This window comes from Jiella marina (assembly GCF_024359545.1).
Classification (GTDB): domain Bacteria; phylum Pseudomonadota; class Alphaproteobacteria; order Rhizobiales; family Rhizobiaceae; genus Jiella.
Genome location: NZ_JAKQZG010000002.1, coordinates 453708 through 560102 on the forward strand (window position 1 = coordinate 453708; position 106395 = coordinate 560102).

A 106395-nucleotide genomic window follows, 5' to 3' on the forward strand; every position below is an offset into this window, starting at 1 on the left:
GCGATGCCGAAAAAGAACCAAGTCCTTCAAAGCTTGGGCATGGCCCCTATGAGGCATGGATCCCGGCTCAAGGCCGGGATGACGAGGCGGAGGCTCTTGTGGCGAAACACCGTATTCAGTCGCGGAAGCAGTCGGACAGACCGCTCTCGTCCGCCAACACCTCCAGCGCTTCCGCCGCATCGAACCGGCCGTCGTAGAGGGCGGGGCCGGAGATGCCGCCTTCGCGTTTTTCGGCCTCCGGCAGGGTCATGCTGACGTTCCCGCCGACCGCGCGTCGCGCGGCGGTTCTTAAGCCCTCGCCGGCCTCAAATAGCGGCGATCTCCTGTTCGAGGTCGGCCATCTCCACGCCGCCGGCCATCAGGTGGCGGATGTCCTTGCCTTTCAGTTCCTCCTTCGTGCCCTTGCCGATGACTTCGCCCAGCGCGAGGAAGGTGAAGCGGTCGGCGACGAGGTTGGAGTGGACCTCGTTATGGGTGATGAAGATGATCGCGATGTCGCCGCGGGCGCGGACGCGGGCGATGGTCTTCAGCACCTCCATCTGCTGCTTCTGGCCGAGCGCCGAGGTCGGCTCGTCGAGGATCAGAACCTTGGCGCCGAAATGGATCGCGCGGGCGATCGCCAGCGTCTGGCGCTGGCCGCCGGACATGGTGCCCACGGCCTGGCCCGGATCGGAGATGTCGATGCCGATCTTGACCATTTCGTCATGGGTGATCCGGTCCATCTCGTCCATCTTCAGAAGGCCGAAAGGCTGCGGGCCGGTGGTCAGTTCGCGCCCCATGAAGAAGTTGCGGGTCACGCTCATCAGGGGGTTGAGTGCCAGATCCTGATAGACGGTGCCGATGCCGGCCTCCGTCGCATCGCGCGGCGACTGGAAGGTGACGGGCTTGCCCTCGACATAGAGCTGCCCCTCGGTCGGCTGGTGCACGCCGGCGAGCACCTTGATCAGCGTCGACTTGCCGGCGCCGTTGTCGCCGAGCAGCGCATGAACCTCGCCGCGATAAATTTCGAGGTCGATGCCGTTGAGCGCGGTGAAGGGGCCGAAGCGCTTGACCAGCTTTTCGGCGCGGATGAGCGGTTCGGCCATTGTCAGAGCCCTCCGGTGATGCGCTTGCGCACGCTTTCGTTCAGGAAGACGGCCGTGAGCAGCACGACGCCGACGAAGACGCGGTAGTAGCTGCCGTCGATCGCCGGGATGAAGAACACGGCATTGGCGACGAGGCCGAAGGTGATGGCGCCAAAGACCACGCCGATCACCGAGCCGAAGCCGCCGGTCATCAAGGTGCCGCCCACGACGGCGATGGCGATCGCCTCGAGTTCCTTCAGATTGCCCTTGGCGGCGTCCGCCGTGTTGGTGTCGAAGACCTGGCAGGCGGCAAACAGCGTGGCGCAGAAGGCGGTGAACATGAACAGGGAGACGCGGGTCTTGTCGACAGGCACGCCGTTCGCCCTTGCGCTTTCCCGGTTGTCGCCGGTGGCGAAGATCCAGTTGCCGGCCTGGGTGCGCGACAGGACGACATAAGCGAGCGCGGCGACCAAGAGCCACCAGACGACGCGGGCGTCGAGGCCCGTGACCCACTGGTTGCCGGCACGATTGAGGTTGCCGCCGAGCCAGAACCAGATGTCGTAGACGAAGCCGAAGGCCTCGCCGCCGAACATGTAGGCGAACCAGCTCTGCTCCTTGTAGTCCGGCAGGCCGGAAATCTGCGTCGAGGAATTGATCACGCGGAAGCAGACCTCGGTGAGGCCGCGCAGGAAGAACAGGAAGGCCAGCGTGACGATGAAGCTCGACAGCTTCGACTTCACGACGATCGTGCCGATCAGCCAGCCAAGCGCCAGCGTCATCACCAAGGTGAAGAAGAAGGCTGTGACCGGCGTCGCCTCGCCGAGGCCGAAGGGCAGGCCCCATTTCAGCATCATCGCCATGGACATGCCGGCAAAGCCGATCATCGAGCCGATCGACAGGTCGAAATCGCCGGCGATCATCAACAGGCAGGCGCCGGTGGCGATGATGCCGAACTGCGCGATGACCGAGAGATTGTTCTTGAGGCCCAGCGGATTGAAGGCGTTGCCCTCGCTGGCGAAAGCGATGGCGGCGATGACGACGATCATCACCAGGAACGCCCCGGCTTCGGGCCGGCGCATCAGGGAGGAGAAGGTGCCTCCCTTCTTCAGACGGTCGGATTCGGTACGCTTGGTACCAGGCTGGCTGGCCTCGGACATGATCGATCTCGAATTTGGCTGAACGGCGAGGGGGCGGCCGACGACGCGGCCACCCCGGTTTCATCGCGATCCGATCCAATGCTGTCGGATCGTCTGCAATGCCTCAGCGCGTCGTGCCGGCCTGCTTCTCGACTTCCGCGGCGTTCGAGGAATCGACGAAGCCCGGGCCGGACGGAATGTTGGAGCCCGGCAGCATGCCTGCATTGGTGTTGTAGAGATGGAGCACCACCACCGGCATGTAGCCCTGCAGATATTGCTGCTGGTCGATCGTGAACTGCACCTTGCCGTCCTTGATCAGGTTGATCACGCCCGGCGTCATGTCGAAGCAGGACAGATAGATCTCGGCTCCGACTTCCTCGACCGCCTTGGCGGCGGCTTCACAGACATGCGGACCGACGGCGAGCAGCGAGTCGATCTCCTGGTCGGACTGGAGCGCGGCGGCGGTGCGGGTCTGGATCTGGGTGACGTCGTTGGAGACGTCGATCATGTTCAGCTCCTGGCCCATCGCCTCGAAATAGCCTTCGCAGCGATCGACGAGCGCGGTGTTGTAGGCCTCCTGGTTGAGGCAGAGCGACTTGGTCGCGCCCTCGGCCTTGGCCCGCTCGCCGGCAGCCATACCCGCCTCGCGCTCCGGCTGGCCGACATGCATCAGCGCGCCGACTTCCTTGTAGGCTTCGAGACCGGAATTGATCGTGATCACCGGAATGCCGGAATCCGAGGCCTCCTTGATCGCACCACCGAGCGCGTCGGCATCGGGGAGTGAGACGATCAGCCCGTCGGGCTGGGTCGCGGCGGCCGATTCGATCAGCCGCGCCATGTCCGCCATGTCGCCCGAGGGGGCGAAATTGTACTCCAGTTCCGCACCGACTGCCGCCGCGGCGTCCTTGGCGCCCTTCTCGACGACCGGCCAGAACGGATCGGTGCCCTGCGTATGCGTTACCATCACGTAGCGCTCGGCCATGGCCGATCCGGTCATCAGGGCCAGCATCGTGGCGGTTGCGAGTATCTTCTTCATAATTCCTCCCTGGGATGTAAGTGCTCCGAAGAGCGGTGACCCGATCCTATTCCGGATAGGAGCCGGGGACATTCTGATCATAATCGATGAGAGCGCCAGTCACGACGCCCGCGGCATCATCGCATAGTAAATAGCTGGCCAGTCCGGCAAGCTGATGCGGCTTGCACAATTGTCCCATCGGCTGGGCGGCTTCGGAACGTTCGAGCCAGCCATCGGTCGCGCCGTGAAACCTCCGCTGGGTGGCGTCCTCGCCGGGCGTGTCCATCCAGCCCGGCAGGATCGCATTGCAGCGGATACGTTGCCCGCGATAGGCGTTGGCGACGTTCTTCGTCAGCGTGGCGAGCGCGCCTTTCGATGCCGAATAGGGTGAAAGATACGACTGGCCGCAATGGGCGCATTGCGACAGGATGTTGACGATGGCGCCGCCACCGCCGGCCGCAATCCGATGCTTCACGAAGCCCTGCATCAGGAAGAAGGGGGCGCGGGTATTGGTGTCGAACATCTCGTCCCAGAGCGTGACGGAGGTGTCGAGCAGCGTGCCGCGAGCGCCAAGCGCGGCGGCGTTCACCAGCGCGTTGACGGCGCCGAACCGCGCAACGGCCGTCTCGATCAGGCCGAGACACGCTTCGGGATCCTTGAGGTCGACTTGCGTGAAGGCGACGTCGCTCGCGCCGATCGCCTTCAGTTCCGCGACCGCTTTCTCGCCCTTTGCCGGGTCGCGGCCGGCGAGCATGATCCGCCCGGCCCCTTCTTCGACCAGTTGCCGGGCGATGGCGAAGCCGACGCCCTGGGCGCCGCCGGTGACCACGGCGGCCGTGCCGGCATGTCGTTCGTTCAGCCTGCTCATTCTGCAAAATCCTGGTCCGGGCCGGTCAGATGCACGGTCGCCCCTCGCTTGAGCGAGGCCGCCGCCGCCTCGGCGAGATAGGCCGCCATCAGGCCGTCGATCGCATTCACCGGCATGTCTCGGCCGTCGCGGGCGCATTCCAGGAAGAGCCGGATTTCGGCGGTGTAGCTCGGGCCGTAGCGTTCCATGAAGAATTCGAGGATCGGCGCGTCGGTCCCCGGCGTCTCGGCGGTGAACGCCCGAAAACCGGATTGCCGGGGATTGTCGGACATGAGCATGCCCTTCTCCCCGAACGCCTCGATCCGCTGGTCGAACCCGAAGGCGCAGCGGCGCGAATTCAGGATGTTGATGATCGTGCCGTCCCTCGTCAGCATCGTCACGCTGGCCGTATCGATGTCGCCGAGCCGGCCGATATCCGGGTCGACGATGGAGGAGCCATGGGCCGTCACCGACACGATGTCGCTCGAAAGGATCGAGCGCGCCATGTCGAAATCATGGATCATCATGTCGCGAAACAGCCCGCCCGAACGCGGAATGTATTCCAGGGGCGGCGGCGCCGGGTCGCGGCTGGTGATCGTCAACTGCTCGAGGCGTCCGATCCGGCCGGCATGCACCCCTTCACGGACCGAAGCATGCCCCCGGTCGAAGCGGCGGTTGAAGCCGAGAAAGACCCGCCGCGCCGCGGCTTCCCCGACGCGCGCGACGAAGTCCCGGCTTTCCGCAAAGGTCGCCGCGAGCGGCTTTTCGCACAGAACCGGCTTGCCGAGCGAAACGGCGTGGTCGAGCAGCTCGATATGGGTGTCGGAGGAGGTGGCGATCATGATCGCCTCGACTTGCGGGTCCGCCATCGCCTCCGCGGCGCTGGCCGCGATCCGGGCGCCGGTCGTCTCGGCCAGTGCCTCTGCCGCTTGCGCAACGGGATCGTAGATCGTGGCGACCCTGGCGCCGGCTGCGGCGATCGCCGCGGCGTGGACCCTGGCCATGCGTCCGGCTCCCATCAGGGCGATGGCGGTCATGCGACGTCTCCGATCTGGAGGCGGCGGTCTTCGGCGGCGGATTGCGCCATCGCGGCGATGATCCGCTCGTTATCGGCGCCGAAGCGAAAGTCGGGAAAGCAGGGGTCCGGGCCGGCAATGCCGTGGACGAGGTCGTGGACCTCGATCACCTTGACGTCGAAATATCCGAGCCCCCCGCCGGCGAAGTCGAAGCCGAAGAAGCCGGTGAACTGGGGGACCTGGCTGCCGGCCAAGAGCGTCTTGAAGCCGCGGTCGTGCTTCTCGTCGCCATAGCGGGCGATCTTCAGCTCGTTGAACCGCTCGCCATCCATGAGAATGGTCCCCTCCGTGCCCGAGACCTCCCAATAGACGCCGAAGACCTTGCCGGCGGCGATCCGGGAGGACTCGATCGTGCCGCCCGCGCCATTGGCGAAGGTGACGAGCGCCTGGAACTGGTCCTCGTTCTCGACGTCCAGGCGCTTGCCGGAGGCATCTGCGCTGGCCGCATAGCCGGAGCCTGTGCCGGGCGCCGGCCGCGTCCGAAAGACCGTCTGCTCCTGCCCGAACACGCTCTCGATGTCGCCCATGAGAAATTGCGCCACCGAGATCACATGGCTTCCCAGATCGCCGAGGGAGCCGGTCCCCGCCTGCTCGCGCGAGCATCGCCACGACCAAGGCATGTCGGGATCGTTGAAGAAGCCCTGGTCGAACCAGCCGCGGAAGCGCGTCGGGGTCCCGATGTCGCCGCGTTCGATCAGCGTCTTGGCGAGGAGAGCCGCCGGCGTCTTCACATTGTTGAACGCCACCATGGTCTTGACGCCCTTCGCCTCGGCCGCCGCGGCCAGGCGTTCGGCGTCCTCGAGCGTGACCGTCAGCGGCTTTTCGCAATAGACATGCTTGCCGGCGTCGATGGCCGCCATCGCCATCTCGAAATGCATGGCATTGGGCGTGGCGATGTCGACCACGTCGATTTCGGGATCGCGCACCATCTCGCGCCAGTCCGCCGTCGATTGGGCGAAACCGAACCGGTCGGCCGCGGCGGCGGCCAGTTCGGGCGTTGCGTCGGCCAGCGTGTGGCAGACCGGGAGCATCGGCAGGTCGCGATAGAGCAGGGAAGCCCGGCGATAGGCGTCGGCATGGGCCTGGCCCATGAAGCCCGAGCCGATGAGCCCGATATTGAGAATAGGCTTTGACATGGTTTTCCCTTCCCGCGGCCGGTTCAGGCGCCGGCCGGCGGAATGATGTGCGTGGTGACGAAGCGATGGGCGCGGGCGACGGTCTCGGCGGGCGGCGCCTTTTCCGGGTCCTGTTCGGCTTCGACGACGAGCCAGCCCTGATAACTGCCGGTCGCAAGGAAGCGGGCGACCGGTCCGAAGTCGATGTCGCCGTCGCCGGGAACGGTGAACATGCCGAGGCGAACGCCTTCGTTGAAGCTCAGGCCCTCGTTGCGCACGCGGTCGAGGATCGGAGCGCGGACGTCCTTGAGATGGATGTGATTGATCCGGGGACCGTACTCTTGGATCAGCGCCGCGTAGTCGAAACCGCCCGCATGGGCATGCCCGGTGTCGAGCAGCAGACCGACGGCGGGACCCGTCGCCGACATGACCGCCCGGATCTCGTCCAGCGTCTCGGCGACCATCATCAGATGATGGTGATAGCTCAGCGCGAGACCGAACGCGTCCTTCAGCGCCTCCGCGAATTCGGTCAGTCGCGCGCCATAGTCTGCGAAATCGCCGACCCCCATCGTCCTCCGCTGCGACATCGGCACGTCCAGGGCATCATCCGTCATCGCGCCGCACTCGCCATAGACCATCACCTCGGCGCCGCAGGCGCGCAGCAGGCTCGCATGGTCGCGAACGGCTTCGAGCTCCGCCGCGACGCCGCGCTCGGCGAGAAAGCCGCTGTACCAGCCCGAGACGAATTGCAGCTCGTGCTGGCGCAGAAGCGCTCCCAGCGCCTCGGCCGATTGCGGGAAGATGCGACTGTTCTCGACGCCTTCGAACCCGGCCTGCCGCGCCTCGGAAAGGCATTGCTCAGGCGTCGTCCCGCGACCGAGATCGTCGAGAACCTCGTTGACCCACGACAACGGGCTGATGCCGAGCCGAAGGTGACCCGGACCACTCACTGTGCTCATGAAGGATTCCTCCCAGAACCGGAGCGGACCCTAGTCGACGTATTCCGGCCAATCCACTTGCATTTTGAAGGATTCCCCTCAAAATGCCGCCATGAGCCGGAAGACCACTCTGGAAGAGATCGCCAAGGCCGCCGGCGTCAGCCTGAGCACCGTCGATCGGGTCGTGAATCGCCGCGGCGGTGTATCGCAGAAGGCCGAGGCCAGGGTTCTCAAATGGGCAAGCCAGCTCAATCTCGATCGCCGGATCTTCCGGTCGCATCTGCCGACCTTGCGGATCGCCGTCCTGATGCAATCGCGCGAGAACGATTTCTTCGCCTCGCTCCGCGATGCGTTCGCCGAACTCGAACATGCGGGCGGCAGCACCCGCATCTCGTTTCTCCTGCATCCCATGGACCCGCTGGACGTGCCGGGAACCGTCGCGCGGATCGACGAACTGGCGGCGAGTTATGACGGGCTGGTCATCACCTGCCCGGACCGGCCGCCGCTTGCCGAAGCCGTCAAACGGGCCGCGTCGCGCATTCCGGTGGTCACGGTCGTGACCGATCTGCCCCAGAGCGGCCGTCTTGCCTATGTCGGCCCCGATAACCGGCAGATGGGCCGCGTGGCCGGCGAACTGATGGGGCGTTTCATCGGGCCATCGGGCGGCGAGGTGCTGGTGATCGTCGGCATGCACCACATGATCGGCCATCAGGAACGGGAAATGGGCTTCCGCTCGATCCTGCGCGAGCGCTTCGCCAACTGCCATCTCCTCGAGATCGTCGAGAGCGAGGAGGATCCGGAGCGTGCGGCATCGCTCACCGAGGACGCGCTGCGCCGGCACCCCGGAATCCGCGGAATCTACAATGTCTCCGCCGGCAATTTCCCGATCTCGCAGAATGTCGAGAAGCTCGGGCGCAAGGGCGAGATCGTCATCATCACCCACGAACTGACGGCTCGCCGCCGAATGCTTCTGACCGAAGGTCGGATTGACGCCGTCATCGACCAGAACCCGCGTCTGGAAGCCAGAAAATGCCTCGATGTCCTGGCGAGCCATTTCGGCCGCGACGAGCAGATCTCGTTCTCGTCGACCGCGACGCCGTTCCAGATCATTCTGAGAGAGAATTGCCCGTTGGTTGCGGCCGACTGAGTACGGGCGGGGCCCGGTCCTGTCGCCAGGCAGAGCCGTATCAGGACCTCAGGACGATTATCTCAAGACCGCACGCAAGGCTTCGACGACCATCTGGTGATCCTCCGGCTGGGAGAGACCCGAGACCGTCGCCGCGCCGACGACGCCCGCACCGGCCACACGGATCGGGACGCTGCCGCCATGGGCCGCATATTCGGTGACATCGAGCCCGGTTTCCGGGCCGACCGTCTTGCCCTTCGCCTTGAAGCGCACGCCGCCCAGCATGGAGGAGCAATGCATGCGGAGAACGAAATTGCTCTTCCGGCGCACCCAGGAATCATTGTCCGGCGCAGCGCCGGGCAGGGCAGCGTGAAACAGCGTGCGGTTCGGGGTGCGGATGTCGATGACGATCGGAGCCCGGATCGCCCGTCCCGCCTCGACCAGGGCCATGCCGACGGCGATCGCGGTGTTCTCGTCAAAGGCCGTGAAGACGAGTTCTGCCTCGTGGGCTTCGAGTTCTTCCTGCGAGGGGATTTCAATCTGTGCCATGGGGTGTCGTCTCCTGAGGGCTCGGATGTCTTGAGGGATGGGCGCTCGGGCCTCGCTCGCGGTCCCGGCGATGGAATGGATCGGCCCGCGCGCGCTAACCTGCGAGCGGCTCTGCGCTGCGCGTCGCGGAGGCGTTTTTCGGTGGTGTTTCCTGGTCGCTCATGAAAAGGTCGAACTCCTCCAGCGCGGCGACGAAGAAGGGCTCGCGGCGGCCGAATTTGGTGTGGTCGGCGACCAGCATCCGGCGCTCGCTGATCCGCATCATGGCGCGCTTGGCCGCGCCGTCCCATTCCTCCGACGCCGTGACGCCGAAAACCGGATCGACGGCGCAGGCACCCATCACTGCCAGTGTCGCGCGATAGCTGCCGATCGTCTCGATGGTGGCGGCGCCGCGAAACAGCCGCTGCTCCGCGTTCCACTCGCCGCCCACGACGATCAGGCGGATATCCTTGCGGTGCGACAAGGCGAGCGCCACGTCGAGGGACAGGGTGATGACCGTGAACGGGCCGGGCGGCAGCCGCCGCGCCACCTCCAGCGTCGTCTGTCCGGCATCGATGACGAGGGTCGCGCCGGGCGTCAGATGCTCGGCCGCCATCTCCCCGATCTTCGCCTTGGCGTCGCCGGCGATATGGCCGCGCACCTCGCGCCGTATGCTCGGCACGTCGAGGCTGACGGCGCCCCCATGGGTCTTCTGCAGGAAGCCCTGGCCGGAAAGGACCTCCAGGTCGCGGCGGATCGTGTCGTCGGAGACGGCGAAGCGCCGTCCCAGATCGCGCACGCGCACATGGCCCGCGTCGACGAGGATCGAAAGGATGGCCTTGCGACGTTCTTCGATTTCCATGGAGTCGTGATAGTCGAGTCGGGAAAACTCCGCAACAAAAACGCATTAGATATGCTGGTTTTTCTCGCATTGGCGCAAATAATGCCGCATCTGGCTTGACCCATGCGGAAATTCTCCGCAAATCCGCATGACGCACAGCGGGGAACCGCATTCCTCCCAATACCTGCAGAAAGGTCCGGACATGTCGGAAATCAAAGTCGGCCTCATCGGCTTCGGCCTCGCCGGATCGGTATTCCATGCGCCTCTCATTGCCGCCGAGCCCCGGTTCGAGCTGGCAGCCGTCGCGACGTCGCGCGACCTGCCGGCGGAGTTTGCGGCCGCCCGGACCTACACGGATCCGATGGAACTGATCGGCGATCCGGCGATCGACCTTGTGGTCGTCGCCTCGCCCAACACGAGCCATGCGCCGCTCGCCCGTGCGGCTCTCATGGCGGGCAAGCATGTGGTCGTCGACAAGCCCTTCACGATCGACACGCGCGAGGCCCAGGAGCTGATCGATCTCGCCAAGCTGAAGAACCGCCATCTGTCGGTCTTTCAAAACCGGCGCTGGGACGGCAATTTCATCACCGTGCGCGAGCTTCTCGACGAGGGTGCGGTGGGCGAGCTGCGCTATTGCGAGATCCATTACGATCGCTTCCGGCCAGCGCTCAAGGTCGACTGGCGCGAGACAGTCACCCCCGGCGCGGGTGTGCTCTACAATCTCGGGCCGCATGTATTGGATCAGGCGATCTGCCTCTTCGGCAAACCGAAATCGCTCTTCGCCGATATCGCCGTCCAGCGCGATGGCGCGGCGGTCGCCGACTACTTCCATATCGTGCTCGACTATGAACGTCTCCGCGTCGTCGTCCACGCCTCGACGCTCGTCGCGAAACCGGGGCCGCGTCTCGTCGCCCACGGCACGACCGGCAGCCTCTATCAGTACGGCATGGACCAGCAGGAACCGCAGCTGGCGGCGGGTCTGAGGCCCGGCGAACCCGGCTGGGGCGAGGCGGAGGAGGTCTCGATCACCATCAGCGATGGCGAGACGGACCGGTCTATCGCGCCCAAGCCGGGCGCCTATGAGTGCTTCTATGGTGGTGTCGCCGCAGCCATTCTCGACGGAGCGCCTTCGCCCGTCACCCATGAGGAGGCCTACACGCTGATGGCCATGCTGGAAGCCGCACGCCGGAGCGCGGTGGAAGGCCGCAAGGTCGCGCTGGTGTGACGGCGGAGCCGCATGCGCGTCAGGGGGGAGGCAGGAGCGCTTGGCGCCGTTTCCCTCCTTTTGCGACACGAAACCGGTTCGCGCCGCGCCTCATCATGAGGTAAGGGCATGCGGGAACGCGCAAGGGAGGCGCCTCCGCATGACAAGCCCGGGCGAGCGCAAACGGGTCACGATCCTCGACGTCGCGAGAGAGGCCGGGGTGTCGAAATCCTCGGTCTCGCTGGTCCTGCGCGGCTCGCCGCTGGTCAGCGACGACACCCGGGAGCGGGTGCGGACCGCCGCAAAGAGCCTCGGCTACATCTATCATCGCGGCGCGGCCTCGCTGCGCATGGCGAAGAGCCGCTTCGTCGCCCTGGTCATTCCCGACCTGACCAACCCCTTCTTCGCCCAGTTGGCCGTCGCGGCCGAGGCGGCCCTGTTTGAAAAGGATTACGTGCCGCTTCTGGCCAATACCGGCGACGAGCGCGACCGGCAGTTCCGGGTTCTGCGCACCATGCGCGAATATGGCGTCGCCGGCGTGATGATGAGCCCGGCCCATGGCACGTCCCATGCCGACATTGCCGGGCTCGGCATTCCGGCCGTGGGCGTCATGCGCCGGCTGACCGACGGCCTCTCGGCCGAGCTTCCCTATATCGGCCCCGACAACGAGGCGGGGTTTCGGGCGCTCACCCGCTATCTGATCGACAATGGCCACCGGCGCTTTGCCTTTCTCGGCGGCTATCCGACCATGTCCACCCAGAGGGAGCGGCTGGCCGGCTTTCATGCCGCGCTCGACGAGGCGGGTCTCGATCCGGCCGAGGCCGCCACGATCCATGAAGGTCTGCCCTCCCGGTCTGGCGGCCGGGCCGCAGCGAATGAGGCGCTGGCGGCCCGCCGGGCCAGCGCCTTCGTTGCCTATAACGACGTGGTCGCCTTCGGCGCCAACCGGCTGCTGGTCGAGGCAGGGCTGAAGGTCGGGCGCGACATCGCGCTCACCGGCTTCGACGACGTCGCCGAGGCCAGCCACAATGCGCCGCCGCTCACCACCGTCGACGTCCGCATCGCCGATCTCGGCCGGCTCGCGGCCGAAACGCTGGTCGCGCGCATCGAAGGCGCCGAGACGGCCGCCGAAACCATCGTGCCGGTGGAGCTCAAGATCCGCGAATCGAGCGGATGGGCGGGCTCCGGCCGCTCATCCGGCGACTGCGCGCCTTCGTTCGCTGACAAGGAGCGACACACCCAAGAACATCATCCCGGCCTCGAGCCGAAATCCATGCCACAGCGCTGACCCTACGTGTCGGGTTCGTGCTGCCAGGATTTCGCCAACATCCCAACTTGACTGTTTTGGAACGTTCCATTACGGCTAAAACCAAGTTGGAATGCTCAAAATGCCAACATCGCCGGTCGGGAGGGATCGGCACGAAAGGGAGGTTTCATGCGCTGGGCTCTAATAGGCGCGAGCCGGATCGCGGCCAATTACATGATCGATGCCATCCGCTCGGTGGAAGGCTCGACGATCACCGCCGTCTTGAGTTCGGACGCGGCGCGTGGCGCGGATTACGCCAGGACCCATGGCATTGCCGAGAGCTATACCGATCTCGATCGAATGCTGGCCGAGGCCGAGATCGACGCGGTCTATATTTCGACCACCAATGAGAAGCACCATGCCGAGGCCATGGCGGCGATTGCGGCGGGCAAGCATGTGATGTGCGAAAAGCCCCTGGCGATGACGGTCGCCGACGCAGCCGAGATGGTGCGTGCGGCCGCCGAGAAGGGCGTGGTCTTCGGCACCAACCATCATCTGCGCAATGCCGGCACGCATCTGGCGATCCGCGACCTGATCGCCAATGGCGCGATCGGAAATGTGCTGAGCGCCCGCGTCTTTCATGCGGTCAACCTGCCAGAGGTGCTGCGCGGCTGGCGGATCGACAATCCCGGCGCCGGCGGCGGGGTCATTCCGGACATCGTCGTGCATGACGCCGATACGGTGCGCTTCCATCTGGGCGAGGATCCGGTCGAAGTCGTCGCGAGGCAGACCGTCTCCGGTCTCGGACAGGGGGTCGAAGACAGCGCCATGTCGATCTGGGAGATGCCGTCGGGCACGATGGTCCAGACCCATGAGAGCTTCACCCACGCCTTTGCCGAGACGGGTATCGAATTCCACGGCACCAAGGGATCGATCGTGGCGCGCGGCGTCATGACCCAGAATCCGGTCGGCGAGGTCTGGCTCACCGATGAGAATGGCCGCAAATCGGTGCCTTACGAGACGCACGGGCTCTATGAGCGCTCGATGAGGCTCTTCCACGCCGCAGCGCGCGGCGAGGGGCGCCCCTCGGCGGATGGCGTCGACGGAGTGAAGTCGCTCGCCGTCGCCATGGCCGTCAAGGCTGCTGCCGATTCCGGCAAGGCGGTCGCCGTCGATTACGGAGGGTTCTGAGGCCGTGGCGTCCAAGCTCGTCAGCCCGGAAGAGGCCGTCAGCCGAATTGCCGACGGGGCCGTCGTCACGGTGTCGTCGTCCTCGGGCCTCGGCTGCCCGGACAAGGTGCTTGAAGTCCTCGGCAAGCGGTTCGACGGTGAGGGCCATCCGCGTGACCTCACCATGTTGCACCCGATCGCGGCCGGCGACATGTACGGCATCAAGGGCATCGATCACATTGCCAAGGACGGGCTGATCAAGCGCGTGCTCGCCGGCTCCTATCCGTCCGGTCCGTCGTCTCTGCCGATGCCGGAAATCTGGAAGATGCTGACGGAAAACCGGGTCGCGGCTTATAATGTGCCGTCCGGCATCCTCTTCGACATGCATGCCGACGTCGCGGCACGCCGGGCGGGCGTGTTGACCAAGGTCGGGCTCGACACATTCGTCGATCCGATCCGCGAGGGCTGCGCGATGAACGACGTCGCGGCCGAACAACCGATCGTCTCGCGCGTCGAGCTCGGCGGCGAGACCTGGCTGCATTTCCCGAACATCGTGCCCGATGTCGCCATCATCCGCGCGACCACGGCGGACGAGCGCGGCAATCTCACCTATGAGCACGAAGGCGCCTATCTCGGCGCGCTGGAGCAGGCGATCGCGGTCCGCAACCATGGCGGCCTCGTCATCGCCCAGGTGAAGCGCGTCACCGCGTCGGGGTCGCTTCGGCCCCACGATGTCAGGGTGCCGGGCCATCTGGTGGACCTGATCGTCACCGATCCCGAGCAGTTGCAGACCACCGGAACGCCGTACGATCCGGCGATTTCCGGCGAGATCATCCGGCCCTGGGACAGTTTTTCGACGCCGGAATTCAGCGTCGAGACGATCATTGCGCGCCGCGCGGCCATGGAATTGTCCGCCGGACAGACGGCCAATCTCGGCTTCGGCATCTCGGCGATGGTGCCGCGCATCCTGGTCGAGGCCGGCCATCCGCAGGCTGTCACCTGGGCGATCGAGCAGGGGGCGACCGGCGGTGTGCCGCTTCTGGGCTTCGCCTTCGGCTGCGCGTCGAATGCCGACGCCATCATGCCGAGCCCACAGCAATTCACCTACTTTCAAGGCGGCGGCTTCGACATGTCCTTCCTCTCCTTCCTGGAGGTCGATGCGGAAGGCAACGTCAACGTCTCGAAGCTCGGCAAGAAGCCCTATCTGACGGCCGGCTGCGGCGGCTTCGTCGATATCACGGCGCATGCCAAGAAGATCGTTTTTTCCGGCTTCTTCGAGGCCGGTGCGCAGTTCGACGTGTCAGGCGATGGATTGCGGATTTCGAAGCCCGGCAAGTTCACCAAGATGGTCGACCAGGTCGAGCATGTGACCTTCTCGGGCCGGCGGGCGCGCGAGATCGGCCAGGACGTTCTTTACGTCACCGAGCGCTGCGTCATCCGTCTGACGGAAGAGGGGCTCACGGCCACTGAGATCATGCCCGGCATCGACCCCGAGCGCGATATCGTCGAGGCCTCGAAGGGCCGGGTGAAGGTCGCTCCGGACGCGGTTTCGATGCCCCGCGCACTCTTGCGCGAAGGACCCATGGAGCTTGAGCTATGAGCACGGTCCATCTTCGCATGCACGGATCGGTCGCCGAGCTTCGCCTGGACAATCCGGACAAGCTCAACGCCTTCACCATGCCCATGCTCGAGGCGCTCGAGGCTCATTGTGCGACGATCGACCGGGATGCCGCGATCACGGCGGTGGTGCTGACGGCGGAAAAGGCGAAGGCGTTCTGCGCCGGCGCCGATATCGTCGCCTGGGGTGCCTTGTCACCGGCGGAATTCGCCCGGCACTGGATCCGCGACGGTCATCGCATCTTCGACCGGCTGGCGCGGCTTTCCAAGCCGACCATCGCCGCGATCGGTGCTCATGCCTTCGGCGGCGGGCTGGAGCTTGCTGCGACCTGCGATCTCAGGGTCATGGCACCGCGCGCCACGCTCGCCTTGCCGGAAGCCGGTGTGGGGATCGTTCCGGGCTGGTCGGGCACCCAGCGTCTGGTGCGTCTCTTGGGCGAGCCGACGGTCAAGGAAATGGCGCTGTTCGGCCGGAGGATCGGCGCCGAGCGGGCGGTCGCCTGCGGCTTCGCGGTGGAAGTGGCGGAAGACGCGGATGCCGCGGCCTTCGCCATTGCCGAAGAGGCGAAGCGCCTGTCGCCGCGCGCCACCGAGGCTGCGAAATACATGATCCATGCGGCTGTGGGTGAGGATCGTGCCGCGATGATCGAGACGCTTGCGGGCGGTATGATCGCCGCCACGGATGACCGCAACGAAGGCGTCGCCGCTTTCCGCGAAAAACGCAAACCGGGATTCACGGGGGCCTGATGGTGGAACTCCCCGTCCATGCCGACGATGGCGCGAGACGCTCGGAATTTCGCCCGGGCACGGCGCAACATGGCAATAAAGCATTCTCCATGATTTTTCTGCCGACGGGACTGGACGGCAAAAATCAAGTGGATACGCTCGCCGAGCGGGGCGGGGTTTTGCCTGCCCTGAAATGATGAGCTTCGTGTTTCGCGGACCCCGGTTCATCGGGCGTCACCGCGACGGACATTTTCTGAAACGCATATCGGGAGGAAACTTATGCGTTATCTAGCCTACACCATGACGGCAGCCGCCGCGCTGCTGGCCGCCCACGCCGCACAGGCGCAGGACAGCAACCAGGCCGAGGGCTCGAATGTCGAGGTCCTGCACTGGTGGACCTCGGGCGGCGAGGCGGCCGCCCTCAACGTCCTCAAGGAGGATCTGCAGGGCCAGGGCATCGGCTGGCAGGACATGCCGGTCGCCGGCGGCGGCGGCACCCAGGCCATGACCGTGCTGCGCGCCCGCGTCACCGCCGGCAACGCGCCGACCGCCGTCCAGATGCTCGGCTTCGACATCACCGACTGGGCGCAGCAGGACGCGCTTGCCAACCTCAACGAGATCGCCTCGGAGGGCAATTGGGACGAGGTGATCCCGCAGGCTCTGCAGAAGTTCTCGAAATATGAAGGCGAATGGGTCGCGGCTCCGGTCAATGTCCACTCGACCAACTGGGTCTGGGCCGACGCTTCGCTGATGGAAGAGCTCGGCCTCGAGCAGCCCCAGAGCTGGGACGATCTGATCGCCGCCATGCAGAAGGCCAAGGACGCCGGCTACACCGCGCTCGCCCATGGCGGGCAGGCGTGGCAGGACGCAACGATCTTCGATTCCGTCGCGCTCGTCACCGGCGGGCCGGAGTTCTACCGCAAGGCCCTGATCGATCTCGAGGAGGAGGCGCTGACCTCCGACACGATGAAGCAGGTCTTCGACCGCATGGCGACGCTGCGCGGCTTTGTCGACGACAATTTCTCCGGCCGCGACTGGAACCTCGCAACGGCCATGGTCATCGACGACAAGGCGCTGTTCCAGATCATGGGTGACTGGGCCAAGGGCGAGTTCCTGAACGCCGACCAGACGCCGGGCGAGGATTTCGTCTGCTTCCGCTTCCCCGGAACCAGCGAGCAGGTCCTCTTCAACTCCGACCAGTTCGCCATGTTCGATCAGGGCGGCGAGGTTTCGCCGCAGCAGGCCGCACTTGCCAAGGCGATCGTGAGCCCTGAATTCCAGATCGCCTTCAACAAGGTGAAGGGCTCGGTGCCGGCTCGTACCGACATCGATGTCTCGGAGTTCGATGCTTGCGGCCAGCAGGCCTATGAGGACTTCAAGGAGGCTGCGGCCAGCGACAATCTGATGGGCTCCTTCGCCCATGGTCACGCCAACAAGGCAGCCGTGAAGAACGCGATGTACGACGTCATCACCGCGCACTTCAACGGTGAGTACGACAGCGAGACCGCCATGGACGAGCTGCTGACGGCCGTTCAGATCAATATGTAAGCCGGCTCAGGCGGGACCGGCTTCGGGCCGGTCCCGCTCTCCTGCACCGACATCGAGGCCGGCGTCCCACCCGGCCTCTCGCGTCTCGTCAAGACACCATCCGCAAGGTTCGATCGGGAGGATCGGAATGGCCATCTCGGATACCGTGCGCCATCGCGGCGCGGCGGACCGGCTGCGCGACCTGTTGCCCAAGCTCGTCCTCAGCCCCTCGGTCGCTCTCGTCGGAATCTTCGTCTACGGCTTCATTCTCTTCACGCTGTATCTGTCCTTCACGGACAGCCGCATTCTGCCCTCCTTCGGCTGGGTCGGGTGGCAGAATTACGGGTTTCTCTTTCGCATCCGCGCCTGGGATACGGCGCTGACGAACCTCGTCATCTTCGGCACGCTCTATATCGTCATCTGCTGCTTGCTCGGCCTTCTGCTCGCGATCTTCCTCGATCAGCGGATCAGGGCCGAAGGCTTCATCCGCACGATCTATCTCTATCCGATGGCGCTGTCCTTCATCGTCACCGGCGTCGCTTGGAAGTGGTTCCTCGATCCCGGCATCGGCGTCGAGGCGGTTGTGCGCGGCTGGGGCTTCGAAAGCTTCACCTTCGACTGGATCAAGGATTCCGACATGGCGATCTACACGATCGTCATCGCCGCGGTCTGGCAGACCTCCGGCTTCGTCATGGCGATGTTTCTCGCCGGCTTGCGCGGCATCGATTCCGAAATGCTGCGCGCCGCCGAAATCGACGGCGCCTCGACCATGGCGCTCTATCGCCGCATCGTCATTCCGCAGTTGAGGCCCGCCTTCATGTCGGCCTTCGTGGTGTTGGCCCACATGGCGATCAAGTCCTACGACCTCGTCATCGCGCTCACCAATGGCGGGCCGGGCACGGCGACCGAAGTGCCGGCGACCTTCATGTATTCCTACACCTTCACCCGCAACCAGATGGGCATCGGCGCGTCCTCGGCGGTGATCATGATGCTCACCATCGCCGCGATCATCGTCCCCTATCTGTGGTCCGAACTCCGGGAGAAGAAATAATGCCCGCACCGACCGCAAACGCCGTCACGGCCAGGACCGGAGAACCGAGCGCCACGGGCGCGACCCGGGCCGGCATCCACTGGCCGCGCGTGGCCCTCTACGTAATCCTCGGCCTGTTCTGCATCTACTACCTGCTGCCGCTCTACGTGATGCTGGTCAACTCGCTGAAGCCGCTGTCGGAGATCACCGCCGGCGGCATGATGGCGCTGCCCGGCGAGTGGACGATCGCGCCCTGGCAGAGCGCCTGGTCGACGGCACAGGTCGGCGTCGAGGCGACGGGCCTTCGTCCCTATTTCATCAATTCGCTGCTGATGGTGGTGCCCGCCGTGGCGATCACCACGGTGATCGGCGCGCTGAACGGCTATGTGCTGACCAAATGGCGCTTTCGCGGCGCGACGCTTGTGTTCGGCCTGCTGCTCTTCGGCTGCTTCATCCCGTTTCAGATGGTGCTGATCCCGATGGCGCGCATGCTGGGGCTGATGGGGATCGCCGGCACGGTCACCGGCCTCGTCTTCGTCCACATGGTCTACGGCATCGGCTTTTCGACGCTCTATTTCCGCAACTATTACGCCGCCTTTCCGGACGAGCTGGTGCGCGCCGCGCAGATCGACGGCGCCGGCTTCTTCACGATCTTCTGGCGCATCCTGCTGCCGTCGTCGGGCCCGATCGCGGTGGTCTGCATCATCTGGCTGTTCACCAATATCTGGAACGACTTCCTGTTCGGGGCCTCCTTTTCCGACTTCGACAGCCAGCCGATGACGGTCGCGCTCAACAATCTCGTCCAGTCCTCCACCGGCGTGAAGGAATACAACGTCCATTTCGCCGGGGCGATCATGGCCGCCCTTCCCACCCTCTTCGTCTACATCGTCGCGGGCCGATACTTCGTGCGCGGCCTGATGTCCGGCTCCGTGAAAGGATAACGAACCGATGGGTTTCCTCGACATCGACCGCGTGACGAAGTCCTTCGGCGGTCTCAAGGTCCTGCACGAGACGGACATCTCCGTCGAAGAGGGTGAGTTCCTGGTCCTGGTCGGCCCGTCCGGCTGCGGAAAATCGACGCTGTTGAACATGATCGCCGGGCTGGAGGAGGTCTCGAGCGGTCAGATCGTCATCAATGGGCGATCGATGAATGGCGTGAAGCCGGCGGACCGCAACATCGCCATGGTGTTCCAGTCCTACGCGCTCTATCCGAACATGACGGTGCGCGGAAACATCTCCTTCGGCATGGAGATGCACGGCATTCCCAAGAAGGAGCGCGAGAAGAAGATCGCCGAGGTGGCCGAACTTCTGCAGATCAGCCAGCTTCTCGACCGCAAGCCCGGCCAGCTTTCCGGCGGCCAGCGCCAGCGCGTCGCCATGGGCCGGGCGCTGACCCGCGATCCCGACGTCTTCCTGTTCGACGAGCCGCTCTCGAACCTCGACGCGAAACTGCGCGTCGACATGCGCACCGAGATCAAGAAGCTCCACCAGAAGCTCGGCACCACCATCGTCTACGTGACCCACGACCAGATCGAGGCGCTGACCCTCTCGACGCGGATCGCGGTGATGTATGGCGGCTATGTCCAGCAGATCGGCACGCCGCAGGAAATCTACGACAATCCGGCGAACCTTTTCGTCGCCGGCTTCATGGGCTCGCCCTCGATGAACCTGTTTCCGGCCAGGATCGTCTCGGCCAATGGCGCGCCGGCGGCCGAAATCAGCCTGTCCGACGGGCGCAGCGCGGTGCTGCCCTTCGCGGGACGGGACGGAACGGGCGAGGAAGGTCGGGAAATCACGCTTGGCATTCGCCCGGAGGCGATCACCGAGCCCGACGGCGCCGATCGCAAGTCGCGCGCGGTCCATGTGGTGGACTCGCGGGTCGAGATCACCGAGCCGGCCGGCTCCGACATCTTCGTCGTCACCCAGATGGGCGGCAAGGACGTGACGGCCCGCTTCAGCGCCGACGTGCCGGTCAAGCCGGGCGAGGACTTCCAGTTCGCGATCAACATGGAAAAGGCAGTGGCCTTCGACCCGAAGACCGAGGCGCGGATCATCTGAGCCATGGGCAGCGAGCCGGATATCGTCATCATCGGATCGGGCATGGGCGGCGCGACGCTTGCGGCGGGTCTGGCGGCGAGCGGGGCGAAGATCGTCATTCTGGAGCGGGGATACCCCATCCCCGACGATGCGCCGGCTCGTGACCCTGGGCGCATCTATACCAACAGCGCCTTTCGCGGCGAGGAGACCTGGATCGACGCCAAGGGCGAGCGCTTCTCGCCGGGCAATTACTACAATGTCGGCGGCAATTCGAAATTCTACGGCGCGGTGCTGTTCCGCTACCGCGCCGAGGATTTTGCCGAGATGGAGCATGAAGGCGGCGTCTCGCCCGCCTGGCCCTTCTCCTATGACGTACTCGCCCCCTGGTACGACAAGGCCGAGCGGCTCTATCAGGTGCGGGGGAAGGCCGGCGCCGACCCGACCGAACCGCCGCGCTCGGGCGCCTATCCCTATCCGCCCGTGCCCGAAGAGCCGGCAATCGCCGAGGTTCGCGGTCGCCTGGAAAAGGCGGGACTGAGGCCCTTCAGCCTGCCGCTCGGCGTCGACCTCGACCGCTGGCTCAAGGCGGGCAAGACCGGCTGGGACGGCTATCCGGATCTTCGCTGCGGCAAGATGGATGCGGAGACCTGCGGGCTCGCGACGGCGCTCGCCCATGAGAATGTCTCGCTCGTCACCGGGGCACGCGTGCGCTGGCTGAAGGCGGACGGGGCAAAGGGGCAGGTGACCGAAGTCGTCTACGAGACAAACGGCGAGACGGTAACCCTCAGGCCGAGGATCGTCGCGCTGGCGGCAGGCGCGGTGCAGTCGGCCGCGTTGCTGCTGGCGTCCGGCATCGCCAATGCCAACGACCAGGTCGGTCGCTGCTTCATGAACCACAATGCGACCGCCGTGATCGCGATCGACCCGCGCTATCGCAACGACTCGATCTATCAGAAGACCTTCGGGCTGAACGACTGGTATCTGTCGGACGGCAAGGGTGGTCCGCCCCTCGGCAATGTCCAGCTTCTCGGCCGCGTGACGCCGGAGATCCTGAAGATCCAGGTGCCGAGCCTGCCGAAATTCGCCGCGCGCTGGATCTCCCATCACGCGATCGACCTCTATCTCATGACGGAAGACCTGCCCGATCCCGAAAGCCGCATCCGGCTGAAGGATGGTGAGATTCAGCTCGTGTGGCGGCGCTCCAATATGGCGGCGCACGACAAGCTGCTTGCCGCCACCAAAGCGGCGATGCGCGAGGCGGGTTTTCCGGTCGTGCTTTCGCGGCTCTTCGACGGGCGGGTGCCGTCGCATCAATGCGGGACGTTGCGCATGGGGAGCGACCCGGCGCGTTCGGTCGTCGGCCCGGACAATCGGTCCTGGCAGCACGAAAACCTCTTCGTCGTCGACGCCGGCGCGCTGCCCACTTCGGCAGCAGTCAATCCGGCGCTGACGGTGGCGGCCCTCGCGCTCCGCGCCGCATCGACGATCCGCAAGGAACTCGGCGCATGAGCCGCGTTGCCCTCATCACCGGCGGCCAGCGGGGGATCGGCCTCGCCATCGCGCAGTCCCTGACGGCGGCCGGATGGAAGGTGGCGATTGCCGCGCCCGTGGACGGCGACGATCCCGATGTGGACGCCGCCCTCGCTGCGCTCGGCGAAAACGCCCGGCACTACAAGCACGACGTGACCGACATCGCCGCCCATGCCGGCCTCCTCGACCGGATCGCCGGCGATCTCGGCCCGGTCACGACGCTCGTCTCCAATGCCGGCATCTCGGCCAGGGTGCGCGGCGACATGCTGGAGATGGCGGTGGGCAGTTTCGACGCCGTCATGGACGTGAACCTGCGCGGCGCCTTCTTCCTCGCCCAGGAAGCCGCGAAACGCATGATCGCGCTGCCCGACGAGCCCTATCGCGCGATCGCCTTCGTCACCTCGGTGAGCGCCACTATGGTGTCGGTCGAGCGAGCCGAATACTGCATCTCCAAGGCGGGCGCGGCGATGATGGCGCAGCTCTTCGCCGCGCGCCTTGCTTCCCATGGCATCGGCGTCTTCGAACTGCGCCCCGGCATCATCGAGACGCCGATGACCGCCGGCGTGAAGGACAAATACACGCCCCGGATCGAGGGCGGCCTGGTGCCTGCCGGGCGTTGGGGCCAGCCCGGCGATATCGGCTCGGTGGTGGTGCCGCTTGCCGAGGGGCGCTTCGCCTTTTCGACAGGTGCGACGATCCCGGTCGATGGCGGTCTGTCCATCCCGCGCCTTTGAAATTTCGTGAAAGAGCTCTGAGGACACGATGAGCGAGACGTTCGACTTCATCATCATCGGCGGCGGCAGCGCCGGCTCGGCCCTGGCCGCCCGGCTTTCCGAGGACCCGGCCGTCAACGTGCTGCTGCTCGAAGCCGGCGGCAGCGACCGCAATCCGTTCTACCATGTGCCGGCCGGCTTCGCGAAGATGACCAAGGGCATGGGCTCCTGGGGCTGGTCCAGCGTGCCGCAGAAACACATGCGCGGCCGGGTCTTCAACTATACCCAGGCCAAGGTGATCGGCGGCGGTTCGGCGATCAACGCCCAGATCTACACGCGCGGAAACGCGCTCGATTACGACGAATGGCGCCAGAAGGGCTGCGAGGGTTGGAGCTACGCGGAGGTGCTCCCCTATTTCAAGCGAGCCGAGGACAACGACACTTACGACAATGCATACCACGGTCAGGGCGGGCCGCTCGGCGTCTCCAAGCCCCGCGCCCCGTTGCCGATCTGCGAGGCCTATTTCGAGGCGGCCGCGAAGCTCGGCATCCCCCGCAACGATGACGTGACCGGTGCCGAACAGGAAGGCGTGTGCTTCTACCAGCTCACCCAGCGCGACGCCCGGCGCTCTTCGGCCGCGATGGCCTATCTCGCGCCGAACCGCGATCGCCGCAACCTGACCGTGCGCACCGGCGTCCAGGTACGCCGGCTTATCATCGAGGGCGGCCGCGCGCGCGGCGTCGAACTCGTCGATGGCGGGCGCCTTCTGGCGGACAGGGAAGTCATCCTCTCCTGCGGCGCCATCGGCACGCCGCGCCTCTTGCAGCTTTCGGGCATCGGCCCTGCGGATCATCTGGAGAGCGTCGGCGTCGAAACGGTCTTCGATGCGCCGGAGGTGGGCGCGAACCTGCAGGATCATCTCGATCTCTACTGCATCTGCGAGGTCACCGGTCCCCACACCTATGACCGCTACGCCAAGCCCTGGAACTCGGTCCTCGCCGGCCTGCGCTATCTCCTGACGCGCGACGGCCCCGTCGCCTCCAGCCTCTTCGAGACCGGCGGGTTCTGGTATGTGGACGAGAATGCCCGTTCGCCGGACATCCAGTTCCACCTCGGCCTTGGCACCGGCATCGAAAAGGGCGTCGCGGCCATGCCCGACGGCGGGGTGACGCTGAATTCCTGCTATCTGCGCCCGCGCTCGCGCGGCACCGTGCGGCTTGCCAGCGCCGATCCGAAGGACGCGCCGCTGATCGATCCGAACTATCTCGCCGATCCGAACGACCGCGAAATGTCGATCCGGGGGCTGAAGCTCACCCAGGAAATTCTCTCCCAGAAGCCGCTCGAGCCTTACATTCGCCAGGAGCGGTTGCCGGGACCGGAGGTGAAGACGGACGAAGAGTATTTCGCCTTCATCTGCGAACACTCCAAGACCTCGCACCATTGCGCCGGCACCTGCCGCATGGGGATCGACGAGCGCGCCGTCGTTGATCCGCGCCTGCGTTTCAACGGCATCGAAGGCCTGCGTGTGGTCGACAATTCGATCATGCCGAACGTGATCTCCTCCAACACCAACGCCGCCGCGATCATGATCGGTGAGAAGGCCTCCGACATGATCCGGCAGGACCACGGGATTGCGACATGATCCGTCATATCGTGCTGGTGAAATTCAGGCCCGACGTCACCGAAGCCGAGATCGCCGACATCTGGCGCGAGCTGCATGCCATCACGGGCCGCGTGCCGGGTCTGCGCAGCATCGCTGCAGGGCGGAGCGAGAGCCCCGAGAAGATCGAGCGCGGCTATCGTCACGGCTTCGTCGCCGAATTCGACGACTGGGCGGCGCTTCAGACCTACCAGGACCATCCCGATCACAAGAAACTGGGCGCGCGGCTCGTCGCAAACGCCATTGGGGGGCTCGAGGGAATCCTCGTCTTCGACCTGCCCACCCCCGCCTGAGAGGACGCCATCCCGATGCTGACCCTACCGACCTATGAGGGGATGCTTGCCCCTTACGAACTCTCCGGCGATCCGCTGACGCCCCGCGCGCCCGAGATTGCGCTGACGCGCACGGCCTTTGCCGCGGCCCATGTCGTCTCGGATCCGGTGCGCGAGCGCGATCCCTGGATGGGCTCGCCTTCGGTCGACTGGGAGAACACGCTCCGCTTTCGCCACTGGCTCTGGGATCAGGGGCTCGGCCTTGCCGAGGCGATGGACACCGCCCAGCGCGGCATGGGCGTCGACTGGCCGACGGCGAAGGAACTGATCGAGCGCACCATGCGCGACGCCAAGACCCATCCGATGAAGCCGCGCGTTGCCTGCGGCGCCGGCACGGATCAGGTCGCGCTTGAAGAGCTGACGTCGCTTGCGGCCATCAAGGCGGCCTATGCCGAACAGATGGAGGCAATCGAGGCGGCCGGCGGGCAGGTGATCCTGATGGCTTCCCGCGCCCTTCCGGCGATCGGCGCCACGGCCGAAGACTACGCCACGCTCTATGGCGAGCTTCTCGCTCAGGCGTCGGGCCCGGTGATCCTGCATTGGCTGGGCGACATGTTCGACCCGGCGCTCGCGGGCTATTGGGGCTCGCCCGATGTCGCGACGGCGAGCGAGACGGTTCTGTCGATCATCGCCGCCAACGCGGCCAAGGTCGACGGCATCAAGATCTCGCTTCTCGACAAGGAGCACGAAATCGCCTTCCGGGCCCGGCTGCCGGAAAGCGTTCGGCTCTACACGGGCGACGACTTCAACTATGCCGACCTGATCCTCGGCGACGGAAAACGCCACAGCCATGCGCTTCTCGGCGCCTTCGCCGCGATCGCGCCCGCGGCGAGCCAGGCGCTCGAAGCTCTCGCCCGGGGGGACACCGACACCTATCACGCGCTCTTCGCCCCGACCGTCCCGCTTTCCCGCGAAATCTTCAAGGCACCGACGCGCTTCTACAAGGCAGGCATCGCCTTTCTCGCCTGGCTGAACGGCGCCCAGAGCCATTTCATCATGCCGGGCGGCTTCCAGTCCTCCCGCGAGATCACCCACTACGCCGAGGTCTATCGCCTCGCCGACCAGGCGCGCGTGCTTTCAAAGCCGCAGCTTGCCGAGGAGCGCATGGGTCTCCTCCTCCGCCTGCACGGGATCGGCTGAGACCGAGGCCCGCCCGCCGATCCGCCGATCGTCCGATCACCGCGCTTCTTCGGGCCGAAGCCCGGCGGGGCCGTCCTCCTCCTCGCCGCTCGGGAGGCTGACGCCGGAGAAGTCGGCGAGGATCGTATAGGCCGCCGGCACGATGAACAGGACGAGCACGGTCGTCACCATCAGGCCGAAGGCGAGGCTCGTAACCAGCGGGATCAGCGTCTGAGCCTGAAGCGACTGCTCCGTCAGAAGCGGCAGCAGCCCCGCGATGGTGGTGAGCGAGGTGAGCATGATCGCCCGGAAGCGCGCGCCGCTCGCAAGCACGGCCGCCTCGGCAACGCTTTGCGTTCGGCCGTGATGGTACTTGATGAAGGCCACCAGAAGGATCGAATTGTTCACCACGATGCCCCCGAGCGCCAGGAAGCCCAGCATCGACGGCATGGTGAAGTCGATGCCGAGCAGCATGTGACCGCCCACCGCGCCGATGAAGGAGAAGGGCACGATGATCATCACCACGATCGGCTCCAGATAGCTGCGGAACTGGAACGACAGCAGCAGATAGATGCCGACGATGCCGAGCGCGAAGCCGCGCAGCATCGAAGCCTGGGTTCGCTCGGCATCGGCATTGGCGCCTTCGAATTCGGCCCTGACCGTCGGATAGCGATCTAGGAGGCCGGGCAGGAACTCGGTCCGCGTCTCGGCCAGGATTTCCGTCGAGTTGCCGAGGCGGCTGTCGAGTTCGCCCTGGATCGTCACCGTGCGCTGGCCGTCGATCCGCCGGATGCGCGAAAAGCCGCGCGTGGTCTCGATCCGCGCCACGGTCGAAAGCGGAACCTGGCTGCCATCCGCCGTCGTGATGGTGAAGGCGTCGAGGTCGGCGAGCGAATCCCGGCTTTCGGGATCGAGAATCACCGTGATGTCGTAGCCCTCGCCCCCCACTTCGATCTCGTCCACGGTCGAGCCCTGGAAGGCGGAGCGGATCTGATCGGCGATGGTGCGCCCGGTGATGCCCAGAGGCGCGGCGCCCTCGCGCAGGGTGATCTGCAGCTCCGGCTTGCCGGGCCTTAGATCGGTCATGACGTTGTAGACGCCCCGATAGCGGCGGAACCAGGCGGCAAGCTCGTTCGCCGCCTCCGAGAGCTGGTCGAGATCTGAGCCGGCCAGCCGGACGTCGATCGCCCGGCCGCCGGGGCCGAAAGACCCCTCGGTGAAGTTCAGCGTGACCACATCGGCGATCGGCCCGGCTTCCTCCTGCCACAGGGAGAGGATTTGGGCGATTTCGGTCGTTCGGGTCTCGGAGTCCAGCAGGTCGGCGACGATGGTCGCCACATGCGGGCCGCTCTCGCCGACATCCTGGTTGAAATTGTAGCGATGGGTAACGTTGAGGACGAGCGGTCCGCCACCCGGCTCCTCGGCACTCAGCCGCTCGTTGACGCGCTCAAGCGCCCCGCTTACATCGGCGACCACCTCTTCGGTGCGCGAAAGCGGCGTGCCCGGCGGCATCATGACCCGCGCTTCGATGACGTTCCCGTCAATGTCCGGAAAGGGTGAGAACTTGATCCAGCCGGCGGCGAGCGCCGCATAGGTCAGGATCAGCATGGCGACGGAAAGGCCCATGGTCAGATAGCGCCATGAGACGGCGAGCCGCGCGAGCGGCATGACGACGCCCTCGCGGGTTTTCTCCAAGAGCCGGTTCGCTCCTGCCTGGACGCGGCCGGTCAGACTTTTCCCGCCGGACAAGGACTGTTTCAGATGGTGCGGCAGGATCAGGAACGCCTCGACCAGCGAGATGACCAGCACGAACAGCATGACCACCGGCACGACGCGCAGGATCTGGCCGATCTCGCCCTGAAGAAAGGCGAGCGAGCCGAAGATGCAGGCGGTGGTCGCGAAGGAGGCGAAGACCGACGGCCAGACCTGCATGGCGCCGTCGATACACGCGCGAAGCGGCGACTTGCCGTCGGCGCGGTGGCTGGCGATGTTCTCGGCAATCACGATCGCGTCGTCCATCAGGATGCCGATGACGATCAGAAGCCCGACCATCGTCAGCATGTTGATGGAATAGCCGACCAGCACCATCAGGAAGAAGCCGCCCGCGAAGGAGACCGGCAGGCTCGCCGTCACCCAGAGCGAATAGCGCAGGCCGAAGAACAGCCACAGCACCAGGAACACCAGGGCAAGACCCTGCAGCGCATTGCGGATCAGAAGATTGAGCCGGTCGGAGACGACGGAGGAAATATCGTTGGTGATCACCATCGAGACGCCCGGCGGCGCGCTCTCTCTGGCATCCTCCAGAAAGGCGTCGAGCCGGTCGAAAACTTCGAGCGTGTCCTGTTCGGCCGTCTTGGTGACGGAGAGGATCGCGGCCGGATTGCCGTTGAAGGTCAGTTGCGCCTCGTCCAGCGCAAAGCGCTCCTCGATTTCTGCGAGGCTCCCCAGACGGACCTGCCCGCCGCTCGCGCTGGAGACGACGATGATCTCGCGAAATTCCTCGGGGCTGCGCCGTTCTCCGGCATAACGCACCAGGAAGTCCCGGTCCTCGGTCTCCAGACTGCCGGAGGGCAGGTCGAGGGATTCCTGCTGGACCGCCCGCGCAACGTCGGTCACCGAAACGTTGAGAGCCCTCAGCTTCTCGCGCGAGAGGGCGATCCGGATCTCCTTGTCGGAAAAGCCAAGAACGTCGACCTTCGGAATGCCGCCCCAGCGCAGCATGCGGTCGCGCAGATCCTCCGCATAGGCTTTGAGATGCACCCGGTTGGCCGGTCCGGTGACGGCGACCGAGGCGACGAGATCGGTGAGCCCCAGCTGGCTCACCACGGGGCGTTCAACGCCTTCGGGAAAATCGGCGATCCCGTCGACGGCCGTGGTGATATCGGCGGTGAAACGGTCGAGGGTGACGGCGGCGGTCTTTTCGACGGTGATGCTCGCGACGCTCTCGCGCGCCTCGCAGGTCACTTGCGACACGTCGTTGACCGCGTCGATCGCATCCTCGACCCGGCCGCAGACCGCATCCTCGATCTCCTCGGGCCGGCTGCCGGGCCAAGCCAGGGTGACACGGACCTCGTCGGGCGCGATGCGGGGGAAGGTCTCGCGCTGGAGCGTCGGATAGGAGGCAAGTCCGATCGCCAGGATGGCCAGCATCAAGAGGTTGGCGGCCGTCGGATGGCGGATGAAATAGGCGATCACAGGTTCGAACCCGCCTCTTCGACGACGCCCTGCTCGGCAAGGCTCGTCTCCAGCGCCTCGTCGCGCGTGGCGCGAAGCAGCATGCCTTCCATGGCCGGTAGGAGATCGGTCACGACGACGCGGTCGCCGGGCTCGATACCCTCACGCACCACGACGACGCCGTCCTGGGAGAGCCCGGTCTCGACAGGGACGATCTCCAGCCTGTCGTCCGCGCCGACGAGATAGACCTTGCCGTCATGGAGCGCCGAACGCGGGATCACGATCTGGCCCTCCAGGGGCCTTGCCCGCAACTCGACTTCGACGAACAGGCCTTTCGTCAAAGGCGGGCGCCGCCCGGCACTTGCTGTCCGCCAGGTGTTGTCGGCCGAGACGATGACGCCGACCGTGCGCGTCTTCAGATCGATCGTGTCCGACAGGCGCGAGACCTCGGCCGGCCAGGTGACGGAGATGGAATCCGCCTCGAGGCGGATCGTCGCCGAAAAGCCCAGGCGTTCGAGAATCTGGCGGATGTCGGTCGTGGTCATCGGGGTCGATTCCGCTTCGCTGAGCGCGGCCGCCCGCGCCAGCTTGGCGAATTCGGTGATCGGGATCTGCGCTTCCACTTCCGAGGTCGCGATGCTGTCCGCCGTCGCCAGCGTGCTGCCCGCCTGGGCGAATTGCGAGACCTCCGCCGAAACCTCGGAAATGCGTGCATCGAAGGGCAGGGTGATCGTCGTGCGATCGAGGTTCAACTGCGCCTGCCGCAGCTCCAGCTCGTTTAGCCGCTTCTGTTCCTGAAGCGCCTTGCGTTGCGAGGGGAGCAGGCTGAGCGTGTTCTCGATCTCCTGGACCCGCTTTTGCTGTGCGAGAGACTCGCGCTGGTCCTGATCGAGCGTGTTGGCCGAGACCGTTCCGGTTTCGGCGAGCCGGCGTCTGCGGTCGGATTCGCGCTCGCGGATATCGAGTGCCCGCTGCTCGATCTCCAGATTGGCGCGCAGATTGGCTTCGTTGGCGTCCATTTCGGCCAGCTGGGCCTCGACGCGGCTGATATTCGCCTGGGCTCTGGCGACGGCGATTTCGTAGTCGGCGGGCGAGATGCGAAAGATCTCGGTGCCCTCGTCCAGGATCGCACCGCGTTTCAGCTGGGGATTGACGTAGGCGATCTCGCCGGAGGCCTGGGCGACGGCCTTCCAGGTCCGGCCCGGCTCGACGGAACCGAAACCGCTCACGCGCGGCACGATCTCGCTCTCGCGGGCGACGATGACCCGGACATTGGCGGCATCCTCGACGCGCTCTTCGGTCACCGGCGGCTGGCGTTGTCCCGTCGCCCAGACCGCCACGAGGACCGCGAGAATGATCGGCGGAAGAAAAAGCAGCTTGCGCCACATGGAATGATCGATCGTCCCTGGTTTCGGCCGCGAGGGACCGCGTTTCGTCATCGCAGCCCATCATCGCGTTTCCATTGGCCCCTGCGCAAGGCTTTGGGCTCGATCCGAGATGTGCAGGACCTCCGGGACCCTGCCGCTCCGGTCCGGCCATCACAACAGCGTCGGCCGCGATCGCACGTCCTTGTGACCCGCATGGCCGGTCATGCAGGGGTCTGTTGACGAACCAGGCGTCGCAGGCGGGGAGCGGACACCGATCGCTTCGGCCGCTCGGTCACTGCGTTAAACGGTCCTTTGCGCCTCCCGTCGGACGCCCATGCTCTAGGTCGCGTCTGCATTCATCTGAGCCAGATCATGGCACATGCGAGATGGACGAAGCCCATGAATGCGGGAAGCGTCTTCTCGCAGCGGAGTGCGATCCGTCGGAAGCGCTTGAGCCGGTTGAAGAAGCATTCGATCTGATGGCGCTCCTTGTAGAGCGTCCAGTCGATCGGGTGGGTCCGCTTGCGCGTCGGGTTGGCCTTGATCTGCGCTGTTGCGCCGAGATCTTCGGCGATGAAGGCGCGTAGGGCATCGCTGTCATAGGCGGCGTCGGCGATGACGTGGTCGACGCCCAACAGCCCCTCAAGAAGGCCCTGCGCCTGAGGGCAGTCCCCGCGCTGGCCGGGCGTTGGTCGCACACGAAGCGGCAGGCCGATCGCATCGACGGCCGCATGCAGCTTGGTGGTCAGGCCGCCGCGCGAGCGTCCGATGGCGGCAGCCTGAGCCCCCCTTTTTCTCCGCTCGCATCGGTGTGGACTTTCGAGATGGTGCTGTCGACGAGGACGTATTCGAAGTCTGGGTCTTCAGCCAGGCTCTCGAACAGTCGCTCCCAGACACCGGCATGCGACCAGCGCCGGAACCTTGCATGGACACCGGTCCATTTGCCGAACTGAGGCGGCAGATCGCGCCAACGCGCTGCGTTGTAGGCCATCCAGAGAATCGCATCGACAAATAGTCTGTTGTCGATGCCGCTGCGTCCGGGATCGCTGCGTTTGCCGGGAAGCAGGCCCTCTACGCGCGCCCACTGCTGATCGGTCAGGGTTCGTCGGCTCAAAATCGCTCTCCGTTTGCGATCTTGAATCAAATTCAGAGCCGGAACGGAATCCTCTGAATGCAGACGCGACCTAGTGGGTCGAGACCGGCAGCTTTCGGATCCAGGCAAGCAGCGCCGCGTCGTCGGTCATGTCGCCCTTGTAGACGAAAGCCGGCAATTGCGGCTGGTTGGATCCGCGGGCCCGATCCCGGTAGACCTTCATCGGCGTCGTCGCTCTGACCAGCTTGCTGGGGAGTACCATGTGGTGGGCTTCCAGATAGAAACTGTCGGCATAGGTCTGGTGGCCGATCTGGATGCCCCCGATCGCCTTCCAGAGATCGATCGAGGTGAGGCAGGAGGAGGCGCATCGATAATTGGTGAGAAGATAGACCGGGCCGGCCATCGGATTTTTCGCGGCCTTCGCGGCGCCTGACGGCTGGCCGGTCTCGTCCTTCTCGCGCCAGAACGGCTTGCCGGCAGTAAGCGATTGCCGCATGCCGGCGGCGACCGTCTCGAGTTCGGCCGTCAGTTTCGCCGGGCGCTTGGATTTCTCGAACGTCTTGGCATAGCTCTCGACCAGCGCCGTATTGCCCTTCGAGGCCCGCCAGTCCACCGTGTCGTTGCCCGGTTTGGGATGGGCTTCGATCCAGTCTTTTCCCCAGAGAATTCGCGCGATCTCCTCGCTCCAATAGGACGATCCGCCGCCATTGCCCCGGACGTCGAGCACCACGAAGGGCGCGGCCCGAAGCGCGTCCTGTTCCTTGCGCGCCTTGGCGATGATCCTGGTGAGGCCCTTGAACGGGACACTGCCCTCACGGCCATTGAAGGACGACATGGACAGCCAGTACCCCCCGCCCGGCAGAGCGCGCATGGCGAAGGGCGGCCGCACGTCCTGGCGCAGGCGCGTGAGGGCTTCCGCGATCTTCTCCGCCGCGATCGGCCGCCAGGCGAGATCGTAGTTCCGCGCCTTGCCGTCGACCTCGAAGCGACAGCTTTGCGGCCGCTTGGCCCATGGATTCCCGTAATCGATGAAGAGCTTCGGCCCTTCCTCGATCCGTTGGGCAGGCAGGAACCAGAGTCCTTTGAAGGCTCCGATCCGGGTTTCGGCCAGCGTCTCGGCCGCGACACCGTCGCACCGAGCGGCGGCAGCGCAGGAGCGCCCGACGGCGCCGCCTCGCCCTCTGGCTTTGCGACCTCGGCCACGACCTGATCCGCGTCCCGGTATCGTGTGAGAAAGCCCGGCCACTCGGTGGAGAAGGCAAAGGACTTGTCGGTCATGTCGACGGCCACGTGACCATCGTTGAAGCTCGCCGCGAGGCCGGCCATGGCGAACCACCAGCCTTCGCGCGAATCGGCGGTTTCCGCGCGCTGCAGGGCCAGGTCGCGAGCGGCCTCGACCTGGGCTTTGAAGCCGGGGTTCTTCTTGTCGAAGACGCCGGGGTGATCGGCCATGATGAAGGCGACCATCGCCTCGACATCGCCCTTCAGCGTCGCCGACCAATCGCGCGCCTTCTGCGTCTCGCCGGCGGCCGGAAGCGCCATGGCGAGGATACCGGCGAGCGAGAGCGCGCCAAGCGACAGGCCCGTCCGCCGTGTCCGGCGGTGATTCTCGGCCTGGCCCTCAAGCCTCGTCTCGCACGTCATGCTTCGCTCCACCTGCCGTTCCATGCAGGCTGCGAATATTCCGCACCGGCTGTTAAGGCCATGTTACGAGGGGAAAAGCGCGCGCCGAGTTCGGGGCGGCGGGTTCTTCGGAAACCCGATTTGGTCACTGCCGGACGGAAATCGAAGACTCTACTGAAAGAAGCGGAGAATCGGCGCTCATTTGCGGAACGCAATAACGCGCTCCGGCTACAAAGCGCTGGGCGCAACCGGCCAGTCGATCATCCAAATCTCATAAAGCGGCTGGTGCCCAGGAGAGGCATCATTTCATGTCTCTTGCCAGATGTCTCAACTCTTATGAGGCTGTCTCATGATGTCTCGTTTATAGATTAAATCACTGATTTTAAAGCGTATGATATGTCAACAAGGCTGCCGAAAACGTCTCTTTGTGTCTCACTGGATCTCATTCTCGTTCACCACCTCTCGCGAAAATTTACGTACAAAATACGTACAGATGGTATGGTGCCCGAAAGGGGAGTGCCATGCTGACTGCGATGAAACTGCGCGCGATCAAGCCGAACGGAAAAATCCAGAACCACACTGATGGCGGCGGGCTTTATCTGCGGGTGTCGGCCGCGGGGAAAATGACCTGGCGGCTGGAGTATGCCGTCAACGGCCGGCGATCTTCGGCCACGCTCGGAGAGTATCCCGAGATGTCGCTTGCCGAAGCCCGAAACGAGCGGGGACGGATCAAGGCGGATGCGAAAGCCGGTGTCATTCACGCGCCGAAGCCCGCCGCGCCTGAACAGGCGACAACATTCGGAGATATGGCGAGTCTCTACCTCGCTTCATTGAAGAAGAAGGACCCGGCCGCGCAAACGCTTCAGAAGAACACTTGGCTACTGGAAACGCTGGCCGAGCCGCTCCACCGAAAGCCGATCGCTGATATCCGGGCACGGGATATCCTGCCGATCATCGAAGGCGTTGCGCATTCCGGTCGGCGAGAGAGTGCCGTTCGCCTTCGCGGCCGGATTGGTGCTGTCTTTGATCTTGCGATCGTTCGAGGCGAGATTGAGATGAACCCGGTGTCATCCCTCAAGGCCGTCTTGCCGAGGGTCGAGGTCGAGAGCACAGCCGCGATCACCGACGAGCAAGAATTCGGCAAGTTGCTGGCCGCTATCGAGGGCTACCCTGATCCCAGCATCCGACATGCGCTTCAGCTTCAGGCGTTCTGCTATCCTCGACCCGTCGAAACGAGGATGGCCCGCTGGTCCAATATCGATCTGAAAGAAGCAGTCTGGACGATCCCGAAAGAGGTCGCGAAGATGCGTCGAGAGCATCTGATCCCCCTTTCGGCACAAGCGGTCGCGGTCTTTCAAGCGCAGCAGGAAATCAGCGGAGACAACGACTTCGTGTTTCCGAACCGCTATCGAAACAAGCATCCGATGATCAGCGAGAATGCGATGAACTATGCCTTGCAGAAGCTCGGCTACGGCAAGGGGGTGCATACCGCCCACGGATTTCGCTCATCGGCCTCAACTATCCTCAATGAACGCGGCTGGCGTTTCGACGTGATCGAGGCCAGTCTTGCGCATGTTGACATGAACGCCGTTCGGTGTGCCTACAACCGTGCGCTCTACTGGAAGGAGCGAGTCGAGATGGCGACCGCCTGGGCGGCTCTATGCGAGGAGTTTAAGAGAAGAGGAAAGCGCAAGCTGGAGTTGGAAGAGATTATCTGAACGTCTGCTCCCTGCGAAAACCTGGCGTCGCAACTTTTCGGTTGGGTTTCGCCACCGACTCAATGGCTGTCGCCCGGACAATCCGATAGATTGCTCCCTATAGCGGCCTAAAGGTGCAATTCGGCATACCGAAGCTCAGCCAGGCTGCACTTGCATTTTGAGGCTCTGCCAATCCAATGTAACCAGGGATTGCTCTGATTCGGGGGGAGGAGCTTCGTGACTAAGCCATTCTACGAACGGCCAATTCTGAATTCCCCCTATCATCCGCCGCATCACCATCATTGTCTGGACGATCAAGGGCAGCCGCTCGACCACGAGCCGATCCGCGGAAGGCGCCGCTCGCGTTACTTGACGCCAGTCCCGAAAGCGCGTCGTCGGCGCGGCGCCGAGCAGGGCGAGCTTTCTCTTCATACTCAGGAAGGCGAACCGGGCACCTACAGCGAAAACGCCATCGTCAATGAGATCCGGACTCATCTTGAGCGGTGGCGATCAATACCAAATCCGAACGATTGGGGCGTCACACCCGCAACGCAGCGGCTTCTGCAGCACTGGCGTCACCACGACTTCCAGGGGCCTCGTCCGTTCTTCTGTCAGGTCGAGGCCGTCGAGACGGTGATCTGGCTGACCGAGGTCGCTCGGGGCAAACGCCAATACGCCCACCTCTTTCGAAGCCTGGAAGAGGCTAATCGCGACGCGAATCCCGATCTCTTCCGGCTTGCTCTGAAGCTTGCGACCGGCGCGGGAAAGACCACGGTCATGGCGATGCTGATCGCCTGGCAGGCGATCAATGCCGCTCGGCAGCCGAATTCGAAGCTTTTCTCGAAGGGCTTTCTGCTGATTGCCCCCGGCATCACGATCAAGGATCGGTTGCGCGTTCTTCTGCCATCCGGCGAGGAAAGTTATTACCGCTCACGCGAGCTGGTGCCGCCGGAACTGATGATCGATCTGCAGAAGGCGAAGATCGTCATCACGAACTACCACGTCTTTCAGCCGCGCAAGGTGCTCGACGTCAACAAGACTGGCGAGAGATTGCTCCAGGGACGGACCGGCGCGCCGATCGAGACCTTGGAGACGGAAGGCGAGATGCTGCGCCGGGCGTGCGGCGAGCTCCTGACGATGAAAAATGTCGTTGTCCTCAATGACGAGGCCCATCACTGCTATCGAGAGCGCCCGGGCGGTGATGATGAGGAGCAGCCCCTGAAGGGGGAGGAGCGCGACGAGGCAAAGAAGAATGCCGAGGCGGCCCGGCTTTGGATCTCCGGTATCGAGGCGTTGTCTCGCAAGGTTGGCATCCGGGCGGTTTACGATCTCTCCGCGACGCCCTTCTTTCTGCGCGGCTCAGGCTATGCCGAGGGCACGCTCTTTCCCTGGGTGATCTCCGACTTTTCGCTGATCGACGCGATCGAATGCGGCATCGTGAAGCTGCCGCGGGTGCCGGTCTCGGACAATACGGTCGTCAATGATCTGCCGGTGTTCCGGAATCTCTGGGAGCATATCGGCAAGGCCATGCCGAAGAAGGGTGCCGGCAAGTCCGGCGATCTGCCGCCGGAGGATCTGCCGGACCTTCTGAAAAATGCGCTCCTCTCGCTCTACAGCCACTATGAGGAGGAGGATGAAGCCTGGAAGCGTGCCGGCATCGGCGTGCCGCCGGTCTTTATCGTCGTCTGCAACAACACTGCGACCTCGAAACTCGTCTATGAGTGGATCGCCGGCTACGAGCGCGATGAGAATGGCGTCCGTACCTTCAAGCGGAACGGCAATCTCAAGCTCTTCCGCAACTACGACGAATACGGCAACGCCCTGCCGCGCATGAAAACTCTGCTCATCGACTCGCAGCAGCTGGAATCCGGCGAGGCGCTCGACGCCAATTTTCGCAAGCTTGCCGAGGCCGAGATCGATCAGTTCAAGCGCGAGAAGCGCGAGCGCGAGGGGGCGGAAGTCGGTAGTTTATCCGATGCCGATCTTCTGCGCGAGGTGATGAACACGGTCGGGCGCAAGGGCCGGCTCGGCGCCGACATCCGTTGCGTGGTTTCGGTCTCGATGCTGACGGAAGGCTGGGATGCGAATACCGTCACCCATGTCCTCGGCGTGCGGGCTTTCGGCACTCAGCTTTTATGCGAACAGGTGATCGGTCGTGGTCTGCGCCGGCAATCCTACGAGCTCGGTACCGAGACCGATTCAGAGGGCCATCCGCTCTTCGACACCGAATATGCCGACATTCTCGGCATTCCCTTCGATTTTGCTGCCGAGCCGCAGAAGGTTTCGAAGAAGCCACCGAAACCGGTGACTCATGTCCGGGCGCTGCGCGAGCGCGGCGCTCTTTCGATCCGCTTTCCGCGTGTGGCCGGCTACCGCACCGAATTGCCGGACGATCGCTATGCGGCAACCTTCACCGAGGATTCGCGCCTGACGATTGATCCCTCGATGATCGGCCCGGGTGAAACCCGCATGGAGGGTCTTGTCGGCCAAGGCTATGACCTGCGCGCCGACGTGCTCGACGAAGAGCGGCCGGCCGCGATCACCTTCCATCTGACGAAGCGACTGATCGAACGCTATTTCACCCAGGATGGCGCGCCGCCACCCTATCATCTGACGCCGAAGCTCTCTGCGATCGTGCGTCGCTGGGTTCGCGATTGCCTTGTTCTCAAGGGCGGGCTCAAGCCGGGCGTCATGACCTACTTCTCCACCGCCGACATGGCGGTCGATCGCATCTATCAGGCGATGGTGCACGAGGCCGGCGTCAGCGGCGCCGAGGCCGTGCGGGTCGTGCTCGATCCTTACAACCGAGCCGGCACGACCGACCGCGTCGGCTTCCTCACGTCGAAAGATCGCCTCTGGGCGACCGCCGAGGACAAGTCGCACGTCAATTATGTCGTCGGTGACAGCGATTGGGAGCTGGAATTCGCCCGCGTCCTCGAAAACCATCCGGCCACGCTCGCCTATGTCAAGAATCAGGGTCTCGGCTTCGAAGTGCCCTACAAGTTCGGTTCCGAAAGCCGCCGCTATCTTCCGGACTTCATCGTCAAGCTCGATGACGGCCATGGGCCGGACGATCCGCTCTTCCTGGTGGTCGAGATCAAGGGCTATCGCCGGGGTGGCGCGGAAGACAAAGCGCGCACCATGACGACGCTCTGGGTGCCGGGCGTCAATCGACTTGGCGATTTCGGCCGATGGGACTTCGCCGAATTTCGGGACGCCTTCGCCATTCAGGACGAGTGGGAGAAGCTGGTGATTGGACTGCGGACTGGAAGCAGGAAAGAGGCCGCTGAATGAAACTTCGTATCCCTGCACGTGTCAAACTGCGACGGGAGGCGCGAGCCAAGTTCAGCGAATTCGTTGGTTGGGCGCAGGGCAAGTCAACGCATCGCTGGGTCTTTCGAGGACATGCCAACCACTGGAGTTTGAAGCCCTCCGTGGGGCGCGCGAAGCTATCCCGCATAGACTACGAACGGCAACTCTTGAAAGACTTTCAGAGAGGTGCCCGGCCGTTCCTGGATGAAACGCCGGAAAACGACTGGGACTGGTTGGCCGTCGCACAACATCACGGGCTACCTACGCGTCTTCTGGATTGGACGACCAACCCGTTAGTAGCGGCCTACTTTGCTACGGCGCAGATTGGCAAGAGCCGGCAGTCGGGTGAAGTCATAGCCGTCGAAGCGCGTAAGGTCGGATTTTATCATCCCGAAGACCCGAAAGAAGACAATCCATTTGATATCAGCGAAGCACGCTTCATCCGTCCACCGACGATCGCGGCCAGGATCGGCAGCCAGCGTGGACTATTCTCGATTCATCCAGAACCCGAAAAGCCATGGTATCTCACCGGGAAGTCCGAGCGTTTCGAGATTGCTCATGGCTACAAGGATGAGTTCCGACGTTCGCTTCATGCTATGGGTGTCGACGACGCATCGTTGATGGCGGACCTCGACGGTCTCGCCAAGATGCTTAAATGGCGCTTCGAAAATAGGCTGTTAAGCGAATGAGTGTCCCTGTCCGAATTCAGAATCCCGGCCGTAAGATTTGGTTCGACGAGATGCCTGAGAAGCTCTCGGAGGCGGCCGACGACTATGACATCACTTCTGACGCGAGCTGGAACGATCTCGATATTCTCTCCACCCACACCGAATATGAGGGGTTGGAGGTATTTGCGGAATCGGGAGCGATCGCCGGCGAGGATCTTACCGCCCCTGGTGTCGTCCACGTGACCCTGAACTACGGGAGCAAGTCCGACGAAGGTTTTGCGACGAGCGAAAGCTTCCCAGCCATCGTTCACTTCACGGCCGATCCGGAAAAGAAAACCGTCGAGATCGTCTCCCTGGAGATCGACACGTCTTCCTTCTACGGCGACGGCGACGGCGACTCGCCAGATATCGATGATACTTCCTCTGCATAAGACCAGACCGGAGCCACATCCCGCTGATGCCCCGTCGCCCCACCACCCCGCGTGAAAAATCCGTCGACACGCTGACCCATGACAAGGCGAAGCGTATCAACAATCCGACCGCCGAAATGGCCTCGCTCTATGAGCAGCAGGCGGAAATCCTGGGCGAGGAGACGGCCGAGCTTCGCATTCTCCGCGACCGGCCGCTGGCCGAAGGGGAACACCGCGAGCGAGATGCCGATCGCGATCCGCAGATCGTCTGGGGCAATGCCAAGGTTCGCCTGACGCAGGCGCAGATCAAGGCGCTGATGCAGGGCGAGGCGATCGATCTCGCCGATGCGCAGCTCACCTGGCGCGGCAAGGACCAGCAGGACTGGTCCGATCTCATCGTCAATGCGCCATCGCTCTACATTCAGGAGAAGGTGCATCCCAAGGCGATCATCGACGATCTGAAGCGCGGCACGGCGAAAAAGCGGGAAGACAGTTCAGAGGCGCCCGACCTCTTCGCTGATTTCAACGGCCTCGATGATCCCGAGGCGCGGGCCGAGTTCTACCAGCATTCCATGCACTGGCAGAACCGCATGATCCTCGGCGATTCGCTGCAGGTGATGGCTTCGCTCGCCGAGCGCGAGGCGCTGAAGGGGCAGGTGCAGTGCATCTATTTCGACCCGCCCTATGGCATCAAGTTCAATTCCAACTGGCAGGTCTCCACCCTGTCGCGCGACGTCAAGGACGGCAAGGTCACCGACGTCTCCCGCGAGCCGGAGCAGGTGAAGGCGTTCCGCGACACCTGGAAGGACGGCATCCACTCCTACCTCACCTATCTGCGCGACCGTCTGATGGTCGCCCGCGAACTCCTCACTGAGTCGGGCTCTATCTTCGTCCAGATCGGCGACGAGAACGTGCATCGGGTTCGGGCGCTGATGGACGAGGTGTTCGGAGAGGACAATTTTGTTTCTCAGATAACACTCACGAAGGCCGCATCCCAGAGTTCTTATCTGCTTCCAAGCGTGAATGACTTCATTCTATGGTATGCTCGCCAAAAGACAAAGGTGAAGTATCGAACTTTGTTTCAGGAACGGGCTGCTATCGAGCGGCCTGAAGAACGATATATTTGCGTAGAAGAGCCAAACGGACGAATCCATGATCTGACGTATCGACAAAAAGTCGGCGCAGACCCCGTTCCGAGCGGGCGCTTCCTCAGGATGATTACCGCAACATCTCAAACTGGCTCGGAGACATCGCGGTTTCCCTACAGATTCTGGAATCAAACATTTAGACCGCCCGGTGCCAGAGGTTGGTCCACTGGTGATAGGGGGCTGAGGCGTGTCGAGCGTGCAGGTCGTATGTGGGCAGCCGGCACGACCCTAATGTGGAAGAATTATCACGAGGATTACGCGTATAGGCCGCGCGTTTCTCTGTGGGATGACATCAGGTCTAGCGGCTTTGGGTCAAGCAAAGTCTATATTGTTCAGACGCTTCCTGAGGCAGTCCAGCGCTGCATCCTGATGGCCACGGACCCCGGCGATCTCGTTCTCGACCCAACGTGCGGCTCCGGCACGACGGCGACGGTCGCCGAGCAATGGGGCCGCCGCTGGATCACCATCGACACCTCGCGTGTCGCTCTGGCACTCGCTCGCACACGGCTGATGAGCGCGCGCTATCCCTATTATCTTCTCGCCGACAGCCAGGAGGGGCGCGAGAAGGAGCAGGCGGTTTCCGGGAAAATTCAGACCGAAGCGAAGACCCATGGCGATATCCGCCAGGGATTCGTCTATGAGCGCGCGCCGCACATCACGCTAAAATCCATCGCCAACAATGCCGAGATCGACGTGATCTGGGAGAAATGGCAGGCGAGGCTGGAGCCTCTCCGCGACAAGCTCAACGCGGCACTCTCTACGGGCTGGGAAGAATGGCAGATCCCGCGCGATCTCGACGTCTGGCTGGGGGAGAAGGAGGGCACTGGCAAGGCCGGGCTCGTCACCGACACCGCGCGCAAGCTGCACGCCGACTGGTGGAAGGCGCGGATCGCCCGGCAGAAGGAGATCGACGATTCGATCGCCAAGGCCGCCGATGTCGAGATGCTCTACGACCGCCCCTATGAGGACAAGGCCCGGGTTCGCGTCGCCGGGCCCTTCACGGTGGAGAGCCTCTCGCCGCACCGGGTGGTGACCGCCCGCGACGATACGCTGGCCGACGAGATCGCCGCCGTGGACGGCGCCATGCAGCGCGCGCCGAAGAACATGCCCGAGGCGGATTTCGGCGCCATGGTTCTGGAGAACCTCAAGACCTCCGGCGTCCACCAGCAGGCCAAGGCCGACACGATCCACTTTTCATCGCTGGAGCCCTGGCCGGGCAATTTCATCGCGGCCGTTGGCACCTATTCCGATGGCGGTGGCGCCGAGAAGCGCGCCGGCGTTCTGATCGGACCGGAATTCGGCACCCTGTCGCGCTCCGACATCACGGCCGCCGCCCGCGAAGCCGCCGACGCCCGCTTCGACGCGCTGGTGGCCTGCGCCTTCAATTTCGACGCTCAAGCCTCCGACCTGACGCGCCTCGGCCCGCTGGCGATCCTCAAGGCCCGCATGAACCCCGATCTCCACATGGCGGAGGATCTGAAGAACACCGGCAAGGGCAATCTCTTCGTGGTCTTCGGCGAACCGGACGTCGAGCTGATCGACCGCTCGGATGGGCAGATCCAGGTAAAGGTGCATGGCGTCGACGTGTTCGACCCCTCCAACGGCGAAATCCGCTCCGACGGCACCGACGGCATCGCCGTCTGGTTCATCGACACTGATTATGACGAGGAATCCTTCTTCGTGCGCCAGGCATACTTCCTTGGCGCCGCCGCCAACGGCGGCAGCGACCCCTACAAGAGCCTGAAGACCGCTCTCAAAACCGAAATCGACCGCGACGCCTGGGAGACGCTCTATTCCGACGTCTCACGCCCCTTCCCGCGACCAGCGACGGGGCGGATTGCGGTGAAGGTGATCAACCACTTCGGGGACGAGGTGTTGAAGGTTTTTGGGGTGTAAGGGTGAGGCCCGATGACAAGGCAAAAAGACGTAAAGTGGTGGAAGATTCGAAATCAGAGCCTCGCCGTTGCCTCAAGAAATGCGGGATTTGATTTAGCGATATACGACCAATACAGTAAAAGCGTTCGAAACGAATTAAAGCGATTAACAATAAAAGAAGCTTTGCGAAATATGCGCGATACGTTTTGGGAGGTCAGTAACGAGAGGGATATTAAGGACATAAGTCAGGGTGTTTACGTAATCTGCTTGTCAGATCCGTTTTGTATAAAATACGATTTAGGACCCTCTAATATTATATATATCGGCATTGGGAATGTATTTTCCCGATTGGACAGCCATTTTAATAAAAGTCTATTTTCATTTATGAGAAGCTTATCAGGTGCGGACTTCGATTTTTACTTAACTGAACCCGTTCACAATACAAGTGAGGATTATTACAAGCACATTGAATATCTGATGCTGCATCGATTTCAAGATAAAATTGGAGGAGGAAAATATCCACTTTTAAATAAAAACGCGGGTTCAAAGCGATCTATCGATCAAATTGGGAAAGGTTGGGACACGCCTCTCAAGCAAACAGGTAAGAGGCCCGCTTGGTCGCTTCATCCAACAAAGCATTGGAAGTTTGAGAACCTTGATTGAGATCATTTGAGAAATCGACTTATGCGCCTCCATACACCTCAGATAGAAAGAGCCCTTGTTATCCGTGAGCCTTGGATCGGAAGGATCCTGTCCGGAAAGAAGACCTGGGAGATGCGCTCGAAACCAACGGGGATCCGCGGCCCGATCGGTCTGATCCGACAGGGATCAGGCATAGTCGTCGGAATTGCGCGCCTTGCAGAGTCGTTGCGACCGCTGGATGAGGCCGGCTACGCGGCAAGTTTCGACAAGCACCAGATCCCTTCCGAAATGCAGGCGGAGGTGATCCGGAACTGGTGGGTCTATCCCTGGGTGCTGGAAGACATCCGACCGCTTTCGGTGCCTGTGCCATATGACCACCCATCCGGCGCAGTGACGTTTGTGAAGCTCCAAGAATCGGTCCAACGGGCGATCGCCGAGCAGCTCTCGAACTATCGGGAGCCGACACCAGCGACACAGCCCGAGCATTCGACCCGCGACGTCGAACCAATGGCTCGGCAGGCGGGGACTGACAAATCGGATCACCCTGTCCTGAACGAGCCGCCGGCACGCACCGAGGCGACCGGGCTGGCGGCGGGACTCCTGATACGCCTGTCCGGGGGAAACATTCGCAATGGTCATTTCTATCTGCGATCAGCGGCAGACATGATTCCGGCCGGAGGCATCGGCGGCGGAAACAAGCAAGATCTTGGCCGGCCGTTCACCGTTCGCTTCGACCCCGGACAGACGATCGAGACGGATGTTGCGGGCGACAAAATGATCCTGCGCGCGCGAGGCCCGGTTCGCGACTTCTTCGCGCGCTCTGGCGCCAAGGAAGGTGATTTCGTGCGGGTGCATAAGGAGGACCCGCGAACGCTCCTCATAACCCTCGAAAGCCGATCAGGCTGATGTCGACCGTCCTCTCCGACACCTTTCAGGTCGCGCTCGGCAAGCTGACTAATGACGAGCAGAAGCAGGTCAAGATCACCGTCTTCGATCTGCAGACCGACCCGTCCGGTCCAGGGCTGAAATTTCACCGCATCGACAAGTCGAAGGACGAGAACTTCTGGTCGGTTCGCGTCAGCCGCGACATCCGCATCATTGTGCACAAGCTGAAGGACAGCCTGGCGCTGGTCTATGTCGACCACCATGACGACGCCTACAAATGGGCTGAGCGCCGACGGATGGAGGTGCACGAAAAGACGGGGGCGCTCCAGATCGTCGAAGTGCGCGAACGGGTCGTGGAGATCGACGCGCCGATCGCAGTTCAGGCCGAGTTGTTCGGCGGAGGCTCTCCTCTCGCAACGAGGAGCGATATCGGCTCGTCACCAACGGCATCTTCGGTGTCGACGGAACCTCAGCCAAAACTCTTCGCGGCCCTCTCGGAAGACGACCTGCTTTCGGTCGGTGTGCCGCGCGACTGGTTGGCTGACATTGCCGCAGCGGACGAAGAACGCTTCTTTCAGCTTGCCGGGCATCTGCCGTCGGAGGCTGGCGAGGCGCTTCTCGACTATGCGGCGACCGGCATCTTGAAGCCGGCCGCAGCGCCGGTCGCCGATCCTATGCAGCATCCCGACAGCCTGCGTCGCTTCCGGGTCATGGAAGGCATCGATGAGTTGCGCGCAGCTCTCGACGCGCCGTTCGAGCGCTGGACGGTGTTCCTGCATCCAGCCCAGCGCGGGGTCGTCGAGCGCGACTACTCCGGCCCCGCTCGCGTTGCCGGGTCGGCTGGAACGGGAAAGACCGTCGTCGCGCTTCACCGCGTCATGCGGCATCTGCGGCGGGAACCAAGGGCAAGGATTCTGCTCACGACCTTTTCGGAGCCGCTGGCCCGGGCGCTTGGCACCAAGCTCGACCTGCTCACCTCCGATCGGCCCGATGTGGCGGATCGCGTGACGATCGGCGCCTTCTCTGCTGTCGCCCGCGATCTCGTGACGCTGGCGACGGGTCGGACGCCACGTGTAGCCGACGCAGGTATCATCCGAGCGGCCTTGTCACGGGCTGCAGAGAGCGCAGGCGTTGTGGAATTCTCGCCCCAGTTCCTTCTGTCGGAATGGGAACACGTCGTCGATGCATGGGGGGTGACGAGCGCCGAAGCCTATGCGGAAGTGCCGCGCATGGGGCGCAAGAGCCGGCTCGGCGCGAGGCAACGCGAGCGGCTTTGGCAGGTGTTCGCCGCAGTTCGCGAAAGCCTGAATCGGCAGGGTGTTCTGACGCCCGCGAGCCTCTTTGCCCACGCTGCAGAGCTTTATGGCGAAAGAGTTGAAAAGCCTTTCGATGCGATCATCGTCGACGAGGCGCAGGATCTTGGTGTGCCCGAGTTGCGCTTCCTTGCCGCGATCGCGCCGGTGCGGGGCGACGCGCTGTTCTTCGCCGGCGATCTCGGCCAACGGATCTTCCAGCAGCCCTTCTCCTGGAAGGGGCTCGGTGTCGATGTGCGCGGCCGCTCGGCGACCTTGAAAGTGAACTATCGCACCTCGCACCAGATCCGGCGAGCGGCCGATCGGCTATTGCCAAAGTCAGTCCGCGACGTTGATGGACTGGAGGACGAGCGCGGTGGGACCGTATCGGTCTTTGACGGGCCGGAGCCTCAGCTTTTTCTGGCAAAGGACGAAGAGGCGGAGACCAAGGCCGCAGCAGCATTCCTGAAAGCGGCGACCGCCGATGGGATCGCACCCGGCGAGATCGGTCTTTTCGTCCGCTCAGAAAAGGAGCTTGCGCGAGCGCGTGCCTGCGCCGAAGCGGGGGGGCTTCCAATCCAAGGAGACGGCGTTGTGGATGGCATTGTCATCGGCACCATGCATCTCGCCAAGGGGCTGGAATTTCGAGCTGTGGCGGTCGTTGCATGCGACGAGGACGTTCTGCCGCTGCCGGCCCGCATTGACGACGTCGCCGACGAGTTCGAGCTCGACGAGGTGATGGCGACCGAGCGCCAGCTCCTCTATGTCGCCGCCACCCGGGCACGGGACCGACTGTTCATATCCGGCATCGAGCCGGGTTCGGAGTTCCTGGAGGATCTGACGAAAGCATGGATCTGACCCAAACAGCCATTCCCGAGACGCTGGCTCGCCTTGCAGGCAGCCTTGCCGAAGCCGAACTTGACGAATTTCAGCGTCGCTTCGTCGAGGCCGAGGACGGCGACATCCGTCTTCTCGCTCCGGCCGGCAGCGGGAAGACGCACTCGCTGCTGTGGCGCTGCGCCGAGCTTTACCGCCGCAGCGAGGGCAGCGCGCGATTCCTGATCGTTACCTTCACCCGTGCGGCCCGCGACGAGCTGCGGCTGCGGCTGTTTACGCCACAGTTCAGGCGGCTCGCAGCCAGCGCCGACGTGGTCACCCTGAATGGTTGGGGCAACCGCGTCATCCGCGGCACCTTTCTCAATCCGCGGCTGATGACAAGCGACGGTGACCGCACCCTCCTCGTCAAGAATACGCTGCAGGCGGCCTGGGCCGAGGACGAGGCGATCGCGGCTGGCCTGCGCGACCATACCTACAAGCTCCCGAAGATCCTCGCCGAGTTGCTCGATACACTGAAATCCCTCGGTTTCGATCACGAGGACGGCTCGATGCGCCATGCCAATGATCGGCTTGACGCGCTGGAGGCGCTCGGCTTGTCGCGGCATATCGACCAGCTGATCGAGAAGCTCGCCGAGCATGGCGTGCTGCCGGACAAGCGGCTGGAGACCTTCATCGAGACGGTAATGCCGTTCTGGGTCAAGGCTTGCGAACTGCAGGCGGCGCAGGCGACGTTCACGCTCGAAGACCAAAAATATGTCGGCTTCCTCGACACGCGGCGGCGGGTGGCGGAGGGCAACCGTCCGGCGCCCGGTGATCGGATCACACACATCCTGGTCGACGAATTCCAAGACATCAATCCGCTCGACCTCGCCCTCGTGCGCGAGATCGCAGCGCTGAATCAGGCAAGGATCACCATAGTCGGCGACGATGATCAGGCGATCTTCGAATGGCGCGGCGCGACGCCCGACTACATCCTGGAGCCGGAAGCGCATTTCGGCCGGCCATTCGCAACCCACATCCTGGAGCGAAACTACCGCTGCCCGCGCAATCTGGTGGATAGTTCCGCGCGGTTGATCTCTCACAACCGGCGGCGAGAGCCGAAGACTATGACGCCGGTCCTGGAGCGCGACGCGGAAATCGAGACCCTGGAACACGCGAGCTTCGTCGCCGCGACTGACGCGGTGATGCGCGAGGTGCGCACGTTTATCGAGCGTGACGTCCCCGGCGCCAAGCTCGCCGTCCTATCGCGCAAGCGGGCGCAGCTGATCCCTTACCAGATCATCATGGCGCGCGAGGGCCTCTCCTTTTGCGCAGCCGAGGACCTGCACGTCTTCCTGTCGGACACGTTCGACCGCCTGCTGCACGCGATCCGCACGCGGGCGATGGCGGCGCTCGGCATGCGCCTGCCGACCATGGTCGAGGACATCGTCACGCTCTGCAACTCGGTGCGCCGCTTCCCGCTGAAGCGGGCCGAGGCGGACGCGCTCGCGAAACACCTGCGCAACGGCCGACCGAAGAGCTACGACGAAGTCATCGACGCGCTAGAAGCCTATCAGGGACCGCTGAAGGGCAAGAACGACGACGGCAAGATCAGCGCCGCCTTCGCGCAGGCGCTGCGCAAGCTCGTCCACGCGCCGACGGTGCGCGCCGCGATTGAGGCGATGCAGGACCTCTTCGGCGGCTTCCAGCAGGATTACGGCCGGGCGCAGGAAGACATCTTTCTGGTCGATCCGCCCTTCCTCTACCTCACCGAATTCGCCGAAGCCTATGGCGACGACTTCCAGCGATTCCTCGACGATCTTGAGACGGCGAAGGACACGCTGGTGCGCCTGCCCGGCGAGGACAAGGAGGACGACGCCAACGCGCTGTGGCGCCGGCCGGTGCATCTGATGACCGCGCTGAGGGCCAAGGGCAAGGAGTTCGACACGGTGGTCATGCTCGACGTCGTCGACGGCATCTGGCCGCTTCGCCGCGCCAAGAGCGAGCGCGATATCGAGAGCGAGCGGCGGCTCTTTTATGTCGCCATGACCCGCGCCAAGCGCCGCCTGATCCTCACACTCTCCGGCCGCATCGGGGATCAGGTGGCGAGCCCGTCGCCGTTTTTGCAAGAGGCTGGGTTGGGGTGAGTATCTCTCCGCCAGGGGCCGGTTGCGGAATGTCCGGTTTGGAGCATCGGAACGAGGAAAGCTGGCATTTGACCGATCCAAGGAATTTGTCAGCCGCCGCCGCGAATGGCGACATTCTCGGGCACGGCCGCCCGCCCTGAAACTGCACCTTTGTTCACCCCATGGATCGCGCTTGCACGAGGTGGCTGCAGGTTATGATCAATGAGGCGGTGCAATTCCTGAAAAACTCTTGCGAGGATTGCGGTTGAATATAGAATTAGTCGGCAACGATAGTGCCGCGTTCGATTTCAGAAGTCGTTTCAAGTCCGCCGGCCAAAGTTCCAGTTTCGGCAATCCAGATGGCGAGGGCAGCAAAGTAGGGTTTGTGATGCCAGTAATTCGGGGGCACCACTCTTCTCAGTTTTCCGCCAACACGGCTAATTACGCAGCGACCAAACGGAGCAATCTTCATGGATTTAGTTTCAATAGCATCCGCCGCAGTAATTGCCTTGACACCCTTCCTGACAAAGGTCGGTGAATCCGCCGGTGAAGAGGTTGGAAAGAAAACGCTCGCTGTTGGCGAGAAGCTGCTAGAGTTGCTCTATCGGCGCTGGCAAGGAAAGCCAGAGGCGGAGGATCGGCTCGCGAATCTCGCGACGGGTGAGGAGTCAGCGAAGGCTGATCTGCAGTCCGCCTTAGCCGTAGAGATGGCAACCGACGCGAAGTTCGCCGAGTTGGTCAAGGCTATTCTCGAGAACGATGACGCCCCCGAACTCAATATCGATCAGGATATAGTGGATGGCGAGGAATTGACGGGCGCGCGCATTCGCGAGGTGCTGCGCGGAAGAATCAACGTCAGGCAGAAGGCGGAAAACGTGAAGACGGTCACCGGCATCGACGAGATCGATACTTTTGGCTGATGTCGGACGCTGGCCAGGCGGTCGCACCGCTCGTCGTCCGGGAAGAGATTGACGCGGCGCTTCTCAGCCGACTGAATAACTCCCGCGATCAGTATATACATATCCGAGGTGCTCCCGGCTCAGGAAAGACCAGCTGGGCCAAAATGCTTTGCGCGGCTGGATCCATTGCTGGTGCGGACGGAGACAGCCTGGCAGTCGTGGCGGCGGCGCATTTCTGTTCGCGAAACAGTGCGGCGTCTGGCAGTGATGTTAGGTTCCTCGAACACATTGCGCAGAAATTGTCCGATTATGATTCAGCCTTTCGCGCCGCTTCGCTCGACCGGGCTAGGCGACGCCGACCGTTCGATCTCAAAGTCGACCAAGAAATCATCAATTCGCCTGGCTCGGACGTGACAGCCGTCAAGTTCATTATTAGGGGTGACGAGCCTGAAGACTTCCTCGAAGACCTGTTTACTCGCCCGCTGAGAGTTGCGCTCGAGGGGCCGGGACCAATCTGGCTCATCCTCGTGGACGCCCCCGATGAACCAGCAGAGACCGGCGTCGCCAAACTCCTCAAGAAGTTGGGCGAGCTGCCTTCACGCCTTCGCATTTTGGTGACATCGCGGACGGGAACCCCCTTCACGCAATCTTTCAGGCTCGACCCGAATCCGATCGACTTGTCGGAATTGTCGACGGAGCATTCGATCAGGCACTTCGTCGATGAATGCCTTGAAAGCAAGCGTTTGGGTGCGCGCGTCATCGAAACCTGGAGTCTCGAGGATCTGTCTTTGGCCTTGGTCGAACGTTCCAAAGGCAATTTTCTCGTGGCAGCCTGCACCATCGATGCACTTGTTGGGTATAGCGGTCGGATCGACGCGCCGATGGTCGATCAATTGCCAACAACTCTTGGTGGTTTTTATCTAGGATTTCTTGATCAGCTTCCAGACCACCTTCGAGACGCATGGCCAGAACAGTTAGGCCGCTTGCTGGGGGCCCTCGCAGTCGCGCGCGGTCCCCTTTCCGAAGAGGAGCTCGCGCGCGTAACCAAGCTGCCGCTAAGCGTCGTACACGCCCGGCTCGGACTTGTTCGGCAGTATCTTCGAGTCGACGAGGAGGATCGCTGGAGCGTCTATCACGCGACATTCGCGGAATTCTTGCTGAATAAACGGGATTCCGGGCCATTTTGGTGTCCGGAGGAGGAACAGCACCAACGGTTCATCGATTGGGCGCTGCCGAAGGGTAAGGGGATCGCTTGGAGCGAAACGTCGCCCTATACCCTTCGACATCTAATTCATCACATCCTTGCCGTTGAGGGAGAGAGTTTCTCTGCCAGCCTTTGGGCGATACTCTCGGGCGAATATGTGTCAGCGCGCTTCCAGATCGGGCATCAGGCACATGAACTTGGCGCGGATTTCCGGCGGGCGTTGGCAGTTGTCGCATCACGTGGCGCGGTGGAATTATCCTTTTTTCTCACCCTCCTGGTACAGCTTTGGAATCAGAAATCCGCTATGCAAGTCGAGGCGGCCTCCACGTCCTTGCTCGCCGCTATGGGGCGTGTCGCAGAGGCATCGGCTCTTGCCTTGCGACAGGACGATGCCGCAAATGCTTCACTGCATCACGCGGCTAGTGAACTCACGTCGTATATCGGTGCGCTGGCGGCGTTAGGCGAGTACCAAGCCGCCCTCGACCTATTGAACCGCGCTCCGGCCGAAAGCCGCGTGGGGTTAGGCGACGCCTTCCTCGATGCTTTGTCGACAATCGCACCGGAGCAGGCACTGCCGTTCCTGCGGAATCAAGCGATCGGAAGTGAACCGCGCCACCTCAGCGTGGATGCTTGCCGACGTCTCGCCGAGCTTCCAGAGGGAGCAGAGCATGCCCTTGCCGCCGAGCACTACCGCCAAGCCACCCTCTTGGCTGCAGCGGAAGGTATCGCCCACCATGATCTCGATCGGGCGCTCAATATCGTGGCGGAGTTCAAGACTGAGCTTCAATGGGTTGGCGGCGAAAAAATTGAATTGGGACGCGATCAAGCGCGCGAACGTGTCCTCTCAGCGTACCTCGCCTCGCCTCAGTGCGACGTGGTCTGTGCTTGGGAGCGCGCGGGCGATCTCTTTGGCAATCGCTGGCCTGAACCTTATGGATTGTCGCTAGCGGGTGATTTCGCGGCCGCAGATCCTTCCCTGGCCTCGCTCGCAGTCGAGCGAGTCATGGACCCGTACTGTCAGATCCAAGTGATGCTTGCCTTCGCCTGGATGAGCGATCGATGCCAAACCAATGTCACGACGACACGCGGTTGGCGACCGACTTACGACGTGGCCGCGATATCCTCGAAAATGCTCGCGTGGCCGAGCCCACACTTAAGAACGGTTCTTCCACAACTTGCGACCTTCGACGCGCGAGCGATGCCTCGCGACCCGTCCGCGGTGAAGGATCTGCGTGTCTTCGCCGACGTCTTGTTGGCGGCACTGGCTACGGACACCGATTTTCCTGAACTAAAATCCAATGCAGGCAAGCCGCTGGGCCTTTTCTTCGCTTGGCTAGGCCAAGACAAGATTGTCGCATTTCGCGAGTTTGCGCAAAAATACTGGTACTACGGATTTTCATTGGGCCAAGCCGCCGAAGGGGTAGCAACAGGAGCTGCTTACAGAGGCATCGACGAGTATCTTTCGGTTATCTCACAATCGGTCTTTCCCGAGGCAGCTAACCATTGGGGCAAAATCGCTGCGGCGAAGATTATTGCCGACCGCGATCCGATCGCGGCCGTTCGTCTTTTTGATGTGGTCGAGCCCCAGAATACTGGCACCCAGGCAGCTTTGGCTGGAATCATCGCGATCGCGATGCGAAGAAGCGGTGTGGGGCGGGTTGAAGATCTTCTGTGTCATCTGAGCAGGTTCGTCGACGGTGAAACCTTCCGTTATATCGTCGATCATGTTGAAACTGGCATTGTCGGTCAAGCGTCGGAAGATGCCGAGAATCCGACCGAGCGCGCGGTAGCATTGCTCGAAAAAGCCATTAGCAGTGGCGCGGCCCTGGATAGACTACGGGCGGCGCGGGCCATTGAGGCTGTGCCGGCGGATATTGGAATTGTCATCCAGGGCGAGACGATCTGGTCGCACGACCTCAGGCGTCGGTTCAGCAGGGCCTTCATAAGCCGTGATCCCGCCGAGGCTCTGCGGCTCGTGTTGCCCCATGCGACATTCACCGAACTTCAATCGCTCGCAAGAGCATTCCTCGGCGACAGTGAGCGGTACAAGGACGCGAAGAACGCGGCCGATGCTCTCCTCGCGGCTCTCTTGGATATCGAACCAAAAACGCTTCCAATATTTTGGAATCTCGATGTCGCCTTGGCGTTCGCGCTCGAATTTGAGGACCGAGGACGTGCTGATTTTCTAAGTGCTCTCGCTAAAGACAATAGTACTCTGATTGACCGGGTCTTGTCTGGATGCGACGCGGTTGAGAGGCCGGCTGAGTTTCTCGCAAGCTTCGCCCAAACACGGTTCGCCCGAACGGCAGCCGACGACGATGATCTCACAGATGGCATGGTTCCTGAAGATCTTTGGCAAATCCGGCTTGCCGTCCGGACTTTAGCACGTGTAGATCCGCATGGTGCGTTGAGCGCGGTCGACGCGATGGCGCTGAGCGATGCATTTCATAATGCGACACTGGTCGACATCGCCGAAACTTGGCCAGCGTCTCGCTGGCGAGAAGCCATCGACACATTTCAAAACCGGGTCGAGCGACTTGGCGAGCCGAAAAGCTGGATTTTCGAGTTCATCGTCAAGCCGCTTTGCGCGAGAGTAAGCGCCACCGCCCTCCGCGCGGTTCTTGGAGAGATCGAATCGATCGCGGGGCGGTTTGGTGTAGAAAAGGCCGATTTTCTACTTAAAGAAATCGTCAAGGCGCGAGCCGCATTGCCGATCGAGATAGCTGAATGGAGGTCGCTGCTAGGGACCATAAGACACATATCCGAGCCCGGCCCGCGCGAGATCGCCCTCGAACATTTGTTATCGGCGGCGCGATGCCTTCGCGAAAGAGATCGGGAAGCTGAGACAGCACTTGTGCTTTCCGAGGTCGGCCTCAGCCACCGCGATGTCGGGCCACTTCTGGCAAGTGGAATCGGTAAAGCCGCGTCTGACGCAATGCCGCAGCTCCGCGAACGCTGGCCTTACCTAAAAACGCGATTGCGCGAATTGCTCGCGAGAGATCAGCTGCCTCGCGCTACATAAATTGATCGACGATGTGTTTCGGCCGAATGTACTTTTTACTGCGTTTAAATCGGCTTCGAAACGCGCCGAGCGAACAGAAATTTGTGGGTCAAGTCCCTTCGCCGAGTTACAGACTGCTATTATGGGCACAGCATACTAACAGATCTCGGCGCTTTGGTCATAGTAGGTGGCTAAATTGAGCTCTGGCGCTGTTGGCTTACCAAACGCTCTCCTCTTGGCCTCGGCGCATCAAGCCCGGCCAGACTCAAACTTCCGCCCTCCAAGTCGTTCACGACACCAATTTCGGCGGCATGAACAAAGTGCAGCTTGGTCGACGTAGTGTCCAGAAGGGGACGTACCGATCAGTCCTCCAATCGCGGCGGCTCTAAAGCTATTCACTCCGATGTCCGTTTTCGGGAGATCAGCAGTAACGCTTCAATGCTCGGGATGGGTGCGGAGTCGTCGATCAGCGGTGATCGCGTTCGCGTTTTACGCCATCGCCAGAACCTGTGGCGGGAGCACTTCACGCCGCCATGGCCCGTCCGTCCACGGCGCTGCCAAACAGCGCATCAAGGTCGCCGTCCTCGACCGGAGGCATCAGCATGTGGCGGGAGAGGCTGCGCTTCTTCTCCAGAAGCGCGTCGAGCGTAACGTCGAAGGTGGCATCGCCAAAGCCGGGATGCGTCGCGATTGGCACGTGGATCGTCACCGGTCTTTCCTGGCCGATGCGGTAAACTCGGTCGTTGCACTGGTCTTCGACGGCGGGGTTCCACCAGCGCGACAGGTGAATGACGTGGTTCGCCGCGGTGATCGTCAGGCCAACGCCGGCTGCCTTAGGTGAGAGAACGAGGAGGCTGAAGCCCGACGGCCCGGCCTGGAAGCGGTCGACGATCTCCAGCCGCCTGTCGCCGGGGACGGCACCGTTGATGATCTCCGGCTCGGCCGGCAGCTTAAACCGCGTCGCGATCGCGCTGGCGAAAGCCGACTGCACTGCCCGGTCTTCCAAGAAGACCAGCACCTTCTCCTTGCGCGCAGCGATATTCTCGAGGCAGGTAACGGTGTGCGCCATCCGCGCCGAGCGGGCGATCCAGGCGTCCACCGATCGTGGGTCCAGCGGGTCGAGCCCATCTGTCCCATCGGGATGGAGCGAGATACCCCGAAAGGCGTGGATCGCCTTCAACATGTCGCTTTGCTTGCGCTCGCCCATGCGTGCCGCCGCGACGGCCTTTTCATAGGCTTCCGCCTGAGCAGGGGGCATGGCTATACGGCTCGCTTCGACCGTCTTGGCGGGCAGGCCAGTCAGGATATCCGCCTTCATGCGCCGAAGGAGCACCGCAGGCGTCGCTGGGCTCGGGCGATCGAGCCGGGCTTTCAGCTCTTCGAGTTCCGCAGGGCCACCTTCCTCATAGGTTTTGGCGAAGCTCTTCAACTCGCCGAGATAGCCTGGCACGACGCGATCCATGATGCACCAGAGATCGGTTAGCCGGTTTTCGATCGGCGTTCCCGTCAATGCGAGGACGAAATCGGCGTTCATCGCCTTGGCGGACTGTGTGTTGATCGCTCCGGGCGCCTTGATCTTCTGCGCCTCGTCAAACACGGCAACCGAGAAGGCGACGCGGGCGAAGGCGCGGTGATAGTTGGCAAGCGTCTCATAGGTGGTGAGCACCCAATCAGCCTCGCGGATACGCTGGACGTCGAGTGCGTCCTCCGGCGTCAGGTCCGGGCGCTTCTCGGCCTTTAGCCGCCGCAGGCCGGAGCCAAAGGCGTCGATCCGCGTCCCCAAGGCTCCGGGCGCGAGGTGCCGCTCGCTCTCTTCGGCCCAGTTCCGCAGCAGCGCCGTCGGCGCGACCACCAGGATCGGCTCTTTGGCCGCGCCCTCGTTCAGGCCGAGCCGCATGCGGTTCTTGCGCACCCAGGCAAGGAAGGCGAGGGCCTGAAAGGTCTTGCCGAGCCCCATGTCGTCGGCCAGCAGTACGCCCGGCCAGCCGGCTTTCCAAGCGTCTACCAGCCAGTCGAATCCATCAACCTGATGCGGCTTCGGCTGGGTCCGGGCGAGATCATCCAACGGAAACTCACCGGCAGTCGCCGCTTCGCGCTTCGGCCAGGCGACTTCGTAGTCCACGCCTTCAAGGTTCTGCGAGATGAGCAGTACTTCTCGGTCGGTTTTCGGCACGTGCTGCGGGGCTGTGGCGGCCTCCGTCTCCCGCGCGCCGTCGTCGCCGGGCTCTTCCTCCTCGATAGCCGGCGTGGCCGAAGCCGGCTCGGGCCGCTGGAATGCGGACAGCGCCTCCTCGACAGCCGCTACCGGTGTCGGGACGTCTTCCAGCAGGATTTCGCCCTTCTCCGCTGCCTTTGCCTCGGCGACATCCTTAGTGATTGCCTCGAATCGGTCGCGGTTCATCTCAATCGTGCGGTCGCCAATCCTTAAAGGAAAGCTCTCGGGCAACCACTGGCCGGCCTTATTCTTCAGCCAGGGCAGCGCCGGCGGCTGCCACACGCCGAGGCCAAGGACCCGCTCGGAATATTGCGCCGTCTCCACGAAAAGCGCGCCGGCAACGGATTCTCGCCCTTCGCCCAACGATTGCGCGATCGCCGGCCGCGGATTTCGAACAAAGGCTCGCCGTTCCGCCGCCGGAGCCCGGCGCTTCTCTCGCACGACGTCGAGGGCGCCTTTCAGGTCTTCGTCAACGACGAGATAGGTGTTGCGGGCGAGGACGTAGCCGTCGCGTGTGCGGGCCTCTTGCGAGAAGAAGTCGTTGACGAAGCGCCTCTGGAGATCGGGCGGCAGAAGAGCGTCGTCCACCTGGTCACGGCGGGCGCCGGGCACCGTCTCGTCGTCGGCTCCCTTGCCGATTGGGGCGTCGTCTTCCTCGACCGTTGCCTTCTCGCGGCCCATCACGACCGGCACGAAGTCTGGACCGTTCGTCGTCTCGCGGACATCCAGAGCGAAGGCACCCGCTTGATAGACCGACAGGCTCTTCAAAAAATTGTCGTCCGACCGGATTGTCTCGCCGGTCGTGCGCTTTAGCGCCGCCTGCACCGGCCCCCAGGCCGCGATCCGCACGTCCGGGGCGCCGCCGACCGACGCGTTGTAAGCGTCGATTGCCTCCATCAGCTCAAAGACGCTGCGCACCAAGCGCGCCCGCTTATCGCCCCATACGGCGAAGCTGCCACGTCGCTCGATCCGGATCGTCGAGAGATTGGCGTCGTACCAGCGAACCCGGATTCGGGCGTCGCTGTCGGTCATCTTGCCCTCGAAGGATAGCGTCGCCGAAAGGCTGGCGAGCGGCGGCAGTGCGAGAGCATCGGCTACGGTCGGAGCCAGCCTAGATGCGGTCTCGTTCGGCAGGAAGATTCCGTCGTGCTCGCTGCGGGCATCGCCTTCCTTGACCAGACGGTGAAGGGTCTTCGCGGCATTGCCGACCGGCGCAGGCAGCGCCATCCACTCGCCGGCCATCACCGGCTTGCGGCCAAGCAAGCGTTTCTCGTCAGCCGTGATGAGAACACCGTCGGAGCGCAGATCATGGGTGAAGCGGACGGTCATCGCTCAGAGATACTCTTCCTGGGGGATTCTCGCCCCCACAGCGTCAAAAATTGCATTGGCGACCTTATGCTGCCATGCGCCCGGGCCGGAATGAGGGTAGTGGCGCTGCTCGAATTCCGCTTGATACTGGGTCGGCCAACGTAGTTCATCGGCAGCGTAGGAGCGTCTGTAGAGAACTGGCGCACCCTCGCGATCCGCGTCTTTCCACAAACGACACATACCGCTATGGCTCCACTCGGCGACGACTGCCCTTCCGATCCTCAAGAGGAGGACGGAGTGACCGCTTTGAATGCTGCCGCCTTTCTCGAAGCGCCCAAACTGTACTTTGCTGCCGAATCGGCGCCGTGCCTCGGCGACACCGGCAGAGTCAAAGACGACCCATGCAGTCTGGATGAGTTTCCGGTCGTACACGGCCTCCCAAAACGTTCTTCGATAACTCCACATTGCATCAGGAGCGACCGCGTCCACCACATCCAGAAACTGCCGTAGCGCCTGGCGCGTGAGCCATCTCCGCGCGATTTCAGCCGCTTCCGGCATGTTGACCCAGCGCCCTTCATTCGTTCGCGGATCGCCGAAGAGGCCGATCAACAGATCGAGGTAACGGTCGCAAATTTCTTCTGACGGCTGGTTTGCCGCAAAGGGAAGCAGCAGCGCGTTGGCGACCTGCGGACCATGGCTGGGGAAAAACAACTCGTCCTTCTCATCGAGCGCGATTGCCTTGACGAAGCTCAGCCGTTCGAGCGCTGCGAGCTGCGCCTCGTCAGCCAGAAGCCGCAACGCTTGCCCGGCGCAGGCTTCCGCGAACCCCGCCCGCACCGAGAGAGCGTTCAGACCGAGCGACTGCAATAGTCCACTTGGTGGCGTCTGGCTGTTTTTGGCCTCCTCCGCGACACGTCGTGGACCTTTGGAAGGATCGAATATCGCGTAGTCGCGCTGCAGCGCGTCGAACGGGCGACCGGCAAGTTCCACTAAGTTTGCCAAAGTTCCGGCTACTGCGTCGAGGCCCGGCAGGTTCGGCCGGAAGCTGTAGAGATACGACAGGGCCAATGACCGAACGGCAGCCTTGCGCCGCAGTTGGAAGAGCTGCTCCAGGAACGGCAGAAGCGTCATCTCAGACGCGGCCAACCGGGTCTGCGTCTCCCAAAGGCACCACGCCCCATCGCGCGCCTCGTTCGCAGTCAGCCGGCCGCCGTCGGCCAGCCGAGAGGCTACACGGGCCGCGATCGCGTCATAGTCGCGATCGTTGATCTTCTGCCCCCCCTCCGGCAGTTGGAGGTCTTCCGCGATCATCACAATCTGCGCCCGACGGTGCGGCGCAGGGCGGCCTCCATGTCGCACCGAGACCTCTCGCAGCGCCTCGCGGAACGAACTCATGGCGACATCGTCCCGCGTATCGGCAGATCGGCATTGGTTGCGGGTGTATGTATCAGTTGATCTACGCGTGCTTCCATCTGAGACAGGAGTTGGGTCACCGCCTCCAGGCGCTTGCGCCGCTCCGACTCCATCACGAAGCGCAGATCAATGCGCCTGTTGCGCGCATAGCTCGCACTGTCCTGCGTCAGAGCTGCTGGGCGGGTCGAAGAATAACCGGAAACGGAAAGGATCTCCTGGTCCTCGCTATTCTTCAATGTTTTTAGGACAGGAGCTGACGTAATCAGCCGACGATAGGTGTTGACGGCGCGCTCGGTGGAAAGCTGCCAATTGCGATTGTCCGTGCCGGTGACATCCGTGTGTCCCTCGACAAAGACTGTCTCAATGTTCGTTTGGTCGGTATTGTCGCAATCGGCCGGACCGTCTGTCGCGCAGGCAGAGAAGGATGGCAAGGTCGCAGCAAGTGCCCGCGCGATTGCGTCGACGTTTCTCGCAGCCTCGGCCGTCAAGTCGGAGCGGTCGGCGGCGAAGCGCACCGCGTTCTCGTTCAGACGCAGCACGCCATTCTTCTGGTCAATCGTGACCTTGATGTTTTCCTTCTCAAGGCGCTCTTGGATCTTGGCCAGCAGTTGGCCGCGGACTTGCTCGACGTGGCTCAGGTCCGCTATGTTCTGACGCACTTCCACCTGTAGCCGGTTAATTTGCTCTGCAACCTCTTCGACGATCTGGATTCGCTTCAGCTGCTCCTGCGTGATCTGGATCTGATCATCCGCTTTCTGGCGAAAATTTAGCGCAAATATCATCAGCATAATGATGAATATGAAGAGAATTCCGACCATCATGTCGGTCATTGAAATAAAGTAGTTTTCTTCCTCTTCGTCGGGATATCCATGTGCAGCGTCGTGTTCGACGATCATTGCCCGGCTCCGCCCATTTTCATGCCGCCTGCCCACTCAAGTTGTCCCGCCAGCGTTCGACGCTGTCGCTAATGCTTTCTGCCGTATCGTTGATCTGGACAAGCAGGCCGTTCAGCTTGCCGATAGCCTTCGCCAGCCCCTCGTCTACCTCCCTCACATGGCCGGAGAGGTTCTGCGACTGGTTGATTGAGGCTTGGGAAAGATCGGTCACAGCTTTGGCCAGTTCGACATCGATGCCGCGGAAGCTTTCGGCGTAGTTCTGCCAGAAGTTCTTCACTTCGCCGTGGGCGTCGCGCAGAGCATTTGCGGTTTCGCCGGAAGCCTCCTGTGCGGCCTTGAGCGCCGCGAGGGTCGTCGCGAGGTTCTCAGCCATGCCGTCGCTGGCCTTGGCGAACCGATCGCCAACCTGGAACAGCGGCTGCGACACCTGTCGCACGCTTGCAGCGGTCTCGTGGAAGACGTCGGCGGTTTTGCGGGTTTCGGAACTCGTCGCCGCGATAGCATTCGACTGGCCCACCATGCTCTGCTCGAGCCCCCGCATGGTCTGCATAAGCCGGTCGAACTCGCTTGAGATCGCGGTCATTATACTGCCGAAGCCGGTCTTCAACGTCTCGGACAGCTCGGTCGAGACAGCGGTAAGGGCATCCGCAGCATCACGTCTAGCCGAAGCGACATGAGCGCTCGTTGCCTCGACCTCTCCACGCATGTCGCTCTGGAAACGGCCGATATCGCCGCTGAAGGAGCTCACCTGCGCTTCGAGCTTCTCGAGGACGCGGCCCATCGCGGCTTCGAGCCGTTCGGAGGCGCCGCCCGCCGCCGTGGCGAGCGAAGCTTCTACCTGCACGTTGGCCCGCTCCATTGTCTGCCGCAGGGTTTCAGCGACGTCTGCAAAGGCAGCTCGGCTCTGCTCGGAGCTTTGACCGAGGTTCGCACCGGCCTCCGCCACAATGCGATTCAAGTTTTCCGCGGCTTCCGCCATGCGGCGCCCGAAATCCTCGCCGGTACCGCGCAGTCCGGCCTGCATTTCCACGAGTCCTACCTGCATCTGCGATAGCGTTGCGGCGAGTTCGCGCAGCTCCGAGCCGGCACCGCTCTGGACGGAGCGCGAGAACTCACCAACGAGGTCACGCATGCCGTCGGCGCTGCTTTCGCTCATCCGTCCCATGGCTGTGTCGATGCTCGTCGTTACCGGCATGAGGGCATTGCGAAATGCGTCGTTGATGCGCGGTCCGATCTCCTCGCCCATGCGAGCAAAGAAGTCGCCTTGGGTGATCTCCTTCAACTGGTCGCGCTGTTCCTTCAGCGTCGCATTCATTTCTGCCGAAATCGACTGCGGCGCGGTGTAGAGAAGCACGTTCTCCAGCTGCGCGCAGAAGCGGTCGAAGCAGCCTTCGAGCCAGATCGTGTAAAGGCGGAAGAGGATGGACAGGAGCAGCGAGGCACCGAGCCCGGCGATCGAAGTGGCGAACTTGAACGTCGCGATTTGCAGGAGGTCGCCCATTGCCGCCTGCATTGTGGCCGCGTCCGAGGCGTTCGCCGCCTCGCCCGCTTTATGAAGCGCGAAGACGAGGCCGATGAATGTAAGGAGCAGACCGGCGCCGACGAAGTAGCCGGGAACCGAGTTCATGATCTTCAGTCCCGAGCGCTTTTCGCGGGCTGTTCCGATGTTGATGAACGCTTGCGGTCTAACGGTGTTGCTAACAATGCTTGGTATGCGTTCGTCGCGCACCAGCGTCTCATCGAACTCCTGATAGGCGTGTCCGATCAGAGAATGCCGGCGTAAGCGCTGCCGGATGCTCTCGTAGTTTTCGGCGAAGGCGACGCGGCGCGCCTCGATCTCGCTTCCCTTGCCACCAATCTTCTCGATATGACCGCGCGCTGCACGCAGCGAGAGTCCGATCGACAGGACATGGCAAACCAAGAATGAAATGGACAGACCCGCAGCAAGGGCGCCAAGAAGCCAAGCGAGCGAGAAGGCGAACGCAGGATTGCTGATGGCGTCCGGATTTTGGGTTGCGTTTGCGATCGTCGGCCAGATCAACTCCAAGCGGAATGAAGGAATGCAATAGTTGGCAAGAGCGATTGTCCCCGCCGTCAGCATCCAAAAAATCAAAAAGCGGGAAAGTCCATTCCGCAGCAGTCGCATCCCTGCACCTGTCTCTCGATTTGAGAAGCCCCAAGGTGTTCCGTCCAGCGACGGTAAGGCTCAAAACGAAGGGATCTTATGCCACCTGAGGTTACGGGTCTGTTGCTGATGGAATGCACTTCTTTTCAAAGAACGCGAAGTCGCGTGCGGCCGGCTGTGCGCTTAGAGGCCGTGAGACGTCATGAGAGGTAATGAGCTTGAACGGGATGCCGTGAGGTATGGTGGGACGGTTGAGGCCCGGTCCCTCGGTTGCCGGGTCGCTCCGGGTCCTGTCTCTCGAGATTTGCGTGCCGGGGGAAGCGCCGAGCGTGGTTTGTGAGAGTTTTTAAATTAAATTTCAGATTTTTTCAGGGGTAGCCCTGTATCCGCGTAATATGACTTCGGATCGGCGCCAAATTAACTGGATTTCGGTTGATGTTGCCAAAACCTAGTTTTGACAACAGGGTATCGTTCGAGATCGGGCAACGATTTCAAGGACTTCGAGGTTTTGGCAGTTTTGGCAACTGGCACTGAGACATATATTTCCCCCTACTACCCCTTATCTATAGGGGGGATCGCTCTTTCCCCTAGAAGCGTTGCCAAAACTGCCAAAACCTCGCAAACCCCTGCGAAATAAGGGTTTCAGGTCGAAAACCCATGTTGCCAAAACGTTGCCAAAACCTCGACATGAAAAAGGCCCGCCGAAGCGAGCCTTGTTTGGAAAATCATCCGTCGAACAATTCCCACAGTTGCTGGTTCACCGCGAAGCTCTTAGGCGGCCGGCCACCTCTTGTCCCCTTTCGGCTTGCCTCGACCGGATAGCACCACTTGAGCGAGACCAAATATGAAATCGCTTCATCGACATCTTCAGGATTTGTGCGGCCGCTGATACCCTGAATGCCGGCCTCGCGCCGAACCTCCCGAGCGGTGAATAATTCTTTCCGCTCTACGACGATCCACTCGGCGATCTTCCGGGCGTCCTTAGTCTCCTTGGACTCTATGGCGTGCTGCCACACGCGGACCTGCATCGGTTTGATGTAGCTGTCGCGGAAGAAGATGGCCCGCTTCACGATGGACAGCGGGATTTCAGTCGGGAAGGGCTCGAAGGGATCAAGCGCCCATTCAAGCAGGAGGATGATCACCGCCAGACGCCCAACGAGGCCGTCCGACTTACCGAAGACCGATTGGAGGCGGACGGTCGTCTGTAGCTCTTCCTGGTTCTTCCTGTCCGCCCATTCAATGTAGTGGGTTCGCGCCTCCTTTGAGAAGGGAATGACGATCGGCTCCTCGCCGTCATATTGGATGTCGTCGAAAAGACGCCGAAGCAGCCACTCGAAGTCGGGCGGTGGCGCGCTTTCCTTGAGGCTGCGAAGCGTCGTTTCAGGCCAGAAAGGGATAAAGCGTGGGACGAAGCCGTCGTCGGCTTGCTGTTGGCCTGTTACGCTGAGAAGCCGGTCCGGCTGGATGCCGCCGATGATCGGCAGGGCGAACCGCTTCACGAACAGCGTGCGACCATTGTCCTTCACACGGTCCACCTTGAGCGGGCCGGCGTCGTACCCTTCGAGATAGTATCCGCGATCCGAGGAGGCGCTGTAGCGGCTCATGTCGTCGAACCGCTGCGCGATCTCTTGAGCCCACAGGCCGCAGCCGCGTGGCTGGCGCTCTTGGAGCCTCATCATGGCTTCGATGGTCACATTGTTCGCAACAATCTTCGGTTCGGCCGGCATGGGCTGAACCTTGGCGCCAGCGGGCTTTGCGGGAACGTCGCCTTCACCGCTAATCAGGATCGCCTTCACCTTCGCCTTGTGATCTTTGGCGATGGCCTCGGCGATCTCCTTCTCTTCCTGCCAGCGCTCATAATGGCGATGCCAAATTTCCATATGCGAGGCTTCGATGCGGTTCAGCGGACCCTCGACTGTTGAGATGGCTGGCGTCTTCTTCGTCGATGGGAGACCAATTACGAGCGACCATAGGACGGCCGGCTGTTGAAAGCCGGGGAGGATTTCCACCTTCACCGAATTGCCGAGTGCGGTTGACGCGCCGGTCAGAACAGCCGCGGTAACGAAGTCATCGGCCGAGTGGGCGTTCGTTGCGCCTGCTCGGATCATGTTCGCGATCTTCGGTGCAAAGATGTAGTCGAGATCGAGCTTCGGCGCAGGAGTGCGATTGTAGCGCAGCACCGATAGGTCAGGGTCGCCCTTGCGCGCCTCGGGTTGCTTCTTGGTCGCCCCGTCACGGTCGAACTCGCCATCGTCGTCGTCGTCGTCGTCGTCGTCGAAGAGACGCATGATCTCGGCACGCGACAACGGCGCCGGCCCTTCATCCTCCTCGACCTCATCGAAGAGTTCCGCGGTCTCGGCCATCGACTCGGCGTGCTCGGCTCCGAGGGCGCTGCATCACCGTCCGCATCGTGATCAGACGGCCGCGCGATTCCTTGTTCTTGATCGAGCGATATTGCTGCCTGGCGACGCGAAGGCTGAACTTGTCAGGGCACCGACGCGAGAACTCAAGGAAGATGTCGAGGCCGGCGTCGCCAAGCTCATGCTTGATCGCCATGCCCGTCTCGATCCACGTCTCGCGGTCCTCGGCGTCCCAATCGTCTAGGCGCGCAATCCAATCGGCGACTTCCTCTTCCGATAGCTCGAGTCGCTCGTCGGAGAGATGGTCAGGGTCTTCCACGTAGATGTGAGGTGTCAGCGCGTCGGCCTGGACGACGGCAAGTTCGAGCACGTCTCACATGTTGTCGTCGCGCTCGGGATGACCACTGATATGCAGACTTGTTTCAAGCTGCTCCATGTCCTGCCATCTGCGATACCGACAAGCGGAAGTCACCGGGGTCACCGCAACGTCGTGTCACCCGCTCTGAGCAGAAAATCTGCTGGTAGGTGATCTTATATGTCCAGAGATAACCGATCTTGGAGCGGGGCTGTGAGGCGGCCTCCAAAAGCCACCGTCAATCAAAAAACCGTATAAAATCCGTACAAAAAGAAAAGCAGTACTTAAAAAATCTTATAAATCAATAATTTGATGCGGCTGCTTGGTGCCCAGGAGAGGACTCGAACCTCCACGCCTCGCGGCACACGGACCTGAACCGTGCGCGTCTACCAATTCCGCCACCTGGGCTCGGGCCGGAGCATTAGAAGGTGGCCGATGGCGTGTCAACGCGGATTTTTTGCTGCGATGACATTGCGATGACCGATCGGGGCAGAAAAGCCGCGATCGGGTCGAAGGGGGCGATCGGCATCGCCGCGGGAGGCGGATCGTTCCAGCTGGCATGCGAAATGCCGGAACGACCTCTCCTGTGGGACGAAATCGCGTCTTCACCTCTCGGCGCGATCACGCTAAATCCTGCATCCGAAAATTGGAATCGATCCGATCCACCGAATGGCGGACCCGGCGCGGTCGCTCGAGCCCGGGCCGGACCAGGGCGGGAGCCGCCCGGCATTCGGCGAACGACGGGAACGCGTGCGTTCCGACCGCCCGATCGGCGCTCGGAACATGAAGGAGCCTCTGCCATGACCATCGGATTGAAAAAGACGGTCGTTCTCTTCGGTGGGTCCGGATTTCTCGGACGTTATGTGACACGGGCGCTCGCCCGGCGCGGGCATCGCATCCGCGTCGCCTGTCGCCGCCCCGATCTTGCCTATCACCTGCAGACCGCCGGAAACATGGGCCAGATCCTGCCGATTCAGGCCAATCTGCGCTATCGCTGGTCGGTCGACCGGGCGGTGGAAGACGCCGATCACGTGGTCAATCTCGTCGGCATTCTCGCCGAGAGCGGCCGCCAGCGATTCGAGGCGGTGCAGTCCTTCGGCGCGCGGGCCGTGGCGGAGGCGACGCGCGGCGTCGGCGCCGGTCTCACCCAGATCTCCGCCATCGGGGCGGACGAGAATTCCGGGTCCGTCTATGCCCGTACCAAGGCCGCCGGCGAGGCCGCGGTGTTCGAAACGCTGCCCGAGGCGACGGTTATGCGGCCCTCCATCGTCTTCGGCGCGGAAGACCAGTTCTTCAACCGCTTTGCCGAGATGTCGCGCTTTTCGCCTTTCCTGCCGCTGATCGGCGGCGGGCGGACGCGCTATCAGCCGGTCTTCGTCGGCGACGTCGCCGAGGCGATCGCCGACACGGTCGAGGGCAAGGTTCCCGCCGGGCGGATCTACGAGCTTGGCGGGCCGGAAATCCTGACCTTCAGGGAGATGATGGAGGAGATGCTGCGCGTCGTCGGGCGCAAGCGGGCCTTCCTCAACATTTCCTACGGCTCGGCCGCGCGCATGGCACGGCTGATGCGGTTCCTGCCCGGCGCGCCGCTCACCGAGGATCAGGTCCGGCTCCTGCAGCAGGACAATGTGGTCTCCGAGGAAGCCAAGGCCGAGGGCCGCACGCTCGAAGCCTTCGACATGATCCCGCGCTCGCTCGACGCGATTCTTCCGACTTACCTCGTCCGCTTCCGTCCGCAGGGGCAGTTCACCCGGCCGCAGCCCCAGGCCGGCGGCCTTGATGCCGAGAACCAGGACAAGCTCGTCTGATCACCGGCCCGGCTCAGGGCGGAAGAGGGCGGACAGGCCTGAAGGAGTGGGAGGAGAAATCATGAGCGCGACAGGCTCCGCCAGCGACAATGTCCGCAAGGACGAAGCCCTGCGCCTTGCCGATCCGCTGTTCGTGCCGGTGCTGACCGATTATGCCCCGGGCGCGAAAGGCGGGGTCGATGCCGAGCGCATGCTGGCCCATTTCCGCCACATCCGGCCGCATGTGCGTCAGGTCATGCTCGCCGGCTCCACCGGGGACGGCTGGGAACTGGAAGACGAGGCCTTCGATGCGCTGATCGATCTTGCAGCGTCCGACATCGTCGCCGATCTCGATCTCAGCCTTCTCTTCGGTGTTTTGCGCGGCGAAACCGAGGCGGTCATCGCCCGGCTGCAGCATCTGGAAGCGCGCCTTGCGAAGGATGATCGTCTCGCCGCCCGTGTGAGCGCCGTTGCGGTGTGCCCGCCGGTCGAGCCGGAAGCCGGCCAGGAGCGCATCATCGAACATTTCGAAGCGATCATGGCCGCGAGCCACCTGCCCATCGCCGTCTATCAGCTGCCGCAGGTCACCGGCTGCCACATTGCGCCGGAGACTTTCGTCAGGCTCGCTGTCTCGCCGCGTGTGACATTGTTCAAGGACAGCAGCGGCGAGGATGCGGTGGCGAAGAGCGGGCTCGACTTTGGCGACGTCGCCCTCGTGCGGGGTGCGGAAGGCGGGTATCTAGAGGCCTTGAAGCCCGCCGGACCGTATGACGGCTGGCTCCTGTCCACCGGGAACGCGTTGGCCGCGCCGCTTCGCCGGATCCTCGAACACAAGGCGGCCGGCCAGGTCGACGCGGCCGCGACGCTGTCGAGCCAGGTCTCCGAGGCGGTCGCCGGGGTGTTCGACGCCGCCCAGAAGGAGGGCGGCGCCAACGCCTTCTCCAACGCGAACCGGGCGATGGACCATCTCGCCGCGCACGGGAGAGGTTGGCGCGACGCGCCTTTGCCGCTCAAGGTGGACGGAAATCCCCTGTCTCGGGAACTGATCGAAGCCGCGGAGCGAATCGCGGGCTCTCTGCTCTTAGGTGAAGACAGCGGCTATCTCGGCTGAACGCCGAAGGCGACAGGCCGGGCCGGCGGTCTGTCGCGCTATTTGGTGCCGTACATGCGGTCGCCGGCGTCACCGAGGCCCGGGACGATGTAGCCCTTCTCGTTCAGGTGACTGTCGATCGAAGCGGTGAAGACCGGCACGTCGGGATGGGCGGCGCGAAAGCGTTCGATCCCTTCAGGCGCGGCAAGCAGACAGAGAAAGCGGATGTTGTGCGCACCGCGATCCTTCAGCTTCTGAATGGCGGCGATGGCGGAATTGGCGGTGGCAAGCATGGGATCGACGACGATCACCAGACGGTTGGCGAGGTCTTCCGGCGCCTTGAAATAATACTCCACCGGCTCCAGCGTCTCGTGGTCGCGATAGATGCCGACATGGGCGACGCGGGCGGCCGGCACAAGGTCGAGCATGCCTTCCAGGAGACCGTTGCCGGCGCGTAGGATCGAGGCGAAGACGAGCTTCTTGCCTTCGAGCGTCGGGGAATCGATCGCCGCCATCGGCGTCTCGATCCGCGTGGTCGTGAGATCGAGATTGCGGGTCACCTCGTAGCAAAGAAGCGTCGAGATCTCGCGCAGGAGGCGCCGGAAGCTCGCCGTCGAGGTCTCCTTGTTGCGCATGATCGTCAGCTTGTGCTGGACCAGCGGATGATTGATGACTGTCACGCCTTCCATGGTGTCTCGCCCTCGTCTGTCTCGTCGTTGATCTCGTCTATTCGGAAGCGGCCGGCGCGCCAAGCGCAAGTGCGGAGAGACCGAGTTTTTCCAAAAGCCTGCGACGGACATCGCCTTCGACGAAGGCCGCTTCGATCGCGTTGCGGGTAATCGCCAGCCGGTGGCTCGCATCGAGGCCGTTCTCGGCGGCAAGCCGGTATTCGTTCGCAAGATCGGTGTGGAAGAAGGGCGGATCGTCGGCGCCGAGCGTCGCTTTGACGCCGGCTTCCACCAGCTGTCTGAGCGGATGTGCGGCGATGTCCGGATAGACGCGGAGGGCGAGGTTCGAGCCCGGGCAGACCTCCAGCACGATGCCCTTTTCGGCGATCTCTGACACGAGATCCGGGTCCTCGATCGCTCGCACGCCATGGCCGATGCGGGCGGGCTTGAGATGCTCTATCGCTGCGCGCACGCTCTCCGCACCGCAGAGTTCGCCAGCATGGGCGGTCAGTCCCAGCCCCGCGTCGCGCGCGATGTCGAAGGCTTTGGCGAAGTCTTTATGGTGTCCGATCCGTTCGTCGCCGGCGAGCCCGAAGCCGGTGATCAGCGGAAAGTTCGGCCGCGCCGCGAACCGGGCGGCACCCTCGACGGCGCCGGCACCGAGATGGCGCACGCCGACCACCACCATGCGCGCCTCGATCCCGTGCCGCTCGCGCGCTTCGACGATGCCGCGCGAAAGGCCGGCAGTGTAGACATCGGGATCGACACCGCCGGCCCGCGCATGGTCCGGCGAGATGAAGAATTCCGCATAGAGCGCGCCCTGCTCGGCGAGCCCGGCAAGGTGGCTTTCGGCGAGCGCCGCGAAATCGGCCTCCGTGCGGAACACCGTCGACGCCTTGTCATACGCTTTGAGAAAGCTCGTGAAATCGTGCCAGACATAGGCGCCGTCGGCGATCACGTCCGACATGTCCACGCCGGATCGCGCCGCCAGTTCGAGGACCAGCGCCGGTGGTGCCGCCCCCTCGATATGGCAGTGGAGCTCGGCAAGGGGAAAGCGCGGCGGCGAGTCGCTGGCGCGACGGGCGGCGAAGCTCACAGGAAGCTCGTGCCGTATTCGCCGCGGGGCAGACCCAGATGGGCCGCGACGCTTGCGCCGATATCGGCGAAGGTCTCGCGGCGGCCGATCGGCCGGCTCGGCACGCCCGGCCCGAAGCCGAGGACGGGAACGATCTCGCGGGTGTGGTCGGTGCCCTTGAAGGTCGGGTCGCAGCCATGATCGGCCGTGGCGATCGCCAGATCGCCGTCGCGCAGGACTGCCTCCAGTTCCGGCAGCCTGGCGTCGAAGGCTTCGAGCGCGGCGGCATAGCCCGCGACGTCACGGCGGTGGCCGTAGACCATGTCGAAATCGACGAAATTGGCGAAGACGAGATCGCCGTCCTTCGCCTCGCCGATCGCCTCGATCATCCGGTCGAACAGCGCCATGTTGCCGTCGCCCTTGAGGGATTTCGAGATCCCCTTCTGGGCAAAGATGTCCGCCGTCTTGCCGATGCCGAAGACGGTCCGGCCCTCATCTGCGGCGCGCTCCAGAAGCGTCGGCCGGGGCGGCGGCACGGAATAGTCGCGCCGGTTGGCGGTGCGCGTGAAGGTCTCGGCGGACTCGCCGACGAAGGGGCGAGCAATCACGCGACCGATGTTCAACGGGTCGACATGCCGACGCGCGGCTGCGCAGACCTCGTAGAGCCGATCGAGTCCGAAATAGGCTTCATGGGCGGCGATCTGCAACACGCTGTCGGAGGAGGTGTAGAAGATCGGCTTGCCGGTCCTCACGCTCTCCTCGCCGAGTTCGCGGATGATTTCGGTGCCCGATGCGTGGCGATCGCCGAGAATGCCGGGTATGCCCGTATCGTCGATGATCTGGCGGATCAGCTGGGCAGGGAAGGCGGGGACGGAGACCGGAAAATAGCCCCAGTCGAAGAGCACCGGCACGCCGGCAATTTCCCAATGGCCGGACGGCGTGTCCTTGCCGTGGGAAACCTCCTGCGCCGAGCCCCAGAGGCCTTCCGGCGCCTCATTACGACCGGCTCGGCCGGCAGCCTCGAAAAGACCGAAGCGCGCAAGGTTGGGCACGGCGAGTTCGCCCTGGCGCAGGCCTGCGCGGTCGGCCTTCCCCTGTCGGCAGGCTTCGAGAATATGGCCGAACGTGTCCGATCCGGCATCCCCGAAGGCGGCTGCATCGGGGGCTTCGCCGATGCCGAAGGAATCGAGAACCATGATGATCGCGCGTGCCACGGTCGTCTCCTGCCTCTCGTCGGCGACGGGCGATCGCGCGCCGCCGTCATCGCAGTGACATGTAAAGACGATGGGGCGAAAGAACAGCCACCCTGTCCGGCTCACCCGGCTCAGCAGTCGCTGCAGGTCACCTTGTCGCCGAGCCGCGGCGAGAGATAGTTGGTCTCGCCCATCATCATGGGGCCGGTCAGCCCGTAACCACCGAAGGGCTCGAAGGAGTAATAGGCCTCCGTCACGAGAAAGTTGAAATCCTTCTCGCCTGCGAAGCCTGCGGGGAGAGTGTATGTGTCACCGGCGGCGAGGGCGGTCGTTCCGATCATCGTGTTGCGGGAACGGGTCCAGTCGACCGTCGCACTGCCCGCCTTGTCTACCTTGACCTGGGTGATGCGCAGGAAGACCTTGCTCTGATCGTAGGGCGCCATCACCGAGGCGCTGATCGCGAACAGGCCGTCCAACTCCGCCTTCGTATAGGCCTGCGACTGGCCGACGAGATCGTTGATGGTCGCAGCGCAATTGTGGACCTTGCGATTGATCGTGAGCGCCAGGCTCGTATCGGTGCCGGCGATATAGAGAATCAGCAGGAAAGGCGCGACGAGCGCGAATTCGACGGCAGAGATGCCGCGGCGGTCTCCGGCGAAGCCTCGGATCCGGGTAGAGAAACGTCCTGCGTTGCGGCGAAGATCGAAGTGCGGAACGAACATCAGAAGGGCTCCGTCTGGAACACGGCGGTGCCGACGATGACAAAGCTGCGGTCGCTCATGTCGGTGATCGACGAGCGCATGATCTCAGTGTAGAGCGGCCATTTGTAGTAGACCTTCAATGCAGCGATCTGCTCCGAGCCTGGCTTGGTGTAAGCAAATCCTGATCCGTCGATATCGCCGTTCTTCACCGGCACTGCGTTGGAGATCGAAGAAAAACTGCCATAGGTCCGAAGGTCGACATGAAGGTTGGCGCAGTCGAAGAGGAAGTTGACCTCCTGGCAGATTTTATTCTTGAACTCGGCTTCGGTCAGATCGGCGTTCGTCACCTGACCGGTTCTCACCTCCCGGCCGACCGTGCTCACCGCCTGATCCATCACGAGCTCTGCGATGAAGATGCCGCCGGTCTCCAGAAGAAGGAGAAGAAGGAGAAGGAAGGGCAGCCCGAGCATCGCGAACTCCACGGCAGCGACGCCGCTTCGGTCTCTTGCGATCTCGCGCCACGATCGGCGGCCTCGCGGGTTGGCGCTCTTTTTGCCGAGCCAGGATGTCAGGCGCATCGTCGTCTTCCGCACGGTTGTCGTCCATTCCCGACGACAAGGTTTCGACCACGTATTCGAGCGGCAATCGACGTCGGGTCAGCGCCCTGAAATGGTCGGTCCGCCATGTCGCAAGGCGCAACTCTAGGCAAAAGACGTAAGGAAACCGTTTCGAAAACGGCGCGATTCGAAGGAAGCGGCCCGGTTGCTGCTCGCAGCCGCGGCCTCGCGGCACGATGCCTGTCGAGATAACAAGAGCGCGGAACCGGGTCTTGCTTCGCCTTCTATGGCCGGAAATCCCGGCCGCGAATCAGCGGTTCGCGGCCTGGGTCGCCATGTCTCGTCGCTGCATCTGCTGCTGGACGGCAAGGCCGAAGGCTTCCGGCTCGTCGCCCACCGTGACGGTCGGAACGCAGTTCGGAGCGCAGGCGTAGGTGGTTCGGGCCGCCTGCCGGTAGACGCGCACGGTGCTGCCTTCGAACGTCTGAACGATGACCTGCTCGTCGATAACCGGCTTCCCGTCCTGTCCCAAAATCAGGAGATTGGTAATGCCGCTGCTTTGGCCCGTCAGCACCAGCCGGTTGGACGACAGCACCTGAACGTCGACGATGGCAGGGTTGCCGACGATCACGGTGGACGCGTCCGTGTCGAGTTCGATGACCTTGGCGTGGTCCATCTCGACCTCGATCATCGATCCGGCCGCCTGCGCGCCTTGGGTGGCGGTGCTCGCAGCGAGCAGCGCGAAGGTCAGGGGCAGGAGCGAGACGAGGCGGAAGGACATGGCGGTGATCCAACGATCGGGCGAATAAATGGCGTGAGCGAAGCCTGTGCGAATAGCGTGAAGGAAGGATTAACGACGCTGCGGCTGGCGGCGGAGAGTTCCGATCGCCCGGAGCGTCTATTCTGCCGCGGATAAAAGCACGCCGGCGCAGCGGATGACGGCTTCAACTATCTGGAAAAGCAACGGGTCTCGATGTATCGCAAGGTCGCTCCTGGCGGATTCTTCATGGACGTCTTGTCGGCGCGTGATTCTTGTTTCGGTGCCTCATTCCCCTTGAGTCCCGCCCCAGTGCCGCATCATGGATTTCTGGGGATCTCGGGCCTTTGGGCGTCGGTAGGAAAAAAGCAACCAATCTTCTTAAGCTGCTGGCAATCGGTCGTCCCTACGGTCAGGTCACCCGATCGACGAGGAACAGTCGACGGTTCAGCTACAACGGATCGCAACGGAGTGCCCATGTCCAAGACTTTTGCTCGCTTCATGAAGGATGAGTCCGGCGCCACCGCCATCGAGTATGGCCTGATCGCCGCCCTCATCGGAACCGCCATCATCGTCGCCGTCACCTCGGTCGGTACGAACCTCTCCTCGACGTTCACCTCGATCGCGACCGGCGTCACCAAGAAGAACTAAGCTTCTGGCGCCATTTCATGAACTGCTGCGGGCCGGGCGCCGGGGACGAGCTTCCCTGGTGCCCGGCCGCATTTGTGGTGGAAGCGCCCAACCCATAGCGAGGCTTGCGTCATGTTGAGTGCGGTACTGTTGACGATCTTCCCCTTCGCGATGATCTATGCGGCGTCTTCCGACCTCGTCTCCATGACGATCGCCAATCGCGTGTCGCTCGGGCTTGTTGCAGGATTCGTCCTGGTGGCCGCGCTCAGCGGAATGGCGCTCCCGATGATCGGGCTGCATCTGGCCGTCGGTTTCGGCTGCCTCGCCGTCACATTCACGCTTTTTGCGATGGGATGGATCGGCGGCGGCGATGCCAAGCTTCTTGCCGCCACGGCCGTCTGGTTCGGCCCGACACTCGATCTTGCAAACTATGTGCTGCTCGGCGCGGTCTATGGCGGACTGCTGACGGTGGGCCTGCTCGTGACCCGGGTGTTCTTCGTCCCCGTGACAGGCGTCGATTTCATCGACCGGCTCCTGGAGCCGACCACCGGCGTGCCTTATGGCATCGCGCTCGGTGCGGCGGGCCTGACGGTCTATTCCGAGAGCGCCTGGATGACCCTCGCCTTGACCGCACTGGGAGGATGAAAGCCTCTTTGTGTTCGCGCAATCGGCGCCGCTGAACTCGCCCGCAAGCGCGAACGCGTCCGGGTCTGAGGGCCGCCTTCGATGACGCCCACATCGGTCGCAACGTTTCCATCATATTGAAGTTCAACGCATGTTCGGCGGCGCTATCGGCTGGACGGGCTTCCCTTGGTGCGAAAATCGGTTTACCTTTACGTAAAAGGCATCTGCGTGGGGAATTTGTGCAGGGCCGAGAACCAAAAGGGAGGAACCGTCCATGAAATCCATCACCATCCTGGCCGCCATCGGCATGACGTTTGCCGCGTCCACTGCAACTTCGGCCGCTTCGATCGAGGGCACGTGGCGCACGGCCAGCGGGGCGACCGCCCAAATCGCGGCCTGCGGCAACGCCTATTGCACGACGATCCTGACCGGCGAGCACAAGGGCAAGCGGATCGGCCGGATGGCCGGCTCGGGCAACAGCTATTCCGGCGAGATCACCGATCCCGCGAACGGCAAGACCTATTCGGGCACCGCGGAGGTGAGCGGGAATTCGCTGAAGCTGACCGGATGCGCCCTGAAGATCTTCTGCCGCTCGCAGACCTGGACGCGGCGCTAGCGTTTCGTCGCGAAGGCTGGGTAGGCACGGCGCCGCTCACGCCCCGCTCGCCTTCCTGGCCATCGAACGATCCTGTCACCGAGGAATAGCCACTCGCGGTTTTCGTCGGCCGAAGGATCCATCGTCTCGCGGGCGTCCATGCCGCCAGCCCTTGGCGAAGCTATGCCACCGCGGCGATCCGGTTGATCGTGGTCAGAAAAGCCGATAGAGCCGCGCCACCGCCGAGGCTAGGGATCCGCTTCCTGCCTTCGATGCGGCGAGCCGGCGCGGGTGTGGTGTCGCGCAAAGCGCGGGCGGCGCCGACCCTGTTCACGATTGTGAACGGCTGCTGACAAGCTGCGCCAGCCCCGCTTTAGGCTCGCCGTGCGATGAAGGCGAAATCGTGGCCACGCAACGCCGGGACCCGAGCGCGAGACCCTGTCTGGTCCGCTCGCGAGTTCGCCGGCTGCCTCGCTCGACGCCGCTTGATAGGGAAGTTTACGCCAGATGATCACCCGCCTGACTGCCGTCACCCTCCTGATCGCCCTGTTCGGAATGGGAATGAGCTACCTGGCACAGCGCTCGACGCCTTGGGAGGGTGACCGCTTTCTCGCCTCGACGAGCGGTGGGGACTGCGACTACAGCCGCGGCATGATCTGCCGGATCGACCGCCGCCCGGCGCCCTCGGCGATGAATTTTTAGGCCCCGCTTTCGCCCCTTCGTCTTCTCGCCGCCATGGCACGAGGTTAAACAGGGGTATGACCAGTCTCATCCCCACCCTCGAGGACCTTCCCGTCGAAACGCCGGAGGACGCCCCGCCGCGTGCGTTCACCGACCCGGCGGAAGCGACCGCCGAGTTGAAGCGGCTTTATGAGCGTTCGGTGGCCTTTCTCTCCGATCGCTTTGCCGAGGTGGTGGCGAATGCCGTCTCCAGCCGGCGTTACCGGGCGTTCTATCCCGAAATTTCCCTGACCACCCGCACCCATGCCCGCGTCGATTCGCGGCTGGCCTTCGGGCATGTTCCCCTGCCGGGCGACTATGCCGCGACGGTCACCCGCCCGGATCTTTTCGAACACTACATCACCGAGCAGATCGGCCTGTTGATCAAGAATCACGGCCAGCCGGTCCGGATCGGCGATTCGGCTACACCGATCCCGCTGCATTTCGCCTTCCGCGAAGGGGCCTATGTGGACGGTGCGCTCGGCGACGTGCTCGACCGGCCGCTGCGCGACATTTTCGACGTTCCCGATCTGGAAGCGACCGACGACCGCATCGTCAACGGCACCTTCGAGCCGAAGCCCGGCGAGCGCATGCCGCTCGCCCCCTTCACCGCCCAGCGCGTCGACTATTCGCTGCACCGGCTCGCGCACTACACCGCGACGCGGCCGCGGTATTTCCAGAACTACGTCCTGTTCACCAACTACCAGTTCTATATCGACGAATTCTGCACGATCGCCCGCCAGATGATGGCCGATGGTGGCGCCGGCTACGACGCCTTCGTCGAGCCGGGCGACGTGCGCACGCCCGCCGACGCGATCGAGCCCGTCGATGGCGTGGCGCCGGCGCGGCTGCCGCAGATGCCGGCCTATCACCTGACCCGGCCCGACGCCTCCGGCATCACCATGATCAATATCGGCGTCGGCCCCTCCAACGCCAAGACGATCACCGATCATGTGGCGGTGCTGCGGCCCCACGCGTGGCTGATGCTCGGCCATTGCGCCGGCCTGCGCAACAGCCAGGCGCTGGGCGACTACGTGCTTGCCCATGCCTATGTCCGCGAGGATCATGTGCTCGACGGCGATCTGCCGCTCTGGGTGCCGATCCCGGCGCTGGCCGAGGTGCAGCTCGCCCTGGAAAGCGCGGTCGAGGAGGTGACCGGCCTGTCCGGTTTCGAGCTGAAGCGCATCATGCGCACCGGCACGGTGGCCACGATCGACAACCGGAACTGGGAGCTGCGCGACCAGCGCGAGCCCGTCCAGCGGCTGTCCCAGTCCCGCGCCATCGCGCTCGACATGGAATCGGCGACGATCGCGGCCAACGGCTTCCGCTTCCGCGTGCCCTACGGCACGCTGCTCTGCGTGTCCGACAAGCCGTTGCATGGGGAATTGAAACTCCCGGGCATGGCGACGGAGTTCTACAAGCGACAGGTGGCGCAGCATCTGAAGATCGGCATGCGGGCCTTGGAGCTGATGCGCGGACTGCCTTCCGAACGCGTCCATTCCCGCAAGCTGCGATCCTTCTTCGAGACCGCGTTTCAATAGGCGGCGCGGAGAGGCGGCGTTGAAATCCGGATTTGCCGAACTGGCCCGTACACTCGTTCTGGGCCTCACACTTCTGACCGCGTTGGCGGTAGTCTGCGGCTATTTCAGCGAGACCGTTCCGTTCTTCGATACGCTGGCCCATTTTCGCGCCCACGGCGTTGCGGCGCTCTTAGTCCTGGCCCTTGCCCTGATCCTGTTCAAGCGCGTGGCCGTTGCGGTGCCGGCGGCGGCGATCGCGGCCTATGCGGCCTTGAGCGTCGTTCCCTTTCTGGTTCCGCGAACCAGCGTCGCGGATCGGCCGTCGGCCTTCGAGGCCGGCGCACCCGGCACGCTGTCGCTGCTGCAGATGAATTTGCGCTTCGATGCCGATCCCGAGCCCGCGCTTGCCCTGATCGACAGGCTCGATCCCGACATCCTCACGCTTCAGGAGGTGGACGTTCCCTGGGTGAAGGCACTCTCGGCGCTGGAAGCCGACTATCCCCATCGCGCCCTCTGCGGGGCGGAGGAGGCGGGTGTCAGCGGCGTGGCGATTTTCTCCCGGCTACCCTTTGCCGAAGCTCCCGCCCTGTGCCGGCCCTATGAGGGTTTCGTCGCCCGCCGCATCATGGCCGGCCCCCGCCGGCCCGTGACGATCGTTTCGGAACATCTCGAATGGCCGTGGCCCTTTGGCCAGCACCGCCAGTTCGTGCGGCTGCGCGCGGACCTCGCCCGGTTGCCGGCGCCGATCGTCGTTGCAGGCGACTTCAACGCCACTCCCTGGAGCGCCACCGTCGAGCGCTATGCCGATGCCACGAAGACGAGACCCGTAACCGGCATCGGCGCCACATGGCTCGACCGGCGTCTCTTCAGACCCGCGCTCGCCTGGGTCGGCCTTCCCATCGACAATGTTCTCGTCTCGAAGGGCATTGATGTCGCCAGGGCCGAACGGCAGCCGTCCACCGCCTCCGATCACCGCCCCATCCTCGTGCGATTCGGCGTTCCGGCGCAGCGATCGCACTCCGCGGTCACGGCTCGGAGCCCGGCGCCGCCAATGACGCCCGCCGAGCTCCGCTGACGCGCCGCATCAACGATCGCCGGCTCGGAGTTCGGCCGCAACGGGAGTGCTCCAACCGCGCCGGCGGCTCGCCGGGCTGGTGTCGGACTGACCTGATTGATCCCGCACGCGCACAGGGGCTTGAACCCGCGCGTGATCTGGCTTATCCCCGCGCCGTTCGAACGCCGCGGGTGATCGGCAGGAATCGCGATCCGTCCCTCATCACCGAGAGCGCATCCGGTCTTGCCCGGCCATGGCAGGGAGGCCCTGGTTCTCTTGTGGCCCGAGATTTCGAACGCCGGTGAGGTGGCCGAGTGGTTTAAGGCGCACGCCTGGAACGCGTGTATACGGGAAACCGTATCGAGGGTTCGAATCCCTCCCTCACCGCCATTTGCCGCCGATTGCCGCACGAATTGGCCGCCTATCTCTTTAACTATCAAGCGGATAGCGGCTTTCGAGCGGTCGCCCTACGGGCAGGGGTTCTCGCACGTCCTGCCAGTAGCCTAGCCTTTCGCTACAACCGGCGATCACACGCTATGGCGCGAACGGCGGTGCGTTCATCCGGCTTTAACCCAGCACGATACACGTCTCCGGTTCATGCCTCGCCGAGTATCAGTGCTTCACACAGGCGTGAGATGCGCTATTCGTCCGGCAGGCCAGCTATAACCTTTGGCGCTGAACGCACGGCGTGCTTCCACTTTGATGAGGAGCTTGTCGGCCTCGTGTGGCCCCTGTAGCGTCAATTCCTTGTACCGCTTTGACCAGCGATGAAACCCGCCGCCGTAGTTCTCCTCGCCGCAGTCGGAGTACCACGACGATTCTTCGACATAGATTTGATGGCCTTCCATCCGGCCAAGCCAGAATTCCTTCTTGGCCGGATCGTACATCCACATGCCATGTTTGCCGTTCAGGCCGTGAACCCATCGCTCAAATGGTCGTGGCGAGTAGCGTTTCACAAACCAGTCGCCGTGTCTGGGTTCACCGCCATTCCACACGGAGTCCCGGAGGAACGGTATCCAGATTTGGGCAACACCTATACGCGCATACGACGATGCTCGTGCCTCGATCTGGTTCAGGTCGATTGGAGTGTGTTGTAGCTCGAAAGCGATTTGCAGTCCCTTCGGCGACCACGCCATGACATCGGCGCGACGATCACCGGGTAAGGTATTCACGATGAACTCCGCTTCCGCCTTCAGGCCGCGCCCGACAAGTGCGGCCTTCACCAATGCCTTCGCTTCGAGGTGTGCCCGCGTCTCGCCCGCTGCCCATGTGCAATCTGTTGGTGGTTTGTGGGCGAAGTGATCAATTACAATCCGACCCTGTTTTAGGATCACGATACCGTCACACTTCGGGCACCGATACTCTGGACCTCGTTTCGCTAGTGAGGCGTCAATTCTCGTGCCGTCTAGACTGGCAACCAGCATCCGAATTGTCTCTAACCGACATGAAAACGGGCCTGTCTCACATGATGTTGATGTTCCGCTGGACGCGACGGGTGCGCAGACATTGCAGCCATGAAAACCGAGGGTGACTCCAGATATTGCTCCAGCTTGTCCTCACGCATCAGGGAGACAAACAGGGCGCACGACTTCGCCTGACAGTTCACCGATTTGGTGGGGTTGAACTCAATGTCGGTAAAACCGTCATACCGCATCTCACCGTCCACTCGGTTTTTCAGCCAATCGCGGTGGGGAAAGATCGCATTGAGATAGAGCCAGTCATAGAACACGGTCGTTGGTTTCAGTGGAAAGTCATATCCGTCGAATTTAAAGCCCGTAAGAGCGCCAGAATCACGAAGGCGTAGGTCGCGTTTCGCCTCCCTTGGCTCGACGTCATAAAGGTCGGTGTACGGACCACCGTGCTCGAAGACCTTGCTCCCCTGAAAGGCGTTCTCCAGCGGCATATCCCCCACATTGGTCATGACACGAAGATGAAAAGCGCTCAGATGGCGCCCGGCCACTTCGTCCGATTTGCTCGAAACCTCTAAGAGAGGTTCGTAACCGACGTTCCTTGCCGCATCGTGCAGCGCTCGGATGTTCTTCTTCTTCTGGACCTCCGCGAAACCGCCCGCCCATGGTATTTCGAAATCGACCCGCCTGACGTAGCCATCTTCCTCGGTTGTGGGGATGAAGATCGGTCTCTCTGCCATGCTAGATGTTCCTTATGTAGGCCAGCGGGATCACATGCGGGACAAGCACCTCATACTTTTCCGCTTGTGAAAGACGCGCTCGGATCGCCGGGTCTTTCCAATCTGTCCGAGTATACAGGATTTCGAAGTCGATGAGGGCTTCGGCTTCTGCGATGGCGACAGATTCGACGCCAGCCTTGTTTGCCACGTCATTGGTAAAGCGAACACCGTCGAACTGCATGACCGAGGGGTGGATTTGGAGGAAGATAGTATCCGTGATTCTTTCTTCCTGACGCGCAACGAACTCCATGGGATGGGTATTGCGGAAGCAGAGGTGGACGTAGTTGCCCATCCCCTTCAAAGCGTCCGCATCCCGGCTCCACTCATTGCCGCCAGGTGCAGGCACTTTGACCTTTTTCTGATCAAGCTGCGACAGAGGATAGAGACCTCCCATCTCCTTGATGATCGGAAGGTTCCGTCGATCCGTGAAGTGATAGAGTAGCGGCACCTTTTCCAGTTTATCGATTGCCAAGTTTCCCCCTTAGTTGGCCTATGTTGGCCTCATTCTCCGGCGGATGCTAACGGAAAGCACCATCGACGCGAAGGGCGACACGGCGAAAATAAGCTCATTTTGGTTTGCAGGCATATTATAAGCTTTTGATCGCCCGCGGCTCTATTTAGGAAGGGCATGGAGGGCTATAGAGTCGATGTAGTTCTCATTACTATCCCGCATGTCCCGCCATTGAAGAATTTCGCGGAAATCCCGTAACCATTTTAATTGAAAGCTGTTTCGAGATCTCATCTCTCGGATCGCATTGACGTCGCGCAAGCTTGACGGTGTTTGAGATCGCTTCGCCAATCACGTCCTTCGGACAACCGTTCCGCGACCGGCATTGCCGGTGAACCTGGCTTGCGGCCTTCCACCCTCATCCATGGTCGGCGATCACGGACAGGAACGCCGGGCCGTAGCGATCGAGTTTGGCTTCGCCGACGCCGGGAACCTTGGCCATTTCGCTGCGAGAGGCGGGGCGGGCCGCGGCGAGTTCGGCGAGCGTCTTGTCGTGGAAGATCACATAGGGCGGCACGTTCTGCAGGCGGGCGATCTCCAGGCGCTTCTCGCGCAGCTTCTGGAACAGCGCCTGATCGGCCTCGGGGATAGCGGATTGCGTTGTGCTGCTCCGGGCGACCTTGCCGCGCCGGGCCCGCGGCGGCGAGGGCACGCGCAGCATCAGGGTCGGTTTTTCGCGCAGGAAATCGCGGCCCGCCGGCGCGATCGACAGGCCGCCGTGGCCGGCGAGATCGACCGCGATCAGGCGCAGCGCGATCAGCTGGCGCAGGATCGCCCGCCACATGCGATTGTCGTGCTCGGTGCCGATGCCGAAGGTGGAGATCTGGTCGTGGCCGAACTGGGCGATGCGATCGTTCTCGACCCCCAGCAGCACGTCGACGATATAGGCCTGTCCGAAGCGCTCCCCGGTGCGGTAGATGCAGGAGAGCGCCTTCTGCGCCGCGATCGTGCCGTCGAAGAGCTTCGGCGGGTCGAGGCAGGTGTCGCAATTGCCGCAGGGCTCGCAATGGTCGCCGAAATAGGAGAGCATTACTTGCCGGCGGCAACCCGCCGTCTCGGCGAGGCCCAGAAGCGCGTCGAGCTTGCCGCGTTCGGTGCGCTTGCGCTGGTCGGACGCGTCGGATTCCTCGATGAAGCGGCTGCGCAGCGCGATGTCCTCATAGCCATAGAGCATCAGCGCATCGGAGGGCAGGCCGTCGCGCCCGGCGCGGCCTGTCTCCTGATAATAGGCCTCCATACTGCCCGGCAGGTCGAGATGCGCGACGAACCGCACGTCGGGCTTGTCGATCCCCATGCCGAAGGCGATGGTCGCGACCATGACGACCGCTTCGCCATGCTGGAAACGCTTCTGGTTGGCTTCGCGCTCGGCCTTGTCCATGCCGGCATGATAGGCGAGGGCATCGTAGCCTTGGGTCCGCAGCCAGGTCGCGGTTTCGTCGGTCTTGCGCTTGGACAGGCAGTAGACGATGCCGCTTTCGCCCTCGTGGCGCCTCAGAAAGTCCTTGAGCTGGGCGCGGGGATTGTCCTTTTCCGCAATGGCGTAGCGGATATTGGGCCGGTCGAAGCCGGCGATGAAGGCGTCTTCCTCGGCGATATCGAGATGCGACAGGATCTCCGCGCGGGTCGGCTCGTCGGCCGTGGCCGTCAGCGCCATGCGCGGCGTTGCCGGAAACTGGCGGACGAGCCCGTCGAGCTGGCGGTAGGAGGGGCGGAAATCATGCCCCCATTGGGAGAGGCAGTGAGCCTCGTCGATCGCGATCAGCGACAGCCGGGCCTGGGCGAGCCGCTCGATGACGTCTCCGCGCAGAAGCGTTTCGGGCGCGACATAGAGAAGATCGAGCGCCCCCGTCCCGATGGCCCGCCAGAGATCGCGCCGTTCCTCCGGCGGTAGGTCGGAATTCAGCGCCGCCGCGTTCACGCCCGCCTGCCGCAAGGCCGCCACCTGATCGGCCATGAGTGCCAGGAGCGGCGAGACGATGAGCCCCATGCCCGGCCGGGCCAGCGCCGGGATCTGGTAGCAGAGCGACTTGCCGCCGCCGGTCGGCATGACGACGAAAGCGTTGTGGCCTGCAACGACATGGTCGACGATGTGTTGCTGGGGCCCGCGGAACGCGTCGTAGCCATAGACGGTCTTGAGAATATCGAGAGGTTTGGCAGGCATCGGCATCAGCGGTCGGGAATCGCAAGGGTCGGTACCCATATCAGCTTCGGCCGGAAAACGAACAAGGCCATCCTTCGCGCTCACTTGTCGTGAGGGATCGGCTAAGGGAACCGGATCGTCTCGACCTCGGCCTTGTAGAAGGGACGGTAGAGGTCGGTGCCGTAGTGATTGCCACCGATCACGCGGGTCGGCAGGCGATAACCGTCGAAGTCTCGGAACTCGGTCAGGTCGCCGCCGAAGGGCTGCAGACGAAAGACCTTGTTCGCGTTCTCATTGCTCCATCGCTGGAAAATCACGGAAGTCGGGCGACCGTCGTCCTCGATCGCGATTTCGGCCCGCTGTTCCAGTTGTCCTAAGCGTACCGTAACGGCGGCGGAATTCGTGCCGGTTGCCTCCCAGGCGAGTCCGTCCCAACCCGCATGGGTCGCAGGCAGGAAGGCGGCCGGCGTCCAGAAAAGGCCTTCGCCGACCATGCGACCGAAGGCCGAGTGGAAGTGATCCGGGTTTTTCGCGACGCGCGCTACGGGAACGACGTCGAAGAGCCGGAACCGGCTCCAGCTGATCGCCGAATTCATGGCATCGCTGCCGGTGGTGCGGAGCGCGCTCTTGATACGAACCTGCCAGAGCAAGCCATATGGAGGAGCCAGAACCTGCTCGGCGGTCATCGGCTGCTCGGTGGGTGTACCGCCTGAGCCGAGAGCCAGCGTGCCGCTCATCCGGATCACGGCGACGAACTTCAATTCGGTGCCGGGCCGGATGACGAAGCGGAAGAAGCGGGCTGCCGGTTCGGGCAGGTCGAGCAGCATCGCCTCTTCGAACCGTGGCGCGGCGCCCGTCGCGTGCCGCAACAGATCCTGCCGTAGCGTCTGATCCGCTCGTGCATCGCGAATGCGCAGCGCGACGAGCCCGGCGACAGCGGCGATCAGCGCGCCCAGAAGGATGAGGAGAATCTCGATCAGCATGTTGAGCCTCTGGTCGGCAGCATGGCTTTGTCGGGTACGTTGCCGTGCTTGCGCCAGATCAAGGTCAATCGGCATCGCCGTACCTATTCGACTGACATGACAGCGGAACACCGTCACAGCTTCAACAAGGGCGTCATTGTTTTCTTTGCGCTCGCCTTCGCGATCAGCTGGGGATTCTGGGGGCTCGCCATCGTGGCGAAGGATACTGCCCTTGCCCCCGTCGGATTCTATGGCGGTGGATTCGGCCCCTTTCTGGCGGCACTCGTGGTAACCTGGCTGTCCGGCAGATCGCCCTGGGGCTGGTTCAGATCGCTCTGGACATGGCGGGTCCCGTTTCGCTTCTGGGTCTTCACCTTCGGCTTTCCCATCCTTCTTGCACTGCTTGCCTCGGCGATCCACGGCCTCTTCGGCGGCGAGATCGTCTTGCGCGATATCGGCGCGCGCATGGTGTCCTGGGCCCCGGTGTTCGCGGCCGTGACCCTGATCGGCGGAGGCAACGAGGAGCCCGGATGGCGCGGCTTCGCGCTACCAGCCCTGCAGGAGAGGCTGTCTCCCTTCACGGCCACGCTTGTCCTGGGCGTGGTCTGGGCTCTCTGGCACCTTCCGCTGATCGGCGTCCGAGGCGGCGGCTTCGGGGCGTTCTGGATGAGCGGGCCAGAGCTTCTTGCCGCAGGTCTCACCCTCCTCAGCATCACGACCCATGCCTTCTGGTACACCTGGCTCTACAACCGGACCGGCAGCGTACTTTTGTGCATCCTTCTCCATGGCGGCTACAACGCCGCCAACGCCCGGTTCGTGCTGGTGCCGGAAGACAGCCTGCATGGCGCCGACGAACGGCAATTGCTGCTCGTCATGACCGGCCTTCTCGTCGCGAGCGTTGCCCTGCTACTCGTCTTCACGCGAGGAAGGCTGGGGCGGTGACGCGCGCGACCCCCGGTGCCTTTCACCCGCGGCCGGCGAGCACATCCAGCGCTTCGGCCGCATCGAGGCGGCCGTCATAGAGGGCGCGGCCGGAGATCGCGCCTTCGAGCTTTTCAGCGTCGGGCATGGTCATGCGGACCACATCGGCGAGCGAGGCGAGGCCGCCGGACGCGATGACGGGGATGGAAACGGCGTCGGCAAGCGCAATCGTCGCTTCCCAGTTGATCCCGGCCAGCACGCCGTCCCGGTCGATATCGGTATAGATGATCGCCGCGACGCCGGCATCCTCGAAGCGGCGCGCGAGATCGACGGCGGTCAGTTCCGAGGTCTCGGCCCAGCCTTCGACCGCCACCTTGCCACCCTTGGCGTCGATGCCGACGGCGATCTTGCCGGGAAAGCGACGGGCGGCTTCCTTCACGAGGTCCGGGTCGCGGACGGAGACGGTGCCGAGAATGACGCGGGCTAGGCCCTTGACGAGCCAGCGCTCGATGTCGGCCATCGAACGGATGCCGCCGCCGAGCTGGACGGCCATGTCCGTACCGACCGCCGCAAGGATGGCGTCGACGGCGGCCTCGTTCACGGCCCGGCCTTCGAAGGCGCCGTTGAGGTCGACGACGTGGAGATGGGTAAAGCCGACATCGCGGAAGGCCTTGGCCTGGCCGGCGGGGTCGGCGTTGTAGACTGTCGCCTCCTCCATCAGGCCGAGCTTCAGGCGCACGCAGGCGCCATCCTTCAGATCGATTGCCGGAAAGAGGATCATCGGTGCGGTCCTGTTCACGCGTTGCGAGGGACTGCCGGCGCCTCGCGCGCGGCTCGCAGGCTGAGTGTCATGAAACCGACCTTGCCGGCAAGGCTCCAGCCGCAGGAACCGGGCGGCCCGGGAGAGAGTGGATGCGTCCTGGCATCGTTTGGCGTAGACGAGGGCCATGACGAACGATCCCTCGGCCAGCTTCCCGACGTCTCATCCGATCCCGATCGAGGATGCCGACGATCCGCGGATTGCCGTCTTTCGTGATATCCGCGAGCGCGATCTGACCCGGCGAAACGGCTTCATCGCCGAGGGCACGGTCGTTCTCGACCAGCTTCTCAAGTCTCGCCATATCCGGCCGACCGCCCTGTTCATTCTGGAAAACCGGCTCGCGGGTCTCGCGCCGATCCTGGCGCGTCTGCCAGAAGGCGTGCCGGTCTACGTGGCGGGCCGGCCGGTGATGGACCGGGTGGCCGGTTTCGCGATGAATCGCGGTGTTCTCGCCTTTGGTGAGAGGATCGCCCCGGAAGATGCCGATCCCGACGCCGATCTCCGGCGGCTCTTGGCAGAGGCTGATCCCAAAGCGCCGCTGGTGGTGGCGATCGGGCTTTCCAATCACGACAATGTCGGGGCGATCTTCCGCAATGCGGCCGCCTTCGGGGCCGCCGGGGTCGTTCTCGACGAAACCTCCTGTCACCCGCTCTATCGCAAGGCGCTGAGAGTCTCTGTCGGCACGGTGCTGACCTTGCCCTTCGTGCGCGGCGGGGACGGGAGCGCAATCCTCGATCGACTGGGAGAAGCGAGTTACACGCCAATTGCGCTGTCGCCCCGGGGCGAAACGTCGCTTGCCGAGTTCCAGCCGAGCGAAAAGCTTGCCCTCGTTCTGGGAACCGAGGGAAGGGGGCTTCCTCAATCCCTGATGCAGCGTGCTCGAACGCTGCGCATTCCGATCGCGCCCGGTGTCGACAGCCTCAATGTGGCGACGGCCGCGGCAATCGTCCTGGCGAAGCTCTATTCGGCCGCGTGATCGCGTGAGGCGTCCCGACCCTGAATCCTGCGGACCTTTTCCAGAAGCGAAGAGGTGGCCGCCTCTCCGCCCGAAGAAACCGCGGCGTCGTCGGCTTCCAGGATCGAATGCAGCGGCGAACGCGGACCTTCGGACTCCGCCGTCATGGCAATCACCCTGGCCGCGAGATCGCTGACCCGCTGGCGCAAGGCCGCATCGTCGAGGTCGGTCGGGAAATCGGGCCGCGGCGTCAGGCCCATCTTCGTGGCGAGCGAAGGGGGCTGGCTGTCTCGTTCCGGCGCAAGCTCCGCGACGCGTTGCGGCGCTTCCTCCTGAGGGCTCGGCTTGGGCGCGGCGACGGGCTCCACCTGCTCTTCGACTTCTGCGGACGACGTGACAGGCGGCCTCGCCGCAGAGCGCCGACCGAAAGCACCGCGCGACTGGCCGGCTGGAAACTGTGAAGGCGCGAAGTCTTCGTCCGCCTCGCTCTCGGTTCCCAGGGCCTTGTCCTTGGCCGCTTCGCCGAGGAGCCGTGCGATCTGTTCGTCGCGATCGGCGAGATGCGAGGTCAGACGTGTGACCTTCTCCTCGAGACGCTTCACGATCGTCCGTTCCTTGCCGAGATGGGCCTGCAGCGCCGTGACCTCACTCCGCAGGCGCTCCGCGGCATGGCTGGATTCGCGGCGTTCACGCTCGGCGGTGCGGATTTCGTCGGACAATTCGTCGATCCGGCTCTCCCGCTCGACGATCATCTCCTTGCGCTCTTCCGCGATCTCGCTCAGCTCCTGGAAGCGCGCCGTCATCACGTCGAGCTCGTCGGAGCGGGCTTCGAGTTCCAGTCGGGTTTCCCTCAACTCCTCCTCGAGCCTGTCGATTTCGCCTTCGCGCTCAGTGAGAAGCGCGTTGGCTTCCTTCAGTTCGGCCTCGGTCTGGGCGATCGTCTGGCTGAGGACGTTGTTGCGGGATCTGAGCTCTGCGTTCTCGCCCGCGACCCGCCCGGCATCCGCCCGGGCGCGCGCCGCCTTTTCGGAATCCTCGCGAGCCTTCATCTCGCGCCGTCTTGCGGTCACCGCCGCTTCGGCGCGCACATGGTCGAGGCTGGCGCGGATCTCGCGGGCCGAGGCCGGGATCGTGGCCTCGTATTCGCGCAGGGCCAGCCGCCGCGAGCGCGACCAGAACAAGGGCGCCACCACCAGCGCGATGAGCGTGGCGGCGAGGAAGCCGAAGATGAATATCAGGGCGGTCGCGATCATCGGGGCTCCGGGCCTTCGTCTTTTCAGGCCCTGCCATGAATCGACCACGGCGACGGGGTCGCCGAGGACGTCGGTTCGGGCCTGAAACGATCATATAGACCATAAAGCCCCTTCTGGCTCGCGCCAAAGGCCGGCAAATGCGCCGAACCTCTCACAAAACCAGCGTGCTATGGCGAACCCGCCACGTTACCGGAGGCTGCGAACGCCAGCCCGATCCCCTGAGAGTCAGGGAATTCGAGACGGTCTGGGCAGCCTCCGATCAGAACGGGTTCCAGGTCGGCATCGGGGTGAGCTTCAGATAGCCCAGATTGAGGCCGAGACGGGCGCCGACACCGGTCTTGACCGGAACGAGCAGCACGTTGTCGCGGGCGAGTACCGTCATGCCCAGGCCGCCGACCAGATAGGCCGAGCCGCTGACGCCGCCATAGCGTCCGTAGATCGCCTGGACCGCAGGCAAATTGTAGACCAGCATCATCGTGCGCGCGCCGTCACCGCCGACGTCGAAGCCGACGGAGGGGCCCTGCCAGAAGATGCGATGGTTGCCGGCGTTCTTGGTGAAGAGGGTTCCCTCGCCGAAGCGCAGGCCGCCGAAGAAGGCGCCGGAAGCTTCCTCTCCGAGGATATAGCCGTTGGGCAGGCCATAGCTCTGGAAAGCTCGTTCGATAAGCTGGGCGAGGCCGCCCGAGGTGGTGCCGAAAAACTGGTGTCCGGTGGAGACGACCTCGTTCATCGTATAGCCGGCGCCGGAATTCGCCTGGGCCGAAGCTGGCTGGGCGAGGAGCGTCGCGGTGGCGAGCGCGATGGCTGCGGCGAAGAAGATGCGGATCGTTTTGGCGATCGAGTGCATGTTCGGTTCCTTTCGCGAGGACCGACCGTGGACAGCCATGGTCCGGGCCGGGGTCTGGTTTTTAAAAAACCGCACTCCGCCGATCTCAACCGATCGTGGTTTCCGAATGCCTAAGATTTTCCTGTCCGTTCGAAGTTTTTTGGTCGTGGCGGAAACGCCCGTTGCGCTCGGAAGAAGCGTTTCACGGCCATGTCCCTCGGTTGACGCATGGGCGCGGGGGAATCATGGTCGGGCGATGGTGCGGTCGGTGATTCGGTCGCCTTTTCCAATCCATGGAACTCTTGGACGGTGACAGAATGACCAGCCTGCCATCCATCTCCGCAGCGGATCTCGCAGCGCTTCTGTCCAGCCGCCTGTGCCACGACATCATCTCGCCGGTCTTCGGAATCCAGAGTGGTCTGGAGCTTCTGGACGACATGCCGGGTGACAAGGAATCCATGGAACTGGTGCGCTCTTCGCTGAAGTCGGCGGTGGCCAAGCTTCAGTTCGCCCGCATCGCCTTCGGCGCCGCCGGATCTCAGACGGCGATGATCGATCTGAATGACGCCAAGACCGTCGCCGTCGGCTATATGGACCATGAGAAGGCCGCTCTCGTATGGGAAGGCGAGAACGGTTTCGTGCCCAAGAACTTCGCCAAGATCGTGCTCAACCTCATCGTCATGGCCAGCGCATCGATCAGCCGCGGCGGCGAGGTCCGGGTCGAGATCGAGAAGATCGAACCCTTCGCGGCGACGGTTCGCGCCAGCGGCGAGCGGATCCGCATGCAGCCCAGGCTGGTCGCGATGCTCGACGGCACCCATGGCGAGGAAGCCTTGGATGCCCAGGCGATCCAGCCCTACTACACGCTGTTCCTGGCCGAGGAATCGGATCTGGCGATCAGCTACGAGAAGACCGACGGTTCGGTGGTCTTCACGATCCGCACCAAGGGCGGAGAGAGTGCTGCCCCCGCGGATTCGGCCGAAGCGCCCACGGCTTGAGGGTGCGCCGCAGCGCCCCGATTTTCATTCCACATTATCCATTTTTCTGAACCGTCTGGAAAAACCTCGCTGCTAGGGTCTGTTCGATAGCGATTGTGGCCAAGCTGCCGCAACATCGAAGAGCCGCATCCGGCTGCGCCCTGAAGGGCGCGCGATGCCAGCCCGCGAGGCCGACGCCATGAAGACCTGCCTGATCGTCGAAGAGGCCCCGATCATCCGCAAGGTTGCCTTCCGCCTGATCCAGCGGGACGGGCTGACGGTCGACACCGTCGAGACGGCCGACGAGGCGATGGGCTGGATCGAGGAGAATGGTGTTCCCGATCTTCTTCTGATCAGCGCGAGCACCAGCGACAAGACGGTAACCGAGCGCATCCGCGAGATCTGCGAGCGGGCGGGCAAATCCTCTCCGATGCGCGTGGTGGCGCTGATCGTCGAGGCCAATCTCGGTCTGATGACCCGGCTCCGCCGCGCCGGCGCCGCCGGCTATGTTTTGAAGCCCTTCGATCGGCAAAGCCTCGAGCAGGCCCTGGCACCCTATCTCGATGACGCGCCGATGGTGGCGGCCTGAGACGGCCCCGCATCGCCGGTGGCGGGCGATAGGCTCATGTCAGCTCAAGTCTCGGCAAACGGACGCGAAAAAGGCCGCCACGGCAGGGCCGGGCGACCTCGTTCGATGGATCATGGTTTCGGAGAAATGTCTCCGACGCGAAGGCCGAGGGCCGTGGCGTCTGTCTCAGGCGGCGACTTCTTCCGGCTCGCGCAGGACGTAGCCGCGGCCCCAGACGGTCTCGATGTAGTTCTTGCCGTCGGCGGCGCTCGCGAGCTTCTTGCGCAGCTTGCAGATGAACACGTCGATGATCTTGAGTTCCGGCTCGTCCATGCCGCCATAGAGATGGTTGAGGAACATCTCCTTGGTGAGCGTCGTGCCCTTGCGGAGCGACAACAGCTCGAGCATCGCATATTCCTTGCCGGTGAGGTGCACGCGCTGGCCGTTCACTTCGACGGTCTTGGCGTCGAGATTGACGGTCAGATCGCCGGTGTTGATGACCGACTGGGCGTGTCCCTTGGATCGGCGCACGATGGCGTGGATGCGGGCGACCAGCTCGTCCTTGTGGAAGGGCTTGGTCATGTAGTCGTCGGCGCCGAAGCCGAGACCGCGGACCTTGTCCTCGATGCCGGCCATGCCGGACAAAATCAGGATCGGCGTCTTGACCTTGGACAGTCGCAGCGTCCTAAGCACTTCGTAGCCGGACATGTCCGGCAGGTTGAGATCGAGAAGGATGAGATCGTAGTCGTAGAGCTTGCCGAGGTCGACGCCCTCTTCACCGAGGTCGGTCGTGTAGACGTTGAAGCTTTCCGACTTCAACATGAGTTCGATGCTCTGGGCGACCGCGCTGTCGTCTTCGATCAAAAGAACGCGCATCAGAAAGTCCTCTCAGCCAGCTGAACCGAACTCCGGACATTCGGCATAGCGTTTGTTGTCATAGTTTGGCCCAAACTGGCACTGAATGGTTAACAAATCCTCCTGGTCCATCATGGACCCAGGCCGCAGCAACTGCGGACTGAATTTTGGGCTTCGGCCACTTTTCCGGCAGCGTCTCCGCTTTGGCGGCGAAGCTGCCGTGATCGGTTTACCCAGCCTTAAACCCTCGATCCTATGATTAACCGTGCGCGTAAACAGACGGTTAAAAGGCATAGCTGGTCAGCCTTGCCCGAAGCCGTCAGGCGTTGAGTTCAGGCGAGCTTTGCCCCTGCGGAGCCGCGAGTTGAGGGTACGTTTCATGAAACGCGACAACATGGTGCGGCTGACGCGCTTTAAGGTGATCGAGAAGCGCCGGCAGGTCGAACAGTTGGAACTCATGCAGGAAGATTTCTCGCGGATGGCCGCCGAACTGGACGCCCAGATCCTCAACGAGGAAAAAAAGTCGGGGATCACCGACATCAACCATTTCGCCTATTCGACCTTCGCCAAGGCCGCGCGCCTGCGCCGCGACAACCTGCAGAATTCCGCCAAGGACCTGAAGGTGCAGATCAATGCCGCGCGCCTGTCGCTCGAAGAGGCCGAGGCCGAACTCGAAAACGCCGAAAAGATGGAACAGCGCGACAGCCAGCGCGACGAACACGAGCCCCGCCGCGCGACGGCCTGATAAGACTAAGAGATAAGGCTGATCGAGGCCTCCGCCCTTACGTCCGGGGCGGGGCCGGTCGATGCTTGAGCCTGTCCAGATCCCGTCAAACCACTGGGCTGATCAGCGGCTCGCCGGCAAGGTGCGCCTTGAGGTTCTTCACGACCAGCTGACCCATCGCGGCCCGCGTCTTGTGGGTCGCCGAGCCTTGGTGGGGCAATAGCACCACGTTTTCGAGCCCCCGCAGCCGTTCCGGCACATGCGGCTCGGCGGCGAAGACGTCGAGCGCGGCGCCGCCAAGCGCTCCTTTTTCCAGAAGCTCGATCATTGCGGGTTCGTCCACAAGCGAGCCGCGGGCCATGTTGACCAGGTGACCGTCGGCTCCCAGCGCCTCCATCACCGCGCGGTTGACGATCCCTTGCGTCGAGGCCGAGCCCGGCGCGATCACCACCAGCCAGTCGACATCCTTCGCCATGGCCACGAGATCGGCATAATAGGGGTAGGGCTGGTCCTCCTGCCGGTGCCGCCCGTGATAGACCACTTCCATGTTGAAGGCCTGAAGGAGCTTGGCGATGGTCTTGCCGATCCGGCCGAGGCCGAGAATGCCGGCGCGCTTGCCGGTCAACTCTTCGGTCAGCGGGAAATTGCCTTCCGACTCCCAGCGGCCGGCCCGCACATAGGCGTCCGACTGGGGAACCCGGTGGCAGAGCGCGAGCATGAGGCCGAGGGTCACTTCGGCGACGCAGTCGTTGAGAACATCCGGCGTGTTGGTGACGGACACGCCGTGCTCCTTGGCCGCTGTTACGTCCACCGCATCATAGCCGACGCCGAAGGAGGAGATGAGCTCCAGATTCGGCAGCGCTTCGATCATCTCGCGCGAGGCGCCGTGATGGCCGCCGGTGGCGATGTAGCGGGTGGTGGGGGCAAGCTTTTTCAGGAGAGCCGCCTTGTCGTCCGCCTCGAAATAGCGATGCAGCGTGAAAGCCTCGTCCAGAGCGGCCGTCACCGGCTTGGAAAACGGGCAGACTTGCAGGAGATCGGGCTTGGCCATGGGGAAGATCCTCGGTGGCGGAGTTCGTGATTTCGGCTCGTTGCCGGTGAGCGGGCGGGAGACCCGTCTTCGCCTTACCGGGCGGGGTCGGTCGACGGTGTCGTGCGATTTCGGCGCAGGAGCAGCATGACCAGCGGAATACACCAGATGGCGATGGTGAAGAAGCCGAGGCCCGCCGCGATCGGCCGTTCGAAGAAGGCGAGGAAGCTGCCGTCGGACTTGATCATCGAGGTCACGAAATTCTGCTCCAGCATCGGTCCCAGGACGAGGCCGAGGATCGCCGGTGCGATAGGAATATCGTTCTCCTCCATCAGAAAGCCGATGACGCCGAAGATCAGCATCAGGACGATGCCGAAGGGGGAATTGTTGATGGCGAAGGAGCCGACGATGCAGAACATCAGGATCATCGGCATCAGGACACGGCTTGGAATCGACAGGATTGTGCGCGCCGTCTTGATGGCCACCCAGCCGAACGGCAGCATGATGATGTTGGCGAGGAAGAAGACGACGAAGACGGCGTAGATCAGCTCCGGCTGGTTGATGAAGATGGTCGGGCCGGGATTGAGGCCCTTCACATAGAGGACGCCGATGACGATCGCGGTGATCGAATCGCCGGGAATGCCGAAGACCAGCGCCGGAATCCAGGCACCGCTGACCGCGCCATTGTTCGAGGAACCCGCCTCGACCAGGCCTTCCACATGGCCGGTGCCGAATTTCTCCTTCTGTTTGGAGAACTTCTTCGAGACGGCATAGGAGATCCAGGCCGCGATGTCGGCACCGGCGCCGGGAAGCGCCCCGATCGCCGTGCCGAGAACGCTGCCGCGCATCACTTGGGCCGGGTAACGGCGCAGATTGGTCCATTGCTTCCGGAAGATCCCGCTCTTGCCGACCTTTTCGACAGCCGGGCGATCGGCCCCGGAGACCACCGCCCGGAACACTTCCGACACGGCGAAGAGGCCGATCATGGCGGGAATGAACTGGACGCCCGCCAGAAGTTCGACATTGCCGAAGGTGTAGCGGGGCTGGCCGGCCGGATTGTCGATGCCGATGGTTGCGGCGAAGAGCCCGATGACGAGGGAAATCAGGCCGCGGGAGACGGCGCCCGGCGAGACGAAGATCGCGCAGGAAAGCCCCAGGACGACCAGCCAGAAATATTCGAAGGACGAGAAGCGGAGCGCGATATCCGCGAGGACCGGCGAGGCCGTGATCAGGACGATGGTGCCGAAAATGCCGCCGATCGCCGAAAACACCAAGGCCGCGCCGAGCGCCTCCTCCGCGAGGCCCTTTCGCGTCATGCGATAGGCGTCTTCGACATAGGCCGCGCTCGCCGGCGTGCCGGGCATGCGCAGGAGCGTGCCGGGAATGTCGCCGGCGAAGATCGCCATGGCCGTGGCGGTCACGATCGCGGCGATCGCCGGCACCGGGTCCATGAAGAAGGTCACGGGAACGAGAAGCGCCGTCGCCATGGTGGCCGTGAGGCCCGGGATCGCGCCGACGAACATGCCGAAGGCGGCCGAGCCGAGAATGACCAGAAGCACATAGGGCTGGAAGACGAGCGCGAACGCCTCGGAAAGAACACCCATGACCGAACGCTACCAGAGAAAGCCGAGCATGTCGCTGCGCGGCAGCGGGACGAGGAGCAGCCGCCCGAAGGACTGCTGGATGACGACGCAGGCGGCGACGGAGACCGCGACTGCCAGAAGGGGATTGGTCCTGAGCGTTATCATCAGCGCGGCCATGACCACGAAGGCGGACGGCACGAAGCCGATCACCGGCGAAAGCACGATGTAGAAGATGACGAGGCCGATCGCGACGAGAAGCGCCATGCCGGCCTTTGGTCCGACCCAGTCGGCCCATTCGAGCCGGGGGATCCGCGCGCCCTTCACGACGCTGGAGCCGATCAGGAAAAGGCCGAGGCCCATGGTCACGAAGCTCACCGCCCTGGGCATCGTGCCAGCGCCATAGGACTGGCCGGGAATGTCGGTGAAGGGGATCGCCGAGACATAGATGGCGATCCCGCCGACGAGCACGATGATGCCGAGAAGAAGATCGTTGAACTTCATGTTTCTCTTGCTATCTCATGGGGCAGAATTGGATATTGGTTTCTCTCAATTTATTTTGATCTAAAAAAATGCATCATATGATCCATTTTTTGCATATATCCAAGTCATTTTCGGTCTGAATGCAATTCCGAACATGAGTAAATAAGAAGTAAGACATGCAAGTAGAAGCCAGTTCCTCGATTATTTCCCTGCGACTGGCCGCAGTCCCATCTGAATCATCTATTTTTGTTGTGATTTGTTTGCGTTGTTGCTCATCGAGAGATTGAGAGATAAAGCAAAGGCCATTGACTGGCTCGTTGTGGCATGCACCAAGCGCAATTGCTGTGATGGGCAATATTAACGCCATCGATACGACCTTGGTCGTCTGGTGCCGACGAGGCGAGAACCCAAATTTCAAGATCTTCACCGGTATGGAGTGTTGGATCGTCGGCTCGCCCTCCGATGTTGGAACATCGAAGGGCGAAGTAGCAAATTCACCTACTGTGCGAGGCCGGCCTTGTTCATGACCTCGCCGAGGGAGGCGTCGTCCTCGGCGACGATCTTCGTCGCCTCGTCACCGGCCGCCCAGCGCACGCCAAAGCCCCGATCCTTCATGAAGGACTGATACTCGTCGGAGTTATAGGCAGTCTCGATCGCCGAGATCAGCTTCTGCTCGACCTCTTCCGGCAGGCCATCCGGGGCGGCGACGGCGCGCCAGACGGCGAGCGTCCAGTCCGAACCTGTGCCTTCCTTCAGCGTCGGCACGTCCGGGAACAGGTCCTGGCGCTCCGCCGACATGGAGGCGAGCGGGCGCACGCGGCCGGCCTCGATCATCGAGCGGCCTTCCGCGAGCGAGGACGGCACGATGTCGACACCGCCGGCCACCATGTCGGTAATGCCGGGGGCTGCACCCTGGCTCGGCACGAAGGTCACGTAATCGGGCTCCAGCCCTTCCGAAAGCAGCCAGCCGGCGAGGCCCAGATGCCAGATGCCGCCCTGGCCGGTGCCGGACGCCTTGAACGTGCCCTTGGGCTCGGCCTTGATAGCGTCGAGAAGCCCCTGGACCGTTTCGTATTCGGAATCGGCCGAGACCATCACGCCGCCCGGATCGGCATTGACCAGGGCCAGAATGTCGAAATCCTCATAGGTGAGCTCGGTCAGGCCCTGCCAGTGCATCATGTCGATCTCGATCGTCATGATGCCGATCGTGTAGCCGTCCGGCTCGGCATTGGCGATCGCGCTGTGGCCGACGACGCCGGAACCGCCCGTGCGGTTGACGACATTGACCGGGACCCCGAGTTCCTCCTGCAGGATGGAGGCGATGATACGTCCGACGGCGTCGGTGCCGCCGCCCGCGCCCCAGGGCACGATCATCTGGATCGGACGGCTCGGATAGTCTTCCTGCGCGCTCGCCACGCCGGTGACGGCGAGGCTCGCAGCGGCGGCAATGGTCGTTGCGAGTAGGGTTCGTCTCAGCATCATTTCCTCCCGATGAATTCTCCCGGCGGAGGCCGGGCTTTCCGAAATGCGGACCGGTGGCGCTCGCCGCACCGGCAGGCTCGTCTGACGGATCTCGCGCTCCGCGTTCATGAAGCGCGGGTGCCGGCATTCCGGGGCGCTTCCTCCCAGTCGCGCCCCTTGTCTTCCGCATGTCACGAGACCCCACTATCCGGGCATGCGGCTTTGCTGTCAACGTATACGTAACCGATTATCCCATTTGCAGAAAACGGGATTCGCGAGCGTGTCGCCGCTCGCCTCGTAACCCCACGCCAGGTCTGCACATCGCCGGTCGCGATCGACCGGCTGCGAGCCATTCAGCCGCCGGCTTCGAAAGCCGGGGCTGAAGGGTCAATGCAATCGCGCCTCAGGCGGCGACGACCGTCTGCTTCTGCTCGCCGAGACCCGCAATGCCGAGGGTCATTACGTCGCCGACCTTCAGATATTGCGGCGGCTTCATGCCCATGCCGACGCCCGGAGGGGTCCCGGTGGTGATCACGTCGCCCGGCATCAGCGTCATGAACTGGCTGAGATAGGAGACGAGGTGGGGCACGTTGAAGATCATGGTCGAAGTGGTGCCGGTCTGGCGCCGCTCGCCATTGACGTCCAGCCACATGTCGAGGTCGTGCACGTCGGCCACCTCGTCCTTGGTGACGAGCCAGGGGCCGAGCGGGCCGAAGGTGTCGTGGCTCTTGCCCTTGGTCCACTGGCCCTGACGCTTGGTCTGGAAGTTCCGCTCCGAGACGTCGTTCATCACGGCAAAGCCGGCGACATAGTCCATCGCCTCGGATTCGCTGACATATTTTGTCCGCGAGCCGATGATCACCGCAAGCTCGACCTCCCAGTCGAGCGCTTCGGAACCGCGCGGCAGTTCCACGTCGTCATTCGGACCGCACAGCGCGTTGATCTGCTTGGTGAAGATGATCGGCTCCGATGGCGGCTGGGCGCCGGTCTCGGCTGCATGGTCGGAGTAGTTGAGGCCGATGCAGATGATCTTCGAGATGCCGCCGACGCAGGGGCCGAAGCGCGGTGTGCCTTCGACCACGGACAGCGAGCTGGGGTCGATGCCCTTGAGGGCCGTGAGCCCCTTCTGCGACAGGGTATCGCCGGCAATGTCCGGCACCTGGCCCGTCAGATCGCGCAGCTTTCCGTCGGCATCGATCAGGCCGGGCTTTTCCTGCCCCGCAGGGCCGTAGCGAACGAGTTTCATGGTGTCCTTTCGATTCTCATGGGACGATGGCGGAAGGGTTGCGGTCCCTCCCGCCGAAGGCGGTGCGGTGACCTTGCCTCAATACACAGCGCGGCCGCCGGAAATGTCGAACACGGCGCCGGTGGCGAAGGAGCATTCCTCGGAAGAGAGCCAGGCGATCATCGCGGCGACTTCCTTCGGTTCGACGAAGCGGTTGAGCGGGATCTTCGACAGCATGAAGTCGATGTGTTCCTGGCTCATCTGATCGAAGATGGCGGTGCGGGCGGCGGCCGGCGTGATGCAGTTGACCAGTACGCCCGAGCCGGCGAGTTCCTTGCCGAGGGACTTGGTGAGCCCAATGAGTCCTGCCTTGGACGCCGAATAGTGCGAGGCGTTCGGATTGCCCTCCTTGCCGGCAATCGAGGCGACGTTGACGATGCGGCCGTAACCGGCCGACTTCATCGCGGGAACAAGGGCGCGGGAGGTCAGATAGGGGCCGATCAGATTGACCTCGACGGTCTTTCGCCAGATCGCCGGCTCGAGTTCCCAGGTCTTGCCGTTGCCGCCCGTGATGCCGGCATTGTTGACAAGAATGTCCACCGTGCCGCCGGCAGTCGCATCCTTCGCCGCCTTGTCGACCGAAGTCTCGTCGGTGAGTTCGACGACGGCGCCGCTCGCCTTGTCGCCGAGTTTCGCGACCGCCTCCTCGATCGCGGCCCCGTCCATGTCCCAGAGGATGACGCTGGCTCCGCTTGCGATCATGCGTTCCGCCGTGGCGAGCCCGATACCGCGCGCTCCGCCGGTGACGATCGCCCGCCGGCCTTCAAGGTCGATTCGATTCATTCCTTCCCTCCCATGCCGGCGCGTCGACGACACCGCTGACCAGTGCACGGATGACGCATCATCCTAGCCGTTTCGCATACATATCGCCGCGCGGCAATCAATGTATACGTCATTCACTTCTGTCCTGTCGGTCGGGCAAAGAAAGCCGTGAACCGCCTCATCCGTCCGAAAACCCGGCCGCCTGCCGACGCAGCAGCGACAGCGCCATCCTGTCCGCCCGATCGCGATGCTGGGCGTAAAGATGTGCCGCCAGACGTTCGTCGCCAGCGCGGATCGCCGCAAAGATCGCGCGATGCTCGCGGTTGGACTGGGTCGGGCGGGGTCTCAGCCGGACGATCGCCATATGGGCGCGATACTGCTGGTCCCAGCACAGCCTGAGGGCGGCCTGAAGCCGCCGATTCTCGCACAGGCCGACGATTTCGGAGTGGAAGATGTTGTCGAGATCGGACCATTGCACGATGTCGCCGCGCTCGGTCTCGCGCTCCATCTGGTCTAGCAGGCCGGACAGGCGCCGGGCTTCTTCCGAACTGAGGCCCCGACGGGTCAGCAGCGCCGCCGCCTTGACCTCGAGCGGCGAAAGGACGTCGTAGATCTGGGACAGATCGTCGAGGGACTGGGACTTGACGGTGATGCCATGGCGCGGCTGGACCCGGACGAGGTCTTCTTCCTCCAGCCGGATCAGCGCCTCGCGCACCGGCGTGCGGCTGAGGCCGAGAAGATTGGCGACCTCGGCCTCCAGAAGCTGGGTGCCCGGCGGCAGGCGACCCTCCAGAATGCGGAATTTCAGCTCGTGATAGGCCCGGTCTCGCGCCGGCATGCGGCCGACGCCTTCGCGGCTCGGCCGGGGGCGCGAAGAGCCGGTCGCGAGCGCGTCGCGCAACCGGCCGCGCCGCGCCCTCTCGGATGGCTCGGCGACGCCGGCTTCGATCTTCTCCCGGTCTTGGTCGATCTCGGACATGGTAGCTTCTAGCGTGCTGCGACGATCATGCCTTGGGCACTCCGTTCAACTCCCGGATGATGTCGGCGAGCGTCGGCAGATAACCGTCCCCATGGCCGAGCGCCTCGGCGGTGGCGTAGTTGTTCTTGACGCTCGACGAGACATGGGAGGCGATGCCGCTCTCATTGGCGAGCGAGACCACGTAGCGCATGTCCTTGTGGGCGTTTCTCAGCGCGAATTTGTGGGCATTCGGATCGCCGCCGACCACGTAGTTCATGAAGGTCTGGTAGAAGCCGCAATCCATCCGGCCGCCACCGATGACGCCGTGGAAGGTCTCCGGCGTGATGCCGTTCTTGCCTCCGATCGCCAACGCCTCGGAATAGAGCGCCGCATAGCCGAGGGAGATGAAGTTGTTCAGAAGCTTCATCGTGTGGCCGGCGCCGACCTCGCCCACATGCACCACCTTGCCGGCGATGACGTCGAGCATTGGGCGGACTTTCGAAAAGTCCGCTTCGCTCGCCCCGACCATGACGTCGAGATTGCCTTCCCACGCCTCCTTGGGCGTGCGCGACAGCGGCGCGTCGACGAGGGTAATACCGGCTTCGTTGCAGCGCGCGGCAAGCGCGCGGGTCGACACCGGATTGGCGGTGGAAGTGTCGATGATCGTCTTCACCGGCCCCTTGGCCGAAAGGATCGCGTCGACCGTCGCCTCGACCTCGGGGCTGCCCGGCAGGCAGAGGAACACGACCTCGCAGGCGCCGCCGATGGCCCCCGCGTCGGCAGCTTCCTTCGCCCCGCGGTCGATCAGATCCTCGATCGGCTCGCGATTGCGATGGGCCATGACGGTCAGCGGATAACCGGCTTCCACCAAATTCTTCGCCATGCCGTGGCCCATCAGCCCGGCCCCGATGAAGCCGATATGGGGGTGGTCGCTCATGGGTGGTTCTCCCTTTGATCTTTCATCCGTCGTGTTACCCCCTCTGCCTGCCGGCATCTCCCCCGCAAGGGGGGAGAAAGGCCTTCATAAACGCTTCCTCCACTTTCCCCCTTGCGGGGAAGATGTCACGAAGTGACAGAGGGGGGGTGTCTCGGCACACCCTTTGTCAGCGAAGATCAGCGCGGACTTCCTTGCGTTTTCGCCGCCTCGTCGGCCATGTGGGCGCGGATGATGTCGGCGAAGTCGGCATCGGCGGAAAAGCCCATCTCCTCTGCCCGGCTGGCATCGAAGTTGCGGGGCCAGCCGGCGACGATCTTCTCGATCACCGCGTCCGGTTCCCGGCGGATTCGGCCGGCAACCTCGTCTCCCGCTACCACGCGCAACGCCTCGATCATTTCGGCAATGGTCACCGACAGGCCGGGCATGGTGAGGCAGCGCCGCGCCCCGAGACGCTCCGTGTCCATGAGGGCGGCATGCATCAGGAAACCGACTGCCGCAGCCGGGCTCGCCACCCAGTGGCGGACGTCGTCGGCCACCGGCAGGATGGCTTCCTGACCGGCGAGCGGCTCACGGATGATTCCCGAAAAGAAGCTCGACGCCGCCTTGTTCGGCTTGCCGGGCCGCACCACGATGGTTGGCAGGCGGATGCCGACCCCGTCGACATAACCCTTGCGGCTGTAGTCGTTGAGGAGGAGTTCGCAGATCGCCTTCTGGGTCCCGTAGCTGGTCAGCGGAGCGGAGAGGAAGGTGTCGCCGATCGGCTCCTCGAAGGGGGCGCCGAATACCGCGATCGAGGAGGTGAAGACGAGACGCGGCCGATAGACGTCGCCCTCGTGACGGATCGCCTCGAGGAGATGGGACATGCCGTCCAGATTGATCCGGTAGCCCTTCTCGAAATCGGCCTCGGCCTCGCCCGAAACGATGGCAGCGAGATGGAAGATGATGTCCGGCCGCTTGGCGACCAGCGCCTCGATCTCGGACCGGTCGGAAATGTCGCCCGCCTTCGCCTCGATCGTGATGCCCTCGGGCGAAGCGATGTCGGCTTCGACCACGTCGAAGGCTTCGATGACGTCGATGTCCTGCCCGGCGATCCGCCGTTCGGCGACGAGGCGATCGATCAGCCGCCGCCCGACCATGCCCGCCGCTCCGAGGATCAGGATCCGCATTGTGTTTTCCTCCTCTTGTGCACCGCTGGCAGGTGCCAGGCCAAGACGACCAATGCCGTCTTCGTTCGGCGATTTGCATCAGCGTTCAAACTCTCGCCGGCGTCACCCTCGGGTCTGTCCCGAGGGTCTATTGCCTTTGGAATTCAGAACCTTTCCCGGACTCCATGACGGCCCTGAAGCGATTTATCGTGACGCTGGCAGTAGATCCCCGGGACAAGCCCGAGGATGACGTTGCTGCCGCGTGGACGACTTGCGTTGCGTGGGCCAGTTTCCCCCGAAAAACGTTGTTTTCCGGCCCCCGGCTTCCAGTCACAACGACCAGCCCCCATCGATCAACTGCGTCGTGCCGGTCGTGAAGGCGCTGTCGTCCGAGGCGAGATAGACCGCCAGCGCGGCGATTTCGGCCGCGCGGCCGAGCCGGCCCATGGGCTGGCGCTCGATGAACATGGCGCGGGCCTTTTCCGTGCCGCCGACGGACTTGCCGAGTTCGGCGATGCGGCCGTCGAGCGAGGGCGATTCGATCGTGCCGGGGCAGATGGCGTTACACCGGATGCCCTGCTTGATGAAGTCGATGGCGATCGAGCGGGTGAGGCCCACCACGGCAGCCTTGGACGCCATGTAGACGTAGCGATTGGGTGCCGCCTTGATGGAGGAGGCGGCCGAAGACATGTTGATGATCGACCCGCCGCCCTCTTCCAGCATGCGCGGCAGGAGCCCCGAGATCATCCGGTGCATCGCCTTGACGTTGAGGTCGAAAGAGAAATCCCAGGCCTGCTCGTCGCAGTCGAGCACTGTGCCGTGATGGACGTAGCCGGCGCAGTTGAACAGGATGTCCGGCGTCTCGATCCCGGCGAGATAGGTGGACACGGCGTCCGAATCGGTCACGTCGAGGCTCGCCAGATGGGCATTTCCGGCATGGTCGAGCCCGGTGAGCTTCTGGGCGTCGAGGTCGCTGGCGTAAACCGTGGCCCCCTCGGCGACGAAAGCTTCCGCCACGGCCCGGCCGATGCCCTGACCGGCGGCGGTGCAGACGGCGATCTTGCCTTCCAGGCGTTTGGTCATTCTGGTTCGCTTTCTTTTGTTGTCTTCCCCCGTGCGGCTCTTTGCACCGCAGCGGTCAATGGTTGTCGCGCGGCACCTTCGGCATGTCGCCATTCGCACCGCCCTGGGCGAGGCGCTGATAGGCGACGGCGGGCTTCAGCACCATGCCGGTCTCGAATTGCGACACGATTCCGCGCTGGATTTCCTGCCAGGGCGTCTGATGCGGCGGGAAGGCATAGCCGCCGGCATCCGCCAGCGCCTTGGCGCGGGCCTGAAGCTCCTCGTCGGAAATCATTATGTCCGCCGTGCCGCGGCCGAGATCGATCCTCACCCGGTCGCCGGTCTGAAGCAGGGCGAGGCCGCCTCCGGCCGCCGCTTCCGGCGAGGCGTTGAGAATTGATGGCGAGCCGGAGGTCCCGGACTGCCGACCGTCACCGATGCAGGGAAGCTCGGTGATGCCGCGTTTGATGAGGTAGTCGGGCGCTCGCATGTTCACGACTTCCGCGCCGCCCGGATAGCCGATCGGCCCGGCACCGCGCATGAATAGGATCGAGTTCTCGTCGATCTCGAGTGCCGGATCGTCGATGCGGTGGTGATAGTCCTCCGGCCCGTCGAAGACGATCGCCTTGCCCTCGAAGGCCATCGGGTCTTCGGGGTTTTCGAGATACTGTTTCCGGAACCCGGGCGAGACCACCGACAGCTTCATGATCGCCGAGGAGAACAGATTGCCCTTGAGGACGCGGAAGCCGGCGCGGGCCTTCAGCGGGTTGTCGTAGGGGCGGATGACGTTCTCGTCCTCGATCACGGCGCCGCGGCAATTTTCGCCGATCGTCTTGCCGTTGGCAGTGATGGCATTCTCGTTGATCAGGCCCTTCTCGATCAACTGGCCGACCACGGCCGGCACGCCGCCAGCGTGGTAATAATCCTCGCCGAGATATTCGCCGGCCGGCTGCAGATTGACGAGGAGCGGAATGTCCTCGCCATAGTCCTGCCAGTCGTCGATCGAAAGCTCCACGCCCACATGGCGGGCGAGTGCGTTCAGATGGATCGGCGCGTTGGTGGAGCCGCCGATCGCCGAATTCACCCGGATCGCATTGATGAAGGCGTCGCGGGTCATGATGTCGGAGGGTTTGAGGTCCTCGCGCACCATGTCGACGATGCGCTTTCCGGAGAGATAGGCCATCTCCTGGCGGTCGCGATAGGGCGCAGGGATCGCCGCCGAGCCCGGCAGCTGCATGCCCAGCGCCTCGGCGAGCGAGTTCATCGTCGTCGCCGTGCCCATGGTGTTGCAATAGCCGGTCGATGGGGCGGAGGAGGCCACGAGCTTGACGAAGCCCGGATAGTCGATCTCGCCGGCGGCCATCAGTTCGCGGGCTTTCCAGACGATGGTGCCCGAACCGGTGCGCTCGCCACGGAACCAGCCGTTCAGCATCGGACCGACGGAGAGCGCGATCGCCGGAATGTTCACCGTCGCCGCCGCCATCAGGCAGGCGGGCGTGGTCTTGTCGCAGCCGATGGTCAGCACCACGCCGTCGAGGGGATAGCCGTAGAGCACCTCGACAAGGCCGAGATAGGCGAGATTGCGGTCGAGCGCGGCGGTCGGTCGCTTGCCGGTTTCCTGGATCGGATGGACCGGGAACTCGATGGCGACGCCTCCGGCCTCGCGAATGCCTTCGCGTAGGCGCTTGGCAAGTTCGAGGTGATGCCGGTTGCAGGGCGACAGGTCCGATCCGGTCTGGGCGATGCCGATGATTGGCTTGCCGGATTGCAGCTCGTCCTGACTCAGGCCGAAATTCAGGTAGCGCTCCAGATAGAGCGCCGTCATGTCGGGATTGGACGGATTGTCGAACCATGCGCGCGAGCGCAGGGGGACCGTCGGCGCAGTCTTGTCGGTCATTGCATCTCCCGGCCCGCTTCTGTTCATCCGGGGCCGCCTCTCATTTCAAACAATGTATACGATAAGAGGAGCCGGTCGCAATTCCTTCCTGCCGAAATGCGGCAAGAAAACCGCAACCCTCGGCATTCAAGCCGTTCCCCGCGATCGCAGGCCCTCCACGCGACCCCTGCTGGAACCAAAATCAATGCGCGATTGCGCATACGCCGCGTGACCAGAAGGTGGGTCAGGCGGTTTGATCAGAACGAAATAGGGCAAGCGGCCCTGTCGTCCCGTTCGGGCAGAAGGCCGGGCCGTCCTGTAACACGCATTGGCCCTAACGGAAGGCTCCGAAGACGGCGCCCTGGGCGAGCAGGACCAAGAGCCAGTGGCCGCCGTCGATCAGCGGCAGATCCCAGCTTCGTCCCTGGAAGCGCGCGTTCACGATCACCGTGGTCATGACGAAGCCCAGCCAGAGGAAGAGGGCGGCGGTGATCGCGTCCAGGAGGGTGTAGCCGTCGAAGTGCGCCAGAAGCACCGCGAAGATCGTCGCCATGATGAATTCTGCGAGAAACGCGATGACAATGTCCGAAGCGCGCTGTCTGGCCTGATCCTCCGCCAAGCCGACCGCCCGCAGCCAGAACCGGCCGAGCGCCGTGTACCAGATCGTGCCCACGATCATCGAGATGACGGTCGCCGTCAGGATCGCGAAGTAGTCGAGGGTCGCAATCGACACCAGTTTCACGCCCCCTTGCCGGCCTCTTGCGCGATCTTGCGTCATGGCTGGAGATTGGTCAACCAAGTCAAGCAGGCAGGAATCCCCGGCTGATCAGGGCTCGGCATGCCAGCGCCAGACGCGGGTCCGCTTGATCTCCTGATCCTCCAGCGCCCGGCTACCCGGCACGCCGTAGGTGGCGAGGTGGGAGAGCCGGTCGCGGGGCAGGTAGGAGCGGCCAGGATCGCCGACGAGGACGACGACCCCCTTCGCCGCAAGAGCCTCGAACCAGGGCGTGATCGCCGCCGCCATCTCGCGGTCGTAGAAGACGTCGCCGACCAGAAGCACGTCGGCCGAAATCTCCTGTCCGACGATGTCTTCGGTGCAGAAGGCGATCGTCGCAGCGGCGCCGGGATTGAGCGGTCGATTGAGCGCGAAGGCGGTGCTGGCAAAGCGGTCGATGTCCACCGCCGTGACCTCGCTCGCGCCGCCAAGGGCCGCGGCCAGGGCGACGAGGCCGGAGCCGGAGGCGAAGTCGACCACGCGGCGCTTTTCGACCCATTCGCGGTGATCGAGGATGAAACGGGCCAACGCCTGTCCGCCGGCCCAGGCGAAGGCCCAGAAGGGGGGCGGCAGACCGAGCGCCTCAAGTTCCTCCTCGGTCTTCAGCCAGATGTCGTGGGCTTCCGAGGCGAGCCGCAGGCGGATCTCTGGCACCAGCGGTGGCGCCATGAGGGTCGTGTTGCGCTCGATGAAACGCCGGGCCCGTGCCGGATCGAGGATCTGGGCTCGGCTGTCGTCTCGGCTCGTCACGTCGCGCGTCCCTTGGCTCTTTTTCCCGAACGGGCGATCGTCTTGTGGCATATCGCAGTCCGGGCCGTCACGCCGGTCCATGGACAAGCGTGAGGGAGGCGACATCTTGGGGCAGCATTGCAGGGAGGCCTGACTTGGCAGAAACCGAAAGCGTCATCATCCGCCAGAGTGGCCGCGCCGGACGCATCACGCTCAACCGGCCGAAGGCGCTGAACGCGCTCGATCTCGACATGGTCCGGGCGATCGAGGCGGCCCTGACGCGTTGGCGCGATGACGACGACGTCGCGCTGGTGATCATCGACGCGGCGGGCGAGAAGGCGTTCTGCGCCGGCGGCGATATTGCGGCGCTCTATCACGAGGGCAAGGCCGGGCGTTTCGCGCCGGGCCGGGAATTCTGGGCCGAGGAATATCGCCTCAACCGGATGATCGCGCGCTATCCCAAGCCCTATGTCGCGCTGATGGACGGGATCGTCATGGGCGGCGGCGTCGGCCTGTCGGCCCATGGCGATGTGAGGATCGTGACCGAGCGGTCGATGGTGGCGATGCCCGAATGCGGCATCGGGCTCATCCCGGATGTGGGCGCGACGCGGCTTCTCGCGACCGCCCCGGGCCGGCTCGGCGAATATCTCGGCCTCACCGGCTTTCGCATGAAGGCGGCCGATGCGATCCTCGCCGGCTTTGCCGACGTCCATGTGCCGGCCGAGCGCCTTCCCGAACTTACCGCGCGGCTGGAGGAGACCGGAGATCCGGGCGTTGTCGACGGCTTCGCCACGCCGCCGGAGCCCGGCAAGCTCGAAGCCCGTCGTGAGGACATCGACCGTCTGTTCGCCGGCGAGGATGCCGTCGTGATCCTGACGGCGCTGGAATCCGAGGAAACAGAGTTCGCCGCTGAGACCGCCAAGGCGATCCGGCGCGGCTCGCCCTTGTCCGTCGCCGTCACCCTCGCGCTCGTTCGATCGGTGCGGGATAATCCGACCATCGAAACGGCATTGACGCACGAATACCGCTATACCTATCGCAGCCAGTCCCATGGGGATTTCGTCGAGGGCACCCGCGCCGTGGTGATCGACAAGGACAGGAACCCGCAATGGCCGGTCGCGCGCCAGGAGGATCTGCCGCGCGAATTGGTCGAAGCGGTCATGGCGCCGCTCGGGGACGACGAATTGCGCTTCGACGAAAAATGACGGGAGGAAGCATCATGAAGATCGGATTCATCGGGCTCGGCAATATGGGCGCGCCGATGGCGAAAAACCTGGCGGCGGCCGGCCATGAAGTCACGGGCTACGACACGGCGGATATCTCGGTCGAGGGTGTGGCGAAGGCCGCCGCGATGGAGGATGCGGTTCGGGGTCAGGAAGTGGTGATCACCATGCTTCCCAACGGCCAGATCGTGCGTCGTGTGCATGAAGCGATCATCCGGGCGGCTGATCCCGAGACGCTGATCATCGATTGCTCGACCATCGATATCGAAAGCGCCCGTGCGGTGCACGACATGGCCGCCGAACCGGGGCTTCTCTCCCTCGATGCGCCGGTCTCAGGCGGAACCGGCGGCGCCGCGGCAGGAACGCTGACCTTCATGGTCGGCGGCAGCGACGCGGCCTTCGCCAAGGGCAAGCCGCTGTTCGAGATCATGGGCCGGAAGGCGGTCCATTGCGGCGCGGCCGGCAATGGTCAGGCGGCGAAGATCTGCAACAACATGATCCTCGGCATCTCGATGATCGGCGTCTGCGAGGCGTTTCACCTCGCCGACCGGATCGGGCTCACCCGCCAGGCGATGTTCGACGTCGCCTCCACCTCGTCGGGCTCCTGCTGGTCGCTCAACACCTATTGCCCGGCTCCGGGGGTCGGTCCGGATAGCCCCTCCGACCATGACTACAAGCCGGGATTCGCCGCCGAACTGATGCTGAAGGATCTCGACCTTTCCCAGACGGCCGCCGAAAAGAACGGCGCCGCCACCGAACTCGGCCGCCACGCCCGCGACATTTACAAGGCCTTCGTCGACGGCGGCGGCGAGGGGAAGGACTTTTCGGCGATTCTGGCGAAGCTTGAACAGGGGTGACGCGGATTTTGGAGGACCGCTTCCGATCCGCTTCGTCATCCTCGACCCGCAGGGTCGGGGATC

General features: G+C 63.4%; 92 protein-coding genes and 2 tRNA genes. 44 read left to right on the plus strand and 50 right to left on the minus strand.

All coding sequences use genetic code 11. The annotated features are described in order from the left end of the window. Positions 1-115 precede the first annotated feature (115 nt). From MF134_RS05625 to iolE, 8 genes are all read right to left on the minus strand, one after another. A complete protein-coding gene (locus MF134_RS05625; RefSeq protein WP_255338422.1) occupies positions 116-250 on the minus strand; it encodes a hypothetical protein in 135 nt (44 codons plus the stop codon). Between the two features lie 55 nt (positions 251-305). Further along, complete coding sequence (locus MF134_RS05630; RefSeq protein WP_255338423.1) at positions 306-1085, minus strand: ATP-binding cassette domain-containing protein; 780 nt, start codon at positions 1083-1085, stop codon at positions 306-308. Positions 1086-1087: 2 nt separating this feature from the next. Then, complete coding sequence (locus MF134_RS05635) at positions 1088-2221, minus strand: ABC transporter permease (protein WP_255338424.1); 1134 nt, start codon at positions 2219-2221, stop codon at positions 1088-1090. A gap of 103 nt (positions 2222-2324) precedes the next feature. Further along, positions 2325-3236, minus strand: a complete 912-nt coding sequence (locus tag MF134_RS05640) for a sugar ABC transporter substrate-binding protein (protein WP_255338425.1) — start codon at positions 3234-3236, stop codon at positions 2325-2327. Positions 3237-3282: 46 nt separating this feature from the next. Beyond that, entirely contained in the window at positions 3283-4083 is an 801-nt protein-coding gene (locus MF134_RS05645; protein ID WP_255338426.1) for an SDR family oxidoreductase, read from the minus strand. Then, on the minus strand, positions 4080-5099 hold the full coding sequence (iolG, locus tag MF134_RS05650; protein ID WP_255338427.1) for an inositol 2-dehydrogenase: 1020 nt from the start codon (positions 5097-5099) through the stop codon (positions 4080-4082). Before iolG ends, MF134_RS05645 begins: the two co-directional genes overlap by 4 nt. Next, positions 5096-6274, minus strand: a complete 1179-nt coding sequence (locus tag MF134_RS05655; protein WP_255338428.1) for a Gfo/Idh/MocA family protein — start codon at positions 6272-6274, stop codon at positions 5096-5098. The genes iolG and MF134_RS05655 overlap by 4 nt, the downstream gene beginning before the upstream one ends. Positions 6275-6297: 23 nt before the next feature. After that, positions 6298-7212 carry a myo-inosose-2 dehydratase gene (gene iolE / locus MF134_RS05660; protein WP_255338429.1) on the minus strand — a complete coding sequence of 305 codons (915 nt, stop codon included), beginning with the start codon at positions 7210-7212 and terminating at the stop codon, positions 6298-6300. Between the two features lie 91 nt (positions 7213-7303). Here iolE and MF134_RS05665 point away from each other — a divergent pair, with 91 nt between their 5' ends. Then, complete coding sequence (locus MF134_RS05665) at positions 7304-8338, plus strand: LacI family DNA-binding transcriptional regulator (RefSeq protein WP_255338430.1); 1035 nt, start codon at positions 7304-7306, stop codon at positions 8336-8338. Between the two features lie 57 nt (positions 8339-8395). Here MF134_RS05665 and MF134_RS05670 read toward each other — a convergent pair whose 3' ends face one another. Together MF134_RS05670 and MF134_RS05675 are read right to left on the minus strand one after the other, a co-directional pair. After that, the gene (locus MF134_RS05670) at positions 8396-8866 is read right to left on the minus strand and encodes a heme-degrading domain-containing protein (RefSeq protein WP_255338431.1); all 471 of its coding nucleotides are present in this window, start codon (positions 8864-8866) and stop codon (positions 8396-8398) included. A 94-nt stretch (positions 8867-8960) separates the two neighbouring features. After that, positions 8961-9707, minus strand: coding sequence for a DeoR/GlpR family DNA-binding transcription regulator (locus MF134_RS05675; RefSeq protein WP_255338432.1), 747 nt, complete (start codon positions 9705-9707; stop codon positions 8961-8963). 181 nt (positions 9708-9888) lie between these two features. Between MF134_RS05675 and MF134_RS05680 the strand changes: the two genes are divergently transcribed. The 15 genes from MF134_RS05680 (at position 9889) to MF134_RS05750 (ending at position 25618) form a co-directional block, all read left to right on the plus strand. Continuing rightward, positions 9889-10911, plus strand: a complete 1023-nt coding sequence (locus MF134_RS05680; protein WP_255338433.1) for an oxidoreductase — start codon at positions 9889-9891, stop codon at positions 10909-10911. 139 nt (positions 10912-11050) lie between these two features. Next, complete coding sequence (locus MF134_RS05685) at positions 11051-12178, plus strand: LacI family DNA-binding transcriptional regulator (RefSeq protein WP_255338434.1); 1128 nt, start codon at positions 11051-11053, stop codon at positions 12176-12178. A 147-nt stretch (positions 12179-12325) separates the two neighbouring features. Beyond that, the gene (locus MF134_RS05690) at positions 12326-13327 is read left to right on the plus strand and encodes a Gfo/Idh/MocA family protein (RefSeq protein ID WP_255338435.1); all 1002 of its coding nucleotides are present in this window, start codon (positions 12326-12328) and stop codon (positions 13325-13327) included. A gap of 4 nt (positions 13328-13331) precedes the next feature. Then, a complete protein-coding gene (locus MF134_RS05695; protein WP_255338436.1) occupies positions 13332-14906 on the plus strand; it encodes an acyl CoA:acetate/3-ketoacid CoA transferase in 1575 nt (524 codons plus the stop codon). After that, entirely contained in the window at positions 14903-15670 is a 768-nt protein-coding gene (locus tag MF134_RS05700) for an enoyl-CoA hydratase/isomerase family protein (protein WP_255338437.1), read from the plus strand. The genes MF134_RS05695 and MF134_RS05700 overlap by 4 nt, the downstream gene beginning before the upstream one ends. Next, positions 15670-15846, plus strand: coding sequence for a hypothetical protein (locus MF134_RS05705; RefSeq protein ID WP_255338438.1), 177 nt, complete (start codon positions 15670-15672; stop codon positions 15844-15846). Before MF134_RS05700 ends, MF134_RS05705 begins: the two co-directional genes overlap by 1 nt. Before the next feature lie 82 nt (positions 15847-15928). Further along, positions 15929-17197: an ABC transporter substrate-binding protein gene (locus MF134_RS05710; protein ID WP_255338439.1), complete on the plus strand. Its 1269-nt coding sequence runs from the start codon at positions 15929-15931 to the stop codon at positions 17195-17197. A 127-nt stretch (positions 17198-17324) separates the two neighbouring features. After that, positions 17325-18227, plus strand: coding sequence for a carbohydrate ABC transporter permease (locus tag MF134_RS05715; RefSeq protein WP_255338440.1), 903 nt, complete (start codon positions 17325-17327; stop codon positions 18225-18227). Then, positions 18227-19147 (plus strand): carbohydrate ABC transporter permease, encoded by a 921-nt coding sequence (locus tag MF134_RS05720; protein WP_255338441.1) that lies wholly within the window; start codon positions 18227-18229, stop codon positions 19145-19147. Before MF134_RS05715 ends, MF134_RS05720 begins: the two co-directional genes overlap by 1 nt. A gap of 7 nt (positions 19148-19154) precedes the next feature. After that, positions 19155-20264: an ABC transporter ATP-binding protein gene (locus MF134_RS05725; protein ID WP_255338442.1), complete on the plus strand. Its 1110-nt coding sequence runs from the start codon at positions 19155-19157 to the stop codon at positions 20262-20264. Between the two features lie 3 nt (positions 20265-20267). Continuing rightward, positions 20268-21752: an FAD-dependent oxidoreductase gene (locus MF134_RS05730; protein WP_255338443.1), complete on the plus strand. Its 1485-nt coding sequence runs from the start codon at positions 20268-20270 to the stop codon at positions 21750-21752. Then, positions 21749-22507, plus strand: coding sequence for a 3-ketoacyl-ACP reductase (locus tag MF134_RS05735; protein WP_255338444.1), 759 nt, complete (start codon positions 21749-21751; stop codon positions 22505-22507). Before MF134_RS05730 ends, MF134_RS05735 begins: the two co-directional genes overlap by 4 nt. 28 nt (positions 22508-22535) lie before the next feature. Beyond that, a complete protein-coding gene (locus MF134_RS05740; protein WP_255338445.1) occupies positions 22536-24128 on the plus strand; it encodes a GMC family oxidoreductase in 1593 nt (530 codons plus the stop codon). After that, the gene (locus tag MF134_RS05745; protein WP_255338446.1) at positions 24125-24439 is read left to right on the plus strand and encodes a Dabb family protein; all 315 of its coding nucleotides are present in this window, start codon (positions 24125-24127) and stop codon (positions 24437-24439) included. The genes MF134_RS05740 and MF134_RS05745 overlap by 4 nt, the downstream gene beginning before the upstream one ends. A gap of 9 nt (positions 24440-24448) precedes the next feature. Beyond that, positions 24449-25618 (plus strand): dihydrodipicolinate synthase family protein, encoded by a 1170-nt coding sequence (locus tag MF134_RS05750; RefSeq protein ID WP_255338535.1) that lies wholly within the window; start codon positions 24449-24451, stop codon positions 25616-25618. Between the two features lie 36 nt (positions 25619-25654). On the opposite strand, the gene MF134_RS05755 is transcribed toward MF134_RS05750, so the two are convergent. The 4 genes from MF134_RS05755 to MF134_RS23975 form a co-directional block, all read right to left on the minus strand. Then, entirely contained in the window at positions 25655-28792 is a 3138-nt protein-coding gene (locus tag MF134_RS05755; RefSeq protein WP_255338447.1) for an efflux RND transporter permease subunit, read from the minus strand. After that, positions 28789-30210, minus strand: a complete 1422-nt coding sequence (locus tag MF134_RS05760) for an efflux RND transporter periplasmic adaptor subunit (protein ID WP_255338448.1) — start codon at positions 30208-30210, stop codon at positions 28789-28791. Before MF134_RS05760 ends, MF134_RS05755 begins: the two co-directional genes overlap by 4 nt. A gap of 284 nt (positions 30211-30494) precedes the next feature. Next, a protein-coding gene (locus MF134_RS05765) for an IS5 family transposase (RefSeq protein WP_255338449.1) occupies positions 30495-31252 on the minus strand; the annotation gives its coding sequence in 2 pieces (ribosomal slippage) (positions 30495-30922 and positions 30922-31252; 759 coding nt in all). A gap of 70 nt (positions 31253-31322) precedes the next feature. Further along, complete coding sequence (locus MF134_RS23975) at positions 31323-32477, minus strand: S41 family peptidase (protein ID WP_255338450.1); 1155 nt, start codon at positions 32475-32477, stop codon at positions 31323-31325. A gap of 44 nt (positions 32478-32521) precedes the next feature. Here MF134_RS23975 and MF134_RS05775 point away from each other — a divergent pair, with 44 nt between their 5' ends. The 10 genes from MF134_RS05775 to MF134_RS05820 all read left to right on the plus strand — a co-directional run bounded on the left by MF134_RS05775 (position 32522) and on the right by MF134_RS05820 (position 47746). Beyond that, positions 32522-33226 (plus strand): hypothetical protein, encoded by a 705-nt coding sequence (locus tag MF134_RS05775; protein ID WP_255338451.1) that lies wholly within the window; start codon positions 32522-32524, stop codon positions 33224-33226. Positions 33227-33375: 149 nt separating this feature from the next. Next, positions 33376-34572, plus strand: coding sequence for a tyrosine-type recombinase/integrase (locus MF134_RS05780; RefSeq protein ID WP_255338452.1), 1197 nt, complete (start codon positions 33376-33378; stop codon positions 34570-34572). A 216-nt stretch (positions 34573-34788) separates the two neighbouring features. Further along, entirely contained in the window at positions 34789-37845 is a 3057-nt protein-coding gene (locus tag MF134_RS05785) for a BPTD_3080 family restriction endonuclease (RefSeq protein WP_255338453.1), read from the plus strand. Beyond that, a complete protein-coding gene (locus MF134_RS05790; protein ID WP_255338454.1) occupies positions 37842-38552 on the plus strand; it encodes an FRG domain-containing protein in 711 nt (236 codons plus the stop codon). Before MF134_RS05785 ends, MF134_RS05790 begins: the two co-directional genes overlap by 4 nt. 50 nt (positions 38553-38602) lie before the next feature. Beyond that, on the plus strand, positions 38603-38962 hold the full coding sequence (locus MF134_RS05795; RefSeq protein WP_255338455.1) for a pPIWI-associating nuclease domain-containing protein: 360 nt from the start codon (positions 38603-38605) through the stop codon (positions 38960-38962). Between the two features lie 26 nt (positions 38963-38988). Then, on the plus strand, positions 38989-41985 hold the full coding sequence (locus MF134_RS05800; protein WP_255338456.1) for a site-specific DNA-methyltransferase: 2997 nt from the start codon (positions 38989-38991) through the stop codon (positions 41983-41985). 12 nt (positions 41986-41997) lie between these two features. Next, positions 41998-42627: a hypothetical protein gene (locus MF134_RS05805; protein ID WP_255338457.1), complete on the plus strand. Its 630-nt coding sequence runs from the start codon at positions 41998-42000 to the stop codon at positions 42625-42627. A gap of 21 nt (positions 42628-42648) precedes the next feature. Further along, on the plus strand, positions 42649-43512 hold the full coding sequence (locus MF134_RS05810) for an ASCH domain-containing protein (protein ID WP_255338458.1): 864 nt from the start codon (positions 42649-42651) through the stop codon (positions 43510-43512). Then, entirely contained in the window at positions 43512-45641 is a 2130-nt protein-coding gene (locus MF134_RS05815; RefSeq protein ID WP_255338459.1) for a 3'-5' exonuclease, read from the plus strand. The genes MF134_RS05810 and MF134_RS05815 overlap by 1 nt, the downstream gene beginning before the upstream one ends. Next, positions 45632-47746, plus strand: a complete 2115-nt coding sequence (locus tag MF134_RS05820; protein ID WP_255338460.1) for a UvrD-helicase domain-containing protein — start codon at positions 45632-45634, stop codon at positions 47744-47746. The genes MF134_RS05815 and MF134_RS05820 overlap by 10 nt, the downstream gene beginning before the upstream one ends. Positions 47747-48002: 256 nt before the next feature. Here the strand turns inward: MF134_RS05820 and MF134_RS05825 are convergent, their stop codons facing one another. Further along, positions 48003-48197, minus strand: coding sequence for a hypothetical protein (locus MF134_RS05825; RefSeq protein ID WP_255338461.1), 195 nt, complete (start codon positions 48195-48197; stop codon positions 48003-48005). On the opposite strand from MF134_RS05825, the gene MF134_RS05830 reads away from it, so the two are divergent. Together MF134_RS05830 and MF134_RS05835 are read left to right on the plus strand one after the other, a co-directional pair. Beyond that, positions 48196-48645 carry a hypothetical protein gene (locus tag MF134_RS05830; RefSeq protein ID WP_255338462.1) on the plus strand — a complete coding sequence of 150 codons (450 nt, stop codon included), beginning with the start codon at positions 48196-48198 and terminating at the stop codon, positions 48643-48645. The two genes, MF134_RS05825 and MF134_RS05830, sit on opposite strands and share 2 nt — an antisense overlap. Further along, entirely contained in the window at positions 48645-52850 is a 4206-nt protein-coding gene (locus tag MF134_RS05835; protein WP_255338463.1) for a hypothetical protein, read from the plus strand. Before MF134_RS05830 ends, MF134_RS05835 begins: the two co-directional genes overlap by 1 nt. A 502-nt stretch (positions 52851-53352) precedes the next feature. Here the strand turns inward: MF134_RS05835 and MF134_RS05840 are convergent. From MF134_RS05840 to MF134_RS05870, 7 genes are all read right to left on the minus strand, one after another. Further along, positions 53353-56373, minus strand: coding sequence for a DEAD/DEAH box helicase (locus MF134_RS05840; protein ID WP_255338464.1), 3021 nt, complete (start codon positions 56371-56373; stop codon positions 53353-53355). A gap of 3 nt (positions 56374-56376) precedes the next feature. Continuing rightward, positions 56377-57747 (minus strand): EH signature domain-containing protein, encoded by a 1371-nt coding sequence (locus tag MF134_RS05845; protein ID WP_255338465.1) that lies wholly within the window; start codon positions 57745-57747, stop codon positions 56377-56379. Further along, positions 57744-58661: an OmpA/MotB family protein gene (locus MF134_RS05850; protein WP_255338466.1), complete on the minus strand. Its 918-nt coding sequence runs from the start codon at positions 58659-58661 to the stop codon at positions 57744-57746. Before MF134_RS05850 ends, MF134_RS05845 begins: the two co-directional genes overlap by 4 nt. A 19-nt stretch (positions 58662-58680) precedes the next feature. After that, the gene (gene zorA / locus MF134_RS05855; protein WP_255338467.1) at positions 58681-60807 is read right to left on the minus strand and encodes an anti-phage ZorAB system protein ZorA; all 2127 of its coding nucleotides are present in this window, start codon (positions 60805-60807) and stop codon (positions 58681-58683) included. Between the two features lie 704 nt (positions 60808-61511). Then, a complete protein-coding gene (locus tag MF134_RS05860) occupies positions 61512-63149 on the minus strand; it encodes a DUF3987 domain-containing protein (protein WP_255338468.1) in 1638 nt (545 codons plus the stop codon). After that, positions 63121-63516, minus strand: a complete 396-nt coding sequence (locus MF134_RS05865) for a PriCT-2 domain-containing protein (RefSeq protein WP_255338469.1) — start codon at positions 63514-63516, stop codon at positions 63121-63123. The genes MF134_RS05860 and MF134_RS05865 overlap by 29 nt, the downstream gene beginning before the upstream one ends. Before the next feature lie 308 nt (positions 63517-63824). Beyond that, positions 63825-63909, minus strand: a tRNA-Leu gene (locus tag MF134_RS05870). Positions 63910-64301: 392 nt separating this feature from the next. Here MF134_RS05870 and MF134_RS05875 point away from each other — a divergent pair. Continuing rightward, positions 64302-65309 (plus strand): complex I NDUFA9 subunit family protein, encoded by a 1008-nt coding sequence (locus tag MF134_RS05875; protein ID WP_255338470.1) that lies wholly within the window; start codon positions 64302-64304, stop codon positions 65307-65309. A gap of 61 nt (positions 65310-65370) precedes the next feature. Then, on the plus strand, positions 65371-66399 hold the full coding sequence (locus MF134_RS05880; protein ID WP_255338471.1) for a dihydrodipicolinate synthase family protein: 1029 nt from the start codon (positions 65371-65373) through the stop codon (positions 66397-66399). A gap of 38 nt (positions 66400-66437) precedes the next feature. Here the strand turns inward: MF134_RS05880 and upp are convergent, their stop codons facing one another. The 6 genes from upp to MF134_RS05910 form a co-directional block, all read right to left on the minus strand. After that, positions 66438-67067, minus strand: a complete 630-nt coding sequence (gene upp, locus MF134_RS05885) for a uracil phosphoribosyltransferase (protein ID WP_255338472.1) — start codon at positions 67065-67067, stop codon at positions 66438-66440. 37 nt (positions 67068-67104) lie between these two features. Continuing rightward, positions 67105-68142, minus strand: a complete 1038-nt coding sequence (locus tag MF134_RS05890; protein WP_255338473.1) for an adenosine deaminase — start codon at positions 68140-68142, stop codon at positions 67105-67107. Next, positions 68139-69335 (minus strand): phosphopentomutase, encoded by a 1197-nt coding sequence (locus MF134_RS05895; RefSeq protein WP_255338474.1) that lies wholly within the window; start codon positions 69333-69335, stop codon positions 68139-68141. Before MF134_RS05895 ends, MF134_RS05890 begins: the two co-directional genes overlap by 4 nt. Before the next feature lie 110 nt (positions 69336-69445). After that, entirely contained in the window at positions 69446-70036 is a 591-nt protein-coding gene (locus MF134_RS05900) for a TadE/TadG family type IV pilus assembly protein (RefSeq protein WP_255338475.1), read from the minus strand. Continuing rightward, entirely contained in the window at positions 70036-70593 is a 558-nt protein-coding gene (locus MF134_RS05905; RefSeq protein ID WP_255338476.1) for a TadE/TadG family type IV pilus assembly protein, read from the minus strand. The genes MF134_RS05900 and MF134_RS05905 overlap by 1 nt, the downstream gene beginning before the upstream one ends. 289 nt (positions 70594-70882) lie before the next feature. Continuing rightward, positions 70883-71353 (minus strand): pilus assembly protein N-terminal domain-containing protein, encoded by a 471-nt coding sequence (locus MF134_RS05910; protein ID WP_255338477.1) that lies wholly within the window; start codon positions 71351-71353, stop codon positions 70883-70885. Between the two features lie 453 nt (positions 71354-71806). Here MF134_RS05910 and MF134_RS05915 point away from each other — a divergent pair, with 453 nt between their 5' ends. The 7 genes from MF134_RS05915 (at position 71807) to MF134_RS05945 (ending at position 76862) form a co-directional block, all read left to right on the plus strand. Further along, positions 71807-71980 (plus strand): Flp family type IVb pilin, encoded by a 174-nt coding sequence (locus tag MF134_RS05915; RefSeq protein WP_255338478.1) that lies wholly within the window; start codon positions 71807-71809, stop codon positions 71978-71980. Positions 71981-72091: 111 nt separating this feature from the next. Continuing rightward, positions 72092-72604, plus strand: coding sequence for an A24 family peptidase (locus tag MF134_RS05920; RefSeq protein WP_255338479.1), 513 nt, complete (start codon positions 72092-72094; stop codon positions 72602-72604). 253 nt (positions 72605-72857) lie between these two features. Further along, a complete protein-coding gene (locus MF134_RS05925; protein ID WP_255338480.1) occupies positions 72858-73199 on the plus strand; it encodes a DUF2147 domain-containing protein in 342 nt (113 codons plus the stop codon). Between the two features lie 486 nt (positions 73200-73685). Next, entirely contained in the window at positions 73686-73880 is a 195-nt protein-coding gene (locus tag MF134_RS05930; protein WP_255338481.1) for a hypothetical protein, read from the plus strand. Positions 73881-73936: 56 nt separating this feature from the next. Next, entirely contained in the window at positions 73937-75439 is a 1503-nt protein-coding gene (locus tag MF134_RS05935) for an AMP nucleosidase (RefSeq protein ID WP_255338482.1), read from the plus strand. A gap of 19 nt (positions 75440-75458) precedes the next feature. Next, positions 75459-76493, plus strand: a complete 1035-nt coding sequence (locus MF134_RS05940; protein ID WP_255338483.1) for an endonuclease/exonuclease/phosphatase family protein — start codon at positions 75459-75461, stop codon at positions 76491-76493. Positions 76494-76772: 279 nt separating this feature from the next. Beyond that, positions 76773-76862, plus strand: a tRNA-Ser gene (locus tag MF134_RS05945). Positions 76863-77092: 230 nt separating this feature from the next. On the opposite strand, the gene MF134_RS05950 is transcribed toward MF134_RS05945, so the two are convergent. The 5 genes from MF134_RS05950 to MF134_RS05970 form a co-directional block, all read right to left on the minus strand. Then, positions 77093-77896 (minus strand): competence protein CoiA, encoded by an 804-nt coding sequence (locus MF134_RS05950; RefSeq protein ID WP_255338484.1) that lies wholly within the window; start codon positions 77894-77896, stop codon positions 77093-77095. A gap of 11 nt (positions 77897-77907) precedes the next feature. Next, positions 77908-78621: a DarT1-associated NADAR antitoxin family protein gene (locus tag MF134_RS05955; RefSeq protein WP_255338485.1), complete on the minus strand. Its 714-nt coding sequence runs from the start codon at positions 78619-78621 to the stop codon at positions 77908-77910. 1 nt (position 78622) lies between these two features. Continuing rightward, a complete protein-coding gene (locus tag MF134_RS05960) occupies positions 78623-79132 on the minus strand; it encodes a DarT ssDNA thymidine ADP-ribosyltransferase family protein (protein ID WP_255338486.1) in 510 nt (169 codons plus the stop codon). Positions 79133-79526: 394 nt separating this feature from the next. Continuing rightward, complete coding sequence (gene recQ / locus MF134_RS05965) at positions 79527-81329, minus strand: DNA helicase RecQ (RefSeq protein ID WP_255338487.1); 1803 nt, start codon at positions 81327-81329, stop codon at positions 79527-79529. 101 nt (positions 81330-81430) lie between these two features. Then, positions 81431-82291 (minus strand): DUF6544 family protein, encoded by an 861-nt coding sequence (locus tag MF134_RS05970; RefSeq protein WP_255338488.1) that lies wholly within the window; start codon positions 82289-82291, stop codon positions 81431-81433. Between the two features lie 96 nt (positions 82292-82387). On the opposite strand from MF134_RS05970, the gene MF134_RS05975 reads away from it, so the two are divergent. Further along, positions 82388-83212, plus strand: coding sequence for a CPBP family intramembrane glutamic endopeptidase (locus MF134_RS05975; protein WP_255338489.1), 825 nt, complete (start codon positions 82388-82390; stop codon positions 83210-83212). A 22-nt stretch (positions 83213-83234) separates the two neighbouring features. Here MF134_RS05975 and hisA read toward each other — a convergent pair whose 3' ends face one another. Beyond that, positions 83235-83972, minus strand: coding sequence for a 1-(5-phosphoribosyl)-5-[(5-phosphoribosylamino)methylideneamino]imidazole-4-carboxamide isomerase (gene hisA, locus MF134_RS05980; RefSeq protein WP_255338490.1), 738 nt, complete (start codon positions 83970-83972; stop codon positions 83235-83237). A 166-nt stretch (positions 83973-84138) separates the two neighbouring features. Between hisA and MF134_RS05985 the strand changes: the two genes are divergently transcribed. Then, complete coding sequence (locus tag MF134_RS05985) at positions 84139-84987, plus strand: TrmH family RNA methyltransferase (protein WP_255338491.1); 849 nt, start codon at positions 84139-84141, stop codon at positions 84985-84987. Here MF134_RS05985 and MF134_RS05990 read toward each other — a convergent pair. Then, on the minus strand, positions 84972-86219 hold the full coding sequence (locus tag MF134_RS05990; protein WP_255338492.1) for a coiled-coil domain-containing protein: 1248 nt from the start codon (positions 86217-86219) through the stop codon (positions 84972-84974). The genes MF134_RS05985 and MF134_RS05990 overlap by 16 nt on opposite strands. Before the next feature lie 259 nt (positions 86220-86478). Beyond that, entirely contained in the window at positions 86479-87066 is a 588-nt protein-coding gene (locus tag MF134_RS05995) for a DUF1134 domain-containing protein (RefSeq protein ID WP_255338493.1), read from the minus strand. A gap of 296 nt (positions 87067-87362) precedes the next feature. Between MF134_RS05995 and chpT the strand changes: the two genes are divergently transcribed. Both chpT and MF134_RS06005 read left to right on the plus strand, forming a co-directional pair. Further along, on the plus strand, positions 87363-88043 hold the full coding sequence (gene chpT / locus MF134_RS06000) for a histidine phosphotransferase ChpT (RefSeq protein WP_255338494.1): 681 nt from the start codon (positions 87363-87365) through the stop codon (positions 88041-88043). Positions 88044-88197: 154 nt separating this feature from the next. Further along, complete coding sequence (locus MF134_RS06005; RefSeq protein WP_255338495.1) at positions 88198-88611, plus strand: response regulator; 414 nt, start codon at positions 88198-88200, stop codon at positions 88609-88611. Between the two features lie 165 nt (positions 88612-88776). Here MF134_RS06005 and ctrA read toward each other — a convergent pair whose 3' ends face one another. Then, positions 88777-89466, minus strand: a complete 690-nt coding sequence (gene ctrA / locus MF134_RS06010) for a response regulator transcription factor CtrA (protein WP_255338496.1) — start codon at positions 89464-89466, stop codon at positions 88777-88779. 358 nt (positions 89467-89824) lie between these two features. Here ctrA and MF134_RS06015 point away from each other — a divergent pair, with 358 nt between their 5' ends. Beyond that, complete coding sequence (locus MF134_RS06015) at positions 89825-90190, plus strand: flagellar export protein FliJ (RefSeq protein ID WP_255338497.1); 366 nt, start codon at positions 89825-89827, stop codon at positions 90188-90190. A gap of 85 nt (positions 90191-90275) precedes the next feature. Here MF134_RS06015 and MF134_RS06020 read toward each other — a convergent pair whose 3' ends face one another. The 13 genes from MF134_RS06020 to MF134_RS06080 all read right to left on the minus strand — a co-directional run bounded on the left by MF134_RS06020 (position 90276) and on the right by MF134_RS06080 (position 104192). Continuing rightward, positions 90276-91220 carry a 2-hydroxyacid dehydrogenase gene (locus MF134_RS06020; RefSeq protein ID WP_255338498.1) on the minus strand — a complete coding sequence of 315 codons (945 nt, stop codon included), beginning with the start codon at positions 91218-91220 and terminating at the stop codon, positions 90276-90278. Positions 91221-91294: 74 nt separating this feature from the next. After that, positions 91295-92803 (minus strand): tripartite tricarboxylate transporter permease, encoded by a 1509-nt coding sequence (locus tag MF134_RS06025; protein WP_255338499.1) that lies wholly within the window; start codon positions 92801-92803, stop codon positions 91295-91297. Positions 92804-92812: 9 nt separating this feature from the next. Next, positions 92813-93283: a tripartite tricarboxylate transporter TctB family protein gene (locus tag MF134_RS06030; protein WP_255338500.1), complete on the minus strand. Its 471-nt coding sequence runs from the start codon at positions 93281-93283 to the stop codon at positions 92813-92815. Between the two features lie 477 nt (positions 93284-93760). Then, on the minus strand, positions 93761-94741 hold the full coding sequence (locus tag MF134_RS06035) for a tripartite tricarboxylate transporter substrate binding protein (protein WP_255338501.1): 981 nt from the start codon (positions 94739-94741) through the stop codon (positions 93761-93763). Positions 94742-95126: 385 nt separating this feature from the next. After that, positions 95127-95969 carry a fumarylacetoacetate hydrolase family protein gene (locus MF134_RS06040; protein ID WP_255338502.1) on the minus strand — a complete coding sequence of 281 codons (843 nt, stop codon included), beginning with the start codon at positions 95967-95969 and terminating at the stop codon, positions 95127-95129. A gap of 78 nt (positions 95970-96047) precedes the next feature. After that, entirely contained in the window at positions 96048-96791 is a 744-nt protein-coding gene (locus tag MF134_RS06045; RefSeq protein WP_255338503.1) for an SDR family NAD(P)-dependent oxidoreductase, read from the minus strand. Between the two features lie 157 nt (positions 96792-96948). Continuing rightward, positions 96949-97749, minus strand: coding sequence for a GntR family transcriptional regulator (locus MF134_RS06050; protein WP_255338504.1), 801 nt, complete (start codon positions 97747-97749; stop codon positions 96949-96951). A 25-nt stretch (positions 97750-97774) separates the two neighbouring features. Further along, entirely contained in the window at positions 97775-98665 is an 891-nt protein-coding gene (locus MF134_RS06055) for an NAD(P)-dependent oxidoreductase (RefSeq protein ID WP_255338505.1), read from the minus strand. A 176-nt stretch (positions 98666-98841) separates the two neighbouring features. Then, complete coding sequence (gene denD, locus MF134_RS06060; RefSeq protein WP_255338506.1) at positions 98842-99831, minus strand: D-erythronate dehydrogenase; 990 nt, start codon at positions 99829-99831, stop codon at positions 98842-98844. A 309-nt stretch (positions 99832-100140) separates the two neighbouring features. Continuing rightward, on the minus strand, positions 100141-100893 hold the full coding sequence (locus MF134_RS06065; RefSeq protein ID WP_255338507.1) for an SDR family oxidoreductase: 753 nt from the start codon (positions 100891-100893) through the stop codon (positions 100141-100143). Between the two features lie 55 nt (positions 100894-100948). Further along, positions 100949-102769, minus strand: coding sequence for an IlvD/Edd family dehydratase (locus tag MF134_RS06070; RefSeq protein ID WP_255338508.1), 1821 nt, complete (start codon positions 102767-102769; stop codon positions 100949-100951). Positions 102770-103082: 313 nt separating this feature from the next. Next, positions 103083-103481: a DUF1761 domain-containing protein gene (locus MF134_RS06075; RefSeq protein WP_255338509.1), complete on the minus strand. Its 399-nt coding sequence runs from the start codon at positions 103479-103481 to the stop codon at positions 103083-103085. Positions 103482-103574: 93 nt separating this feature from the next. Continuing rightward, positions 103575-104192, minus strand: a complete 618-nt coding sequence (locus MF134_RS06080) for a class I SAM-dependent methyltransferase (protein WP_255338536.1) — start codon at positions 104190-104192, stop codon at positions 103575-103577. A gap of 215 nt (positions 104193-104407) precedes the next feature. On the opposite strand from MF134_RS06080, the gene MF134_RS06085 reads away from it, so the two are divergent. Further along, a complete protein-coding gene (locus MF134_RS06085; protein WP_255338510.1) occupies positions 104408-105457 on the plus strand; it encodes an enoyl-CoA hydratase/isomerase family protein in 1050 nt (349 codons plus the stop codon). 11 nt (positions 105458-105468) lie between these two features. Beyond that, positions 105469-106332, plus strand: a complete 864-nt coding sequence (gene mmsB / locus MF134_RS06090; protein ID WP_255338537.1) for a 3-hydroxyisobutyrate dehydrogenase — start codon at positions 105469-105471, stop codon at positions 106330-106332. Positions 106333-106395 lie beyond the last annotated feature (63 nt).

What these genes read in the sequence shown, in the direction of transcription:
- MF134_RS05825 (WP_255338461.1), bottom strand. Translation starts at nt 48,197, where the DNA reads ATGAAGATTGCTCCGTTTGGTCGCTGCGTAATTAGCCGTGTTGGCGGA.
- MF134_RS05635 (WP_255338424.1), bottom strand. Translation starts at nt 2,221, where the DNA reads ATGTCCGAGGCCAGCCAGCCTGGTACCAAGCGTACCGAATCCGACCGT.
- MF134_RS05970 (WP_255338488.1), bottom strand. Translation starts at nt 82,291, where the DNA reads ATGCTGATCGAGATTCTCCTCATCCTTCTGGGCGCGCTGATCGCCGCT.
- MF134_RS05740 (WP_255338445.1), top strand. Translation starts at nt 22,536, where the DNA reads ATGAGCGAGACGTTCGACTTCATCATCATCGGCGGCGGCAGCGCCGGC.
- MF134_RS05715 (WP_255338440.1), top strand. Translation starts at nt 17,325, where the DNA reads ATGGCCATCTCGGATACCGTGCGCCATCGCGGCGCGGCGGACCGGCTG.
- MF134_RS05925 (WP_255338480.1), top strand. Translation starts at nt 72,858, where the DNA reads ATGAAATCCATCACCATCCTGGCCGCCATCGGCATGACGTTTGCCGCG.
- MF134_RS05735 (WP_255338444.1), top strand. Translation starts at nt 21,749, where the DNA reads ATGAGCCGCGTTGCCCTCATCACCGGCGGCCAGCGGGGGATCGGCCTC.
- MF134_RS05680 (WP_255338433.1), top strand. Translation starts at nt 9,889, where the DNA reads ATGTCGGAAATCAAAGTCGGCCTCATCGGCTTCGGCCTCGCCGGATCG.
- MF134_RS06035 (WP_255338501.1), bottom strand. Translation starts at nt 94,741, where the DNA reads ATGCTGAGACGAACCCTACTCGCAACGACCATTGCCGCCGCTGCGAGC.
- MF134_RS05705 (WP_255338438.1), top strand. Translation starts at nt 15,670, where the DNA reads ATGGTGGAACTCCCCGTCCATGCCGACGATGGCGCGAGACGCTCGGAA.
- MF134_RS05745 (WP_255338446.1), top strand. Translation starts at nt 24,125, where the DNA reads ATGATCCGTCATATCGTGCTGGTGAAATTCAGGCCCGACGTCACCGAA.
- MF134_RS05815 (WP_255338459.1), top strand. Translation starts at nt 43,512, where the DNA reads ATGTCGACCGTCCTCTCCGACACCTTTCAGGTCGCGCTCGGCAAGCTG.
- MF134_RS05685 (WP_255338434.1), top strand. Translation starts at nt 11,051, where the DNA reads ATGACAAGCCCGGGCGAGCGCAAACGGGTCACGATCCTCGACGTCGCG.
- MF134_RS05700 (WP_255338437.1), top strand. Translation starts at nt 14,903, where the DNA reads ATGAGCACGGTCCATCTTCGCATGCACGGATCGGTCGCCGAGCTTCGC.
- MF134_RS05905 (WP_255338476.1), bottom strand. Translation starts at nt 70,593, where the DNA reads ATGCGCCTGACATCCTGGCTCGGCAAAAAGAGCGCCAACCCGCGAGGC.
- MF134_RS05800 (WP_255338456.1), top strand. Translation starts at nt 38,989, where the DNA reads ATGCCCCGTCGCCCCACCACCCCGCGTGAAAAATCCGTCGACACGCTG.
- MF134_RS05665 (WP_255338430.1), top strand. Translation starts at nt 7,304, where the DNA reads ATGAGCCGGAAGACCACTCTGGAAGAGATCGCCAAGGCCGCCGGCGTC.
- MF134_RS05710 (WP_255338439.1), top strand. Translation starts at nt 15,929, where the DNA reads ATGCGTTATCTAGCCTACACCATGACGGCAGCCGCCGCGCTGCTGGCC.
- MF134_RS05645 (WP_255338426.1), bottom strand. Translation starts at nt 4,083, where the DNA reads ATGAGCAGGCTGAACGAACGACATGCCGGCACGGCCGCCGTGGTCACC.
- denD (WP_255338506.1), bottom strand. Translation starts at nt 99,831, where the DNA reads ATGCGGATCCTGATCCTCGGAGCGGCGGGCATGGTCGGGCGGCGGCTG.
- MF134_RS05950 (WP_255338484.1), bottom strand. Translation starts at nt 77,896, where the DNA reads ATGCTGGTTGCCAGTCTAGACGGCACGAGAATTGACGCCTCACTAGCG.
- MF134_RS06050 (WP_255338504.1), bottom strand. Translation starts at nt 97,749, where the DNA reads ATGTCCGAGATCGACCAAGACCGGGAGAAGATCGAAGCCGGCGTCGCC.
- MF134_RS05840 (WP_255338464.1), bottom strand. Translation starts at nt 56,373, where the DNA reads ATGACCGTCCGCTTCACCCATGATCTGCGCTCCGACGGTGTTCTCATC.
- ctrA (WP_255338496.1), bottom strand. Translation starts at nt 89,466, where the DNA reads ATGCGCGTTCTTTTGATCGAAGACGACAGCGCGGTCGCCCAGAGCATC.
- MF134_RS05820 (WP_255338460.1), top strand. Translation starts at nt 45,632, where the DNA reads ATGGATCTGACCCAAACAGCCATTCCCGAGACGCTGGCTCGCCTTGCA.
- MF134_RS06015 (WP_255338497.1), top strand. Translation starts at nt 89,825, where the DNA reads ATGAAACGCGACAACATGGTGCGGCTGACGCGCTTTAAGGTGATCGAG.
- MF134_RS06080 (WP_255338536.1), bottom strand. Translation starts at nt 104,192, where the DNA reads ATGGCGCCACCGCTGGTGCCAGAGATCCGCCTGCGGCTCGCCTCGGAA.
- hisA (WP_255338490.1), bottom strand. Translation starts at nt 83,972, where the DNA reads ATGATCCTCTTTCCGGCAATCGATCTGAAGGATGGCGCCTGCGTGCGC.
- upp (WP_255338472.1), bottom strand. Translation starts at nt 67,067, where the DNA reads ATGGAAGGCGTGACAGTCATCAATCATCCGCTGGTCCAGCACAAGCTG.
- MF134_RS05985 (WP_255338491.1), top strand. Translation starts at nt 84,139, where the DNA reads ATGACGAACGATCCCTCGGCCAGCTTCCCGACGTCTCATCCGATCCCG.
- MF134_RS05720 (WP_255338441.1), top strand. Translation starts at nt 18,227, where the DNA reads ATGCCCGCACCGACCGCAAACGCCGTCACGGCCAGGACCGGAGAACCG.
- MF134_RS05655 (WP_255338428.1), bottom strand. Translation starts at nt 6,274, where the DNA reads ATGTCAAAGCCTATTCTCAATATCGGGCTCATCGGCTCGGGCTTCATG.
- MF134_RS05990 (WP_255338492.1), bottom strand. Translation starts at nt 86,219, where the DNA reads ATGATCGCGACCGCCCTGATATTCATCTTCGGCTTCCTCGCCGCCACG.
- recQ (WP_255338487.1), bottom strand. Translation starts at nt 81,329, where the DNA reads ATGCCTGCCAAACCTCTCGATATTCTCAAGACCGTCTATGGCTACGAC.
- iolG (WP_255338427.1), bottom strand. Translation starts at nt 5,099, where the DNA reads ATGACCGCCATCGCCCTGATGGGAGCCGGACGCATGGCCAGGGTCCAC.
- MF134_RS05835 (WP_255338463.1), top strand. Translation starts at nt 48,645, where the DNA reads ATGTCGGACGCTGGCCAGGCGGTCGCACCGCTCGTCGTCCGGGAAGAG.
- MF134_RS06030 (WP_255338500.1), bottom strand. Translation starts at nt 93,283, where the DNA reads ATGAAGTTCAACGATCTTCTTCTCGGCATCATCGTGCTCGTCGGCGGG.
- chpT (WP_255338494.1), top strand. Translation starts at nt 87,363, where the DNA reads ATGACCAGCCTGCCATCCATCTCCGCAGCGGATCTCGCAGCGCTTCTG.
- MF134_RS05900 (WP_255338475.1), bottom strand. Translation starts at nt 70,036, where the DNA reads ATGTTCGTTCCGCACTTCGATCTTCGCCGCAACGCAGGACGTTTCTCT.
- MF134_RS05795 (WP_255338455.1), top strand. Translation starts at nt 38,603, where the DNA reads ATGCCTGAGAAGCTCTCGGAGGCGGCCGACGACTATGACATCACTTCT.
- MF134_RS05955 (WP_255338485.1), bottom strand. Translation starts at nt 78,621, where the DNA reads ATGGCAGAGAGACCGATCTTCATCCCCACAACCGAGGAAGATGGCTAC.
- MF134_RS05920 (WP_255338479.1), top strand. Translation starts at nt 72,092, where the DNA reads ATGTTGAGTGCGGTACTGTTGACGATCTTCCCCTTCGCGATGATCTAT.
- MF134_RS05690 (WP_255338435.1), top strand. Translation starts at nt 12,326, where the DNA reads ATGCGCTGGGCTCTAATAGGCGCGAGCCGGATCGCGGCCAATTACATG.
- MF134_RS05880 (WP_255338471.1), top strand. Translation starts at nt 65,371, where the DNA reads ATGAGCGCGACAGGCTCCGCCAGCGACAATGTCCGCAAGGACGAAGCC.
- MF134_RS05790 (WP_255338454.1), top strand. Translation starts at nt 37,842, where the DNA reads ATGAAACTTCGTATCCCTGCACGTGTCAAACTGCGACGGGAGGCGCGA.
- MF134_RS06005 (WP_255338495.1), top strand. Translation starts at nt 88,198, where the DNA reads ATGCCAGCCCGCGAGGCCGACGCCATGAAGACCTGCCTGATCGTCGAA.
- MF134_RS06020 (WP_255338498.1), bottom strand. Translation starts at nt 91,220, where the DNA reads ATGGCCAAGCCCGATCTCCTGCAAGTCTGCCCGTTTTCCAAGCCGGTG.
- MF134_RS06065 (WP_255338507.1), bottom strand. Translation starts at nt 100,893, where the DNA reads ATGACCAAACGCCTGGAAGGCAAGATCGCCGTCTGCACCGCCGCCGGT.
- MF134_RS06040 (WP_255338502.1), bottom strand. Translation starts at nt 95,969, where the DNA reads ATGAAACTCGTTCGCTACGGCCCTGCGGGGCAGGAAAAGCCCGGCCTG.
- MF134_RS05675 (WP_255338432.1), bottom strand. Translation starts at nt 9,707, where the DNA reads ATGGAAATCGAAGAACGTCGCAAGGCCATCCTTTCGATCCTCGTCGAC.
- MF134_RS05670 (WP_255338431.1), bottom strand. Translation starts at nt 8,866, where the DNA reads ATGGCACAGATTGAAATCCCCTCGCAGGAAGAACTCGAAGCCCACGAG.
- MF134_RS05995 (WP_255338493.1), bottom strand. Translation starts at nt 87,066, where the DNA reads ATGCACTCGATCGCCAAAACGATCCGCATCTTCTTCGCCGCAGCCATC.
- iolE (WP_255338429.1), bottom strand. Translation starts at nt 7,212, where the DNA reads ATGAGCACAGTGAGTGGTCCGGGTCACCTTCGGCTCGGCATCAGCCCG.
- MF134_RS05640 (WP_255338425.1), bottom strand. Translation starts at nt 3,236, where the DNA reads ATGAAGAAGATACTCGCAACCGCCACGATGCTGGCCCTGATGACCGGA.
- MF134_RS05975 (WP_255338489.1), top strand. Translation starts at nt 82,388, where the DNA reads ATGACAGCGGAACACCGTCACAGCTTCAACAAGGGCGTCATTGTTTTC.
- MF134_RS06045 (WP_255338503.1), bottom strand. Translation starts at nt 96,791, where the DNA reads ATGAATCGAATCGACCTTGAAGGCCGGCGGGCGATCGTCACCGGCGGA.
- MF134_RS05875 (WP_255338470.1), top strand. Translation starts at nt 64,302, where the DNA reads ATGACCATCGGATTGAAAAAGACGGTCGTTCTCTTCGGTGGGTCCGGA.
- MF134_RS05725 (WP_255338442.1), top strand. Translation starts at nt 19,155, where the DNA reads ATGGGTTTCCTCGACATCGACCGCGTGACGAAGTCCTTCGGCGGTCTC.
- MF134_RS05915 (WP_255338478.1), top strand. Translation starts at nt 71,807, where the DNA reads ATGTCCAAGACTTTTGCTCGCTTCATGAAGGATGAGTCCGGCGCCACC.
- MF134_RS05845 (WP_255338465.1), bottom strand. Translation starts at nt 57,747, where the DNA reads ATGAGTTCGTTCCGCGAGGCGCTGCGAGAGGTCTCGGTGCGACATGGA.
- MF134_RS06070 (WP_255338508.1), bottom strand. Translation starts at nt 102,769, where the DNA reads ATGACCGACAAGACTGCGCCGACGGTCCCCCTGCGCTCGCGCGCATGG.
- MF134_RS05780 (WP_255338452.1), top strand. Translation starts at nt 33,376, where the DNA reads ATGCTGACTGCGATGAAACTGCGCGCGATCAAGCCGAACGGAAAAATC.
- MF134_RS05850 (WP_255338466.1), bottom strand. Translation starts at nt 58,661, where the DNA reads ATGATCGTCGAACACGACGCTGCACATGGATATCCCGACGAAGAGGAA.
- MF134_RS06025 (WP_255338499.1), bottom strand. Translation starts at nt 92,803, where the DNA reads ATGGGTGTTCTTTCCGAGGCGTTCGCGCTCGTCTTCCAGCCCTATGTG.
- MF134_RS05935 (WP_255338482.1), top strand. Translation starts at nt 73,937, where the DNA reads ATGACCAGTCTCATCCCCACCCTCGAGGACCTTCCCGTCGAAACGCCG.
- MF134_RS05805 (WP_255338457.1), top strand. Translation starts at nt 41,998, where the DNA reads ATGACAAGGCAAAAAGACGTAAAGTGGTGGAAGATTCGAAATCAGAGC.
- MF134_RS05760 (WP_255338448.1), bottom strand. Translation starts at nt 30,210, where the DNA reads ATGACGAAACGCGGTCCCTCGCGGCCGAAACCAGGGACGATCGATCAT.
- MF134_RS05910 (WP_255338477.1), bottom strand. Translation starts at nt 71,353, where the DNA reads ATGTCCTTCCGCCTCGTCTCGCTCCTGCCCCTGACCTTCGCGCTGCTC.
- zorA (WP_255338467.1), bottom strand. Translation starts at nt 60,807, where the DNA reads ATGCGACTGCTGCGGAATGGACTTTCCCGCTTTTTGATTTTTTGGATG.
- MF134_RS05810 (WP_255338458.1), top strand. Translation starts at nt 42,649, where the DNA reads ATGCGCCTCCATACACCTCAGATAGAAAGAGCCCTTGTTATCCGTGAG.
- MF134_RS05730 (WP_255338443.1), top strand. Translation starts at nt 20,268, where the DNA reads ATGGGCAGCGAGCCGGATATCGTCATCATCGGATCGGGCATGGGCGGC.
- MF134_RS05625 (WP_255338422.1), bottom strand. Translation starts at nt 250, where the DNA reads ATGACCCTGCCGGAGGCCGAAAAACGCGAAGGCGGCATCTCCGGCCCC.
- MF134_RS05860 (WP_255338468.1), bottom strand. Translation starts at nt 63,149, where the DNA reads ATGGCCGAGACCGCGGAACTCTTCGATGAGGTCGAGGAGGATGAAGGG.
- MF134_RS05630 (WP_255338423.1), bottom strand. Translation starts at nt 1,085, where the DNA reads ATGGCCGAACCGCTCATCCGCGCCGAAAAGCTGGTCAAGCGCTTCGGC.
- MF134_RS06055 (WP_255338505.1), bottom strand. Translation starts at nt 98,665, where the DNA reads ATGAGCGACCACCCCCATATCGGCTTCATCGGGGCCGGGCTGATGGGC.
- MF134_RS05830 (WP_255338462.1), top strand. Translation starts at nt 48,196, where the DNA reads ATGGATTTAGTTTCAATAGCATCCGCCGCAGTAATTGCCTTGACACCC.
- MF134_RS05930 (WP_255338481.1), top strand. Translation starts at nt 73,686, where the DNA reads ATGATCACCCGCCTGACTGCCGTCACCCTCCTGATCGCCCTGTTCGGA.